The following is a 109,497-nucleotide window of genomic DNA, read 5'->3' as shown; positions in this document are numbered from 1 at the left end:
ATCAAAGATACAGATTTCGCGAAAGAAACGACGGCAATGACCAAATCACAAATTCTATCGCAAGCGTCAAGCTCAATTCTAGCGCAAGCGAAACAAGCGCCAAACTCAGCGCTAAGTCTGCTAGGTTAATCAATTTAACAAAGCAAGAAACCAAAGCCAGGCTCATCCCTGGCTTTTTGCTTATTGGCTATAACGATTCAGATGTGTCCTGACAGTATGTTCGATAAGGCATTCATATCGATTAGATGCTCTCTTTAAATTCCAATGTTTCTGCGATGGTGGCGCAGAGACACCTGAGTCAAGCAGCTGCGCAAAATGTTGATTCACAACGCAACCTAACTTCGGGATTTCGAATCAACTCGGCGAGCGATGATGCGGCAGGTTTACAGATATCGAATACTCTCCATGTACAAGCGAGAGGGCTTGATGTCGCCTTAAGAAATGCACACGACGCTTTTTCTGTTTCTCAAACAGCGGAGGGAGCATTGCACGAAAGCAGTGACATATTGCAACGCTTACGCTCTCTGGGGCTTCAAGCAGCAAACGGCAGTTATGACTCAAGTGATCGGCAAAGTATTCAATATGAGGTCGTAGCGCTGCAAGATGAGCTTGATCGTGTCGCGATCACGACAACATTTGCGGATAAAAACCTGTTTGATGGATCTTACGGTTCACAAAGTTTCCATATTGGCGCGAACGCTAATTCAATCTCTTTGACGTTACGTAACATGCGTAGCCATATCCCAGAGATGGGAGGGCAGCATTATGTTGGTGATGCGGTCGATAAAGATTGGCGAGTCACTAAAGATAACCAAACCCTAAAAGTCGAATACCAAGACAGTAAAGGGCAAACCCAAACGGAATCCATTGGACTCAAATTGGGTGACCGTATAGAACAGGTCGCCACTTACATCAATGCTCAACAATCGATAGTGAATGCTTCAGTAACGGAAAACAACGAACTGCAATTCTTCGCTTCTACGATGAAGGCGCCAGAGGGTGTGGTTCTCGATGGGAGTTTAGCGGATGAGCTTGATGTGAGCGCTGGTCAATTAGTCACAATGGATGACATCGATATGTCGACGGCAGGTAAGGCGCAGCTTTCAGTTGGGGTGATTGATGCAGCAATTAAGTACGTTGATTCGCACCGAAGTGAAATTGGCAGCTTTCAGAACCGTGTAAATGGTTCGGTGGATAACTTAAATACTGTGAATCGGAGTGTTACAGAATCCAAGAGTCGAATAAGAGATACAGACTTCGCAAGAGAATCTACGGAAATGGTGCGTTCTCAAGTGCTCCAAGATGCGACAACTGCGTTATTGGCTCAGGCAAAGCAAAGGCCGAGTTCGGCACTTGGATTACTTAGCTGAGCGGGTTTCAGCGATGCCCATCGCTCAGAAAAAAGTCAGATAATAAAAAACGCTGCCATTGGCAGCGTTTTTTTCGTGTTCGATTAAGTAAAAATTACTTAGTTACACGTAGAACTGGAGTTTCACCAACAGTTACAGAACCAGAAAGCTTGTTTAGCTCTTTGATTTCGTCCATGTTAGAGATAACAACTGGAGTTAGCGTTGACTTCGCTTTCTCTTCTAGAAGAGCTAGATCGAATTCAATTACAGTGTCGCCAGCTTTAACAGTTTGACCTTCTTCAGCGATACGCGTGAAGCCTTCGCCTTTTAGTTCAACTGTGTCGATACCGAAGTGAACGAAAAGCTCAACACCGTCGTCAGACTCGATAGAGAACGCATGGTTAGTTTCGAAGATCTTACCGATAGTACCGTTTACAGGAGCTACCATTTTGTTGCCTGCTGGCTTGATAGCAATACCGTCACCAACGATTTTCTCAGCGAAAACAACATCTGGCACGTCTTCGATGTTTACAATCTCACCAGAAAGTGGCGCGATGATTTCGATAGCACCAGCGTCAGCGCTGTCATCAGATACAAGCTTCTTAAGTTTGTCAAACAGACCCATTGTGTCATGCTCCTAAGGTTTGGTTTTATTCTGTCGAATTATAGTATACCAATATAGCTCATTAGACGACTTTTTTCGCCGTCTAATGGCCATTAAGTATTGAATTACTTGGTACTACCGATTACTGAGCTTTCTCAGCAATAAACTTTTCTACCACGGCTTCGATTTCTTCTGCTGTTGGTAGAGAAAGGGCTTCTTCAGCCATTGCTTTCACTTCTGCGAAGTTAGAGTTACGAACTACTTTCTTCACTTTAGGGATTGAAATGCCGCTCATTGAGAACTCGTCCAGACCCATACCTAGAAGTAGAAGTGTTGCACGCTCGTCACCTGCAAGTTCACCACACATACCAGTCCATTTACCTTCTGCGTGAGAAGCGTCGATAACTTGCTTGATCACTGTAAGTACAGCTGGTGATAGTGGGTTGTATAGGTGAGAAATCATCTCGTTACCACGGTCAACCGCTAGCGTGTACTGAGTTAGGTCGTTTGTACCGATAGAGAAGAAAGACACTTCCTTCGCTAAGTGGTGTGCGATCGCAGCAGCAGCAGGAGTTTCAACCATAACACCGATTTCGATGTTTTCGTCGAACGCGTGGCCTTCAGCGCGTAGCTCTTCTTTGTACTCTTCGATCGCTTTCTTAAGCTCACGGATTTCTTCGACAGAGATGATCATTGGGAACATGATACGCAGTTTGCCGTGTGCAGAAGCACGTAGGATGCCACGTAGCTGATCACGAAGGATTTCACGACGATCCAGACTGATACGTACAGCACGCCAACCTAGGAATGGGTTCATCTCTTTTGGAAGATCCATGTATGGGAGATCTTTATCGCCGCCGATATCCATAGTACGGATGATCACAGCTTGACCGTTCATTGCTTCCGCAACTTCTTTGTACGCTTGGTACTGTTCTTCTTCAGTTGGTAGCGCAGTACGGTCCATAAATAGGAATTCAGTACGGTACAGACCAACACCTTCACCGCCGTTACGAAGGATACCGTCACAGTCTTTCACTGTACCGATGTTACCGCAAACTTCTACACGGTGACCGTCAGTCGTTTCTGCGTGTAGGTCTTTCAGTTTCGCTAGCTCTTCTTTTTCAGCTAGGAATGCTGCTTTAACCGCTTTCGCTTCTTCTAGCTCAGCTTCTGATGGGTTAACAACAATCTTGTTGTTCATTGCGTCAAGAATCAGCATGTCGCCATTCTTAACTTTCTTCGTGATGTCGTTAGTACCAACGATAGCTGGAAGCTCAAGTGAGCGAGCCATGATTGAAGTGTGAGATGTACGACCGCCGATATCACAAGCAAAACCAAGCACGTAGTCTAGGTTAATTTGCGCAGTTTCAGATGGCGTTAGGTCGTAAGCAACAAGAATTACTTCTTCGCTGATATCGCTAAGCGAAACAATGTTGATGCCTAGTGCGTTCTTAACAAAACGAGAACCGATATCGCGGATGTCAGTTGCACGCTCTTTTAAGTATTCGTCATCTAGAGACTCAAGAGCACATGCTTGCTCTTCGATCACTGAGTGGATAGCGTGATCAGCAGTCATCTTGTCGTTTTTGATAAGTGCTAGGATTTCCTCTTCTAGCTCTTCGTCTTCAAGAAGCATGATGTGACCTTCAAAGATCGCTTCTTTTTCTTCGCCAAACGTTTCAAGCGCTTTTTGCTTGATAGTTTCTAGCTGAGCTGCAGATTTGTTACGAGCGTCAAAGAAACGCTGAACTTCAGCTTCTACTTGATCGTCAGAAATAGTGTTTGTGTTTAGGACAATTTCATCTTCTTGAAGTAGTAGTGCTTTACCGATTGCAATACCAGGAGATGCTAGGATGCCTGAAATCATAGCCTTACCTTAAGTTTGGTCAACTTTATAAAACGGGAGAATAATGGGTGCGCTAACGAATAGTTTTAGCTTAGTTTTGAGCCTATTTCCAACGAAGCCATTTTGCTTTCACAAAATGGCTTCTGGAGTAGGAGACCGGATTAGTGTAGTTGGTCCATTAGAGCAACTAGGTGGTCAACTGCTTGCTGAGCTTGTGGGCCTTCAGCAGAAATAGTAACTTGAGTACCTTTTACTAGGCCTAGTGTTTGTAGTTTGAACAGGCTCTTAGCGCTAGCGCTTTTACCGTTAGAAGTCACAGTGATGTCTGCGTCGAATGCTTTCGCTTCTTTAACAAACTGTGCAGCTGGACGAGTGTGAAGGCCGTTTTCTGCTGTGATTTCTACTTGCTTCTCGTACATGTGATATACCCCAATAAATGTATTTTTTTGTTAGTTTGTGACCAGATTTTAGCTTAACTGCTTTACATCTTGTGCGCTAGCACGGGAAGAGTTCAAAGCGCGTCAGTTCTGATACTAGTCAAAAGTTTGGTAACTACGCAACTGTTTGCGTGCGTAATCACTTTGAAACCTTTTTGTGTTCTGCTTCTTTATTTTGAAGCTAGAAATAAAACACCCTGATATTACCAAAGGTAGGGCAGGGATCAACAAAAAAGCCCCTAAACGGGGCTTTTTTAAACTAAAAATTGATTTGAACACATATTATTGTTGGTTCTCTTTTTCGGTAAAGATACCTGCAAAGAGTGCTGTACTTAGGTAACGCTCACCGGAACTTGGCAAGACAGTTACAATTGTTTTTCCTTCAAATTCAGGTAGTTCCGCAAGTCGGTTCGCTGCAACAACCGCTGCGCCAGATGAGATACCAGCTAGGATACCTTCCTCTTCCATTAGGCGACGAGCCATCTCAATCGCTTCTTCTGAGGTAACTTGCTCAACACGGTCAATAATGTCTAAATCGAGGTTACCAGGGATGAAACCAGCACCGATACCTTGAATTTTGTGCGGGGCAGGTTGGATTTCTTCGCCAGCAAGTGCTTGTGCAATAACCGGAGACTCTGCTGGCTCAACTGCAACAGAAGTGATGGCTTTGCCTTTTTCACCTTTGATGTAACGGCTTGTACCTGTAATAGTACCGCCCGTACCAACACCAGCAACGAATACGTCGATTTCACCGTCTGTCGCTTCCCAAATCTCAGGGCCCGTAGTCTTTTCGTGGATTTCTGGGTTCGCTGGGTTGTCAAATTGTTGAAGAAGTAGGTACTTCTCAGGGTTGCTTGCTACGATTTCTTCTGCTTTAGCAATCGCCCCTTTCATGCCTTTCGCCGCTTCAGTCAGCTCAAGGTTCGCGCCTAGTGCTTTTAGTAGCTTACGGCGTTCTAGGCTCATTGATTCAGGCATGGTCAATGTTAGCTTGTAACCGCGAGCAGCCGCTACGAATGCTAGAGCAACACCAGTGTTACCACTGGTAGGTTCTACAAGCTCTACACCTGGCTTAAGAAGGCCCGCTTTCTCTGCTTCCCAAATCATGTTTGCACCGATACGGCACTTAACACTGAAGCTAGGGTTACGCGCTTCAATTTTTGCGAGAACTTTGCCTTTACTTACTTTGTTTAGACGAACGAGAGGTGTATTACCAATAGTAAGAGAGTTATCTTCGTAGATTTTGCTCATAGTGATGTTCCTTCATTACACGTTGTGTGAATATGGATAGAAGAATATGCGGTATGAAAAAAAGGGAAAAGGATTAAAAAGTTATATCTTATTAGGTTGGCCCAGAACTTGATAAAAGAAAAGGGAAAAGCTGGCGCTGATCCCTTTCCTTAATCTCTAATCGACTATCGTTGGTGCTTAAACTCCGCGACCCACATAGCGGTTGCACCACATATTGCTACAGGCATGACAATGAGGTTCAAAATTGGGATCGTCGTAAACACAGACACCAATACCCCAAAGCCATAGGCCTTACCTTGCTTTTGTTTCAATTTGTAACGCATGTCGTTAAATGGGATTTTATGGTTATCAAACGGGTAGTCACAATATTGAATCGCGAGCATCCAGGCGGTAAAGATAAACCATAAAAATGGGCCTACTGTTTGTCCAAGGGCAGGGATGAGCAATAATAGGAATAGGCCTATTGCTTTAGGTAAAATGTAAAGGAGCTTTCTCCACTCACGAGCTAAAACGCGAGGAACATCTTTCAGGACGGCAGTGAAACCATCATCATTTACTTTTTGTCCCGTTAAGTACTCTTCCACTTTTTCAGCCAAGAGGCCATTGAATGGCGCGGCGATAAAGTTCGCGAGCGTGCTGAAAAAATAGGAGAAGGTAGCGAGTATCGTCAGAGCGAGTAAAGGCCAAAGAATGTAAGTTAACCAGGATAAAAACTCAGGCAGCTGCCCAATCCAGCCTTCTATCCATATATTAAGGTTTGAAAATAGATAGAAGATGGCACCACCTACAAGCAAGATATTTGCAAGTAGAGGTAAGATGACAAAGCGCCTGATTTTAGGGGCAAGTGCCAATTGTATCCCGTATAGAAAATAACCGAACCCGGTTCTCTGCTGATTGTTTTGCTTCATGTCTATTTTGGCTTCGTGTAAATGAAAACTCATTGTACCTGTGAGGACTTTTCTTTCAATGCCCTGACAAATGACGTCTTGTTAAGTGGAATCGTGGCAAGAATCACAACAAAAAACGGAACTTCTTGCATTAAGTTGTTCTAAATCTACATATAGTTTTGGTAAAGTAAACGTATCATTCAGATTTATTGCACTTGGGTTGCTGCTCAAGGAACTGCGAGTAGTAAAAACAAGTATATTGAGAGTAAATAATGCAGGAATTGCGATTCGTACTCATTGTTGTTGGCGCATTAGCCATCGCGGCATTACTGTTTCATGGTTTATGGAGCAGTAAAAAAGAAGGCAAAGCAAAGTTTGGTAACAAGCCACTTGGTAAGCTGGATGTTGACCAAGAAGACAAAAATGATCTTGTTGAGAAAGAACGAGACTTCGCTCCCGCTCCTGAAGATGACTTTGAGATCATTCGCAAAGATCGCAAAGAGCCAGATTTTGGGATGGCGAATTCTTTCGACAACAAGTTTGAATCTGACCCGTTATTCGGTGGCCCATCTGAAGTCAAACAGACGCAGCAGGAGCCGGATGACATCCCTTCATTTGTTGCAGAAAAAGATAAAGAAGAGGACGTTGAGCCTGTTGTTCAAGCAACAGTAGCTGAAGAGCCATTCCAGCCCGCTGTGGAAGAAGACGCTATTCCCGCCGCGTTTGATATTACGGAGAAAGAACAGCAAGTCGAAACGGTTAGTGAGCCTGTCGTTGCAGAGCCTAAGGAAGAGCCAAAGCCAGCACCTGAAATGCAAGTGATTGTATTGAATGTGCACTGTGCTGGTGAAGAGCCATTTTTTGGTACTGCTTTATTTGAAAGTATGCAACAAAACGGTCTAATTTATGGCGAGATGGATATTTTCCATCGTCATGTTGACTTGTCCGGTAACGGCAAAGTGCTGTTTAGCGTCGCTAATATGATGCACCCTGGTACGTTTGAGCATGCTGATCCTGCTGAGTTTACAACGAAGGGTATTTCATTCTTCATGACATTGCCTTGTTATGGCGAGGCTGAACAGAACTTCAACTTAATGCTCCGAACTGCACAGCAAATTGCTGATGACTTAGGTGGTAACGTACTTGATGACCAGCGCAACTTAATGACGCCAGATCGTTTAGCATCTTATCGACGTCAAATAGTTGAGTTTAATGCCGCTAACGCATAATCTTAACAGCAAATAATAATAGGGCTCCGGATGGAGCCCTTTTTCTTGGATTTCCCAACCTCACCGATTGAAAATACACGGGGCTTTACTATGTCTGAATCAGTACTTCAGCGACTAGAAGAACTAAAAGAGTCGTTGCATTACCACGCTGTGCGTTACTACGTGGAAGATAACCCAGAGATCCCTGATGCCGAGTACGACCGTTTAATGCGAGAGTTACTGGATATTGAAGCTGAGAACCCTGACTTAATAACCGTAGACTCGCCAAGCCAACGTGTCGGTGGACAACCTCTCTCTGCGTTTAGCCAAGTGACACATGAAGTACCGATGCTTTCGCTTGATAACGCGTTTGATGATAGTGAACTTGATAGTTTCCACAAGCGCGCACAAGAGCGCGTGGGCAGCCAGAGTGTGAAAGAATACTGTTGTGAGCCTAAATTGGATGGACTCGCCGTAAGTTTGTTATATGAGAATGGCGTGTTAGTTCAAGCGGCCACTCGAGGCGATGGTACTACGGGTGAAAACATCACAGAGAATGTGCGTACGATTAAAGCCATTCCTTTAAAACTCAGAGGTAATGACTGGCCAAATCGTCTTGAAGTTCGTGGTGAAGTCTTTATGCCGAAAGTTGGGTTTGAAAAGCTCAATGAATTAGCAAGGAAGAAAGGCGAGAAAATCTTTGTTAATCCACGTAACGCTGCGGCAGGTAGCTTACGACAATTGGATTCACGTATTACGGCTTCTCGTCCGCTTAGCTTCTATGCATACAGTGTAGGCGTGGTGCAAGGCGCAGAATTGGCAGCAAGTCATTACGAACGCTTTTTGCAAATCAAATCTTGGGGACTGCCAATGTGTCCGGAAACTAAGCGAGTTGAAAGCTTGGCGGATGTAAAAGCTTACTACCAAGATATATTGCAGCGTCGTGATGCCCTCCCTTATGAGATCGATGGTGTCGTTATTAAAATTGACGATATTGCCGTGCAAGAGCGTCTGGGGTTTGTTGCTCGCGCTCCACGTTGGGCGATTGCCTACAAATTTCCAGCTCAGGAAGAAATGACGACACTGAATGAAGTGGAGTTCCAAGTCGGTCGCACTGGTGCGATTACACCTGTTGCTAAGCTAGAGCCTGTATTTGTTGGCGGGGTAACGGTAAGTAATGCGACGCTTCATAACGCAGATGAGATAGAACGTCTGCAGGTCAAGATTGGTGATCACGTTGTGATCCGCCGTGCTGGCGATGTTATTCCGCAAGTCGTATCTGTCATCAAAGAGCGTCGACCAGAAACAGCTCGAGATATTGTTTTCCCAACTCAGTGTCCTGTTTGTGGTTCGCATGTTGAGCGGATCGAAGGAGAAGCGGTAACACGTTGTATGGGGGGCTTAGTTTGCCAAGCCCAACGCAAACAAGCGCTAAAACACTTTGTTTCTCGTAAAGCGTTAGACGTTGACGGTTTAGGCGATAAAGTGATCGAGCAGCTTGTTGATCGTGAGATGGTGAAAACTCCTGCTGACTTATTTAAGTTATCAGCGGGGATTTTAACCGTACTAGATCGCATGGGGCCAAAGTCTGCGCAGAATATTGTGAATGCGTTAGAAAAATCCAAAGAAACAACTTTACCTCGGTTTTTGTATTCACTGGGGATCCGTGAAGTTGGCGAGGCAACCGCAGCAAACTTAGCAATGCACTTTAAAACGTTGGGAGCGATCCAAAATGCTACCGAAGAGCAGTTGATTGAAGTGCAAGACATCGGTGCTGTGGTTGCTCAACATATTACGACTTTCTTTAGTGAAGAACAGAACCAAGCGGTGGTTAAAGATTTGCTTGAACAAGGAATTCATTGGCCAGAGATTAATACTACTGAGCAGGTGGGGGAATTACCATTAGAAGGTAAAACAGTAGTATTAACGGGAACACTTTCTCAACTGGGGCGTACAGAAGCCAAAGAAGCCCTCCAAGCACTGGGGGCTAAAGTGACGGGTAGTGTTTCTAAGAAAACCGATATTTTGTTTGCTGGTGAAAATGCAGGTTCGAAGCTCGCAAAGGCACAAGAACTGGGTATCGAAATTAAAACAGAACAAGACTTACTCGAACTGATGAATTAAGTCTTCTCAAAAAAGCTAAAAAATAACTAAAAGCCCCGTATGCTAAGCATGCGGGGCTTTTTCTTGTTCATAATTAAGTGTTTTTTTATTGAGTAATTGATGCCTTTGTTCTTTTCAGTGATCAAGATCGAACCTTGGGTTATTGGTTTTTTTGGCTTTTTTAGTCTGCGAGTGACTTCAAGTTGATACTTTCAAGTTCAATTTAAGTGTTTGATTTTAAATAACAATTTGTTGTGTTGTGTTGATGTTGTTAAAAATAAGATCTGGATCAATAAGTTATATGGAACTTTGGAGTGGCTCATATTTTTTTAGAAAAAAAATAAGTTCCATTTGGATGTTTTTAGCTGCGAAGTTAGTCTTAATCACGTGGATACACGGTGTGTATGCAGGAACTAAAAAAAGCCAAATTAGAAATAATGAGGTTTGATCAGGAATTTACTTCTCTCCTTCGGCGGCCAACTAAAGGTGAGATAGAAAAATACAGCTATATCCATTTTTAGGAGTTTTTCCATGGACAAATTTTTTAAGGTTTCAGCGTTAACCGCAGCAATGTTTGGTGTTGTTGCTGTCGCTCCAGCTACAGCGTCTACTGAAAGTGCAGCAGGTGGCGAGTACGTAGAGAAAGTGAACGAATTTATGCAAGACTCAAGTCTGAATGCATTATTCATAGTTGATACTCGTTCACGAACTCGTACAACAGGTAAGCCCGGCGGTGAAAATGGTGACCGTTGGAGTCGTCTAAACTACTCTTCTTACAACGCAAGTTTAGACTTCACTTCTGGCTACCACGATGGTTGGGTGGGCGCAGATGTTGCGGCTTACTACTCTGGCGATCTTTACAACGATAGTCTTTACAATTCAAACGAAGGCTACCTATGTAACGAAATCTCAACTTGTAACAACCTAGACTGGGGTGCAGGTGATGGTCAGCAGCTTAAAGTTTACAAAGCAGCGCTGAAATTCAAAGCAAACGAAAACTTTAATGCTCGTTTTGGTATGTTACAGGCTGGTGGTAACGGTACAATCGGTAACGTTTGGAGCTTTGTACCTGGTACTTACCGTGGTTTCGAACTGAACGCTAAACTTGGTGATTTCAACCTAAGCTACTTTGGCGCAGACCAATTTACAGCACCTTGGCTGCTTCACGAAGATGATTACGCACCAGCGCTTTGGTCTGACACTTCATGGAGCTACCTACACTCTCTAGGCCTAAACGGTAACCTAACTGACAGCTTGTTTATGCAACTTGGTTTGGGTCAAGCTACTGGCGTTCAATATGCAAATGGTGTTGACTGGGGTGCAGGTCAAGTAACTAGCTACCACAACGAAACTGACAACACTTCTTACAAGGCTTACTTGAAGTACACTGTTAGTGACCGTACAACTCTAGCATTTGATTTCTACGGTGTTGACGATGATGTGAAATACGATGGTCTAGGTTTCCACACTGGTCTATCTTTGAATCAATCTTTCGGCAAGCTAGCTTGGATGTCTGAGTTGCGCTACACAGACACAGATAACCGTGCGGACTTCGTTCCTCGTACTATTCATACATATGGTATGAACAATGGTACTTGGTCTCAGTGGTGGGACGCGCTATCTGACTGGAACAAAGCGGGTGAGCTAGCATGGTACAACCGTCTATCTTACAACCAAGGTAACGGCTGGAACTACTACCTAGGCTTTGGTTACGGTACTGGCGCTGACTCTGCAGCAAGCGGAGCATCAGGTGACTGGGATTACGAAAGCGAATACGCAGTTAACGCAACAGTATCTTACTCACTACAAAGTGGCGCGCTTAAAGGTTCTACCATTCGTTTACACGGTACAATCCTAGAACGTGATGAGTACGCAGGTGCTGGCGATGCGGATGAAACAGACTTACGTCTACAAGTTCTTATCCCTTACAGCTTCCACTAATACTTAGTGAAATAATAAAAGGAGCCGCTAGGCTCCTTTTCTATTTCACTTCTCGGCCGTCGTATATTTTGCAATATAACGGTGGCAACATATGTACATTACCGTTTGGCAACTCACACTTTATCTCTGGGCCTATCGTACGACCACCGGATGCACCATTAGCATGAGTGGTTAACGGAATTATGGCAAAAGATATTACTAATAGACCAGATAAAAATCTCATAATCATCACCTCAATATAAACTTTAAATATCTACGTACTTGTATAAACCGTGACTACGCAGAAAGGTAAGGTTGAAAAGGGCTCTTATATCAAACTAAGCTCTTACTTCTTTACTATTCCCATTCCCCACCTCTAAATCGACACATTTCACTTGGAATATTCGTAATGTCGCCACTTGGCATCTTACATTCGACTATAGGTCCCAAATTAGTTGTACCGCCGTTTCCGTTGTTGTAGGCAAAGGAAGAAAAAGAAAAAATACCGCACATCATTAAAAAGAGAAGCTTATTCATAGTACATCCTCTTACTTACCAAATAAAAAGCACTCAACTTAAATGCTTATGCGTTAAGTATGTATCCGAGGATAAAAAGATCAAAAAATAATTCAATAAAGTTTTATTTTTTAAAATAAATTTAGATCGATAATTTACCTAGATATATTTCTATCTTATTGATTGTCGTGTGTTGAATAATTAAATAATAGGAAATGGTAGGTAGGGTATTAATAATATTACTAATACTTATTTTTTTCTCGATTTTAATTAAGGTAATGAAATGAAAGCAGTTGTTTAGATTAAAGTAATGGAGCATGATTTGCCCCATTACTTTGGCATAAATTAATTTGAATCAGGCTCAATGATTAAAATAATACCTTCAACATCGGTGATTCTTACGCGGGTACCGGCTGGAAGTGCTTGATCCGATTGTGCGGACCATGTGGTATCGGCTACCTTGATGCGATTGAGCCCGACGGAAAAGTCTTCTTCAAGGATAAGAGTACGCCCAATTAACTGCTTGTACTTTTGGTTCAGATCTCTTTCTTGGTCTTCTTGCTTGTCTTTAGACCATTGTCGTCGCCACCAAAGCCAGGTGGTGATTAAGCTGAAGCTTGCAAAGCAAAGCCATTGCAATTGCCAGCTCATTGGCAAAACGGTCATGAGTGCTCCAACGATAAGTGCAGACATCCCGAGCCAGAGAAAATACCCTGCGGTACCAAGTAGCTCAACTGCTAAAAGAGCAAAGCCAAACGCTAGCCAATGCCAGAAAGAGATACCTTCCAACAAACTAAAAAAGTCCATAAATTATTCTTTATCTTGCTGTTTAAACATTTCTGCTATCCCTGCAACCGAGCCCATTAGTCCGGTTGCTTCTAATGGAAGCATAATGATTTTACCATTTTCGGCTTGACCAATGCTTTTGATCGCTTCGGTATAACCCTGTGCAATGAAGTAATTGACGGCTTGCATGTCACCTTTTGCAATGGCTTCGGAAACCATGTAAGTCGCTTTTGCTTCTGCTTGCGCGGCACGCTCACGTGCTTCTGCATGGAGAATAGCAGACTGCTTTTCGCCTTCAGCTTTTAATATCTCTGATTGTTTATGACCTTCGGCCTTTAATATCTCAGCTTGGCGAACCCCTTCTGCTTCAAGAATTTCCGCACGCTTATTACGCTCGGCTTTCATTTGCGCATTCATTGCAGCGGTCAGATCGGCTGGTGGCTGGACATCTTTAATCTCAATTCGTGTGACTTTTACGCCCCAAGGGTTTGTTGCTTGGTCAACAATCGCCAACAGCTTAGAGTTGATCATGTCGCGTTGGCTCAGCATTTCGTCCAGTTCCATTGAACCTAAAACGGTACGAATGTTGGTAAGGGTCAAGTTTCTAATAGCGTGTTCTAAATCGTTGACTTCATAAGCCGCTTTGGCAGCATCGATCACTTGAACAAATCCGACAGCGTCAATAACCACGTTAGCGTTATCTTTTGAAATGACCTCTTGCGCAGGAATATCGAGAACGCGCTCCATCATATTTACTTTTTGACCAACTTTATCAACGAATGGAATGATCAAGTTTAAACCCGGCTTTAATGTGTGGGTGTAGCGTCCGAAGCGTTCAACTGTCCAGTTGTTTCCTTGCGGAACCGTTTTAATGGCTGAAGATAAGATAACGACAGCAAGAACGACGAAAATACCGATGGTGATCAGTGAATCAATTGGCATGAGTTATTCCCTTAAGTGCATAATGTTCGATCCATTTTTACCTATTTATAGACAATAGACAATTGAAGTTCTGAGACCTTTGAGAGGTTATTGGTTTTTTATATGACAAAGGCCGGAAACACCGGCCTTTGTCATGGCATGGTTTTACTCTCGCTATTTTGCGGGGTATTCAATCCAACTTGAACCATCAAGAGAAACATAATACTTCCCTTGTACTTCAATCACAGCAGAGCCTGAGTTCTGCGCGACAACTCGTGTTTCTGGTAGGTTCTCTGTCAATATTGAAGGGCTAAACGTCTTACTTTGATAAATGTTTTTATCCAGGATATTCGAAACGAGCTGCGACAATGCCAGATAGCTAGATGGCTCGCTTACGTGTTCGGTGTCGCCCTGACGCTGAATTCCTTCTCCGAAGATTTTAATTCCTACCGGTGTATGAATGATTGTCGGTGCAGGAATTTCTCGCATACCCGAAATTTGCATGCGGTCTCCTCGCATTCCACCACCATGTTCTGGTACCAAAGCGACAACGATGTTGCGTTTTGAGGACTCTAAGGTTTTAAAGAACGCGTGGAGATCATCAAGCAAATTCTCAAGGCGTATTTTGTAGCTAGCAATAGATGTGCTTGAATTCGCATTGATGATCCTGTTGCCATCATGTAGTGAAATTGAGTTGTAGAGTGCCACGACTTTGTCGTCACTACTGTTAAGTCTTTGCTGCCACCAATTATCCAATACTTGCTTATCGCGGAAGATAGAAGAGCCATCAAAAGATTTTTGGTAAGGAGTTAAGTCTTCTTGAGACATAAGAGCCGCTTGTAAGTCGCCGTCTTTTTTGATCAATTCAAGGAAGCTATCAAAGACACCATTGTGGTTCATCAGTAAATTTTCTGTGAAGCCTAGCTCTTTCAAACTTTCGAACAAGTAGCACTGCTTTGATGGTGCTGGCTGGAACAGTTGACTGTGTTCCTGTTGACCACAATTGGCTCGTAACAGACGAATGACAGCAGGCCCACTGTATGACGTAGCGGAGCTAAAATTGTCGAACATGATGTCAAACTCTTTGAACAGCGGATGATCAGCCAGTCCTGCAATTTCGATGTCATCCCACGCGACCGAACAAATACTCAAGAACAGCAAATCAAAAGGAGCATCCATTGCGCTGTTTGTATCGAATGCCACACGTCGGGAAGCTTCTTTAGCAAAGAAATCTGCAGTTAACGTGTTGAGACTGGCATCATTAATTTCCGTTATTTGAGGTTGTTTGCCAGCAGTAACCTCGTTTGTCGGCTGTTGTTGAGTTACTTCTGCAGCCACTGTTGTCTGAGGTTCAGTCGTCATTGGCATACTTATATAGACCATCGCAATAACCACAAAGACTGAAACCCTAACAAACTTGCTCAAAATAAAGTACGCACCACACAAAGCGAGCAATCCGAGTATTGCTTGGAATGATAAAAATCGTCCCAAAAGCTCGACCAGATAACTCAATTCAAACTGCATTAACTGTCCCGCTTGAGCCCAAAGACGGTCTAGAGGAGGGAGATAAGAATCATAATGCAAGAGCCACGCTGCGGCGACAAATACAACGATATGACGTACCGCATTTAGGCTTTTCATCGAGATAGGAAGCAGGATGAAGATCAACAGCGCAAAGTTTTCCATTGGATGGAAATCGATGATTCCTTGAAAATAGAGCGCTGTTTTTGCGATAAAGTAAATATTCCACCAGCCCAATCCTATAGTGGAGGGGGTAGAGTCATGAGAATGCGATATCATTACTTAAGCTTCTTAGTGTTAGTGGCTGATGTATCTAGCTCAAAATAGCGCGAGCGTTTTAAGTGCTTGTGGTAAAAGCGTCGGGTAGCGTTTACTAGGTCACGGATAAAGTATCCTAGGAGTAGGCCAATACCTGAGCTGATAATCACGGTCAGTAAAAAATCGTTAATATTCATGAACGCTCCTTGAGCTCGATGGTTTTTTTCACAGCAAACAAAGGAGGAACATCAGTAATGGAGTTAGTGGCGGTATGGAATATTTTCCTCTCTGTCGCCAGAGCTGAAACGTCGTCGGATATGACGGCTTCATCTTGAACGATGAATTTTAACTCTGTTTCGATATCTAATTGAGTATCAAACGTGTGAGTTGAATGAAATAAGTCTCTCACTGGGAACTCAAATATATTGTTGAGTGCAATATCAATATCGCTATGTCGAATAGCACTGAACAAGACATATAGAGCTTTGTTGCAGGCTGTCACAACGTCGCCATCTCTTCGAATATGGCAAAGACGTAAACATTCCTCTGCCGTCATACCTGGTAATAAGTTCAGCTTGATAAGCGCAAAGTTCACATTTGAGTGTGTTGAGTGGGAAATGACGTCAATACAGTATTGGCTAAAGTCCTGGTTTTGTAAGTAGCCTTTGCTACCAAACTCAAAGTCATATTTTAAGAGCGCCTCTAAACTTTCAGGAATTGGGCGTGTAAGCATTTGGCCTTGAATTGCTTCAACCTGAGTCATAAAGCGCATGTGGGGGATTTGCGCGTGAGAAATGAAGTTTGCCCCCGCGCGAAGCAAGAACTTTTCATCTGCATATCTCAGACATTGTTGGGTCTCCCTGACAATAATCTTTAGTCGACGGCCATATGCGGACCTTAAACGGTAGCAATCTAACGCGATCTGTTGAACTTCGCTTTGGTTATCGCAGCTGAAAATAATCGTTGAAGAGCGAGGGTTGTCTAGCATCGCTATGAGTCCTTGATTGCTCTCTGCCACACGCATCCCTTTTGGGGCTTTCACGCTTTCTCTGAAAGCTCTTCTGCTGACATAGATTCTATCACTATCCGATTTGTCTTCTGGCATGACATGAGATTGATGCGTTTCGTAAGACGTTGCTTTTAGTGTTTTATCTTTAGTTTTAGTGAGAATGTATTCGTGTTGGGTAATTACACCGTGTTTATTGGACCAAAAATCCACAAGATAGCAGTAGCGAGCGTCATCTAATGATGTCATGGTCGCCAAACCTGCAATGTGTCTATTGTGAGAAATAAGAATGGGCTTTAATAGTGAAGTCGTCAGATGCCCATATATACAAACACTAATAGTGATTTTTTTATTATTTGCCAGCTCATTTAAGCTTTGTAGAAAGACACTTATAAAATCATCATTAGTTGATGATAGTAGCGAGTCTGGAACAACTAATAGACATGTAGAAAACTTCTTTATGTTCGTTTTGTGAATGTCTTTAGCAAGATTTATAGCTTTGGGCGTTTTTTTTGTGAATTTATGACTAAGAAAAAAACACTGTTCAAGGTAGGTTTTAGATAAGTCATTGAATTTCATTAAGGCTTCATCATTCAATGTGGACAAAAAAGTTTCTTTGTCTGTAAAGCTTGTAAGTGAAGTGTTGTCATTTTCCGGTAGTGTACTGAACAAATAATCAATAAGCATCTGTTTATGAGTAAATAAGTTTACATAAACAGAGTTTATCTCTCGTTCGTTTTTAATAGCAGATGATTCAGAGAGTGATGACATAAAGAGCCTTAAATCAATAACTTAATGTGTTTTGCGAAGCTCACAATCCGTTGTATGCTAATCGTTACAATTTTGATTTTCTTAGTGACAAGAAAATGACGCTAAGATATTAAACGAAATTGATCAGAAATTAAAATAGTTATAGCATGTGCTTCACATGATGTTTATGAGTTTAAAATCAATAGTCTCTAAGTCTATGATTCTCATTTAAAATATTTAAATTTCTTATATGTATTAAATGGATGGTAACAATTCATTATTGTAATCCTTTTTTCTGAAGTTAAATATTATTTAGGCCTTTGTTATTTATATGGGCTATAAATAAACTTATTCACATTCATCATCGTTCTATAAATATGAGACGCATAGGTCGATGCGTCAATTTTTTAACAATGGAATTTATACTGAAAATGATAGTGGCGGGATTGCTGTTATCTCAGTTTAAGCTCCGTTACATTGTGAAAAATTCTATGACTGAGTCTGCAAAAGATATTAATTCGATCTACTCTTCTTATAACTTAACTCAATACACGTATATTGAAACAACAGAAAACGAGTCTTACGTACAAGTTAAAAATAAGTGGCAAGTCTTCAAAGCCAACGGTGCTCGTAATGTTCTATCTTTGGTACGTAATACGCAGAAAAATTCAGAAACGGAAGCGATATGAAGCGCCTTCTATTTGTTAGTTTAAAAGGCGGTTGTGGCTCAACGACCGTCGCTGCGAATTTGGCACAAGCGTTAGTTAAGATAAATAAACAGGTACTGGCCATTGAGGTGGTGCCTAATAGTTTACTGCAAGCTCATCTTGGCTTGCCGAGGGAAGAGCAAGGAGGCTGGGCGAAACAACTTCTTTTAGATAAGCCTTGGACCCAGGCTGGTTATGAAAGCCCACAAGGTGCACTTTTTTTACCGTTTGGCCATCTGAATTCTGAGCAGTTAAAAGCGTTTTTTAATGAGCGTTCTCACTATCTATCAATGTTAGGTGAAACGACGTTGCAAGTGAGCGAAAACCGTGGTGAACAGTGGCTGCTTTTTCACGCCGACTTAGCAGAGCTTACTGATCCTGAAGTGCGATCTTTTGTCGACTCAATGGATATGATTGTGGTGGTGGTAACGGCAGACGCCTTGAGTTATCTCACTCTTCAATCTTGGCTACAACATGAAGAGCTATCGAGATTGCTTCGCTCTGACAAATTACGTTTTTTGGTGAATAAATATCAGCCAGAAACCGAAATTGGTCGTGATTTCATGTTGGTGCTGAAAAAGGAACTTAGCGAATCCTTGATTCCTGTTTCGATTCATCGAGATACGGCATTGCTTGAATGTGTGGCAAACCTGACGACCGTTCAACACTATTCGCCATCGAGCCAAGCCGCAAAAGATTTTCAGTCTTTTGCTTTTTGGTGTGTATCAGCGTTATCAAGCGCTCAGGACCAAAGCTAATTTATGCGAAGTCTTAATCTGATTTTCCAACGTTGGGTAGTGGATCAATTCAGACTGCAGAAGAACGCTTACGAGCAAGCCTGGAATTGTAAAACAAACTGGGTTGGTGAGTGTGCTTTGTCTTTTTGGTTTTCATTGAGTTTTGTATTTTTAAAGCCGGTTATTTCGGGTGTTCCCTCATGGAAACTGCCTTTGGTTTACTATCCAAACGTTAATTTTGCTGCGCCAAGATGGTTTGATCCTGTACGTTTTATTATCCAAAGCGTGTGGTTGCTTTGCTTCAGGCAAAACGTAAATACAGCATGGTCCAAAAAAACCAGCAGCTTAGCGATGACTTTAGCCGAGCAAATTCGCAATGCGTTCTACTTGCCATTTGAATTGGTTGCAAAAGGCGTCCGCTGGTTAGAACAGACAGCGAACAACATCAAAGATCCACAAGTTCGAGAGCGTATTAAAGCAAGTAAGTCAGCGATGGCGTTGAACTACACCTTGTTGTTTTTCGTGGTGTTAATCGCTTTGCTTTGTTTTACGGTGCCATTTGGTTATCAGGCTCAGACTGTCTTTGTGCTGTTACTCTGGGCATTAGCGATGATGGTCCGTCGCATGCCGGGTCGTTTTCCTACCATGCTTTTGATCATCTTGTCGGTTACGGCCTCATGTCGATACTTGTGGTGGCGTTATTCGTCTACCCTGAACTGGGACGATCCTGTTGCTTTGTTTCTAGGGGGCGTTTTACTTCTAGCTGAGACGTATTCTTGGATTGTGCTGATGCTTGGCTATTTCCAAAATATCTGGCCATTGAATCGCAAACCAGTATCGATGCCACCGGATCAGTCAACTTGGCCAACCATTGACTTGATGATCCCTACTTACAACGAAGATCTCGATGTTGTGAAAGCGACGGTTTATGCCTCGTTAGGTGTCGATTGGCCGAAAGACAAACTTAACATCCACATTCTGGATGACGGCAAGCGTGATAGCTTCCGAGATTTCGCCAAAAGTGTAGGGGTGAACTACATCCGCCGCCCAACGAATGAACATGCGAAAGCCGGTAACATTAACTATGCGTTGAAGCAGACCAGCGGTGAGTTTGTTGCGATTTTTGACTGTGACCATATTCCTACACGAGCATTTTTTCAGCTCACAATGGGGATGTTCCTGAAAGATCCAAAGTTGGCGCTTATTCAGACGCCGCACCATTTTTTCTCACCGGATCCTTTTGAGCGTAACTTATCGAACTTTCGTAACGTGCCAAACGAAGGCAACTTGTTTTACGGCCTGATTCAAGATGGTAACGACTTATGGGATGCGACTTTCTTCTGTGGCTCGTGCGCTATTTTACGTCGAGAGCCTTTAGAGGAAGTCGGTGGTATTGCAGTCGAAACCGTGACGGAAGATGCGCACACGTCTCTGCGCATGCACCGTTTAGGCTATCGTTCTGCATATCTTAAGCAGCCGATTTCTGCTGGTTTGGCGACAGAAACATTGTCTGCACATGTTGGGCAACGCATTCGTTGGGCTCGCGGGATGGCGCAGATATTTAGGGTAGATAATCCATTGACTGGAAAGGGGCTTAAGCTCTCTCAACGGCTTTGTTACGTCAATGCCATGCTGCACTTTCTATCTGGTATCCCGAGGATTGTATTCCTGATCGCACCCTTGGCTTATTTGTTGCTGCATTCCTACGTGATTTATGCACCAGCGCTGGCGATCATTTTGTACGTATTACCCCACATGATTCACGCCAGCATGACCAACTCTCGTATGCAGGGTGACTACCGTTATTCGTTTTGGGGTGAGGTATACGAAACCGTGCTTGCTTGGTATATCGCAAGGCCAACAACGGTGGCTTTGTTTGCGCCCCATAAAGGGACATTCAACGTAACGGCAAAAGGCGGTTTGGTTGAAAAGTCTCACTACGATTGGGTTATCTCTCGACCATATTTGGTTTTGGTTGCACTCAACATTTTGGGCTTCGCTGTAGGGACTTACCGAATGGGGTGGGGGCCTCAAAATGAAATCGGTACAGTTATCGTGAATCTCGTATGGACGATGTACAACCTGTTGATTTTAGGTGCTGCCGTTGCGGTTGCAGTAGAAGCTAAACAAGTGCGAAAAGATCACCGAGTAGAGGTGGCGATTCCTGTCGCGGTTAGGCTTAATTCTGGGCATTTAATACAAGCGCAGATGAAGGATTTCTCTTTGGGGGGCGTGCGCATAGAAATTGACGGGGTCGATGAACCAACCTGTGCTTACTTACTCGGTCAAACCTTAGAAGTGATCCTCAATCGAGGTGGCCAAGAATTCGTCTTCCCTATGACGGTTGCCTATGCTCATAAGGGGATATTTGGTTTACAACTCAACGAATTGTCTCATCAACAACGAATCCAATACGTCCAATGTACATTTGCACGTGCAGATACATGGGCGAAATGGCAACAAGGTTATCAATCAGATAAACCTCTATCGAGTATGCAGGCTGTACTGCAAGTCGGCTTTAATGGATACAAACGCTTGCTGCAACATTGTCCTAAGTTTGTTCAGGTCAGTGTGGATGCACTTTTATTTTGTATCGAATTTATTTGGTCACTAAGACCTCGTTATGTCCCAATCAGGACCTCAAGTCATGCTAAATAATAAAAAACTAACAGCGTTGACAACGGCTATCACTCTCATGTGTATGTCGTGCAGTCTCGCGGCACAAGAAGTAAGTCAGCAACAAGCAACGCCTTTGGCACAGCAAGATGCTGAAGATTCGACCGTGTTTAAGCGCGTCATCCCATTTAGTCAATTAGGTTACAGTGGTTCAATTGCTATCCAAGGTAGTGAGGCCAGTGCTTATATTGGTTTCGGTTCGCGACTCGATGAGGTGGTATCTAAAGCAACGTTGCACTTTGATATCACACCTTCGCCAGCGTTGCTCTCTTTGGTTTCTCACGTCAAAGTGTATTTGAACAACGAACTTATGGGAGTAGCGTCAATCGTCGATGGCCAGCAAGGCAAAAAGTTGAGCTTATCTATGCCGCTGGACACTCGTTACTTTAGTAATTACAACCAAATTCGCTTTGAGTTAATAGGGAATACTCAGAAAGACTGTGCTAACCCCAATGACTCGAGCATTTGGGCTGAGATTAGCCAAAGTAGTCGAATTGAGATGCTTGCTCAAAAGACAGTGCTGGAAAGTGACTTGAGTTTGTTACCGGCTCCTTTTTTTGATGTCCGTGATTTCAGCCAGTTAAATCTGCCTGTCGTGATGGGTAGCAAATACGATTTAGATGATGTCAAGGCTGCCGGTGTCTTGAGCTCTTACTTTGGTGCTCTTGCGGGTTGGCGTGGTGCTCAATTCCCTTTTAGTGTCGACACGTTACCTAAGCGCAACGCCATTGTCTTTGTTACCAATGACAACAAACCTGAGTTTCTGAGAGATTTTCCAGACACGGATGGCCCTCGTCTTCAAGTCATCACTCATCCAACAGACCCGTACGTGAAGCTTCTTCTGGTGACAGGCCGTGACAGTAAGGAGCTTAACATTGCGGTGCAAGGTTTGGCGTTGGGAAACCAACTTCTTACTGGACCAATCGCGAAGATTAATGAAGTCAAACAAATCAAACCACGAGTCCCGTACGATGCGCCAAACTGGGTGAGTACGGCTCGTCCTGTTGCATTGTCTGAGTTAGTCGAACAAAAAAGCATGCTGCAAGTGGAAGGCCGAACGCCTCCACCAATCAACGTAAGTTTGCGTTTACCACCCGATCTCTTTACTTGGCAAAGCCGTGGTATACCGATGGATCTTAACTATCGTTATTCACCGCCTGCTGCGGATCATTCCGGCTCTCGTCTGACTTTGAGTATTAATGACCAATTCATTGAGGCGTTCAACCTAACCACAAAAGGTCAAGGTGGAGAATCTAACCGTATACGTGTTCCTTTGTTAGATGATGGCATTCTAAGTGGTGATACGTTTGTTCGCATTCCGGCTTTTAAGGTGGGTAGTCAAAACCGAATCGAGTTCGAATTTGGCTTTGCTTCGGTGACCGATGGGCAGTGCCAGGTAACGCAGCCAAGTAAGCAATACGCGGTTATTGATGGTGATTCTACTATTGATTTTAGTGGTTTCCCCCACTACATCGAAATGCCGAACATGCGCGCTTTTGCTACATCCGGTTTTCCTTACACTCGCATGGCTGATTTGTCAGAAACTGCTATTGTTGTTCCAGAGAGTGCTCCAAAAGAAGTGTTGCAAACCTTCTTAAACGTCATGGGGTCATTGGGACGTGACTCTGGGTACCCAGGTATTCAGGTGCTTTTGACAGATAAATGGAATGCTGAGCAACTAAAAAATAAAGATATCCTGACGATTGGTGTTGTGGATGCACTAGAAGAAGCCGCTAATAATCCTGACCAAGTTAACTTAGTGGTTAAAGAGGGTCAGAGACAAATTCGCCTACCAAGCAAAAATGAAAAGCAGCTCGGAATGAACTGGATGAGTCCAAGTGATGCTCGTCAAGCCGCCGCAGATTATGTTTCTGTCGAGGCAGAAGGCTCTTTTGCTGCTATTTATGGTGCAGAATCGCCATTTACGAAAAAACGCAGCGTCATTTCTATTATGGCGGCTCACCCGTCAGATTTTTCGTCGGTTGATCGCGCGTTGGCTGACTCCGGTAAAGTGGAGCACATGTTTGGCTCGGTGGTGACGTTGAGAAATAACGAAGTAGCAAGCTACAACGTGGGTTCGCACTACTATGTCGGTAAGCTTCCTGTGTGGCAGCTCGTTTGGTATCACTTCTCTAATCACCCAGTCATCGTTGCGTGCTTTGCCGCCTTGCTAGTGGTGATCGTAACCATTGTGCTTTGGCGCGTATTACGTCAAGTCGCGTCTAGACGTTTAGAAAAAACTGAGGAAGAGGAATAATGAAAAAACTCATCTCGTTCCTTATGTTGTTCGTGTCTCCTTACTTGTGGGCTAACACCTGCAAGTGGCCACAATGGGAAACATTTAAGTCGGTATACATGGAGCAAGGCCGAGTCGTTGATGGCAGTGACGAGCGTATGATTACAACCTCGGAAGGCCAATCTTACGCATTGTTCTTTGCCTTGGTTGCCAATGACCCTAAAACCTTCGATCAGGTTTTAAAATGGACTCAATCACATTTGGCTGGTGGGGATTTGACGGCAAGGCTTCCTGCTTGGTTGTGGGGAAGAAAAGAAAATGGTCAGTTCGGAGTCTTGGATTCTAACCCAGCGTCAGATTCTGATTTGTGGATAGCTTACTCCCTTGTTGAGGCGGGGAGATTATGGAATAACTACTACTATCAGACCCTTGGACATCTGATCGCGAGTCGTATTTTACGTGAAGAAACCGTCAACATAGCGGGAGTTGGAACGGTATTGTTGCCAGCTCCAACGGGCTTTGATGCCGACGGCCAGTACCGTGTGAATCCGAGTTATGTTCCGTTACAACTGATTGCTCGTATGCAGTCGCTGTACCCGCAATACAACTGGGACTCAATGTATAAGGCAAGTGTTCACATGCTAGAGAAAACGATGCCAGCTGGCTTTAGCCCAGACTGGGCAGTATTGAGAAATGGTCGTTATAGCTCAGATGTGGTTACAGGGCCGATGGGCAGTTACAACGCGATCCGCACTTATCTTTGGGCGGGTATGCTAAATGACCAAGTTTCAGAAAAAGCAGTATTAGTACAAAAAATGCAGCCGTTTGTCGCGGCAACCAAAGCCCTTGGTGCGCCAGCGAGAGAAGTAAATACTGAAACGGGTAAATATACCCAAGCAGGAAGCGCAGGTTTTTCTGCTGCGGCTCTTCCGTTACTCGCGGCTTCTGGTGAATCTGCGCTGTTGGAGACGCAGTTTCGTCGTGCTCAAAATGAACTTGTGGTGGACAAAAACGATCATTATTACGACAACGTATTAAGTCTATTTGGGCTTGGTTGGCATGAAGAACGTTACCGTTTTGGTGTGCAAGGTGAATTGCTTCCTGTATGGAGCGAGAGATGTCAGTAACAGGATACGTGTTATGGTGGATTCCACTGGTTGCTTTGGCGGCTGGTGGCGTCGGCACTGTGCATGCAGAAAGCTTTAGCTCAAAACCTCTGACAAAGTCGCAGCTCGCACAGGTCTACAAGCCTATCGAGCTGGTTCAATTTTCCACATCATTAGCACGAGTTGACTCGGTTGAGTGGTTGGTTGAGCAGCTAAAACTGGCGGATGCGATTGGCCGAGATGATATTGTCGAGAGTACTCTGGAGAGGCTGTTCGCGATTGAAGAAAGCAATCCAACGGGGCTTTTCTATCAAGCGAATATGTATCTGAAACGTAAGCAGCCAGAATTAGCAAAACCGGTATTTGAGCGCTTAATCAGACAGGCGCCTCATTCGACTCAAGCGAAAAACTTGTCATCGATTATGGCTATTCAGGGAGAGAAAAGAGCGGATTATCAGCGCGCTCAGTTGCTTGCAAAATCTGGTCGTTACGATGAAGCGATTCAAGCTTACAAAGCCCTTTTCCCAAATGGAATGCCATCACCAGCGTTACAACTGGAATTCCTACAGTTGCAAAGTAATTTGCCAGGCAGTTGGAGCTCGGTAAAACAGGGACTGGAACGTTTAAATGCAAATTATCCTAGTGTTCCGTCTTTTCAACTCGCGTTAGCCAACCACATTCGCAAAGAGAATCCTGCTGATCCATGGATTCTCGATACCTATAAAAAGTTAGCGCTTGCTCCTTCGGTTGGAACAAATGCGGCAACGTCGTGGTTGCGTGCATTGGATCAATTGCCTATTTCAGATCAAGTTGTTCAGCAATATGCCATCTTAGCTAGCTACTACCCGTCTGACATGGAGATACAAAGAGCGAATCAAAGCGCGAAAGATCGCTGGAAAAAGGAAAAGGAACTACGCAAAGACCCCACTTATCTCGCCAAGCTCAAAGGGTTAGCGTTGCTCGAGGAAGATAAAACCGACCAAGCAGAAGCTCAGCTGCGTTATGCGTTGACGACTCGTCCGCAAGATCCTGAATTGCTTGGTGCTATGGGTAAGGTTTATCTACGTAGAGGGCAGCAACAAAAAGCGCTCGGATACTTTAAACAGGCTCAGCACTTAGATCATAATCCTGACTCGGCCTCAAAATGGGCAGCGCTAATCGAGACTTCTCAATATTGGGCGTATCTTGATCAAGGTGATGCCTTGGTCGAAAAAGGCCAGTTTAAGCAAGCAGAAAGCGCTTATCAAAAAGCGATTCAAGTAGATAAATCCCAACCTTATGCTTATTCATCATTAGGCTCTTTGTATCTGGTACAAGAAAATTATGCCGCGGCAGAGAAGGTTTTCAAACAAGCTTTGCAACTGGATAGCAGCAATAGCTCTGCATTGCGTGGTCGCTTAGATGTTCGTATTCAGCAGCAAGATTGGTCTGGCGCGGAAGCGCTCGCGCGCAGTTACTCAGCCCCACAGCAGAAAGTGGTCGCTGAAAAAATAGCGAGCATCAAGTCGGAAGTTATTTTGACTCGTCTGCGGATCGCAATCGCTCAAAATGATCAGGCAACGATGAAAGCGTCCGTAGAGGAATTGATAGCGCTACAGCCAACCTCCCCATGGTTAAGGCTTGATATTGCTGATGTTATTCATTCAATGGGCGACAAAGTACGCGCGGATACGCTGATGTCCAATTGGGCTACATCTAGTAATGACCCTGAAATGAAATTTGCTTACTCGCTTTATCTCGCGCAGGACTTCAAAGTGAATGAGGCCATCGCTGAGCTAGAGAGCATCGCACAACATGACATGACAGACGCAATGCAGCGCAATTTAACCCGCTTGAAGCTTGATGCTCAGTTGAGAGACATTCAAACGCGTTACTTAGCTTCTCCTGAATCAGTAACGGCGACATTACGTGCGCTAGAGTCGGATTATCAAGGTCAAATTCAACCGCTCGCTCGTCTAGTGAGTGCGTGGTTAGACATTGATGAAGTTAAGGAAGCTGAGAGGATTTTCCAAAACATTTCGCTTTCAGAAGATTGGTCAACCGATGACAAACTGGCTTACGGCAGCATGATGGTAAGCTTGAATCACTTTGAAGATTTTGATCGTTGGTACGCGGACTTAGCATTAAATTCCGCAACACAAGATTTAAGTGCTTCGGAAGCATTACAGCTTGATGAACTCAAAACCCGTCGACTGTTGAGTCAAGCGGATCTGATGCTGGTTAATCAACAGCCTAAGCTTGCGTTGGATTTGTATGAACAAGTTTCTTTAAAGCCTGAGCCATTTAAAACTCAAGCAGAAATTGGCATGTTGCAAGCTAGTGCTTTGACTGGATATGAAGCGACGTATCACGACATGCACCTCATTTTGAATAAAAAGCGCGATAGCTTAACTGCGGCACAGTTGATGACAGTGGCCGCGGTGTTTAATCAACAAGGCTATCGAAATGACGCTAATGCGCTAAATCAGTTGTTGGATGCGATGCCTGATGCTGACGCATTAGCATTTCGCAATAGCATGTCTATAGCAATGGAAAATCAACAGTGGGCGTTAGCTGAAACACGCGCCTATCAAGCCTTAAATCGTGACCGAATGGATAAAAATCGTGAACCTGAAGAGGCGAAAAAAGAACCCCTAAGCTTACGCGAGCTATATGATACTGCTGACGACTACTGGTTGACTCGTAACGTCAAATCGGACATCGATAAACTGCATGATCGGAGTGATGGGCATGTCATGATTGGCTGGGATTACAGTGCACGAGATGGCCGTAATACTTCGAATCAAGTGCCCATAGAAGCCCGTATCCCGATAGAGAGCTGGGATGGGCACCTGTTGCTAAAAGCCGATTATGTTTCTATCGATTCAGGTCAGTTGGACTATTATGAAAAAACCACCGATTCTGACAGCACTTCGTTCCAAAATGACGCATCAGGTATGGCATTTGGAGTGGGCTGGCAGGCTGAAGATTGGTTGGTCGATATCGGCACGACACCAATTGGTTTCGACCATACCACATGGGTTGGTGGTGTGCGCATCAATGGGGACCTGGGTGAGTTCGGTTGGACGGCAGAAGCTTCGCGTCGCCCAGAGACCAGTAGCGCGCTTTCTTATGCTGGAATGTCTGTCCCTAGCGGCACGACTGACCCTCAAGGGACTAAATGGGGCGGAGTTGCTCGTACTGGTGTGAAGTTGAGCTCAAGTTGGGACATTGGTGGCCCTTACGGTTTTTGGAGTAGCTTGCAGTATCATGTTTTGACTGGTGAAAAGGTTGAGGACAACACTCGTTTAGGCGTGCTAGGTGGAGCGTACTACAAGTTAATTGCAACGGATGACCAGCGTTTAAGTATAGGTACGAACTTAATGTACCTTGATTACGACAAAAATCTGGGTGAGTACACGCTAGGTCACGGTGGCTACTACAGCCCGCAAAGTTACTTCTCGGTGTCTTTACCTATCAACTTTTATGGCCGATACAACAGTTCTTGGTCATATCAATTGAGTGCATCCGTCTCTAACTCTTGGACTAAGGAAGACGCGCCATACTTATCGACAGTAGCGGAGTCAGACAAAGGTGGTGGTTTTGGTACGTCGTTGCAAGCGGCGGTGGAAAAGCGAGTCAGCAAACGTTGGTATCTTGGTGCGTTAGTCGATGTACAACGTTCTGAGTTTTATACACCAAACCATTTCATGCTTTATGCCAAGTACACCTTTAATGATCGTTGGCAACCAATAGAGTATCCGCCAGCAGCACCAACGTTGTATAGCGACTTCTAACAAAAAACAAAGGCCGGAAATCCCGGCCTTTGTTGTCTTATTACTAGAAGAATGCGGCGCTTAGTACAAAATTGAGTAAAGCTGGCGACGATATTTGCTTGCTAATGCGTTACCTTGACCTAGCGCACTGAGAATATCCATAAAAGTCTTCTTCACGTCACCGTCTTGGGCGCCCAAGTCTTTTTTAAGAATATTCCACAGCAGTTCCAACGCTTCTTCATCCCGACCAACTTGGTTGTATTGTACCGCCAATTCACAAGCGAGTTCGAAGTTTGCCATGTCTGCTGCGTATGCTTGTTCTAGTCGCTGTAACTCAGGGCTATCTGCAGCCTGCAAATGCAGCTCGAGCTTGGCTATTAGGCTCTTGTAGTAGTTATCTTGATACTCGAGAGGGATAGCGTTCAGTAGTTCTTGGGCAATATCAAATTGTTTGGTTTCTAGCAAACAATCAGCCATCGCGAGTTTCACATCACCACGCTCTTGCAGCTCTGGCGGCAAAGTGTGGATGATGCTCAAAGCCTGAGCATGCTCACCTTGCTGAAGAAGTTCACTGACTTGTTTTAATAGTTGTTCATCTGGGCTTGGCAAATGCTTTTGTAGCATGGTAGCAATGGCATCAATTGGCTGGGGGCCTCCCAGACCATCGACGGCTTGACCATTTATAAACAGCGCGATAGTTGGCAATACTTGCACGCCAAATTGAGACGCTAAAGCGGGCTGATCTTCACAATTTAGTAGAGCAAGCGTAAATGCACCGTTGTACTGTTGAGCAAGAGATTGCAACTCAGGGAGTATCTGTGCGCTTTCTGGCTGAGCGTTGGCCCAAAAGTGGATCAAAACGGGCGTGTTCATTGATCCTTCAAGCGTTTCGCGAAAGTTCTGTTCTGTTATCTCAACGATAAATGGGGATTGCATCAGAGTATCCTTGCCTTGTGTCTTGTCGTTGATATTAGATATGGAGTTGATTTAGGTGAAATTCAAGCGACATTCACCATCAATAATGAATCATTCTATTTTGAGAAAACGTGAGGTAATAGAGTGAGGTTATTGCTGCTCAGGTGTTAGATAAAAAGAAAACGCTGCCGAAGCAGCGCAATTCTAATGCTATTTGTTAGTGCGGTATCAAAATAGGATGAACATGGTCAACACTACACCCACACTAAGCCAGTTAAGCTGATTTAATGTCATTGTTGCCTCGCAGTAGTATAAACATTGCTACAAAACGTAATGGGTGGCGATACCAAATCTAAGCAACTCAATCACTTTGGGCGAAAGAATCCCCGCTGAATTGCGTAGAAATTGATTCGTTTAGTTGAGGTTTTTTTAACCTACATGTTCATAATGACATCACATTGTTACGGTGAAATTACATTTCGACAAAACTTTTTTATGCAGCCTGTCGCAAAATTTTATCAAGTACACGGGTTGGTAATAGTCTTTTCAAGACTGCGAATAATTTAGTCGGTGTAGTAATTCGATAACGAATTTTCGGTGAAACGCTAGTTAATGCATGAAGAACTGGTGCGATGCAAGACTCTGCAGGCAAAACAAATCGATTATTAGACTTGTCGTTGTTGAGTCGCTCTCTTTGTCCTTCATAAGCATGACGATGGGGGCTAGATTCAATATCAACCCACTTCTCAAAGGCTCGTAATGCATTGTTTCTAAATTGAGTTTCGATCGGTCCTGGTTCTATCAATGCCACTTTGATATTCGTATCCGCAAGCTCTAGCCTGAGCGTATCTGTCCAGCCTTCTAAGGCAAATTTTGATGCATTATAGGCACCACGGTATTTCATTGCGGCAAAACCAAGAACAGAGCTGTTTTGTATGATGCGTCCTTCGCCTTGCTGGCGCATATGAGGAAGCACCTCTCTGACCAACTGGTGCCAACCAAAAAAGTTGGTCTGAAATTGATCTTGAAGAGCCTCGGTGGGTAAGTCTTCCAGTGCTCCGGGCTGACCATAGGCACCATTATTGAACACTGCGTAAAGCTTACCTTCTGCTAACTCTAGCGCTTGCTTCACGCCCGAAGAAATGCTTTCTGGGCTATTTAGGTCTAGATTGATGCAGGTTAGCCCTTCATTAATTAGGCGCTGGACATCTTGTTCTTTCCTACAAGATGCAATGACATTAAATCCCTTGTTTTGTAGGGCATGAGCGCACACGTAACCGATGCCGGTTGAACAACCCGTAATAAGAATCGACTTTTTCATAATTTAATTTAAGACTCAGAAACCTTGATTAGAGCCATCATTCATCAGCTCCGGTCATGAAGCAAGTGCTTGAGTGCTGGCTCTATTCTGGAGTAGCTAAATTTAAAGCCCAGTTCGGTGAGTTTTTTGGGTTTGGCTCTCATGCTATCGAACAATAAGCAGGAAGATTCTCCCATTAGGAGTTCAATCGCCCATTTAGGCGTGAACAAGATATGCGGACGTTTGAGCGTTTTAGCTAGTGTACCGCTGAATATACGATTAGTCACAGGATGGGGGGCGCACATATTGAATGCACCGTGGGCATGTGGTGTTTCAAGCAAGTACATGATGGCGCGGACCATATCTAGGATGTGAATCCAAGGCATGTACTGATTACCGTTCCCAAGTGGGCCGCCTACGCCAAGCTTGTAAGGTAATAGCATCTTTGCCAACGCACCACCATTGAGGCCGAGTACCACGCCAGTTCTCATTAGACAAACCCGAGTTTGCTCCGACTCTGCGCGCTTGGCTATTTGCTCCCACTTTGCACAAACCTCGTGAGGAAAGTCGTCGCTATTAACATGTAAGCACTCATCAAACGGATGATCTTGTTGATCACCATAGTAGCCAACTGCCGAGCCACTAATAAAAACAGAGGGAGGTTCGGTACTTGCGTGGATCAGCTCAACAATTTGCTCGGTAATTTTCCAACGACTTTTGCAGATTTTTTCTTTTTGCTCGCTGGTCCACCTTTTATCCGCAATAGGCTCACCTGCAAGATTAATGACGGCATCAACGTGATTGAGATCGGCGAACGACTCGAGCGAGTCAAGGTATTCGATATTACCCAGATCAGCATGCTGTAGGCGTTGTTTTGCTCGCTCTGGAGAGCGTGTAAGTAGCATAACCTGGTGAGTTGATAGCAGCTTGAGCAACTCCGAGCCAATAAACCCAGTGCCACCTGTGAGTAATATCTTCATGTTATCTCTTTGAATGTACACGTATTAGAACATTATAGTCGTTTTGTGCTTAGCTTGATCATCTCAACACCATTATTTCTGGGATAGTGACAAGCTGACAGAGAGGCTATTAACTTCACATATTAGAAAATATGTAACTAAATGTTATAGATGGCGCTAGTGCATTCACGGTAGAAGAGTGAAATCTATGCCAGACTAAAAGTTATCGCTCATTGGAACGAGCGTAATCAGTTTGCATAATCAAGGAGGATAGGCATGGAAGCATTTGTTGCGCTTTTTCGAGCGCTCCTCAATAGTGCTCGTGACTTATTACCCATCATCATTGTTATCACTTTTTTTCAATTAGTCGTTTTGCAAGAGCCGCTGCCCAACCTGGTCTCCATTCTTTTTGGCTTGTTGCTTGTCGTTTTAGGATTAACCTTTTTTATCTTTGGCCTAGAACTTGGTCTTTTTCCTATCGGAGAGAGTATGGCTCAAGCCTTTGCAAAAAAAGGCAGCGTATTCTGGTTGTTAGTTTTTGCGTTTTGTCTAGGCTTTGGCACCACGATCGCCGAGCCTGCATTAACGGCCGTAGCAGAAGAAGCATCAGAAGTTGCGGCAGAAGGAGGGATGATCACAAACTCAGAGCAATCCATGCAGGATTATGGACAAGGGCTACGAGTAACGGTGGCACTTTCTGTGGGGATCGCTATCGTTATTGGCGTTCTGCGCATCTTAAAAGGGTGGCCAATTCATTACATGATCATCGGCGGCTACGTCGGCGTTGTAATACTGACGTGGTTTGCACCTGAAGCCATTATTGGCGTTGCTTACGATTCCGGAGGTGTAACCACGTCCACCATAACAGTACCTTTGGTCACTGCACTGGGTGTCGGTTTAGCGTCTTCTATTAAAGGGCGTAACCCTATGGTGGATGGCTTTGGTTTAATCGCTTTTGCCTCGCTGTTACCGATGATGTTTGTGATGGTTTACGGAATGGTCGTAACATGATTTCAATTGATCATTTCCTAGACACTTTGTTATCGACCGTTCGAGACGTCGTTCCCATCGCCAGCATTATTTTTGGTTTTCAGTTAGCGGTGTTAAGGCGTCCTGTTAGCAACCTTAAGAAAGTTTTGCTTGGGTTCGTTTATGTGATTTTCGGGTTAGCTCTTTTTTTACTTGGATTAGAAATGGCGTTGTTTCCACTTGGGGAGACGATGGCTGTGCAATTAACGGCGCCGGAGTTTTTACAAGAGTTCAAAGTATCGGTAGGGAAAGCCTTAATGTGGGTCGACTATTATTGGGTTTACACCTTCGCCTTTTTTATAGGCTTTAGTACCACGATTGCAGAGCCTTCTTTAATCGCTGTAGCGATAAAAGCAAACCAAGTCTCTGGAGGCAGTATCAGTATTAACGGCTTGCGCGTAGCCGTTGCGTTTGGGGTGGCAATTGGTATTGCATTAGGGAGTTACCGGATTGTCGTGGGCGATCCCATTCATTATTACATCATCGCGGGTTACATCGTCGTTGTGATTCAAACGTTTTACGCTCCTAAGCTTATTGTTCCACTCGCCTACGATTCTGGAGGCGTAACAACTTCTACCGTCACTGTCCCACTTGTAACTGCATTAGGGTTAGGGCTTGCTTCGACCGTCCCTGGAAGAAACCCAATGATTGATGGCTTTGGCTTGATCGCGTTTGCCAGTCTATTTCCTATGATCTCTGTGATGGGCTATGCGCAAATAACCCAGTGGCTGAATAAAAACGTCTCGGAGGAAGAAGAAAATGCGCTTTAAATTGATACTTGCGTTTGTGGAAGACAGCAAAACAGACAAGGTGTTGGACGCTGCACGCGATGCTGGTGCGACCGGTGCAACAGTGATTAACAATGCTCGCGGGCAAGGTTTAAATCAAAAGCGAACGTTTTTTGGTTTAACGCTAGAAGTGCAAAAAGATGTGCTGCTGTTTGTGGTCGAGGAACATCTATCTCGACACATATTAGAGACCATTAATGAGGTTGGTGAATTTGACAGAGAGTCGGGACAGGGGATTGCTATTCAGATCGATATTGAAGATGCAGTCGGTGTCGCGCATCAAGTCGAGACATTGACCAAAGTAGTCGAGGATGAATTATGAGTGATCAAACGATAATTAGAGTTCGAGATGTTATGGCGGCAACGTATGTAATGGTTGATGGACTGATGACCGTATACGAAGGCATAACGCTAGCGAAAAAATACCAAGTCAAAGCGCTGGTGGTGAAAAAGCGAGATGATAATGATGAATATGGCATCGTGTTGATGAATGATATCGCCAAAAAGGTGCTGGCGAATAATCGTTCTCCTCAGCGCACAAATATTTATGAAATCATGACCAAGCCCGCTTTGTGTGTCGAACCAGATATGAACGTAAAATATTGTGCCCGTTTGTTTGAGCGATTTGGCATAAGCAGAGCGCCGGTCATTGAAAGTGGCGAGGTCATTGGGATGGTGAGTTATAACAATATTGTCATCAATGGTATGGTGCGAGAAGAAGTGTAATCGGTTGATATAAATGAAAAATCAACGAATTTTTTCTCAAGTCAGCGACTGTTACAAAGAACTAAAATATTTAATATATGTTAGGTTGCATATGTGTTAATTCACCATTATTCTTTGCGCCCTAAGCCTAATGTCGAGGAATCTGTATCATGCCTTTAGTCTCTTGCCCCGTGTGTGAGAAACAAATCTCAAAACGCGCTCATGCATGTCCAGGATGCGGAGAGCCCGATCCGCTGCACCATCTAGCCAAATCAAAATTTATGTCGATGGTGTTTTGGATACTGGTGTTGGTTGGAACAGCGTATGCAGCATGGTTCTATGTTTTGCCTATGGTCATTGAATCATTGCGCTATCAGTAGTATTCAAACCGTCGTAGGTTGAGCTGCTAAAAAAATGCCGTAGAATGACCTCATACTTTTTGAGGAGACAATGTCGTGAAACTATTTTTTGCCTCAGACCTGCATGGCTCTTTGCCAGCAACTAAAGAAACCATTGAGCTATTTCTGGCCTCTGGTGCGCACCACCTGATTTTGCTAGGAGATACGCTAAACCATGGGCCGCGAAACCCTATTCCGGAAGGCTACAACCCTCCACAGGTAGCAGACTTATTGAACCAATACAGTGATCAAATTATTTCTGTACGTGGCAACTGTGATAGTGAAGTGGACCAAATGCTATTGAAGTTTCCAATGATGATGGATTACTCATGGGTGCTACTTGAATCTGGCAAGAGAATCTTTTTGACTCATGGTCACTTGTACAACTCTGAAAAACGGCCGCCACTGCGCGAAGGTGATATCATCGCCCACGGGCATACACATGTTCCCGTCGCAGAGATGCAAGATGGAGCCATTATATTCAACCCAGGCTCGATGACATTCCCACGTAATGGCTTACCGAGAAGCTTTGGTACTCTAGAAGACAATAAGCTAACGGTAAAAACGCCAGAAGGCGAAGTATTAGCACAAACCATGATTTAACGGTTTTACTAAGTAAAAAAATAGGGAGCGAATTGCTCCCTATTTTGTGTCTGAATGTCCTAAATCGCGTTCTGGGTCGATAATGTCTCTAACGCGCTGTTTTAGCACCTTGGCTTCAGGAAAGCCGCTGTCTTTTTTCCGTTCCCAAATTTGCTGGCCATTACAGAAAATTTCGAAGCGACCACCTGTGTCTGGGTGTAAGCTGATTGTTTCTATTTCTTCACTAAAAGTATGCAGTAATTCTTGCGATAGCCAAGTTGAACGCAACATCCAGTTGCACTGGCGGCAGTAATAAATATCAATGATTGCTTTATCCATGAAACTTTCCTTTTAATCTTTTTAAACCAGCAACTTGATGCCCACCGCAAACGTGAGAATTTCGAATGCAACTTTAATCACTCTGTTACTGTATCGAGTCGCGGCCCATGCGCCTAAACTGCCGCCTAGAAAAGAGCTTAACAATAAAACAGGTAACCAAGCCCAGTGAATAGGCGCCCCTGCCTGTACGACGGCAATGCCTCCAATGCCATTCCAAAACAGGCCGACACAAATCATGGTGTAAGCAACGGCTTGTTTGTAGTCGTAACCAAACCAGCGCACCAAAAATAGTGTCACGAGCAAACCAGAACCTGCGGTAAGAGATCCGTTAATGATGCCGATGAACAGCAAGCCAATTCCACCAATAACCCAACCAATAGGATGACGGTTGCGTATTACTTCTGCTTGGCCTAGCGATGTCTTAAATCGCGAGTAGATACCCAGCGCTAGGATCATCGTGCCGAGCATCTTTTCCGCGATACCATCAGGGATCTGTACAATTAAGTTAGCCCCTAAAATCACGCCAATACTGCCGGACAAGATAAGGTAGAGCGCGACTTTCCATTTAATAGTGCCTGATCTTAAATGCGTGCTTGCTGCGCCTAAGCCTAAAGCGACCGAAGCCACTTTATGTGTGCCTAGCGCAACGGAGAACGGTAAGCCGAGAAAGATGAGTAAAGGGAATTGAAGCAAGCCTGCTCCGCCACCGGAAAGTGAAGCCAGCGTGTTGGCGATTAGTGAACCGAAAAAGAGAGTAGTGGTATCTAGCCAATCCATAAGCAAAACAAAGGGGGCGTCTTGCCCCCTTATCATCCAATCAAAATTAGTTTTTAAACAGTACCGAAGAACCGTGGTTCAAGCTAGTGAGCAATAGTGTTTTTTCGTTCACGACGTCAATACGACGACTTTGCTCCGCATCTAGCTTAAAAATTTGAGTAATCAAACGTAGCTGTGCTTCGGAAAAGTCTTTTGATTGAGAAGATGAAATATCTTTAAACTCCGAAGGCGAGACCAACAAATAGTTGTCACTTACTTCCCAGCGGCCTTTTTCCGAGATATTTATCGTTGATTCTGCGGTTGAACCTTGAGCAAATAGTTTTATATTTGCTACGCGAATATAGTCACCATTAGGGAGATATTTCACGTTTGATTCAACATTAACTCGGCGTAGTGGGCCGACAGTATCGTCAGGCAAGCTGTCTGTAATGACTGTCACCATGGTCGACTGCCATTCGTTTGCTGTGAGGAGCTGCTCCACTTTTAGGTCACTTCCCCAATACAACCAACTGCTGAAAAGAACGGATACGGCCAAAACCGCAGATGCTAATTTAATCTTCATATTGGCCTCCTTTATTTGCAGATGTCTGTTGGATCGTTTTGACCTGCGAAAATACGCAGTGTTACGTTCTCGTAAGAGTGGTTACTGTCATGAATATAGTTCAGAATCAGCTGGTTATTTTGTCCACCAGTGGCAATCACTTCCACTGGCAACGAGTCTTCTGCATGGTGCTTCACGTAGCGCTCAATGCATTGCTCTATTGAAGGCAACCAGTTGTTGATTTGAGGGTGATTTACAGGTGTCATCACTGGTACATTTTGATACTCACCAATCTGACGGAATTGGGATTCCGCAGGGTTCGTGAATAACAATACGCAAACAGGAAGCAGCAGAGACAAAAAGATAATGACACGCGGTAGCCAGTTAATCGTGTTAGATGCTGGCTTCGGCTGAGTTTTAGTCGGCTCTACTTGAGGCTCAAGATCAGCAGTAGTATCGGTCACTATCTCTGTTGGTGGTGTATCGCTCGCTTCTAACTCCACTGCTGGTGCTTCGTGTTCAGAAGCGGTTTCTTCAACGTCAGTGTTAGAGTCAGTAGAAAATGGGCTCAAGCGTTCCACTGAACAAATGAGTTGGTAGCCACGTTTAGGTACCGTTTTAACAAACTCTGGAGATTTTGTTGAATCCTTCAACATCTTACGCAGAGTAGAAATCGCTTGAGTCAGGCTTGAGTCATCCACCTCAAAACCTTGCTCACGCCAAACAAACTCGTGAAGCTCGTTACGGGTTAAAACTTCGTTTGGTCTCTCTGCCAACATCAGAAGTATACGGCTTTCGTTGCTTCCTAATCGTACAACGTCGTTGCCGTTTTGTTGGTCAGCGAGCGAATTACTATTTGGATCAAAGGTGAACCTTTGAGCAAGTAGAAATTTGGTGCCAATGTTAGTCATTTAGTTCTTCTTAGATGGATGATGTTGTAATTATGGTGATTTATGTCACAAAATTACCGGGGCGCTTGGAGTGCGCACGACATTTTAGATGCTTTTAGACGGGTAGGATAATTAAAATTTTCTAAAAAAACACCGTTTTTAGCAATATTGACCTTGAATTTACATTTGTCAGCCACATGTTAAATGACATCTCGGTAAGGTGATTTCAAGGGGAAAGTCACAAACTTGTCCCTATGAAAAAGCCAATTAGTTTAGATGTTATGGAGCACACATGAGCGAAACCGTATCTCAAAATAAAGAAACTCGTGGTTTTCAATCAGAAGTAAAACAACTACTGCATTTAATGATCCATTCTCTTTATTCAAATAAAGAGATCTTTTTGCGCGAGCTGATCTCTAACGCATCAGATGCATCAGACAAACTGCGCTTTCAGGCGTTATCTAACCCAGATCTATACGAAGGTAATGCAGACCTTTGCGTGAAACTGTCGTTTGATGAAAGCGCAAATACCTTAACCATTTCTGATAACGGTATCGGTATGAGCCGTGATGATGTGATTGAGCACTTAGGAACAATCGCAAAATCTGGAACAGCCGAGTTTTTCTCAAAGCTATCTGAAGAGCAGAGCAAAGACTCTCAGCTTATTGGTCAGTTTGGTGTTGGTTTCTACTCGGCATTTATCGTTTCTGACGCCGTTACCGTGCGCACTCGCGCTGCGGGTCTAGCCGCTGATGAAGCGGTACAATGGCACTCAGCGGGTGAAGGTGAGTACACCATCGAAAACATTACCAAAGAGTCACGTGGTACCGACATCATTCTTCATATGCGTGAAGAGGGTAAAGAGTTTTTGAATGAGTGGCGTCTACGTGACGTTATCAGTAAGTACTCTGATCACATCGGCATTCCTGTTTCAATCCAAACTGTCGTTCGTGATGACGAAGGCAAGGAAACAGATGAGAAAAAGTGGGAGCAAATCAACAAAGCCCAAGCACTGTGGACGCGTAACAAATCTGATATTTCAGAAGAAGAGTATCAAGAGTTCTACAAGCACGTATCACATGACTTTGCCGATCCATTGGTCTGGAGTCATAACCGTGTAGAAGGTAAAAACGACTACACGAGCTTACTATACATCCCATCGAAAGCACCTTGGGATATGATGAACCGCGACCACAAATCAGGCTTGAAACTGTACGTACAGCGCGTATTCATTATGGACGATGCAGAGCAATTTATGCCGTCATACTTACGCTTCGTACGTGGTTTAATAGACTCAAACGATTTACCGCTAAACGTATCGCGTGAGATCTTACAAGACAATAAAGTGACTCAGTCTCTACGTAATGCTTGTACTAAGCGCGTGCTAACGATGCTCGAGCGTATGGCCAAGAATGACGAAGAGAAATACCAATCATTCTGGAAAGAGTTTGGTCTTGTGATGAAAGAGGGCCCTGCGGAGGACTTTGCAAACAAAGAGAAAGTCGCAGGTTTATTGCGCTTTGCTTCAACTGAAGTGGATTCTTCTGAGCAAACTGTGGGCTTAGCGTCTTACGTTGAGCGCATGAAAGAAGGTCAAGATAAGATCTACTACTTGACGGCAGACAGCTATGCAGCTGCGAAAAACAGCCCTCACTTAGAACAGTTCAAAGCGAAAGGCATTGAAGTTATCTTGATGTACGACCGCATTGATGAGTGGCTGATGAACTACTTAACTGAGTTTGATGGTAAACAGTTCCAGTCAATCACTAAAGCTGGGCTTGATCTAAGTCAGTTTGAAGATGAAGCAGAAAAAGAGAAGCAAAAAGAAACCGAAGAAGAGTTCAAGTCGGTTGTAGAGCGCACGAAGTCTTACCTAGGCGATCGTGTGAAAGAAGTTCGTACGACCTTCAAACTCGCATCTACGCCTGCTGTTGTGGTAACGGACGATTACGAAATGGGCACTCAAATGGCGAAGCTTCTCGCGGCAGCTGGTCAAGCTGTGCCGGAAGTGAAATACATCTTTGAGCTAAACCCTGAGCACAAATTGGTTAAGCGTATGGCTGACGAAGCCGATGAAGAAGCGTTTGGTCGCTGGGTTGAAGTTCTGCTTGGTCAGGCAATGCTAGCGGAGCGAGGCTCTATTGAGGATCCAACAGAGTTCTTAGGAGCCGTGAATCAACTTTTGACTAAGGTGTAATAACCTCTGCAAATCAAAAAGCTCGCATTTCGCGAGCTTTTTGTTTGTTGTCGCAAAATTTTGCATCTCAAGTGCTGAGTTAATAATCAATAGGGCGTGAAAGAGGGTACTGTTAACATTCTTTAGTCTTAATACACTCTTTGCTCAGAGAACCTGTGATAGAATCTGCGACTTGAATGTGAGTAATAAGGCGTGTATTTTTGCTCGCCTATATACGTTATACCGAAACTTATCGTTGCAGGTGCTTCTCAGGTTTGATGTCTAAGAGGTCAGCTATTGTGAGCTTCGGTATAAATCTTAAATATTAAAGAGGATAAATCATGCGCATCATTCTTCTAGGTGCTCCAGGTGCAGGTAAAGGCACACAAGCAAACTTCATCATGGAAAAATACGGTATTCCACAAATCTCTACTGGTGATATGCTTCGTGCTGCTATCAAAGCAGGTACAGAGCTTGGTAAACAAGCTAAAGCTGTTATTGACGCTGGTCAGCTAGTTTCTGATGAAATCATCCTTGGTCTTATCAAAGAGCGTATCGCTCAAGAAGACTGTGCAAACGGTTTCCTACTAGATGGTTTCCCACGTACTATCCCTCAAGCTGACGGCCTAAAAGAAATGGGCGTAGACGTAGACTACGTTATCGAATTTGACGTTGCAGACGATGTGATTGTTGAGCGTATGGCTGGCCGTCGTGCTCACCTTCCTTCTGGTCGTACTTACCACGTGGTTTACAACCCGCCTAAAGTGGAAGGTAAAGATGATGTAACTGGTGAAGATCTTGTTGTTCGTGATGACGACAAAGAAGAAACAGTACGTGCTCGTCTAGGTGTTTACCACGAGCAAACTGCACCGCTAATCAACTACTACGGCAAAGAAGCTGAAGCAGGCAAGACTAAGTACCTTAAGTTTGATGGTACTAAGCAAGTAGCTGAAGTTAGTGCGGATATCGAGAAAGCACTATCTTAATTTGCTGAAGTCAAAAATTTAATATTTTGATATATTGAAAGCGGCCCAAGTGGTCGCTTTTTTTAGTTTACTCGTAAACATATATCTAATTAACTTCATCTCGGCTATTCGTTACTTCGAGGTTACTTAAATATATGAACCAAGCCGTTTACCATGAATAGGATGTTATGAAAGAGAATAATAAACAGGGTGTACTCCTAGTTAACCTGGGAACTCCTGACGCACCAACCGCTCCTGCCGTAAAGCGCTTTTTAAGTCAGTTTCTTCATGATCACCGAGTGGTAGACATGACTCGATGGCTTTGGTGTCCACTATTGCACGGCGTTATCCTTCCTATCCGAGCTCCTAAAGTTGCCAAACTCTATCAATCAGTATGGATGGAAGAGGGCTCGCCGTTGATGGTGTACTCTAAACGCCAAACGGAAAAGTTAGCGCAAAAGCTTGATATACCTGTAGAGCTTGGTATGACGTATGGTAACCCAAGTTTGCAATCAGGCTTTGAAGCCCTATTGGCGCAAGGCGTTGATGAAGTCATTGTTTTACCGTTGTATCCGCAATACTCGGGCACAACAACGGCAGCGGTTTCTGACGGAATCACTAAAGCATTTAAGAACCTGCCTGTGATGCCAGGCTTTAGCTTTATTCGTGATTATTACAATCACCCGAAATATATTGAAGCGTTAGCGCATTCAGTTCGTGAACATTGGCAAAAGAATGGTCAGGGAGATTACCTGCTGTGTTCTTATCATGGTATTCCAAAACGCTATGCTGACAATGGTGATGTTTACCCACAGCATTGTGAAGAGACGACTCGCTTGCTTGGGAAAGCGTTAGGTTTAAGCGAACAACAAATTGGCATGACGTATCAGTCCCGATTTGGGAGAGAAGAGTGGCTTCAACCTTATACCGATAAGACCCTAGAGGCACTTCCTGCAAAGGGTGTGAAAAATATTAATGTTGTGACCCCTGCATTTTCTTCAGATTGTTTAGAGACGTTGGAAGAGATCTCGGAAGAGTGTAAAGAGATTTTCCTTGAAGCAGGTGGTGAAAACTTTACCTACATCCCTTGTTTGAACGATAGTGAACTTCATATCGAGATGATGGTTGAGTTAGTTCAATCTAACCTTTAGATACAAAAAAGGGTCGCAATAGCGACCCTTTCTACGTTTAGTTGAGCGATCAAGCAACTTGTACTTGCTGCTCTTCTACTTGCTCTGCCGTGCTGTGCGTATTTTCAGCGCCATGCATCCAGCGAACGAGTGTATTAGAGAATAGGAGCAAAATTACGCCACTTACGGTTGCGCTGACCGCAATACCACTAAAGATAGCCATAGCGCCTAACTCGCCTACGTGAGAACCCACATAGCCCGCAACATAGTTAGCAATCGCATTACAGCCAAACCATGCACCCATCATAAGTGAAGCTAAGCGAAGCGGTGCTAATTTAGTCACCAATGAAAGACCAATTGGAGATAAACACAGCTCGCCTAATGTGTGGAAGAAGAAAGCGCCGACCAACCATAACATCGATGTTTTTACTGTTGTATCTCCACCTTGTTCTAGCACTGCGCCAACCATACAAAGGAAACCAATCGCTAAGAAAAATAGTGCCATTGCAAATTTCACTGGCGAAGTGGGTTCACGTTTACCCAATTTTACCCAAAGGACAGCCAGAACTGGCGCTAGAGTAATAATGAAAAATGGGTTTAGTGATTGGAACCACGCAGCAGGAACTTCGAAACCACCAATCATGCGATCAGTATATTGTTGAGTGTAGATGTTCATCAGACCACCAGCTTGTTCAAAGCCTGCCCAGAAGACAATAGTGAATAAGCTCATGACCAGAATTACTTTTAGTCGATTCACTTCTTCTTTGGTGAGTGGCTGCTTCGTGGTGGCGTTTTTGTTGTTTAGATCTCGTTTCGCCGCTGGTTCGCGACCAATATCACCAAGCCATGATTGAGCCAGTACCATTTGCATCACTAGGCTAACCAGCATACCCACACCAGCGGCAACAAAGCCAGCTTTCCAACCGTAAGAGGTTGTCACAGAGCCAGAAACGACGCCGGCAAGTAATGCACCTAAGTTGATACCCATATAAAAGATAGTGAATGCGCCGTCACGACGGTTGTCACCTTCTTGATAAAGGTCGCCAACCATGGTTGAGATATTTGGCTTAAAGAGACCGTTACCAGTGATAAGTAGGCCAAGACCTAAATAGAAACTGTGTAGCGAACCAATACCTAAAGCATCAGCAGGAAGTGCAAGAGTAAACTGGCCGATGGCCATTAACGCGCCACCAAGCAAAATTGAGCGACGTTGACCTAAATAGTTATCTGCTAGGTAACCACCGATAAGAGGCGTGATATACACAAGCCCTGTGTATATGCCGTATAGGTCTAATGCGTCTTTGGTTGACCAGCCAAGGCCGCCATTCATTGTTGTATCAGTAAGGTAAAGCACGAGAATGGCACGCATTGCGTAGTAAGAAAAGCGTTCCCACAGTTCTGTACCGAACAATAAGAACAGGCCACGTGGATGACCAAAATATTGATGTTGGTTTGACATAAGCTCTTCTAATAATAGTTATTACATTTTTTAACGACTTCTACGTATACAATGCAATTCAACGAGTGACAAATAATAAAATTTTGCCATTCAACTATTTTTGTTTGTTAAGTGGCTGTTTTTGATTGGATTTGCAGATTATATGATGGTGTATTGGTTGTGTTACAAACTTAATTTCCATTTTTGCCTATGGACTTCTTTATCGTAAGTTGCTGAAAAATGTCGTTAATGCGAGCGATGTATAATCATACTTTTATAGATAAACTGAATATCAATGACTCAACTTTGGCTTAATGCTAGGATAAAAACAAAATAGAATTGGCTAGTAAAAAGATGAAACGTTGGTATCTACTTTATTGTAAACGTGGGGAGCAGGTTAGGGCGAAACAACACCTTGAAAATCAAGGTGTAGAGTGCTTTTATCCAACTGTAGAAGTTGAGAAGATTTTGCGCGGTAAAAGACAAAAAGTCGAGGAACCGCTGTTTCCTTGTTACGTATTCGCTTACTTTGATTATGAGCAAGGGCCAAACTTCACCTCAGTCCGCTCTACTCGAGGTGTTGTTGACTTTGTGCGTTTTGGTGCTCAACCGAAAGAAGTTCAAGGTGACTTGGTCTTCGAATTGATGCAGCTAGAAAAGTGTTGTAATGACAATACCGTTTCTGAATGTATGCCAAAACCAGGCGATCAAATTAGAGTTAAAAGCGGTCAATTTGCGGGCATAGATGCCATCTTCCAAGAACAAGATGGTGAGAAACGCTCAATTATGCTAGTTCAGATGATTACCAAGCGTGTGCCTGTCAGCATAGACAATAGTGATTTAGATTTAAAATAGCCTAATTCCATCAAACATAAAAAGAGGTGCAAAAGCACCTCTTTTTGATCGTATCTAATTTTTTGTCTGTTTTAAAAGGGTTGGACGAACCAACCCTTATCTTTATCGTAGAGAATTAGTATGAGTCGTTGTGAACGGTCTGTACTGCACGACCTGATGGGTCAACACAGTTTTGGAACGATTCATCCCATTCAATCGCCTTCGCTGAAGAACACGCTACTGAAGGGCCTCCTGGTACACACTCTGCTGCTGATGGAAGTGGGAATAACTCTTCAAAGATTTCACGGTACACGTAGCCTTCTTTTGTCGTTGGTGTGTTGTATGGGAATCGATATTGAGCTGTTTCCATCTGCTGGTCTGTCACTTTCTGTTCTGCTACTTCTTTCAGCGTATCGATCCAGCTGTAGCCAACGCCATCAGAGAATTGCTCTTTTTGACGCCATGCGATCGATTCTGGCAGGTAGTGCTCGAAGCACTCACGAAGGATGTGTTTCTCCATTTTACCGTTGCCACACATCTTGTCTGCTGGGTTCAAGCGCATTGCTACATCTATGAACTCTTTATCTAGGAAAGGTACGCGTCCTTCAACTCCCCATGCTGCCAGCGACTTGTTAGCACGAGCACAGTCGAACATGTTCAGAGCAAGCAGTTTACGCACTGTCTCCTCGTGGAACTCTCTCGCGTTTGGCGCCTTGTGGAAGTAAAGGTAGCCACCAAAGATTTCGTCAGCGCCCTCACCAGACAATACCATCTTGATACCCATCGCTTTGATCTTACGACCCATTAAGAACATAGGTGTTGATGCGCGGATAGTCGTCACGTCATACGTTTCAATGTGGTAAATCACGTCACGAATCGCGTCCAAACCTTCTTGAATCGTGTACGTCATTTCGTGGTGAACGGTACCAATTTGGTCGGCAACTTCGCGAGCTGCTTTCAGGTCAGGCGCGCCTTCTAGGCCAACAGCAAAAGAGTGCAGTTGAGGCCACCAAGCTTCAGACTTTTCATCATCTTCAATACGCATCGCTGCAAAGCGTTTTGCTACCGCAGATGTAATAGAAGAATCTAGACCACCTGAAAGAAGCACACCGTAAGGCACGTCAGTCATTAGTTGGCGTTTAACAGCCGCTTCTAGCGCTTCCGTCAATTCTTCTTTGCTAGTGCTGTTACCTTGTACTGCTGCGTACTCGTTCCAGTCACGAACATAGTAACGTGTTGGCTGAGTATCTTTAGAGCTGTAGTAGCTACCAGGAGGGAATTCACTTACTGTTTTACATACTGGAACAAGAGCCTTCATCTCTGATGCCACATAGTAGTTACCATGCTCATCGTGACCTTGATAAAGAGGGATAATACCAATATGGTCACGGCCGACTAAATACTCATCTTTTTCTTCGTCGTAGAGCACAAAAGCGAAAATACCGTTTAGTTCTTCAAGGAGATCTGCACCCATATCTTGGTAAAGTGCAAGAATGACTTCACAGTCTGAATCGGTTTGAAATTCGTACTTTCCTTCGTAACGAGCACGAATTTCTTTATGGTTGTAGATTTCACCATTGACGGCAAGGATGAGCTTCTTATCAGGGCTGTATAGCGGCTGTGCACCACTATTTAGACCAACAATCGCCAAGCGCTCGTGCGCTAAAATAGCACGCTCTGAAGAGTAAATCCCAGACCAGTCTGGGCCACGGTGACGAAGTTTTTTCGACATCTCTAATGCGATAGGGCGCAATGCGGCTGCATCGCTTTTAATGTCTAAAATGCCAAATACTGAACACATACTACATCCTTACTAAACTAAACAATTTCTAATCGGTATGGTTTAAATTTGCCATTACTAATAAAAAAAGCAACGTTTTGTGATTAAAAAAATGATAAAAGGCCTTGTTGTATGGAAAATATTTAACTCAACCGTTGTTTTGGTGAATGAGATCAAGGTTTGGTATAAAAACTATACAAAAAAGGCTTTCTATCAATAGAAAGCCTTTCAAAAAATATCAGTGCTGTTGCTTATTTAATTGGTGCGAATTTAGGCTGAAGTTGTTTACAGACGTGTCGAGCAAAACCGCTACCAGCTTCACTATATATATTGAATGCTGCGTCAACGCCATTTTCAAGTAAGCCTTCCAATTGATCTGGGTATTCGGCGATAGCGGCAATTTGCCCCTTATATTTTCTGCGTTTAAGCTGTTCAAGTGCTGTTTGGTTACCTTGATGATGTGGCATTGCAAGCAGAACCAGTTTTACATGACCTGTATCTAAAATTCGCTCCCAGAAATCCGGGTCGGTGGCATCACCAGAAATAACATTTCTTCCTTCTGAACGATGATGATGTGCAGCGTCTTCACGAATTTCTATACCCAATGAAATTTTGCCATAGCGTGAGCGTAGCTCATCATAAGCGCCCGTCCCAATACGCCCCATACCTAAGATCAATACTTGGGCATGACCTGGGTTGATGAGTTGGTCGCGTTGATTGAGCTTTTCTACCGCTGTCTCTTGCAGCCACTTACCTGAATGTTGATAAATTTTATGGCTAAGGCGGTTAAGTGGCGCGGAAATTACAAAGGATACCGACACCGCAACCGCAATCGCAGCAAGCATATCACTTGGCATCCAGCCCATTTTATAGGCCAACCCAGCAACAATAAGACCAAACTCACTGTAGTTAAATAGTGATAAAGAGGCGAGCAAAGAGGTACGTACTCGAAACTTAAAATGATTAATAGTGACGAAGTACAAGAGTCCTTTGATTGGTAGCAGTAAGATAAATAGCAGGGCGAGAACGACGCCATTCACGCTCAATGAGGCGGATAAACCAATGTTCAAAAAGAAGCAGACTAAAAAGAGCTCCTTCATATTGAATAATGACTTGGATAGTTCTGAGGCTTTTGGGTGACCTGCGAGTAGCATGCCTAAAATTAGCGCGCCCAAGTCTGGTTTCATCCCGACCAACTCGAATAGCCCAGCACCGACAACAAGCGCGAAGAAAATACCGAATAGCACCAGCATTTCGCCGTGGCCAACTTTATCGAGCAGCTTATAGAATAGGGGACGAAGGAAAGGCAGTGCGAACAAACCGATGGCATACCATTCTGGGACTTTTCCGGTTGAAGCAGTCAGGAATACTACGGCAAAAATATCTTGCATAACCAAGATACCGATCGCGAGTGTGCCGTAGGTCGCGTTCATTTCGCCTTTTTCTTGCAATGCTTTTACGGCAAAAACGGTACTAGAGAACGATAGTGCAAAAGCTAAAAGCAGGATTTGGCTGCCGTCCATACTGGCTAGCGAAGTCAAGCCCAGTAGTTTTAAGCCGGATAACGCTAGGGCAAAAAAAGCGGTAGAGAGTATGTTGTGGGCGGTTGCCCCTCCCCATATTTCTTTGGACAGCAGGGTTTTTACATCGAGTTTGAGTCCAATAGTAAACAGAAGAAGAGTAACACCAAGATCTGCGAGAGTGACAATAACGTCATTGCTTTGGTAACCAAATGCATGCAAGCCAAATCCAGCTAGTAGAAAACCAACGAGGGGAGGGAGGCTGCATTTAAGCGCAATAAAACCAGCTAAAAAAGCGGCTGTAATTAGAATAATTTCCATACTGTTGAGCTGTATTCCTGATATACAAAAACGGGCTGTGAAAACACAGCCCGAGATTGTAACTCAATTGGTTGTATAAACTTAGTCTTCCAGTAACTTTTGTAACAAAACTCCGTTTAGCATAGCGCGTTTAATCATCGCAAATGCGCCCATCGTTGGCTGCTTATCAATGTGAGAAGCCACGATAGGGAGGTCGTTATGGAAAGTTTTAAGAGATTGATTCTCTACGTTGCGTTGAATTGCAGGGAAAACAATATCTTGTGCTGCAGTAATATCGCCAGCAATTACAATTTTCTGTGGATTAAATAAGTTAACCGTAATCGCAATCGCTTTACCTAGCTGGTTGCCCACTCGCACTAAACTCTGTTTCGCAAGTTCATCACCATTCATTGCGTGCTGACATACCGCTTCAATTGTGATGTTTTCAAGGTCGGTTAAGCTTGATTCGTATCCTTGAGTAATCAGTTGCTTCACTCGTTGAATAATCGCTGGGTTTGCAGCTACGGTTTCTAAACAGCCAAAGTTTCCACATTGGCATTGCTCACCAAGCGGGTCAATTTGGATATGACCAATTTCACCGACGTTGCGGTTAAAACCAAGAAAAACCTGGCCGTTAACGATAATACCTGCGCCAGTACCGCGGTGGACGCTAACCAAAATAGAATCCTGGCAGTCTTGGCTTGCTCCAAAGTAGTGCTCAGCCAACGCCATGCCACGTACGTCGTTGCCAACAAAGCATGCTGTATTAAACTTCTCTCCAACAATTTCACCGAGAGCAAGATTATCGATATCGGTATTAGGCATGTATTCGACCACGCCAGTTGTTGGGTTAACAAGGCCCGGTAAAGTGATGCCGATAGCGATGAGTTGATCAATTTTGTCTTCGCAACGGCTTACGAAATCTTTTAATAAATCGATAAGTCCTGCGATTAAGTCTGCTTGGTTAGTGTAGTGCAGTTCATGCTGATCTTCTGCCAGCGCGGTACCACCTAAATCGTATAAACTGAACTGTACGTAATCTCGACCTAAGCGAACGGCAATCGAATGAAAAGGTTTGACTTCAGTAGTCAAAGAGATCGCACGACGACCACCAGTTGAAGCTTGTTGGGCGACCTCCTTAATAAGGCCGCGCTCTAAAAGTTGGCGGGTTATTTTGGTAACACTAGCAGGCGCGAGCTGACTCACGTCCGCGACTTGAATACGGGAGATAGGACCTTGCTGATCAATCAGCCTATATACCGCAGCGCTGTTAAGCTGTTTTACTAAATCTACATTACCAATCTGTCCGCCATTCATGCTTAATTTTGCTCGTATTGTCCGTTAACAACCGTCGCTTTTACTTTAAAGTCACGATCGAAAATAGTCAGGTTTGCAACCATCCCTTTTCGAACTCGGCCAAGGCGATCCTCAACACCAATTGCTGTTGCTGGGTATAACGTGGCCATTCGTAGAGCTTCGTCTAAAGCGATCCCCGCGTGCTCAACTGAATTCTGAACTGCTTCAATCATTGTCAAAGCTGAGCCGCCTAGCGTGCCATTTTCATCAACACACTTACCATCTCGGTAATATACTTTCTTACCGACAAAAATAAAGTGATCAATGTTAGCACCTGCTGGAGCTGTGGCATCCGTCACCAAAACAAGCTTTTCACCTTTGATTTTATGAGCAATTCGGATGTTTGCGTAGTCGACGTGAAAACCATCAGCAATAATGCCAGCATATACGTCAGGAGTATCGTAAATTGCACCAACAACTCCTGGTTCACGACCAACCATTGGTGTCATTGCATTAAAGAGGTGTGTAGCAAAAGTAATGCCTGCTTCAAAGCTTTTACGTGCTTCGGCGTAGGTTGCATTTGTGTGGCCAATTGAAACTACGATGCCAACAGCCTTTAATCGCGCAATATGCTCTGGGTCGTTATGCTCAGGTGCTAGTGTTACTTTCGCTACGATATCGGCGTTTGTGCAGATAAGGTCGATCATGCTTTCGTCTGATGGGCGAATAAAATCTACGTTATGGATGCCTTTTTTCGCGACGTTAAGGTAAGGACCTTCGAGGTGTAAACCAAGCGATTGATTTTGATACTTGTTGTGGTACTCACGAGCTGCGGCAATTGCAGTTCGCATATCTTCATCAGATGACGTAATGAGTGTTGGCAGGAAGCTAGTACAGCCAGATTTGAGGTTTGCCTGGTGCATGATTTGCATGGTTTCAGGGGTAATTGCATCGTTTAGCATTACACCGCCACAACCGTTCAACTGCAGATCGATAAAGCCTGGACTTAGATTAGCGCCTGCAAGGTCTTTTAGTTCGATGCTTTGAGGTAGCTCAGAAACCGGCACAATAGATTGAATAAGATCGTTTTCGATGATGACCGCATGATCGGTAAGAACATCACTACCGGTATAAATTTTACAGTTACTTAGCGCGTACATAGTCAGCTAGTCCTTATAGATGAGAATTCAATTTCTATATCGTTATCTAAGTAGAGACTGCTTCAGTCATATGGGTACTTAGTTTGTATCACTGAATTAGATAACGAGTCACATACAGCAAGTCGCGTTTTATCGATGTTATTGTCATAGTAACTAACTGAAAAGTAATAATTGTATGGTTTTTTATGATTCTTTTTCAGAGCAAAGTTACAGTGATTTACCCGCCTAGATACCAAAATAACACTGATTCTGCCTTGCATAAAGTGCGAGAATATTATCTTTAAAACGCCATTTTTTCGTATAATAAAATAAGTTTTATGATCTCGCTAGCAAAAACCTTCCGAAAGGGCAAATTGTGGTGATTATGATCACAAACGGTGAGCTTTTAATTTGCGGAGCAAAATTAATATCATAAACTTAGGATGACTAAATTGGACGGCTGAAATAAGTCATTCAACATAACATCTAATCCTATAGGGGGAACTTAAGGTGAACATTCTCGGATACTTCCAGAAGGTGGGTAAGGCGCTTATGGTGCCGGTTGCCACACTTCCTGCAGCAGCAATACTCATGGGTATTGGCTACTGGATCGACCCAAATGGCTGGGGCGCAAACAGTGCACTTGCTGCATTTCTTATTAAAGCTGGTGCAGCGATCATTGACAACATGTCAGTATTGTTCGCTGTTGGTGTTGCTTACGGAATGTCTAAAGACAAAGATGGCGCCGCTGCACTTTCAGGCTTCGTGGGCTTCTTAGTTGTCACAACGCTTTTGGCCCCTGGTGCAGTATCACAAATTCAAGGCATTGACCCAAGTGAAGTACCTGCTGCATTTGGTAAAATCAATAACCAGTTCGTAGGTATCTTGGTTGGTATTGTTTCTGCTGAGTTGTACAACCGTTTTTCTCACGTAGAGCTGCACAAAGCACTGGCGTTTTTCTCTGGTAAGCGTCTTGTACCTATCCTAACGTCTTTTGCTGGTATCGTTATTGCGTTCATCCTGATGTACGTTTGGCCATCAGTTTACGGCGGTCTGGTCAGTTTTGGCGAAAGCATTCAAGGTATGGGTGAAGCAGGTGCAGGTGTTTATGCATTCTTCAACCGTCTTCTAATTCCTGTTGGTCTGCACCATGCACTAAACTCAGTGTTCTGGTTTGATGTTGCTGGTATTAATGACATTCCAAACTTCCTTGGCGGTGCGAAATCATTAGCTGAAGGCACGGCAACGGTAGGTGTTACGGGGATGTACCAAGCGGGCTTCTTCCCAATCATGATGTTTGGTTTACCAGGCGCTGCTCTAGCGATGTACCATACTGCGAAATCAAAGAATAAAGAGAAAGTGGCATCTATCATGATTGCGGCTGCGTTTGCTTCATTCTTTACAGGTGTAACAGAACCACTTGAATTTGCATTCATGTTCCTTGCTCCAGGACTGTACGTTCTTCACGCAGCGCTGACTGGTCTATCAGTTTATATCGCGGCATCAATGCAGTGGATTGCAGGTTTCGGTTTCTCTGCTGGTTTAGTCGACTTAGTATTGTCGACTCGTAACCCGCTAGCGGTAAACTGGTACATGCTCATTGTACAAGGTCTTGGTTTCTTTGCGGTTTACTACTTCGTGTTCCGTACCGTGATTGTTAAGTTTGGCCTTAAAACACCGGGACGTGAAGATGATGAAGAAGCTTCATCTAACGTGGCTGGATCAAGCAATTCTTCAGAGCTTGCTCGTCAGTACTTGAAAGCACTTGGCGGTCATGACAACCTAAGTTCTATCGATGCCTGTATTACTCGTTTGCGCCTTTCTGTGAAAGATATGAGCGTTATCAATGAGAAAACTCTGAAAGATCTTGGAGCTATGGGAGTTGTGAAGCTAGGTACAAACAACCTACAAGTTATCCTTGGTCCACTAGCAGAGATTGTTGCTGGTGAGATGAAGAATGTATCTAAAGATGAAGACTTAAGTGGTGTTCAGTTACCAGCTTAACTGTTTAATAGTGGTGCGATTGTTTGTTATTGGTATTGCAAACAATTGATACTACAACATCGCAAAAGGCCTCCGCAGGAGGCCTTTTTTCGTTTAGGCCCTTTGAATCTGCTTTGCTTTCACGCCAACTCAATAAATATTGTCGTTTTAGAGCGAGTTCTTGTTGTCTAATTGCTTAGAATTGTGGATCATTAGGAACAATGTACTCTGTGAAACCATACTTGGATACAGGGTTCCGTTTTCTCTGACAATACTAATATTTTTGAGGTGCTATAGATGAGTGAAGCTGATGCTCGTCCATCAAACTTTATTCGCCAGATCATTGATAAAGATCTAGCGGATGGTAAACACACTAGCGTGCATACTCGATTCCCGCCGGAGCCAAATGGCTACCTGCATATCGGTCATGCTAAGTCTATCTGTTTGAACTTCGGTATTGCTCAGGACTACCAGGGTCAATGTAATCTGCGTTTCGACGATACAAACCCTGAAAAAGAAGACATCGAATACGTTGAGTCTATCAAGAAAGATGTAAACTGGTTGGGCTTTGAGTGGAGTGGTGAAGTATGTTACTCATCAAACTACTTCGATAAGCTTTACGAATATGCAATTGAATTGATTAACAAAGGCTTAGCGTACGTAGATGAGCTAAGTCCAGAGCAAATTCGTGAATACCGCGGCACACTAAAGGCGCCAGGTAAACCAAGTCCATACCGTGACCGTTCTGTTGAAGAGAACTTGGCGTTGTTTGAAAAAATGCGCGCTGGTGAATTTGAAGAAGGTAAAGCGTGTCTTCGTGCTAAAATCGACATGGGTTCTTCATTCATGGTCATGCGCGATCCAGTTTTATACCGTGTGCGTTTTGCTACGCACCACCAAACTGGTGATAAGTGGTGCATTTACCCAATGTACGACTTTACGCACTGTATTTCTGATGCATTAGAAGGCATTACGCACTCTATTTGTACGCTTGAATTCATGGATAACCGTCGTCTGTACGATTGGGTTCTAGACAACATCACGATCGAAAGCCGTCCACATCAATACGAGTTCAGTCGTTTAAACCTTGAATACACAGTGATGTCTAAGCGTAAGCTTAACCAGCTAGTTACTGAAAAACTGGTTAATGGTTGGGATGATCCACGTATGCCGACTGTCTCAGGTCTGCGTCGTCGTGGCTTCACACCTGCATCTATTCGTGAGTTTTGTAAGCGTATTGGTGTAACGAAGCAAGAAAATATGATCGAGTTTAGTTCATTAGAATCTTGTATTCGTGATGACCTAAACGAGAACGCTCCGCGTGCAATGGCTGTACTGGATCCTGTTAAAGTTGTTATCGAAAACTTTGAAGCAGGCGCAGTAGAAAACTTGACAGTTGCCAACCACCCAAATAAACCTGAAATGGGCGTGCGTGAAGTGCCATTCACGCGTGAATTGTGGATTGAGCGTGAAGACTTCCGTGAAGAAGCGAACAAAAAGTACAAGCGTTTAGTGCTAGGTAAAGAAGTTCGTTTACGTGGTGCTTACGTGATCAAAGCTGAGCGCGTTGAAAAAGATGCCGAAGGCAACATCACAACGATCTTCTGTTCTTACGATGCAGATACGCTAGGTAAAAACCCAGCAGATGGTCGTAAAGTGAAAGGCGTTATTCATTGGGTGTCAGCTGATAAAGCTCTTCCAGCGGAAATTCGTCTGTACGATCGTTTATTTACGGTGCCAAACCCAGGCGCAGCGGAAGATTTTGCTTCTACTATCAACCCTGAATCATTAGTTGTGATCAATGGCTTCGTCGAGCCTAGCCTAGCTTCTGCAGAAGCAGAAAAAGGTTACCAGTTTGAACGTATGGGTTACTTCTGTGCAGACTCGAAAGACTCTTCAGCAGATAATCTAGTATTCAACCGCACGGTTGGTCTACGTGATACCTGGGCAAAAATTGAGAATCAATAATCTCAATTAATGCTGAGAACGATGAAAAAATGCCAGCAAACGCTGGCATTTTTTATACCTAATCCCACAGAGTGCTATATAGATGTGCAAAACTGTGGAGAAAAAAGATGGGTGTTTAGTAGCTTTTGTTCTGTAACCAAAGTACTGACGTCTAAGGTACTGACTTCTAGAAACAAAAAACGCCAGCATGTGCTGACGTTTACTTTTTAAATTAACAAACCCTTATTTTTTCGGTTTGTGTGCATCTGGATTGTCTTTACAACCACCATCGCTACACTTGCCGTACAAGTATAAGCTGTGGTTTGTTAGTGTGACATTGTACTTAGCTGCAATCTCTTTTTGACGTTCTTCAATAAGATCGTCAGAAAATTCAATTACCTCACCACAGTCTAGGCACACTAGGTGGTCGTGGTGATGTTGAGTCGATAATTCGAAGACTGACTTTCCACCTTCAAAGTGGTGACGAGTTACAATACCAGCATCGTCGAACTGGTTTAGAACTCGGTAAACAGTTGCTAGGCCAATTTCTTCACCTAGATCAATCAACTTTTTGTACAAATCTTCAGCACTGATGTGCTGGCAGTCTGGCTGCTGAAGTACTTCTAGAATTTTTAGCCTCGGAAGGGTTACTTTTAAACCCGCATCCTTCAGCGCCTGATTATTATCTGACATATACTTTCCCGTTGGATCATCTGCAGCGATTTAACAGAATTCAATCTTCCTACCATTATAGGATAAGCGTTCGGAACATTAAACCACGAACTTCAAAGGGTTAATAGAATCTTTTTGTAAATTAGAAACAGGTCCATTATATTACAGCTCTGACCAGTTACAATTGTGTAACATTAAGCTTGGAGAGGGCAGGGATAGCGATGAATAGGCGACTAGCGAAGATATACAAACCAGGAATTGTAAAGTTCGCACTCAATATTTGGCCTCCTTTTTGGGGGGCGGGTATTAAAATCTTACATATTTCTCAAGACTTCCGTACTGTAAAGGTACGTTTAAAGCTTCGCTGGTGGAATAAAAATGCCAATCGCACCCAATATGGCGGCAGTATTTTCTCTTTAACTGATCCTATTTACTCGTTGATGCTGATGGGGATTCTACGAGAGGAATATTATGTGTGGGATAAAGAGGCAAGCATTAACTTTATTAAGCCGGGGCAAAGTGATTTGTTTGCAGAATTTGAGGTCACTGAAGGGATGCTGGAAAACATTTATCAAATGACACGGAATGGAGAAAAGTGCTTTCCTGAGTTTATTACTCATGTAAAAGATAAACAGGGGAATGTGGTTTCAGAGGTTCAACGCAAGCTTTATGTAAGAAAGAAACCTCAGTATCGCGAAGAGGAAGTACTTACCGATGCTGTGTGACAATACATACAAAAAGACCTCCAAGTGGAGGTCTTTGTATCATTCAATTTGATTAGCCTTCTAGCTCAGCTAAACACATCTCTTCATAGATCTGTTTAACCCAGCTTTCAACACGCTCGTCAGTCAATTCTGGTTGGCGGTCTTCATCAATACATAGACCTACGAATTGGCTTTCGTCACCTTCAACAAGTGCTTTAGACGCTTCAAATTCGTAGCCTTCTGTCGAGGTATGGCCAAGAATTGTGCCGCCTTTAGATTCAACGATATCACGGACTGTGCCCATCGCGTCACAGAAGTATTCTGCGTAGTCTTCTTGGTCGCCACAGCCAAAGATAGCCACTAGCTTAGTAGAGAAGTCGATTTGCTCAAGCTCAGGGAAGAAGTCATCCCAATCACATTGTGCTTCGCCGTAGTACCAAGTTGGGATACCTAGAAGAAGAAGATCGAAGTTATCAATGTCTTCTTTGCTGCTTTTCGCGATGTCTTGAACGTGAACTAGATGTTTACCTAGTTGCTTTTGAATCATCTTTGCAACGGCTTCAGTATTACCTGTGTCGCTACCGAAGAAGATACCTACACTTGCCATAGAGTCTATACCTTTACATTGTTTGTTATTGGCGATGCTACTAAGGGTTTAACCTAACCCTGAGCCTTCCCAAGTTAGCTGAATTACACCTTTTGCAATAAAGCCAGCACAGCCTAGGAAAAGGACTAACCACACAATACGACGACCAAAAACAGGTACATTGCCTTGCTTTAGCACATCTTTTATCGCCATCCCGATGAAAAAAAAGATAGCAGCAAAAAGAAGATCGAGTCCAATAGACTCGAGCATATCCATATAGTCGTAAAGCATTTTAGCCCTTCATGCCGAAAAATCTTGGGCGCACTATACCACTGTTAAACGGTAAAGTTAATGCACTACAAGAAGGGTTATTTCAATAATCTAGTGTTGCTTTTCGAATTTGTTAACTCGAAATGTATTTTCGAATGACTCTCATTACTTCTGTCGGTTTCTCGGCGTGTAACCAGTGACCAGTGCCAGAGATAATGTGTGCTTTAGCATGGTTAAATTGTCGTTTCACTGCCGGCTGATGTTCTGGCATTAAGTAGTCAGAGTCGCCGCCTTTGATAAATAAAGTTGGGATATCTGTTGGTGTGATTTCTTGCCAGCCAATAATTTGGTCATAATTCTCAAAAAGGCTCGGTACGTTAAACCGCCAATCCATCTTATCGCCATTTTTGTACAGTGATTTAGAGAGAAATTGTCTTACACCATCGAGTTCAATATGTTGAGCTAGGATATCCATGGCTTGCTGTCGATTTGCTGGTTTTTCATTAATAACAGCATGTAAGCCGTTAAAAACATTATCGTGGCGGTTCGTAGTGTAGGCTACAGGCGCCATGTCGAGAACGACTAACTGCTTGACTACATTTGGAGCAATGTCCACAAGAGCCATCGCGACTTTTCCGCCCATGGAGTGACCAATAACAATAGATGGCTCAACGTTTAAGTGCTGAAGGAGCTGAGCCACATCTTTTGCCATATCGGTATAGTTATGGACTTCGGAGTGGAAAGAGAGGCCGTGATTTCTCAGATCAATACTGATCACCGTGTGATCTTTAATAAGATCGCGGGCGAGTAGACCCAGATTACTTAAACTACCAAACAATCCGTGAATCAAAACAACTGTTTGGCCTTGGCCTTCCTGCTTATAGTTGAGTAATGCTGACATTTTATCTTATTCGTGATGGGTTTAACGTGGAGTATCCGCGTGGATCTCGTTATAATCCCCCAGAGTTTAAACATTGAGAATGTGAAAAGCGAATGAAAACAATTGAGGTTGATGAGGATCTATACCGTTATATAGCTAGTCAAACTAAGCATATCGGTGAAAGCGCCTCGGATATTTTGCGACGCCTTTTAAACCTTGATGGTCAGTTGCAGGAAGCTAAAGCCGCGCCTGTAGTAGAGAAGCCACAAGGGATTGTAGTAAGTAAAGATGCGGGTAAAACGGAATCTGTTGATGTAGTGAAAGAAATGCGTTCGCTGCTTATTTCTGATGAGTTTGCCGGTCTAAAAAAAGCGATTGATCGCTTTATGTTGGTATTATCGACCTTACATAAATTGAATCCAGAAGGTTTCGCCCAGGCTACGAATGTAAAAGGACGCAAACGCGTGTACTTTGCAGACAATGAAGAAACCTTGCTAGCAAACGGTAATACGACCAAGCCAAAAGCCATTCCTGGCACACCGTTTTGGGTTATCACGAATAACAATACAAGTCGTAAAAGACAGATGGTTGAACAAGTGATGGCACACATGGGGTTCCAACCTGACTTAATAGAAAAAGTAACAGGTTCAATCTAAGAAACCTGATAGAAGCCTCATAATGCGTCGCAGTGAGCGGATATTATGAGGCTTTTTTAATTTTATTTGTATTGAAAGAAAGGATGTCAAACATGGCTATGCACCCTCGTGCTGGGCAAAAAGCGCAGCAGGAAGATCTTCACAATATCCCAGCACTCGTTGCTAACTACTTCTTACTTCAACCAGACGCGGCAAACGCAGAACACAAAGTTCAATTTGGTACTTCTGGCCACCGCGGTACTGCAGACAAGCACACTTTTAACGAAAACCACATTTTAGCGATCGCTCAAGCGGTAGCAGAAGTTCGTGCTGAGCAAGGCACAATTGGCCCGTTGTTTGTGGGTAAAGACACGCATGCGCTATCTGAGCCTGCTTTCTCAAGTGTGATTGAAGTACTGATTGCAAACGGTGTGAAAGTGATTGTCCAACAAGACAACGGTTACACGCCAACACCGGGTATTTCACACGCGATTCTGACTTACAACATCAAACACGATGAAAAAGCAGACGGTATCGTTATTACCCCATCACATAACCCACCACAAGACGGCGGTATCAAATACAATCCGACACATGGTGGTCCTGCAGAAGCTGAGTTGACTCAAGCTATCGAAGATCGTGCGAACGAATTGATTGCTGAAGGTTTACAAGGTGTTAAACGCCTACCACTAGCAGAAGCAAAAGCATCGGATCTGTTTGTAGAGATGGACTTGGTGAAGCCATACATTGATGACCTGGTGAACGTTATCGATATGGAAGCAATCCAAAAAGCGAACCTGAAGATTGGTGTAGATCCATTGGGTGGCAGCGGTATTGATTACTGGCGTCAAATTGGTCAGGCATACAACCTAGACCTAACGCTAGTAAGTGAATCGATCGATCCTTCTTTCCAATTCATGTCGCTAGATAAAGACGGCGTTGTGCGTATGGACTGTTCTTCTCCTTACGCAATGGCGGGTCTATTGGCACTGAAAGACGAATACGATTTAGCATTTGGTAACGATCCTGACTACGACCGTCACGGTATCGTTACGCCAAAAGGTTTGATGAACCCGAACCACTTCTTAGCCGTTTGTATTGACTACTTGTACCGTCATCGTGACGAGTGGGGTAAAGACGTCGCTGTTGGTAAAACACTAGTTTCAAGTGCGCTGATTGACCGTGTTGTTGCGGATCTAGGTCGTGAGCTATGTGAAGTGCCTGTTGGTTTCAAATGGTTTGTAGGCGGTCTGTACACTGGTAAGTTTGGTTTCGGCGGCGAAGAAAGTGCTGGTGCGTCTTTCCTTCGTAAAGATGGCACGCCTTGGTCAACAGACAAAGATGGCATCTTGCTATGCCTTCTAGCAGCAGAGATCACTGCGGTAACGGGTAAGAACCCTCAAGATTACTATGAAGAGCTAGCGGCGAAGCACGGTGAGTCGAAGTACAACCGTATTCAAGCTGTAGCAAATGGCCCACAAAAAGACGTATTGAAGAAGTTGTCACCAGAAATGGTTGCGGCTGAAACTCTAGCAGGTGATGCGATCACTGCTCGTCTAACGCATGCACCAGGCAATGGTGCTGCGATTGGCGGCCTTAAAGTAACGACAGCTAACGGTTGGTTCGCTGCTCGTCCATCAGGCACAGAGGACATCTACAAGATTTACTGTGAAAGCTTCAAAGGTGAAGAACATCTGAAACAAATCGAAGCTGAAGCACAAGAGATCGTTAATCAAGTGTTTGCAGCCGCTGGTTTGTAAAACATCCAATGGTCAATGTATCTAGCAAAGGGTTGATGTGAAAACATCAACCCTTTCATGTTTAAGTGCCCCGAACCGCTTTATCTCCGGGCCATGAATCTGGTACCACAAACCAGAATTGACCGTCCTCCGTTTGTGCATGTACAAATCGGTCTGAAGGCTTTTCAATGGGTCGAGATAAATCGTCCGTACCAATCGCCCAGCATGGTTTGTGTAAATGATAAAGTGGCTTACCGATTAACTCCCATTGGCTCTGGTAGCACCAGTAACCACTAATCTGACTTGGATTTAGTTCATAACCCAAGCACTCGCTAGGAGTTGGCTCTGGAGTAAACGGATTAATATAGAGTCGTCCTTGCATCAATAGATGCTCTTGTGGGGCGTCGTTTAACGGAATTATTTTTTGAAATTCCGGGCGATCGCTCATTTTCAATTGATGAGTAAGCATTCTATTCAGTTTTGTATGCAGCTGGTCGTGAGCATTCGGACCATACCAAACGCCGTTATAAAGAAGATAAAACTTAATCGCCACTTCCCAGTGTTCTATTTGATTTGATTCTGTATTCCGCAACACCAAATCTATAGCACCAATGGTCTTACCTTCGATGTCGTTTAACTGAACCTCTTCCGCGATAACCTGATATCGTTCTGAACTAGAGAGAACTGCAGTGCATAAGTGCTGATATAAAAAGCCCAATCTTGGATTACCATTGTATTGCTCAGTGTTCTTTAAAGGCGTTACCGTAAGATCCTCTAAGGTTGCAAACGGAGAGCGTAACTTGAAAAGAGGAGGTGAAGTGGCGATCCATTGGTAAAAGCGTTGCAGTTGGTTCATCCGTATCCCTAAATGTATGGTGAGGCGACAAGCTTTGTTATTGTAACTAAATTTGCTTTTGAGGGTAGGGTGGCTAGCATCGATATTAGGGTTCGAGATACACTTTAAATACCTAAATGATATCAAGGTGCCAGATGTCAAAACGTTGTTGTATCAACTAGGTTGCACACTCTCGGTCTGATTTCATCGAGAGGTTATTTAGGTTTACATGCGCTAGAAATTGGAAGTAATAATGAATAACTTAAAGCTAGAACAGATTCTTAATGACAAACTGTCACCGCAGTTAATTAAAGATTACGCACCAAACGGGTTACAGGTAGAAGGGACGCCAGCCGTAAAGCGTATTATCACTGGCGTAACTGCCTCCCAAGCCTTAATCGATAAAGCGATTGAGCTTAATGCAGACGCATTACTCGTTCATCACGGTTATTTTTGGAAAGGTGAACCTGAGCCAATTCGTGGTATGAAAGGTAAACGAATTCGTAGTCTGATCAAAAACGATATCAACTTATATGGTTATCACCTTCCTCTGGATATTCACCCAGAGCTAGGCAACAACGCCGAATTAGCTCGCTTACTTGAAATCGAAGTAGAAGGTGGACTTGAAGGACATCCTCAATCAGTAGCCATGTTTGGACGCTTGAAAAAACCGATGTCTGGTGCTGAGTTTGCGAGCAAGATCAATCAAGTTCTTGATAGAGAGCCTCTGCATATCGCTCCAGAGAATACCGATAAGATGATTGAGACAGTCGGCTGGTGCACTGGTGGAGGGCAGGATTTCATTGAACTTGCTGTACAGCACGGGCTGGATGCATTTATCTCTGGAGAAATTTCAGAGCGCACCACTTATACCGCTCGTGAAATGGACATTCATTACTTTGCTGCAGGTCATCATGCTACTGAGCGTTATGGTGTTCAGGCCTTAGGCAAATGGCTAGCGGATGAATACGGCCTACATGTGGAGTTTATCGATATTGATAATCCGGTTTAACGTTCGCTATTAGTAACGTTAAGCGCTGAAAAGGAAAAGGGTTGAGACGAAAATCTCAACCCTTTTGTTTGTCTATCTTCGTACTAAAAGATCATTCACGTTCGTGAAGTGGAGAAAACTCACGTTGTGTTTCGCCAGTGTATAGCTGACGAGGACGACCGATGCGGTTCAGTGGATCGCTGTGCATTTCGTTCCAGTGAGCAATCCAGCCGATGGTACGAGAAATCGCGAAGATAACCGTAAACATAGAAACTGGAATACCAATCGCTTTAAGAATGATACCTGAGTAGAAGTCTACGTTCGGGTACAGCTTCTTAGACACGAAGTACTCATCAGAAAGCGCAATGCGCTCAAGTTCCATTGCAACGTCTAGCAGAGGATCTTGAATGTTTAGCTCTTTGAGAACTTCATGACACGTTTCGCGCATTACTGTCGCACGTGGGTCGTAGTTCTTGTAAACGCGGTGACCAAAGCCCATTAAGCGGAATGGGTCATCTTTGTCTTTCGCGCGGTCTACATATTCAGGGATGTTATCGACGCTGCCAATCTCTTCTAGCATTCTCAAGCAGGCTTCGTTTGCACCACCGTGAGCAGGTCCCCAAAGGGATGCAATGCCAGCGGCAATACATGCAAATGGGTTCGCACCAGAAGAGCCAGCTAGGCGTACAGTTGATGTCGACGCATTCTGTTCATGATCCGCGTGTAGAGTGAAAATCTTATCCATCGCACGGGCAACTACAGGATTTACTTCATACTCTTCGCAAGGGTTTGCGAACATCATATGCAAGAAGTTCTCAGCGTAGCTAAGGTCGTTACGAGGGTAAATAAATGGCTGACCGATAGAGTATTTGTAACACATCGCCGCCAGTGTTGGCATTTTTGACAGCAGACGGTACGCTGCAATTTCGCGGTGTTCGTCGTTGTTAATGTCAAGAGAGTCGTGATAGAAGGCTGCAAGTGCTCCAACTACACCACACATTACCGCCATTGGATGAGCATCGCGTCGGAAGCCATGGAAAAAGCTTGCGATTTGCTCGTGCACCATTGTGTGACGAGTAACGGTCGTTTTGAATTGCTCGTATTGTTCTCGGGTAGGGGCTTCACCATAAAGAAGGATGTAACATACTTCTAAGTAATCTGCGTTATTGGCTAATTGATCAATCGGGAAACCGCGGTGCAAAAGAATACCTTTGCCGCCATCGATGTACGTGATTGATGATTCACAAGATGCAGTGGCAAGAAAACCTGGGTCAAAAGTAAAGTAACCATTGGCTCCCAGCTTACGAACGTCAATTACAGGTGTACCTAGCGTACCGTCCATAATTGGCAGTTCGATTGGCGCTTGACCTTCAACATGAAGGGTCGCTTTCTTATCCGCCATAACAATCTCCTTTGTTTATTATTTAATCCGTCCAGGATGTTTATGTGCCATTTTTGTACTGTTGTTAAAGCTTAAAGTCAATTTTTCTCCATCTTTGTGTGCACTTGTTATGATTTTTCTCATGAAAATCGTTAAAAATCTGTTCTATGTAGCATAATTTGTTACACCAATTGTATTAGAATGTTGCTCGCCGTATATTGGCAAAGAAAATTTTAGTTAAATCCTTATAAATTCGGGGCTAGAAACAAAGAGTGAGGTTTGTTGCTGGATTCCGTTTGTTAACAAATTGTTTACAATTATCTGGGTGGTTACTCGCGATATTTGTTAAATAGATGTTAACTTTTGTACGTTTGGAAGCTGAAATTGGTTATAACAATAAATGCTCAATGGAGCTGAGTGAGCAAGCCCGTGAAAGAAAGAAAGTCAAGACCTGTTAATTTAGATTTACAGACCATCCACTTTCCTATCACAGCAATCGCATCCATCCTACACCGTGTGTCTGGGGTAATTACGTTTGTTGCGGTGGGTATATTACTGTGGTTACTATCCATTTCTCTGTCATCCCCAATGGGTTTTATGGAAGCCGCTGACATCGTCGATAGCTTCTTCGTAAAATTCATCCTGTGGGGAATTCTTACTGCACTTGCCTACCACATCGCAGGTGGTATCCGTCACTTATTGATGGATCTAGGTCACTTTGAAGAACTAGATTCAGGCACGATGAGCGCTAAAGTCGCGTTTGGTGCAACAGCAGTATTATCATTATTGGCGGGGATCTTGGTATGGTAAAACACGTATCTTCATTTGGTCGTAATGGTGTACACGATTTCCTACTAATTCGTGCAACTGCAATCATTATGACGCTATACACGATTTATCTGATTAGCTTCTGTGCATTTTCAGATATCTCTTACGCATCTTGGACCCAATTCTTTGGTGGTACCTTCACTAAAGTATTCACCATGTTGGCACTTGTCTCGATCCTGATTCACGCTTGGGTTGGTTTGTGGCAAGTATTAACTGATTACATTAAGTGCGCGAAACTACGTGGCGCACTACAACTTGGTGTTATTGCCGTGCTATTCGGCTATGTCTTCTCTGGTCTATTTATTCTGTGGGGTGCGTAAGTGTCTATTCCAGTTCGTGAGTTTGATGCCGTAGTAATCGGCGCTGGTGGTGCAGGTATGCGCGCTGCACTACAAATTTCAGAACAAGGCCTATCATGTGCTTTGTTGTCAAAAGTATTTCCAACACGTTCTCATACTGTGTCTGCACAGGGTGGCATTACTGTTGCTCTGGGTAACTCGCACAAAGACGATTGGCAATGGCACATGTACGATACCGTTAAAGGTTCCGACTACATCGGTGACCAGAACGCGATTGAATACATGTGTAAAAATGGTCCTGAGTCAGTTATCGAGCTTGAAAAAATGGGTCTGCCATTCTCTCGTTTCGATAACGGTACCATCTACCAACGTCCATTCGGTGGTCAATCTAAAGAGTTTGGTGGTGAGCAGGCTGCTCGTACAGCCGCTGCTGCAGACCGTACTGGTCACGCACTTCTTCACACGCTTTACCAGCAAAACGTAAAACACAAAACAACCATCTTCTCGGAGTGGTACGCTTTGGATCTTGTGAAAAACCAAGACGGCGCAATCATGGGTTGTACTGCGATTTGTATGGAAACGGGTGAAATCTGTTACTTCAAATCAAAAGCAACCATTCTAGCTACAGGTGGTGCAGGTCGTATTTACGCATCGACCACTAACGCGCACATCAACACGGGTGATGGCGTTGGTATGGCACTTCGCGCAGGCGTTCCAATGCAAGACATGGAAATGTGGCAGTTCCACCCAACAGGTATTGCTGGCGCGGGTGTTCTAGTGACGGAAGGTTGTCGTGGTGAAGGTGGTTACCTTCTAAATAAAGATGGTGAACGCTTCATGGAGCGCTACGCACCAAACGCGAAAGACCTTGCTGGTCGTGACGTGGTTGCTCGTTCAATGATGATTGAAATTCGTGAAGGCCGCGGCTGTGATGGTCCTTGGGGTCCACATATCAAGTTGAAACTTGATCACCTTGGTAAAGAAGTACTTGAATCACGTCTACCAGGTATCTGTGAACTGTCTCGTACATTTGCACACGTTGACCCAGTGAAAGAGCCAATTCCAGTAATTCCAACTTGTCACTACATGATGGGTGGTGTACCTACTCAAGTCTCTGGCCAAGCAATTAAGCAGAAGGCCGACGGTAGCGAGATGGAAGTACAAGGCCTTTACGCATGTGGTGAGATTGCTTCTGTATCGGTACACGGTGCTAACCGTCTGGGTGGCAACTCATTACTAGACTTGGTCGTATTTGGTCGTGCCACTGGCTTGCACCTTGGCGAAACGCTAGCAGCGCAAGCAGAAGCTCGTCCTGCAACAGAATCTGATATTGAAGCGTCTCTAGCGCGTACTATGCGTTGGGAAAACAGCACTGGTGGTGAAGATCCAGTTCAGATTCGTAAAGACCTACAAGCATGCATGCAAAACAGCTTCTCGGTATTCCGTGAAGGCGATGCGATGGCAACCGGTCTAGAAGAGTTGAAAGTGATTCGCGAACGTTTGAAAGACGCGCATCTAGCGGACAAGTCTTCAGAGTTCAACACGCAGCGTATCGAGTGTCTAGAACTTGATAACCTGATGGAAACCGCGTTTTCAACTGCCGTTGCAGCGAACTACCGTACAGAGAGTCGTGGCGCACATGCTCGTTTCGATTTCCCTGAGCGTGATGATGAGAACTGGCTATGTCACTCTATCTACAATCCGGAAACAGAAGCGATGACTAAGCGTGATGTGAACATGACGCCAACGCATCGTGAAGCTTTCCCGCCGAAAGTACGTACATACTAAAGGGAGGATACGACTATGAAATTAAACTTCTCTTTATACCGTTACAATCCGGATGTGGATACTAAGCCTTACATGAAAGAGTATACCCTTGAGGTAGACGAAGGCTCAGACATGATGGTGCTTGATGCATTGATTCTGCTAAAAGAGCAAGATCCAAGCATCGCTTTCCGTCGCTCATGCCGTGAAGGGGTGTGTGGTTCTGATGGTTTGAATATGAATGGTAAAAACGGCCTAGCGTGTATCACACCGTTATCTGCTCTACAAGGCGATAAGATAGTTATTCGTCCACTACCAGGGTTACCTGTCGTGCGCGATCTTATCGTTGACATGACGCAGTTCTATGATAACTATGCGAAAGTTAAACCATTCTTGATTGATGATGGTGCATTACCACCATCACGTGAGAACCTACAATCGCCTGATGATCGTGCGCATTTAGATGGATTGTACGAATGTATCATGTGTGCATGTTGTACAACGTCTTGCCCATCATTCTGGTGGAACCCTGATAAATTCATCGGCCCAGCTGGTCTTCTCGCAGCGTACCGTTGGCTAATTGATAGCCGCGATACGGCAACAGATGAACGTTTGTCTGATCTTGATGATGCATTTAGCGTTTTTCGTTGCCATGGCATCATGAATTGTGTAAGTGTTTGTCCTAAGGGATTAAATCCGACGAAAGCCATCGGTCACATTAAGTCGATGTTGGTTAATCGTTCGGTTTAATTTACTCGCTCTTAGGAGTGTCGCAGTGTTGCGGATCACCCGATATGACCGCTTCACTGCTTCAGTAATATTCGAGTAAAGAATACAAAAATTGCCGACCGTATTTTTAGTCGGCTCTTATAGCTCGGCAAAGACCGAAGCAAACGTGAAAACTACTGGTTAAGGGAAAATATGCACAACGGCGTGATGAAGGCATGGCTCGAGTCTTCACACTTGGCTGGCGCCAATGCAACGTATGTAGAGGACCTCTACGAACTGTATCTAAGTGATCCCGATCTGGTAAGTGAGGAGTGGAAACGTGTTTTTGAAGGCTTGCCTAAGCCATCAGAAGAAGTGGCAGAACAACCACATTCACGTGTCCGTGACTACTTCCGACGACTCGCTAGAGAAACAAAGCATTACAATGTCCAAGTTAGTGACCCAGATGTCGATGCAAAACAAGTAAAAGTTCTACAGCTAATCAACGCATACCGTTTCCGCGGGCATGAAGCTGCAGAATTAGACCCACTAGGTCTATGGCAACGCCCAACAGTGGCGGAGTTAGACCCTGCTTTTCATAATCTTACCGAAGATGACTTCGAAGAAACTTTCAACGTAGGTTCTTTTGCTGTTGGGCAAGAAACCATGAAGTTGAAAGATATCTATGAAGCCCTCAACAAAACTTATTGCGGTTCCATCGGTGCTGAATACATGCACATGACTGACACAGAGCAAAAGCGTTGGATTCAGCAACGCCTTGAGTCTGTCGTAGGCCAGCCATCATTCAACAAAGATGAGAAGCGCACATTCCTAGAAGAGCTAACAGCCGCTGAAGGTTTGGAGCGTTACCTCGGGGCGAAATTCCCAGGTGCAAAACGTTTCTCTTTAGAAGGTGGTGATGCGTTGATTCCGATGACGAAAGAGTTGATTCGTCATGCGGGTACAAGTGGAATGCGTGAAGTGGTTATCGGTATGGCTCACCGCGGTCGTTTGAACATGCTGGTGAACGTACTTGGTAAGAAACCTCAAGACCTGTTTGATGAGTTCGCCGGTAAACACGACGAAACTTGGGGGACGGGTGATGTGAAATATCACCAAGGTTTCTCTGCTGATTTTGCGACTCCAGGCGGTGATGTTCACTTAGCGCTTGCATTTAACCCATCACACCTAGAAATCGTAAACCCGGTAGTCATGGGCTCAGTTCGAGCACGTCAAGACCGCTTGGGTGATAATCAAGGTAGCAAAGTGCTTCCTATCACCATCCACGGTGATTCAGCAATCGCTGGTCAGGGTGTGGTTGCCGAAACGTTCAACATGTCTCTTGCTCGTGGGTTCCAAGTTGGTGGTACGGTACGTATCGTCATCAACAACCAAGTAGGCTTTACGACGTCTAATCCTCGTGACACGCGTTCTACGATGTACTGTACCGATATCGCGAAGATGGTGCAGGCGCCAATTTTCCATGTAAATGCCGATGACCCAGAAGCAGTTGCTTTTGTTACTCGCATTGCATTGGATTACCGTAACGAGTTCAAGCGCGATGTCGTGATCGATCTTGTATGTTACCGTCGCCACGGTCACAATGAGGCGGATGAGCCAAATGCGACTCAGCCTTTGATGTACCAGAAAATCAAAAAGCATCCTACACCACGCAAATTGTATGCAGATGTTCTGATCGATAAAAATGAATCAGATATCGAGACAGCGACTCAGTTAGTCAATGAGTATCGCGATGCATTAGATCGCGGTGAAGTGGTTGTTAAAGAATGGCGTCCAATGGCGTTGCACTCTGTAGACTGGTCCCCTTACTTAGGGCACGAATGGGATATGGAGTGGGATTCAAAATACGACAAGACACGCCTTATTGAGCTAGGCAATCGTCTGTGTCAGTACCCAGAAAGCCATAAACTGCAAAGCCGTGTTAATAAGCTATACAACGATCGTCTAGCAATGATGACCGGTGAAAAAGCTATTGACTGGGGTATGGCTGAAACATTGGCATATGCTACATTGGTTGACGATGGCAAGCGTATTCGTCTTTCTGGTCAGGACTCGGGTCGTGGTACTTTCTTCCACCGTCACTCGGTTCTTCATAACCAAACCGATGCAAGCACTTACATTCCATTAGCGAATATTCATGACAACCAAGGGCCATTCCAAGTCTTTGACTCAGTATTGTCAGAAGAAGCTGTGTTGGCGTTTGAATACGGTTACGCAACAGCCGAACCAGGTGGTTTAACTATCTGGGAAGCACAGTTTGGTGATTTTGCCAACGGTGCACAAGTTGTTATCGACCAGTTTATCTCGTCAGGCGAGCAAAAGTGGGCGCGTTTGTGCGGTCTTACTATGCTTCTACCTCATGGTTATGAAGGTCAAGGTCCTGAGCACTCATCTGCACGTTTAGAGCGTTACCTTCAGCTTTGTGCTGAGCAAAATATGCAGGTTGTGGTTCCTTCAACACCGGCTCAGGTGTACCACATGATTCGTCGTCAGGTTGTACGCCCAATGCGTCGACCTCTCATTGTTATGTCACCGAAATCTTTGCTGCGCCACCCTCTATGTACTTCAACGATTGAAGACTTGGCGGATGGTACATTCCAATCTGCAATTCCAGAAGTAGATGATTTAGAACCAAGCAAAGTGAAACGTGTCGTGTTCTGTGCTGGTAAGGTTTACTTTGACCTACTAGAGCAGCGCCGTAACAACGAGCAAGACGATGTTGCTATCGTGCGTATTGAACAGCTTTACCCATTCCCAATGGAAGAAGTACAAACAGCAATTGCTCAATACACTAACGTTGAAGACTTCGTGTGGTGTCAGGAAGAACCTCAGAACCAAGGTGCTTGGTACTGTAGCCAACATAACTTCCGTGCCGCTATTCCTGCAGGTGCAAATCTTAAATACGCAGGTCGCCCAGCTTCTGCTTCGCCAGCAGTTGGCTACATGTCGGTGCACTTGAAACAACAAAAAGCGTTGGTTGAAGACGCTCTGAACGTGAACTCAAAAACTTCGAATTAAGAACTAGAAGTTAAAGGAAGAAACAGATATGACAATTGAAATTCTGGTTCCAGATTTACCTGAATCAGTTGCTGATGCAACCGTAGCGACATGGCACAAACAACCGGGCGACGCAGTAGAGCGTGACGAGGTTTTGGTTGACATCGAAACAGACAAAGTTGTGCTAGAAGTTCCAGCTCCGGAAGCTGGCGTTTTAGAAGCTATTGTTGAAGCAGAAGGTGCGACAGTACTTTCTAAACAAATCATTGCTAAATTGAAGCCAGGCGCAGTTGCAGGTGAACCAACTGCAGACAAAACAGAAGGTACTGAAGCATCTCCTGATAAGCGTCACAAAGCTGCGCTTAGCGAAGAAAGTAATGACGCACTAAGCCCAGCTGTGCGCCGTTTATTGGCTGAACATGGCTTAGAAGCAAGCCAAGTGAAAGGCACTGGTGTTGGTGGTCGTATTACGCGCGAAGATATTGAAGCGCATCTTGCGAACGCTAAATCTGCGTCAAAAGAAGACTCGCCAGCAGTGGTTGACGTGCCGGCAGCGGCTCGCAGTCAGAAACGTGTTCCAATGACTCGCCTTCGTAAGACAGTTGCTAACCGTTTGCTAGAAGCGAAGAACAACACGGCAATGCTAACGACGTTTAACGAAGTGAACATGAAACCAATCATGGACCTTCGTAAGCAGTACAAAGATCAGTTCGAAGAGCGTCACGGTATTCGTTTGGGCTTCATGTCTTTCTACGTGAAAGCAGTGACAGAAGCGCTTAAGCGTTACCCAGAAGTAAATGCTTCGATTGATGGCGATGACATTGTTTACCACAACTACTTCGACATTAGCATGGCGGTATCAACGCCACGTGGTCTAGTTACACCTGTCCTAAAAGACTGTGACAAGCTTGGTTTCGCTGATGTTGAAAAAGGCATCAAAGAACTGGCTATCAAAGGTCGTGATGGCAAGCTAACGGTAGACGAGCTAATGGGCGGTAACTTCACTATCACAAACGGTGGTGTGTTCGGTTCACTAATGTCTACACCAATCATCAACCCACCTCAATCAGCGATTCTTGGTATGCATAAGATCCAAGAGCGTCCGATGGCAGTGGATGGCAAAGTTGAAATCTTGCCGATGATGTACCTAGCGTTATCTTACGATCACCGCCTAATTGACGGTCGTGAATCAGTTGGTTTCCTAGTAACGATTAAAGAGTTACTAGAGGACCCAGCACGTCTCCTATTAGACGTTTAATATCGCTAAAACGTCTAGTTATCGTAGGTAGCTAGACGTTAAAAATTTCAATGGCTAGACTAGCTCAACGTTTGGCCTTCATTTGAATCCTTCAGTATGAGAACTCATGATAAAGGATTGATTTGAGAAGACCCTACAGACGTACAAGCAGCCAAGACTGCAGCGTTATGGAAATAATAAATCCCTTAAGGGAAAACAAACGGAATATCGAAATGAATTTGCATGAATACCAAGCCAAACAGCTGTTTGCAGAATTCGGTTTGCCTGTGCCAGAAGGCTACGCGTGTGATACACCACAAGAAGCTTTTGAAGCCGCAGGCCGTATTAGTACAGCCAAGAAAGTAGTTAAATGTCAGGTTCACGCTGGTGGCCGTGGTAAAGCGGGTGGCGTAGAGCTACACGATACAAAAGAAGGCGTTAAAGAGTTTGCACAGAAGTGGTTAGGTAAAAACCTAGTAACTTACCAAACAGACGCAAATGGTCAGCCAGTAACAAAAATCCTTGTTGAAGAAGCTTCAAATATTGCGAACGAACTATACCTAGGTGCGGTAGTTGACCGTGCTAGCCGTAAGATCGTTTTCATGGCTTCTACCGAAGGTGGTGTGGAAATTGAAAAAGTTGCGGAAGAAACGCCGGAACTCATCCACAAAGCAGCAATTGACCCACTAGTAGGTCCACAAGCTTACCAAGGTCGTGAGCTAGCGTTCAAACTTGGTCTTGAAGGCGACCAAATCAAACAATTCGTTAAGATCTTTATGGGTCTTGGCACTATGTTTTCTCAGTACGATCTTGCTCTGCTAGAGATCAACCCACTTGTGATTACTGGTGAAGGCAACTTGCTATGTCTTGACGGTAAGATCAACATCGACTCAAACGCACTGTACCGTCAGCCTAAGCTTCGTGAAATGCACGATCCTTCACAAGAAGATGAGCGTGAAGCACACGCAGCTCAGTGGGAGCTGAACTACGTAGCACTAGACGGTAACGTTGGCTGTATGGTTAACGGTGCAGGCCTAGCAATGGGTACGATGGATATCGTAAACCTACACGGCGGCAAACCAGCTAACTTCTTAGATGTAGGTGGCGGCGCGACGAAAGAGCGTGTTGCTGAAGCATTCAAGATCATCCTATCTGATGACAATGTGAAAGCGGTACTTGTTAACATCTTCGGTGGTATTGTACGTTGTGACATGATCGCAGAAGGTATTATCGGTGCGGTTAAAGAGGTAGGCGTAAGCGTACCTGTTGTTGTTCGTCTTGAAGGTACTAACGCTGACCTAGGTCGCGAAGTTCTTGCTAATTCTGATGTTGATATCATTGCTGCTGAGTCGCTAACTGATGCTGCTCAGAAAGTTGTTGCTGCTGCGGAGGCTAAATAATGTCTGTATTAATTAACAAAGACACTAAAGTAATCTGTCAGGGGTTCACTGGTGGTCAAGGTACTTTCCACTCAGAGCAAGCTATCGCATACGGTACGCAAATGGTTGGCGGTGTGTCTCCAGGTAAAGGTGGCCAAACTCACCTAGGTCTTCCTGTATTCAACACAGTTCGTGAAGCAGTAGAAGCGACTGGTGCAACAGCGACAGTCATCTACGTACCAGCACCTTTCTGTAAAGATGCAATCCTAGAAGCGATTGACGCGGGTATCGAGCTAATCGTAACGATTACTGAAGGTATCCCTACAACAGATATGATCGACGTGAAAGTGAAGCTAGAAGAAACTGGCGTTCGCATGATCGGTCCTAACTGTCCGGGTGTTATCACTCCTGATGAGTGTAAGATCGGTATCATGCCTGGTCACATTCACAAGAAAGGCAAAGTAGGTATCGTATCTCGTAGCGGTACTCTAACTTACGAAGCAGTTAAACAAACCACTGACGAAGGTTTCGGCCAGTCTACTTGTGTTGGTATCGGTGGTGACCCAATCCCGGGTTCAAACTTCATTGATATCCTAAAACTGTTCCAAGAAGACCCTGAGACAGAAGCGATCGTTATGATCGGTGAGATCGGTGGTACTGCAGAAGAAGAAGCAGCAGCATACATTAAAGAAAATGTAACGAAGCCAGTGGTTTCTTACATTGCTGGTGTAACTGCACCTCCTGGTAAGCGTATGGGCCATGCTGGTGCGATTATCTCTGGTGGTAAAGGTACTGCTGAAGACAAATTTGCTGCACTAGAAGCGGCTGGCGTTAAAACTGTGAAATCTCTAGCAGAGATTGGCCAAGGTCTACGTGAAGTGACGGGTTGGTAATCGACCACACTACTTAATAAGTATTAAAAAGCCTGCGATTTCGCAGGCTTTTCTTTTTCCGTTTCCGTGGGTTTATGTTTGTTGTTAGCAAGGTCTTTCGCGTTTAATACTCAATGCGATTATGCTTTGCTTTTAATCAGCTGGCTCAGCATGAATAAGGATGTTGCGCTGATCACTACGGAAGGGCCGGCTGGTGTATCGAAGTGCCATGATAGGCTAAGCCCCATCAGTACTGCCACTGAGCCAATAATGGATGCGAACAATGCCATTTGCTCTGGTGATGAAGAGACTTTACGTGCTGTTGCTGCTGGGATAATTAGGAGCGAAGTCATGATCAACGCGCCAACGAACTTCATACCTACTGCGATTACTACACCCACCATTAGCATTAACACCAATCTAACTAAGTCTGTATTCACGCCCTCAACAGCGGCAAGTTCTTCACTAACAGTGCTAGAAAGCAGTGGGCGCCAGAAGACGTACAAACACGCACTTACCGCAACAACACCTGCGTAAATAAACATCAGATCTTGTGGAGAGACGGCAAGTAAGTCCCCAAATAGGTAGCTCATTAAATCGACGCGCACGTTTTCCAAAAAGCTAACCGATACTAAACCGATAGAGAGTGCACTGTGTGCCAAGATACCTAACAACGTGTCTGTAGCCACAAGTTGTTGCTTTTGCAGAGTGACAAGCAAAACGGCCAGAGCTAAACAGCAGACGAGTAGCGCAAGGTAGAGATTTACGTTGAGCAAGAAGCCCAGCGCTAGGCCCATTAACGATGCATGAGCTAGGGTATCTCCGAAGTAAGCCATTTTACGCCAAACGACAAATGACCCAAGTGGACCGGCAATGATCGCGATACCAATACCAGCAAGAATAGAAGGTAGGAGAAACTCAATCATGATGGTGATGTCCGTGTTTATGGTGGGAGCATGATGTCGCATCACCGCTTACTGGCGTTCCGGATAAATCGTGATGATGGTGCTCATGGTCGTGATGATAAAACGCGAGAGATTCTCTCGCTGCATTGCCAAATAGCGCGATGTAAGAAGGGTGCTGAGTAATAGTGGCAGGTGAACCTGAGCAGCAAACATGGTGATGCAGACAAATAACATCGTCCGTTTTCGCCATCACTAAATGTAAGTCATGCGATACCATAAATACGCCACAATCAAAGCGGTGACGAATGCTCTCAATTAAGTCATAGAGATCGATTTGACCTTGGATATCCACCCCCTGAGCTGGTTCGTCTAATACTAATAGCTGAGGACGCTGAAGCAGAGCGCGCGCCAGTAACACTCGTTGGTTTTCACCACCGGATAAGCGATGCATATTACTATTAAGTAAATGTTCAGCGCCAACAAGCCTTAATGCATCAATGCACTCCTGCTTACTGTATTTTCCTGCTAAATTTAGGAAGCGGGTTACATTCAATGGAAGGGAGTCATTGAGCTTCAACTTTTGAGGAACGTAACCAATTTTCAGTTTTCTTTGTCGGTTCAACTTGCCGCTAGTCGGCTTTTGAAGACCTAAGATAACTTTGACTAACGTTGATTTTCCCGCTCCATTGGGACCAATTAGGGTAGTTATTTTGCCCTTTTCTAATTCCATACTAATGTTATCGAGAACTCTGCGGCCATCGAACTCGACGCATAACTGCTCAAGATGGACTAAGGAAGACATGAATGAAACTCATTTGCAAATCAATAATGTTATAATGTAACATTATCTCACTTTCCACGCCATATCCCAAGTAAAACTATGAAAAGAGCATTAATTCTTGCTGCCTCAGCAATGTTAACACTGCCAGCACAGGCGGTAACGGTACTGACGAGTATCAAACCTATTCAGTTGTTAGTAACAGAGCTTACTCAAGGAGTAACTTCACCAGACGTGCTATTGCAGTCTAACACATCACCCCATGACTATGCTTTGCGTCCATCGGATGTTAAAAAGGTCGCTTCGGCTGATTTGGTTATCTGGTACGGACATGATCTTGAACCGTTTCTAGAGAAAGTTGTTTCGGATAGATCGAATACTTTGACTATTAGTCAAATTCCAAATCTAGAATTGCGTGAATTTGATAGTGAGCACAACCATGACCATGATGGGCACGATCATGGCTCACATGATCCGCACTTTTGGCTAGGTGTAAGCCAAGCACAACAAGTGGCCAAGGCTGTTGTGAATCAACTTGTATCACTTGATCCGGAAAATGCAGCTCAATATCAAGCGAACCTCAAAAAGTTTGAACTCGAGCTAAAAGACACTGACCAACAGATAAAGCAGAAGCTGGCACCAGTAAAAAACAAAGGTTACTTTGTATTCCATGATGCTTACGGTTATTTCGAAGATCGTTATGAACTAAATCAAATGGGGCATTTTACTGTGAGCCCAGAACGCAAGCCAGGAGCGAAGACCTTAATTCAAATTCGTCAAAAGCTAAGTGGTGGAGATGTGGCTTGTGTATTTTCTGAACCTCAGTTTACCCCGGCTGTCGTTCAGAGCGTAATGAGAGGCAGTGATGTCGCTAAAGGCGAGCTTGACCCGTTAGGGAGTACAATTGAAGCAAAACCTGGCAGTTACTTTACTTTTCTCAACAATATGGCGAATAGTTTTGAGCAATGCTTGAACAAAAAGTCAGATTAAGTGCTGTCGTAATGTAGGAGTAGTCTTTTTAACGTGATCCAGTAGTAAGAATTACAACCTTTGGTAAGGCGAGCCTTTTCTCAGAAAGTAATTGAGATATCATTACCAATAATTATCAGCTCAAAATAACCGTATCAATCCATGTTTTACAAACGATGAACGGTCACTTTCAGAGCACAAATTGATACAAAAGGTTTTCGTCTTGCTACGCCAATTAGCCCTTGCTCTGTTGGGCTTTGTCTTATCCTACCAAGCATTTGCGCTTCATAATGCAAATGCAATCTTTTACCCTTTGCCAACTCAGGCAAAGGGTACTTTTATCGCGGCTAAAAAGTTGTTCTTGGGTGAAAAGGGCGGTTTGTGGATTCATGACGTACACGGACGAGTCCTGTTTTACGATGGTCAAACTATATTGCCTAAATCAGGTAGCTTCCTACAAACGTCGGCTAAGCAGTTGGCTTATCATAAAGGTGCTTTTTGGACCTTTATTGAAAATGAGGTCTATCGAACCTATCCAAATCAGGAACGACGTTTAGTCTTTAGTTTAAATCCAGGCTCACAAATAAGAAAAATAGGGTCTTCAAAGAACTATATTTGGGTGAGTGATGGCGCGCATTTCTATACCTACAATATCGACACTAGCGAGTTAAACTCTTTCTCTCTATTGCAGCTCTATCAACATAGTAATAATAGCTACGTTTACATTAATGATGCGGTGCTAGTTGAAACCAAGTGGGCACTAGCAACGACTTCCGGCTTCTATCTTTCTGAAGGTGATAAGTTTGACCATGTCGCTGCCTCAGGTCAAAACTACATTGAGAAAGTCTATTATTCACACACGCGAAGAGAAATTTTGATAGGTACATTGCGTGGCGCTTTAATTTTCAACATTTACCAGCCTGATAAAGAAGTGATTAGAATTGGCGGCTCACATGTTTTGACATTCGCAGAGACAAATCAAGAGTACTGGGTGGGGACAGAGCATGGCCTTTATTTGTACTCATTTTTTTCAGGTGAGGTCACCGAAGTCGCGCCTGCAAGTTTTCTTGAGTTAGAGTTAGATAACACGAAGATTTATTCGTTGTTGAGTGACAATATGGGAGGGATGTGGATTGCGACTAACCAAGGTATTCGTTATTACTCGCTATTTAGTAAAAAATTTGAACGAGTGACCTTTAGTAGTTATGACTCACACACCCTATCAGGACGAATTCGGCAAACTATTGAAGGTCCTGATGGTGCGCTTTGGTTTGCTGATGACCGAAAGATTTATCGTTCAGGAAAGAGTGGGATTAACCAAGTCTTAGAGTTGGAGTCGCAGATCAATGAATTTGCGTTTCAAAACGGCATGCTTTGGCTTGCAACCTCAAAAGGGCTGGAAATATTTGAGCTAAATGGTCTCAACAAGATTACATTTCCTTATTTACAGGTTATGGCCGGACATGCCGTAGAGCATGTGACCGTTGATGGTGATGACCGTCTTTGGGTATCAAGCGGATACCATCTTTACAATGTTGATACTGCTGCACAAAGCGTACGAAACTTTGGAAGTGAGTGGCTGGTAAGTCAGTATTTGCCTGCTAAGGTTACGCGCCTATATGATACTGAAGACGCCCTATTAATAGGCACCGATCATGGCGTATACCAATACAGTAATGACAACATCCAGTTTATCCGTTTTTCAGAAAAGTTTGGTGAATCATTAGACATGACCACGGCGGTTGATGGCAGCCAGTGGTTTGCTTCATCTTATGGTGTGTTTAAAACTGATACACGAAGCGATGAAAAACGTGTTGTTGAAATGAGTGAGCCCAACGCCAGACCTGCTTGCTTGATCAGAGACAGGCAAGGTGTATGGTTAGCTTCCTCTGTCGGTTTAAGCTATTACCACCTTTCGGGTGAGTTAGTGAAACATTACTCATCATCATCAGGCTTAATGAACAATGAGTTCCTCCCTGGTATTTGTAGCGTTATACAGCAGACAGAAATTGGTGAGCGAGAGCTTGTTCTGGGGTCGAAGTACGGACTCGTAAAAGCAGAAGCATCCAAGCTGCTTGTATCTAATCCCCCAGAGTCTATGTTTATTGTTAGCCAAGTTGTGCTTGAAAATGAAGTTCTGCAAGTTGGTAGTGCCGATCTGAATGGGCTCACACTGCCATATGGATCTTCGCTGAGTTTTTTATTCGGTGTGATGCCAAAACCAGACAGTCAAAATTTGTACTATCGATTGAACAACGATGACCCATGGCAAACGTTAGAGGGGGGCCAACTGACACTCGAGCACCTTAGTTCCGGTGAATATCACTTGCAGGTCAGTAATGAGTCTCAAGTTGCCACTGGAGTCGTTGGTTTAGAATCTCACTTTATCGTCCTTCATCCTTGGTATCTATCGCGATTTGCTATTTTAGGCTTTGTCGTAGCTAGTATTGCGGTCGTCGCATTACTTGTTTTCTGGCGCTCTCGCTACGTTGTACAGGCTAACCGTGATCTAGCAGCTCAAGTGACTCTCAAAACGAATCAGTTAAGACATCAAAGTAGAGTGTTGCTTACGAGCAACCAGCAATTACGTAAACAGATTCAAGTTAGAAACCTACTCGTAGACCATGTAGCTCTATCCATAAAATCAAGCGTCGACTTTATTGTGGCGAAACTACCTATGCCTCTCGATACTGCGACGGAGGAGCATTTGGCTAAAACGAATTGGCAGTTAAATGAACTCAAAAGCGTTCCAAGTGATGTAAGTGGTGGGAGTCAGAACTACAACTTGAGTCAGATAACTCAGTCAGTGGTTGATGTATGGCAAGATGACTTTGCAAAAGCGGGTATTTTGGTAGAGCTAGAAGATGAGAGTAAGCAGAGCCGGGTTGCTCTGGAAAGCTTTAATCTTGATGTTATTTTCAATAGCATTTTTGCCAATATCATCAAGCGCTCTTTCCGGGGTCAAACGGTTAGAATTATGCTAGAAAAGGGGCATGATATTGTGTCATTGAGCTTTCTTGATTACGGGACGCAATTACCTAATAAAGTCGCGACTGGGCTTCCATCTAACTTAAATCACTCTGAGTTGAGTATTGACCACCTTGCCCAACTAGTGACAACGAGTGGTGGTTATTTGGCTGTCTTCTCTTCTGATGCTCAAAACAAAGTCGAGATTACATGGCCATCTGCGAAGGAAAGTAGTTATCTGGATGAACCGCAGCAAGAACTCAATCCTGTAACTATTGCAGAAGATCAAGTCACACCAGAGAAAGAGTGGTTGCAAAAAGTCTATCAATTAGTGGCAGAGCATTACCATGATCCTGAATTTGGCACTGCGTCAGCCGCTAAAATGCTGTATATGTCTGAACGCTCTTTGCAGAGACGTTTTAAATCTGCCTCGTCAAGAACGTTAAAAGACTATGTCACAGAGGTTCGTTTAGAAACGGCGTGTGAACAGTTATTGGCGGGTGAGAAAATCAGTGAAGTCGCCTTTAACTGTGGCTTTAATGATCCATCTTACTTTAGCCAAAAGTTTAAGCTGCATTTTGGTTTGCCCCCTTCCAAGTTTGCTTTGACTCAAGAAAGCCAAGAAATTAACTAGAAAACCTTCATTATACGCTCCCTAGTTAATAGTTAATAGTTAATAGTTAATAGTTAATAGTTAAGATGCTGGGGAGCTGCATACAGTGCTCTATTATTGCTGCAGTTGCTAACGCAGTAAGTTTCATTGTTTCTTCATCACATCTAGCCTACAAATCCATTCTCAACACGTAAGCACGATCACGTTCTATCTGTTAGTCGCGATGTTCATAGCAATAAGCATAAATGGCTTCAAGAGAATGATTTACTGATAGTTGCAACAAATAAATGACAGTTGTATTGCTGTATCAAAAGAGCGTGGTTCATTTGGGGGAGTGATGGCATGCGACATTCGTGAAAACGAAAACTGTGTTGAAAAGATGAATAAGGTAAAGAAGTTTTGAAAGAGGTGAAAAAAAATATCGTGGTATAGCCGGGGGGACTATACCACGGGTGTCAAGGACACCTTCGCTTGCTGCCGGAGTGACATGTTGCCATGCCACCTCTGGAATTTATTAGAGAGGTTGCCCTCTCGATGGAGTAACTATACGAGAGGTTACTTATTTTTCTTATAAAAATAACGCCATGTTTATATGAGAAAAGCGACAACGTTTGGTTTTTTACTTAAACCATTGTTTTAATTTGAATTTTTTGTTTTTTGTCTTGGTTTGTGACATTTTTGTTTCGTTAGGTGTCATTTTTAATTGTTAATTTTGACGTAAATAACGAGAGGAAATTTACGAAGTTAACGTTTGAAAGCGTGAAAACATTTACGGAATCTTTGATTTCACACAAGGATTGAAGGGGTATAGGGGAGTAATATTGGCAACCTAAACTTATTAAATAATAATATTTCTCATTAGCAATACTCTTAAGGGCCACTATGAAGTTATCAGAGATTAATCCTGGCGATACGGTGACGATTCGGTTGTTAGATGGTCTTTCATCAGATATCAGAAAGAAACTCATGGTAATGGGGCTGCTTCCCAATACAGAAGTCAAAGTGATTCGACGTGCGCCAATGGGCGATCCTTTACAAGTCGAAGTCCGTGGTGTGTCTGTCGCATTGCGAGAAACAATTGCTCAGAAAATTGAAGTGGAGCGAGTGTAATGCAATATCAAGTGCTAACCGTAGGTAACCCTAATAGTGGTAAAACGACGCTATTTAATGGTTTAACTGGCGCAAAACAGCAAGTTGGTAACTGGGCAGGCGTCACGGTTGAAAAGAAAACGGGACAATTCAAGCATGCTGGGGATGAGTTTTTGCTCACTGACCTTCCGGGTATTTACTCATTAGACAGTGGTAATGATAGTAATAGTATTGATGAATCCATCGCATCGCGTGCGGTTCTAACTCATCCTGCTGATCTCATTATTAACGTGGTGGATGCTACAAGTTTAGAGCGCAGCTTATATATGACGCTGCAACTTCGCGAACTTGGTCGCCCTATGATTGTTGTCCTCAACAAGATGGATGCGCTAAAGCGTGAACGTCAGATGATTAACGTTGCAGAGCTTGAGAAAACGTTAGGTTGTCCGGTTGTCAGTTTATCTGCAACCAATAAAACTCAAGTGGCAGAGTTTAAAGAAAAGCTTCATAAATCCATCGTTCAAGGAGTGCCACTTAAGGAATTGTCTTTGCATTACGGTGAGAAGATGGAGTCGGCAATTCAAACGGTTTCCGCACTTTTTAACGACCAAAACGTCGCTCATCGTGCACTAGCGATTCGTGCGCTTGAAAAAGACACAATGGTGCTCAATAGTCTTTCTGATATTGATAGAAGCAAAGTCTTGGAAGTCATTACGACGTTAGATTTGGATATCGATTTGCATGTCGCGGATACTAAGTATACGCATCTGCATGAACAGTGTAAAAAAGTTCGCCGAAGCGAAGGCAAGTTAAGTCGTAGTGTGACTGAAAGACTCGACCAGTTTATTTTGAACAAGTGGATTGGAATTCCTTTCTTCTTTGTTGTTATGTACCTGATGTTTATGTTCTCGATTAACATCGGTAGTGCATTTATCGACTTTTTTGACATTGGTGCGGGCGCATTGTTGGTTGATGGTGGACATCACTTGTTAGATGGTCACCTACCTGTTTGGCTGGTTACGGTGATTGCTGATGGTTTAGGCGGCGGTATTCAAACGGTTGCTACCTTCATTCCGGTTATCGCGTGTTTGTACCTGTTCCTAGCGGTACTTGAGAGCTCAGGTTACATGGCTCGTGCTGCGTTCGTGCTCGATAAAGTCATGCAGAAAATCGGCCTACCGGGCAAAGCATTTGTACCGTTGGTTCTTGGTTTTGGCTGTAACGTACCATCAATCATGGCGACTCGTACTCTAGACCAAGAACGTGAGCGTAAACTGGCTGCATCTATGGCGCCATTTATGTCATGTGGTGCTCGTCTGCCTGTATACGCGCTATTCGCTGCGGCATTCTTCCCAGGTTCTGGCCAGAACATTGTATTCGCACTTTACCTACTTGGTATTGTGGCAGCGATCTTCACAGGTCTTTTCCTTAAGCACACGCTTTACCCAGGTAGCAGCGATAGCCTAGTGATGGAAATGCCAGATTACGAGCTTCCGACGCTACAAAACGTGGTGATCAAAACTTGGCAAAAGCTAAAGCGCTTTGTACTTGGTGCAGGTAAAACCATCGTTATCGTCGTTGCTATTCTGAGTTTCTTCAACTCATTGGGTACTGATGGCAGTTTTGGTAATGAAGACAGCGAAAACTCGGTGCTTTCTAAAGCTGCGCAAGTTGTAACTCCAGTATTCGCGCCAATCGGTGTTCAAGAAGATAACTGGCCAGCGACGGTTGGTATCATTACCGGTATCTTCGCAAAAGAGGCGGTAGTTGGTACGCTTAACAGCCTGTACACCACGCCAAGCGACGGTGAAGACGCAGAATTTGATCTAATGGGCAGCCTAGAAGAGGCAGTAATGAGTATCCCTGAAAACTTAGCCGGTTTGAGCTACTCAGATCCACTAGGCATTGAAGTGGGTGACTTAACTGACTCAAATGCCGTTGCCGAAGAACAAGAAGTCGATGCTTCTATCTTCGGTAACATTAAATCTCAGTTTGCTTCTGGCAATGCCGCATTTGCTTACCTAATCTTTATCCTACTGTACACACCTTGTGTGGCGGCGATGGGGGCTTACGTACGTGAGTTTGGTCATAAGTTCGCACGCTTTATTGCGGTTTGGACAATGGGCTTGGCTTACCTATGTGCGACGTTCTACAACCAATTGACGCATTTCGCAGATAGCCCAGTGACAAGTGGCATTTGGATGGCTGTGATCGTTGCTATCTTCTTTGGTACCTACCGTGTGTTCAAACAAGTTGGTAAGAAACAAAACGGTGCATTAGAGGCGCAAGTAGCATGATTTTAAAAGAGCTTTATCAATACATTGCAGACAAAGGAACCGTCTCCCAGTCAGATCTGGCTAAACAGTTTGGGATGAGTGAAGATGGCGCCGACGCGATGTTAAACGTGTGGATTAAGAAGGGCAAAATTAGCCGCCTAGTCGACACTAATAAAGCTCATGACGTGACTCGTGTTCGCTACTCAGTGACTAAACAAGATGGTTTGTCTCTGACAGTCACCATGTAGCGACTATCAAAATTAGTCACCTAAAAATTATCACGTAAAAACGACAAAGCCGCATCAGCAATGATGCGGCTTTTATTTTGCTGGTTATTGTTTGTGAATACAGCGAAATTAATGTTCTTCAGAGTGTTTAGTCGCGCCTAACCCTAGGAACTTCAAACCAAGACTTAAAACTAAAATCGAAATAGGTAATGTTAAGATCGTCCAATCTAAGCTGTCGAAGTTAATCAGCACGAGCTCTAAGAACTTCACAAACAAGATCACGATGATGACTTCAGCCAAAATGTTTTTTAGATGGCCGATGTTCGGGGTTCTGATCCAATGCAAAACCGACTGCTCTTGTGTTTTCGCTTTAGCTTTGTTGGAAATAAATAGTGTGTAGATGCCGTGAGCAAAGATGAACAAAACTAGTGCGACAAGAAACGTATCCAGTGACTTGATCAAATAAGCGATCGCGATGTCTGCTTTATCTAAATGTGCGAGTGCTTCTGGAGGTGTTTGATTGAGAATGAAGACCGCAAATGCCGAATAGGTTTTTGCTGCACCCATAAGAAAAAGCAAGAATGAAGCAGCCATGGAACAGATGATGGCGATCCAGCTGACGTATCGGAATGTGTTGAAGACTTGTTTCATGATGACCCTCTCTAACTGAGCTGGTAGTCTAAACAAGTTTTATTTTAGTGATAATCCCAGAAAAATGAGAAAGATTGTTACAAATACGTATTAATCTTTCTCTGTCTATTTCAGCCGTATTCAAAGGCGAATTATTTTCGCTTGCAGTTCTTATGCTTTTTGGAAAATAGAGCTCAGTGACAACACGTTTTTAATGCGACCAAGTAATTCGTTTTGCTCTTCTTCTGTACGGAATTCACCTTTGGTGTTACCCCAAACCGGTCCCGGCCATGCGACGTCATCTTTGAAGCGAGCAATATGGTGAATGTGCAGCTGTGGCACCATGTTACCTAGTGCGCCAAGGTTTAACTTGTCTGGACGGAATGTTGCTTCCAGTGCTTGGCTTACTGCCTGAGATTCTAGCAAAAACTGTTGCTGTTCTTTCATTGGCAAGTGGTGAAGCTCTTTTAGGTTTGCACGTTTAGGTACCAAAATAACCCATGGCACGGCATTGTCTTTATGCAGAAGTGCCACACACAGTGGGAAGTGACCGATAACGGTAGTGTCTTTTGCCAATTGAGGGTGCAGTTCAAAACTCATTATATTATCCGATTTGAATTGAATGACATCAGTATACGCCAGATAAAACAAAAGGTTGACGCTTTCACGCCAACCTTTTGAAATCATATCGATTCTCGATTCTCGATTCTCGATTCTCGATTCTCGATTCTCGATTCTCGATTCTCGATTCTCGATTCTCGATTCTCGAATCGCTTACATGCGCTCTAGAGTATCAATACCTAGTAGAGACAGACCTTGCTTGATGGTCTTCGCTGTTAGCGCTGCTAGTTTCAGACGGCTTTGTTTCACTGCTTCGTCTTCAGCAACTAGGATAGGGCACGCTTCGTAGAAGCTAGAGAACTGACCTGCTAGTTCGAATAGGTAGCTACACATGATGTGTGGTTGACCTTCGCGAGCGACAGATTGAACCGCTTCTTCGAACTGCATAAGCTTAGCAATAAGTGCTTTCTCTTTCTCATCAGTGATTTTGATGTCACCTTGGAGAGCGTCCATAGCAACACCAGCTTTAGCGAAAATAGAAGCTACGCGAGTGTATGCATATTGCATGTATGGTGCTGTGTTACCTTCAAACGCTAACATGTTGTCCCAATCGAACACGTAGTCAGTCGTACGGTGTTTAGATAAGTCAGAGTATTTAACCGCTGCCATTGCAACTGTTTTAGAGATCTTCTCTTTTTCTTCCGCATCTAGCTCAGGGTTTTTAGATTCGATCAGTTGTGCTGCACGAACTTCTGCTTCATCTAGAAGGTCGGCAAGGCGAACGGTACCACCCGCACGAGTCTTGAATGGCTTACCATCTTTACCAAGCATCATGCCGAACGCGTGGTGCTCAAGAGATACTGACTCTGGCACGTAGCCTGCTTTACGAACAATTGTCCAAGCTTGCATTAGGTGCTGGTGTTGACGTGAGTCGATGAAGTAAAGCACACGGTCTGCGCTTAGCTCTTCATAACGATATTTTGCACATGCGATGTCTGTTGTTGTGTATAGGAAACCGCCATCGCGTTTTTGAACGATAACGCCCATTGGTTCGCCATCTTTGTTCTTGTATTCATCTAGGAATACAACTTGCGCGCCATCATCTTCAACGGCAAGACCTTGTTCTTTTAGGTCTGCAACGATCTTAGGAAGCATGTCGTTGTACATGCTCTCGCCCATCACGTCGTCACGAGTCAGTGACACGTTTAGACGGTCGTAGTTGCGCTGGTTTTGGATCATGGTTACATCAACGAGTTTTTTCCACATTTCTGCACAGTACTCGTCACCGCTTTGCAGTTTCACAACGTAGTTTCGCGCCTTTACTGCGAAGTCTTCATCTTCGTCGTACAGCTTTTTCGATTCGCGGTAGAAGCCTTCAAGGTCCGCAAGTTCCATAGAAACTTCGCCAGACTCTTGTTGTACACGCTCAAGGTTTGCGATAAGCATACCGAACTGAGTACCCCAGTCGCCGATGTGGTTCGCACGGATCACTTTGTGACCTAGGAACTCAAGAGTACGTACTACCGCATCACCGATGATGGTTGAACGTAGGTGACCAACGTGCATTTCTTTAGCAACGTTTGGTGCAGAGTAGTCAGCAACGATAGTTTGAGCTTCGTCTTCTGCAACGCCAAGACGTGAGTCAGCCAGTGCTGCTTCCGCTTGTTTTGCTAGGAACTCTTCGCTTAGGAAAATGTTGATGAAACCAGGGCCAGCGATTTCTGTCTTGCTCGCAATACCATCTAGGTCTAGAACATCCAGTACTTTCTGTGCAAATTCTCGTGGGTTAGTACCCAGTTTTTTAGCAACGCCCATTACGCCGTTTGCTTGGTAGTCACCAAATTGTGGCTTTGCTGATTGGCGTACTGCCGCAGGACTGCCTGCAGGTGCGCCAGCGGCTTCTAGAGCCTGAGATACTTTGTCATTAATAAGTGCTTGGATATTCACACGCGTTTCCTTCAATTCAAGGACGAAGAACTCGGCGAAGTAAGTGCCGAGTTCTGTTGGAGTTCACAAAAATGGGGCTAATGATAACAACTTTATTGCTTTTCATACAGAGAGGAATTGGGGAAATTTATACTTTTTCGATTGAATGGAAATGTGGTTTGGTTTGCGTTTACTATTGCGCTCAGAGTAATAAGATAAATCGCCCCAAAAGAGAACCACAATGACGACTCAACTAGTTGAAAAACGCCTAGCGCCTAAATTGATGATCCAAGATCTGGATGCATTTATGGCGAAGATTGAAGAGCTTGCATCCCTGTTAAAACTGGATCTGAGCTTTGCTCAAGCTGACCATATTGCGCTGCGAATTAATGATACTGAAACAGCAAAAGCCGCGCATGAAGCATGGAATCAATACGGTAAGGTGATTTCACAAGCGAAAATCAACGGTCGTCCAATCATTGTTATTGAGTTCGATAAAGCGTTGGAAAGTCGTGGCTGGAAGATTGAGTGTCTGGAGCTGCCATACCCTGCGGAAGGCAAAATCTACCCAACTGAAAGCTGGGAACATGTGGAGTTTGTGATTCCGTCTCATGCCGAAACCGCAGATGAGTTTCTTGCTGATTTGAGACACACTTATCCAGCGTTTGGCGCACGCTTTAATGAGTTAGAAGAGCTGGGTGTGAAGATCAAACTGTCGAGCCCGAAAGGGGATGGCGAACGCTTGAATAACCCAACAGTGGCGTTTAAGTACCAAGGCATTTGTATCAAACTGCACCCGCATTCACTTAAGCGTATTGTGGAGTCTGAGCAGGCGTAAAACGCTAGGGTGAGAATTGCTGAGTTGCGATAGGCAAAAAGGGAGCCGAGGCTCCCTTTCGTAAGCGAATCACTATTTAGCCAGTGACTTGCTTTTTGGGTTGGTAATGGAAAGTTTTTTGCCTTTCAACTCTTCATCTAAAGGCAGTGTAAAAGTTTTGGCAAACGGCATTCGTTTACAATGATCCGCCTTGTCTCTAACGATAGTAATAAGAGCTTCTGTCTGTGAGCTTTGCTCTATTTTTAGGCTAAAATCATCGTTCTTACTGCAGCCGTTAGACTCTGTGATAAATGAAATTTGACTCTCACTTGTCCTATAAGTCTCTACCATCATTGCTTGGTGCTCAGACGTCTGGTTTGTTTGCAGTCCTGCGTTTGCTGAACATGCAGTTAAACTGATAGTGCCCAAACCAAGTAGGAATATCTTGAGTCTATGTTTCATCTCGTTACCTTTTTTTGCGTCGTACGAATGAACCTGCAGCCATTAACACCAGTAGGCCAATAGATAAACTGCCGCCTGAACTAGACTTTTTATTAACGTCGTTACCAGCATCGCCCGTATTATCTGTGCTGACTGACATATTTATGTTGCGAACAAATGCTTGCGCGCTGTAAATGCCACTTGAAAACGGGTGTTGGACGTATTCAAACGTTATCGTATTAGATGCTTTGTAAAGATCGATCTGGATCTCTTTATAATCGAGGAGTTGGTTGGTGCTATCGTAAATTTCACCATTAACTAAGATGAACAAGTAATCAAAACCATCGGACATTACTTTGAGATCCATGGTAAGTTTGCCCTTCGGAAGATCGGTCAAAACCAGCTCAGATACACCAGGATAAGCTCCCATATCCGCTGATTGCAGTTCACCATTTTCAGCCGTCCAAGCGTTTTGACCGGTATAAACATTTGCGTCTGCTAGCGGAATGGCATTACGCACTGATCTGCTTGCTTTATCTACACCTGAATACTCGAAAGTTGTTGTGAGTCTGGACAGTTTCGGATGATCGGTAAAGAGCTCTATCGTTGTTTCTGATCCCGAATAGCTAGGTTGGTAGCCGACGGTAATTTGACAGCTTTGCGAAGGCTTTAAGGTACCAGTACAAGTGCTTTTCTCGATGGTACTTCCGTATGATATTGTGCTTTGGTAGATGTTGAATGGGATAGTATCGTCATTACGAATAGTAAAGGTCTCTTGCTGCGCTTTTCGCTCAACGAAACGAAGATCTCGGTACTTAGTGAAGCTGATAGTATTGCGATGGCTATCTATCCATCCATTGTGTTGAAAATGAGCGACGTTGGCGTAAACACCATAAGCGTTTGGTTGAGCACATCCATCCCCCCAGCTGACCACGCCTAGCAATTTGTTGATACCGTTATCATCAACGATGAGTGGACCGCCGCTATCTCCTTGGCAGCTATCTTTACCTCCCCAATAGTATCCGGCGCAAATACCGTCATCTGATACATTAGAGTAGTTTCCTGGTAGGTTTTGGCAGGTAGCTCGATCTACGTATTCCAAATCTACTTGTTGTAAAACGGTTGGGTATATTCGGTCTGTCGTGGACGTATTTCCCCATCCAGCCACGTGCAACTTGTCTCCTACGCGTACGCTATCTAAAAGTTCTGGCGTTGCCAGGTCAATAGTTGCGCTATCGATATTGCGTTCTAATTCAATAAGAGCGATGTCATTGTTCGTTGTTATGTTGTTATATTCATCATGTGAATAGATATTTTTAATGGCGATGCGCTGTGCTTGAGACTCTCTGTTTTTGTCATAAAGACCAAGAACGATATCCAGATCGTCCGCATTAAGACCTTCCACACAGTGCGCAGCAGTTAATACGTATTTTCCACCTAGGAAACTGCCACCACAAAAGTGACCAATAGATGTAGGTTGTCCTTTACGTACCAGTGAAGCAATAAATTTCCAGTCGGAAGTGTTGGCAGGTTCGCCGCCGATAATGCGAGTGGATACATCATTCTGAACAGGCTCAAGAGTATCTGCGATTGTGGTTGCTGGTAAAGTCAGCCCAATCAGAAAAGCCACTAACGTTTTTTTCATTTTAATTCCGTAATATTAACGTGGTTTATTATAAGGAGGGCAAATGATAAACGGAATCATTCTCTCAGTAAATAGTTGTGGAGAAATGAAAAATTATAACGTATCGGTTTAACTTTGATGGTTAGAATTGGAGGGGGGATCTTCTGAAAAGATGAAACCCGCCAAGTTGGACGGGTTTCACTATCGTTGTAACTAGTACGGAGGGATTACAGGATCACTGTCTTATTCCCATAAACAAAGACGTGGTCATTGATCACTTTATTCAAAGCCTTACTCAATACGTTCTTCTCTACATCGCGTCCCGCTTGCGCCATATCTTGGGCATTGAATGTATGGTCGACAGGAATTACGTCTTGCTTGATGATCGGCCCTTCATCTAAATCATTAGTCACGAAGTGTGCTGTTGCACCGATGATTTTCACACCGCGATCGTAAGCTTGTTGATATGGCTTCGCGCCAATAAAAGCAGGTAAGAAGCTGTGATGAATATTAATGATTTTGTGGTGATATTTCTCAACAAACGTCGGCGTTAATACGCGCATGTATTTAGCTAGCACCAAAAAGTCAGCATCGTATTGATCGATCACTTCTAGCATCTTCTGCTCGTGTTCTTCACGGCTAAGGTTTTCATGGGTCACATGGTGGTAAGGAATGTCGAAGCGTTCAGTGAGAGTTTGCAGTTTGTCGTAATTCCCCACCACAGCGGCGATCTCAACATCTAGGCTTCCATCGTAGGTTTTCATCAGAATATCGCCTAAACAATGCGCTTCTTTTGTGACGAGAATGACGATGCGCTTACGGCGAGAGCCAACCAATTTACGCTTAGCACCTTGCGGGAGAGCTTGGTCCAAGTCGGCAAGAAACGTTTGATCGTTGAAGTACCCCTCCAACTCCGTTCTCATGAAAAAGTGGCCACTGGTATTATCAACAAATTCGTTATTGTGAACGATGTTGAGTTGGTGCTTGTAACAGATATTAGTAATTTTCGAGATGAGACCCGGGGCGTCAGAACAGTGGGTCAACAGTGTTTTCTTTTCCATAAATCAGGTACTTCCATGCATTAATATTTTAGCGTACGAATTTGTTATTATTCCCTGGCGGGTGTAACTGTACTGCCATGTTTCACCATAAATAATCTATTCTTACGTTGGTTTCAACAAAATATCCGCGTGTCGCCGCAAGCTGGTCAGATTGTGGGCTGATGTCACTCCTATTCCTCTGATATACTCTCGATAATTTTTCAAACTCAATACCAAGCATGATCGCAAAAACTTTTTCCTCTGATGGCGCGTTAGGTAAGGCCATTCCTGGCTTTCAAGCTCGTCAGCCACAAATCGATATGGCGGAAGCCGTCAGCAGTGCGATCAAAGATCAAACCCAGTTGGTGGTGGAGGCAGGAACCGGAACCGGTAAGACCTTCGCCTACTTAGTCCCTGCGCTGTTAAGCGGTAAAAAAGTGATCATCAGTACAGGCTCGAAAAACTTGCAAGAGCAGTTGTACCATCGTGACTTACCGCTCATGGTCAATGCGCTTGGTTTTTATGGCCAAGTGGCGTTATTAAAAGGGCGTTCTAATTATCTGTGTTTGGATCGTTTGAGCCGCCAAATGGTCGAAAGCCACACTAATGAATCTGACCCGACGTTATTAACTCAACTGGTTAAAGTGCGTGCTTGGTCATCAGAAACCAAAACAGGTGACCTTGGTGATTGTGATGATCTGCCAGAAGACAGCATGATCATTCCGACTATCACCTCAACCAATGATAACTGTTTAGGTAAAGAATGTCCGAGCTACACTGATTGCTTTGTATTGAAAGCGCGTAAGCGAGCCATGGATTCCGACATTGTTGTAGTGAACCATCACTTGTTTCTTGCTGATTTAGCGATCAAAGAAACAGGATTCGGTGAACTGATTCCAGAAGCCGATGTGTTTATTTTTGATGAAGCTCATCAGTTGCCAGATATTGCGAGCGAATATTTCGGCCAGTCAGTTTCAAGCCGCCAAATTCACGATCTTGCCAAAGACATTGAAATAGCCTATCGCACCGAAGCCAAAGATATGCGTCAATTGCAAAAAGTGGGCGACAAACTCATGCAAAGCGCAATGGACATGCGGATTGTATTGGGTGAGCCAGGCTTTCGTGGCAACTGGCGTGAGGCGTTGCAATCAGGTTCTATTAAGCGAGAATTATTGCGCTTAACTGACAGCCTCGAATTGGCGATTGATGTACTCAAAATAGCCTTAGGGCGCAGTCAATTACTGGATACCGCCTTTGAACGAGCCAATTTGATCAAAGGCCGTATAGACCGGGTATGTGATGTCGATATTACCGGTTACTCATACTGGTACGATACCTCGCCTCGTCATTTCGCTCTGCACATTACGCCTCTTTCTGTCGCGGACAAGTTCCATGAGCAAATAGAGATTAAACAAGGCGCGTGGATTTTCACGTCAGCAACCCTAGCCGTATCGGGCGATTTCAAGCACTTTACTGAGCGCCTTGGCCTCAAGCCTACAAAGCAATTTTCTCTGCCGTCCCCCTTTGATTATCAAAAGCAAGCGCGCCTTTGTGTGCCAAGGTATTTGCCAGAGCCAAACAGTAACGGCTTAGCGGATAAGTTAGTCCGAATGCTTGCTCCGGTGATTGAAGAAAATGATGGTCGCTGCTTCTTTTTATGTACCTCGCACAGCATGATGCGTGAACTAGGTGAGAAGTTCCGAGAAGTACTTGAGCTGCCTGTGTTAATGCAAGGGGAGATGAGTAAGCAGAAAACTTTGGCGGAGTTTATGGAACTGGGTAACGCTTTACTCGTGGCGACAGGCGCCTTCTGGGAAGGGATTGATGTTAGAGGTGATGCGCTGAGCTGTGTTATTATCGACAAATTACCGTTTACCGCCCCTGACGATCCGTTACTCAAAGCCCGTATCGAGGATTGTCGATTACGTGGCGGTGAACCATTTGCTGAAGTACAAATCCCGGATGCAGTGATTACGTTAAAGCAGGGAGTCGGGCGATTAATTCGAGATCAGAAGGATCACGGTGCGTTGATCATTTGTGATAATCGCCTCGTCACGCGAGACTATGGTGGTATTTTCCTCGGAAGCCTACCACCTATCCCAAGGACGCGAGACTTAGATGGAATCAAAGCATTCCTGAAAGCAGAACAATCTGTCACAGACGCAAGTGCTGAGGCATAACCCAATAAATGAAAGTTGTAGAGAGTTAAATGAGCGCAAAAATTCTTGCTATCGATACAGCGACTGAAAACTGTTCAGTTGCGTTGTTGGCTAATGATCAAGTGATTTCACGTAGCGCGGTTGCACCACGCGATCACACCAAAAAAGTACTGCCAATGGTTGATGAAGTACTCAAAGAAGCTGGCCTGACTCTACAAGAGCTGGATGCGTTAGCGTTTGGACGTGGTCCAGGTAGCTTTACTGGCGTTCGTATCGGTATTGGTATCGCACAAGGTTTGGCGTTCGGTGCTGACTTACCTATGATCGGCGTTTCAACGCTGGCTGCAATGGCTCAAGGTAGCTATCGCTTACATGGTGTGACCGATGTCGCTGTGGCTATTGACGCACGTATGGGTGAAGTTTACTGGGCACGTTACACTCGCCAAGCAAACGGTGAGTGGGCAGGGATGGATGCAGAGTGCGTAATTCCACCAGCACGTCTCGTTGAAGAAGCACAAGCAGACGACAAAACGTGGACGACAGCAGGTACTGGTTGGGATGCTTACCAAGAAGTATTAGCAGGCCTACCGTTTAATTTGACGCATGGTGACGTTCTGTACCCTGATTCACAAGACATCGTGATTCTTGCTGAACAAGAATTTAAAAAGGGTAATATCGTGCCGGTCGAAGATTCGAGCCCTGTTTATTTACGTGATAATGTGACATGGAAAAAACTTCCTGGTCGCGAATAGTCCGTTTTTCATTAACCTGACAAAAAGCAGGGCGTTTGCCCTGTATTTTTATGGAGTGCTATGGCGTCGATTAATGGCTTGCCTCCTTCTTTGATTCCCGGTGCAAATCGCACTAATAAAGCCAGTCAAAAGAAGCCGGTAAATAAATCACAAACAAAGCAGCCTGTAGGTCAGCCTTCAAAGGTTGCTAACGCCGTGGCGCACTCCATAAAACACGTGGATGAGTCCCAAATTCACCGAGCTCAAGTGCAATATGACCTTCCTGAAGGGGGCGCACGTAAAGCAATGGAGCAGTACATGGATGTCATGAATCGAGCTAAAAAAGAGGAACTGGCTCAATTACTTGGTGTCGATATTTACGTGTGAGATCTCCCCAGCTTGGGGTTACTAATATTGAAAGGTGGTTTATGAAGGTTTTTGGACGGTTTTTTCTCGCATTATTTGCTACGGTTGGTTTGTCTGCGTGTAGCTCGTTGCCTGAGGAGCTAAATGCAAGCACAGAATTGGTCGTTACAGACTATAAAGCTTTTGCTGAGTCTCAGGGGCAAGTGAGTGAAGATGTTCGCCTTGGTGGAATCATCGCTAAAGTGGATAACTTTAAAGATAAAACGCGTCTAGAGATTGTAAACCTTCCTATCAGTAAGTCTGGTAAACCTGATATCGATGAAGAGCCTACGGGGCGTTTTGTCGCCTATTTTGATGGCTATTTAGAGCCTGTCGCCTTTAGTGAAGGCCGTTTGGTGACGGTTGTAGGCAAAGGAGCAGGGGAAGAAGAAGGAAAGATCGGTGAGCACGGTTACATCTTCCCGGTAATAAAGGGGGAAGGGTACCGTTTATGGAAAATTGAAGAACGTGTACGCATGTATGACTCGCCAACCTACTTTTACCCATGTTACTCGATTAACTGCCGCATGTGGCGTAATGATTTCCCACAAGACGGTAAAGTGATAAAACAGGTCAAATAATCTGCGATGCATGAGCGTCAATTCGAGCTTCCTGCCGGCAAAATGGCAGCCCTTGAGATAGGGAACGAGAAAACGGCTGACTTGTCAGTCGTTTTTCTTCATGGGTGGTTAGATAATGCGGGCAGCTTTAAAGCGCTCATGGAGCAGTTGAATCAACTTAATCCTCACTTACACCTCCTCGCCATCGATCATTTTGGTCACGGTTTATCGAGTCATAAATCTCACGATAATTATTACCCCTTTCACGACTATATTGCCGATTTGTATCAGTTTTTGGACGAATTATCACCAAACAGACTGATATTAGTAGGGCATTCACTTGGTGCTTTAATCGCAAGTTGCTATAGTGCAGCGTTTCCAGAGCAGGTCGAAGCTCTTGTGCAAATTGAGGGAGCAGGACCTCTTCATGAGGATCCAACTAACAGTTTGCCTCGTCTTCGCGATGGCGTTTTAAGTCGAATAAGACAGCAAAACAAGCCAGAGCGAGCCATTGCCTCCTTCGATCTGGCGTTAAAATTACGCATGCAAGCCAACCAATTAACCGCTGAGCAACTTCTACCGATAGTCGAGCGTGGAACAGAGCAGCGAGGAGATAAATGGTATTGGCGGCATGACGCCAAGTTAAAATGTGCGTCGCTTTACCGAATGGCGCAAGCGCATGCTAACTCGATTACCAGCCAAATACGTTGTCCTCATTTGATTGTATTAGGCGATCAAGGATTTCAGAATTTACCATATAACCAAGCTGATTGGGGAGAGAACCCACCGCAAGTGGTTTCTGTCAAGGGTGGTCATCACTGTCATTTAGAGCAAATACTCGAGGTCGCAACGCGAATTCTTGGTGTAGTTAACAAAATTTAAACAAGTGTTTGAGAGTTGCGTGCTCAAGCACGTTCGCTGTGCTGTAATAGCTTTCAAAATAAAAAGGACGCTATTTTTTAGCCAGTTATAAACGAGGAGTAACATCGTGGATAAACCATGGCTTTCACGTTATCCAAGTGACGTACCTGAAACCATTAATCCAGAGCAATATGAGTCTTTGGTAGAAATGTTTGAACAGTCTGTACAAAAATATGCAGACCAACCAGCATTCATGAACATGGGCTCGGTTATGACCTTCCGTAAATTGGAAGAGCGTAGTCGCGCATTCGCAGCGTATCTGCAAAACGAGTTAAAACTGCAAAAGGGTGACCGTGTTGCTCTGATGATGCCAAACCTACTGCAATACCCAGTGGCGTTGTTTGGTATTTTGCGTGCAGGTTGTATCGCCGTAAACGTTAACCCACTTTACACTCCTCGTGAACTTGAACACCAATTGAATGACTCAGGTGCGACGACGATTGTGATTGTGTCTAACTTTGCGAATACGTTAGAACAAATTGTCGATAAAACACCAGTCAAACACGTAGTGTTAACCAGTCTTGGTCAAATGCTGCCACGAGCGAAAGGTACGATTGTCGATTTTGTCGTGAAGTACGTTAAGGGCATGGTGCCTAAGTACGATTTACCTGGTGCAATCTCAATGCGTCAGGCTCTACGTAAAGGTCGTCGTCTACAATACGTTAAACCGTTTATGTCTGGGGATGACATTGCATTCCTGCAATATACGGGGGGGACGACAGGTGTCGCGAAAGGCGCGATTCTGACTCACCGCAACATGATTGCGAACGTTCTACAGGCAAAAGGCGCGTACGGACCGGTTTTATCTCCGGGGCGTGAATTAGTCGTAACAGCATTACCGCTGTATCACGTATTTGCTCTTACCGTAAACTGTCTGCTGTTTGTCGAAATGGGTGGTCGTAACTTACTTATTACCAACCCTAGAGATATTCCAGGGTTCGTGAAAGAGCTACAAAAGCATCCGTTTACTGCGATTACGGGCGTGAATACCTTATTTAATGCATTGGTCAATAATGAAGATTTCCACGAGTTGGATTTCAGTAATCTACGTTTAGCCGTTGGCGGCGGCATGGCAGTGCAGCGCTCAGTGGCAGAAAGATGGCAAAAGACCACGGGTTGCTATTTGCTCGAAGGTTACGGTCTAACAGAGTGTTCTCCGTTGGTGGCGGCATATCCGCATGATCTTGTTGAATACAATGGCTCTATTGGTCTGCCGGTACCATCAACAGAAGTTCGTATCGTGGACGAAGAAGGCAACGCTCTTGCGAATACTGAAACTGGTGAACTTCAAGTTCGTGGTCCTCAGGTTATGCAAGGTTACTGGCAACGACCTGAAGCAACGAAAGATACGATTAACGAAGACGGCTGGCTATCAACTGGCGACATCGTTAAGTTCGATGACGAAGGCTTCCTGCATATCGTTGACCGTAAGAAAGACATGATCTTAGTATCAGGCTTTAATGTTTACCCGAACGAAATTGAAGACGTTGTAGCACTACACGGCAAAGTACTTGAAGTTGCTGCTATTGGTCAGCCGCATGAAGTGTCTGGTGAATTAGTGAAGATTTATGTCGTGAAACGTGATCCGAGCTTGACCAAAGACGAAGTGATCGCGCATTGTCGAGAACACTTAACTGGCTACAAAGTTCCGAAGTTGGTTGAGTTCCGCGAAGACTTACCTAAAACCAATGTCGGTAAGATCTTGCGTCGTGTTTTACGCGAAGAGAATGACGCTGAACTTGCGAAGAAAAGCGCATAAGCCGATTTCGTCGAGTCGAGAGATTTAAAAAATGATAGAATGCCAGCGTTTTGCTGGCATTTTTATAGCGAGAAGTATGTGAACTATCAAATTATTACTAAAAACAAAGACCTAGAAGAGGTTTGCACTCATGCCCGAGAGGCAGACGTAGTGATGCTGGATACCGAATTCGTTCGTATTCGCACTTTCTACCCGCAGTTAGGTCTGATTCAGCTTTTCGATGGTAATCGCCTCTCGCTGATTGATCCGACTGAATTAACGGATATGACGCCGTTTGTAGCGCTATTAAAAGATACTTCTGTGCTAAAAGTGCTGCACGCATGTGGTGAAGATTTAGAAGTTTTCCAAAACGCTTTTGGTTGTACACCATTCCCTATGGTGGATACGCAGCTGATGGCCGCTTTTCTCGGTCACGGCCTATCGACAGGCTTCGCATCGCTGGTGGAAGAATATTTAGGCGTAGAGCTCGACAAAAGTGAATCACGTACCGACTGGATGGCTCGTCCACTGACACAAAAGCAATTAGATTATGCTGCCGCAGATGTTCATTACTTGTTACCGTTATACGAAAAGCTGTTCGATAAGGTGACGCAAGCAGGTTGGTGGGAAGCTGTACAGCAAGAAAGTGATTTACTCGTTTCGAAACGTATTCGCGTAACCAATGAAGAGAATGCCTACCTTGATATTAAGGGCGCTTGGCAATTAAAACCTTCTGAGCTGGCTATTTTAAAGCCATTGGCGACGTGGCGTTATCGTGAAGCAATCAAACGAGATTTAGCGCTGAACTTTATCTTCAAAGAAGGTGATCTATTAACGGTCGCTCGTCTTGGTTTAACGAACTTTAAGAAGATGGAAGCAGAAGATATTGATATCCGAGCGATTAACCGCCATGGCGCGAAGATTGCCGCGATTGTTAAGCAAGCGAAGCAAACACCTTCTGAAGAGTATCCTGCGAAAATTGAGCGTTTAATGGACTATCCGGGTTACAAGCAGGTCTTCAAAAATATGAAAGACTTGGTGAAATCGGCTTCGCAGAAGTCAGGTTTAGCCACGGAGTTCCTTGCCTCTAAAAAGCAGATCAATCAGTTGATCAGTTGGGTTTGGAAAAAAGATCGTGACCCAGAAGTATTGCCTGATTTGATGCAAGGGTGGCGTTTGGATTTACTCGGCGACAAGATGAATAAAGCATTAAAGTAATGAAAGATGAAAAAGGTTGGCCTCGATGCCAACCTTTTTCGTTCTAATTAGAGCATTCGTCTGGCGAGAGAAACTGATTACTTTTCTTCGTCTGGTAGCTTCACATTCAGCTCAAGAACTGAGATATCGTCGTCTTTGTGCTCAAATGTTAAGTCAACCATATTTGGATCAATTGCCACGTACTTGCTGATCACCTTCAAGATGTCTTCTTTTAATTGAGGCAAGTAAGACGGCGCAGGATCATTTTGGCTGCGGCGCTCTGCGACAATGATTTGCAAACGCTCTTTAGCTAGATTCGCAGAAGTTTTCTTCTGTGGACGGAAAAATTCTAATAATGACATGTCTAGCCTCCAAAGAGTCGTTTAAAGAGTCCTTTCTTCTCCTCAGTAAGGAAACGAAATTCAACCTGATTGCCTAATAAGCGATCAACGGTGTCAGAATAAGCCATACCCGCATCGGTGTTATCGTCAAAAGTGACTGGCACACCTTTGTTTGACGCGTTAAGCACGGCTTGGCTTTCTGGAATCACGCCCAGTAGTGGAATATGTAAGATCTCCTCTACGTCTTCAACGCTTAGCATTTCGCCTTGAGTGACGCGAGATGGGTTGTAGCGAGTCAGTAACAGGTGCTGTTTTACTGGCTCTAGCCCTTGCTCTGCACGCAGTGACTTAGAATCTAAAATACCGAGAATGCGGTCAGAGTCACGTACAGAAGAGACTTCTGGGTTCGTTGTGACAATGGCTTCATCGGCATAGTACAAGGCCATTAACGCGCCTTGCTCGATACCTGCTGGTGAATCACAAATAATGAAATCAAAGCCCATTTCATCAAGTTCGCCGAATACGCGCTGAACACCATCTTTTGTCAGTGCGTCTTTATCACGAGTTTGAGAAGCAGGAAGAATAAATAGGTTGTCCGTGCGCTTATCTTTGATCAGCGCTTGGTTTAATGTCGCTTCGCCGTTAATGACGTTCACAAAGTCATACACGACGCGGCGCTCACAGCCCATGATTAGATCGAGGTTACGCAAACCGATGTCAAAATCGATCACCGCGGTCTTTTTTCCCTTAAGAGCTAGACCAGAGGCGATGGCTGCGCTTGAAGTGGTTTTACCAACGCCACCTTTACCAGACGTTACTACAATAATGCGTGCCATTTTTTTTCCTTTTTAGATTAAATCGCGAGAACTTCTAAATGTAATGATTCATCGGCTTTACTGATCATTACTTTCTTTTGCCAGTACTCGCTTTCAATTTGATCGCTTAACCAGTAGTCACCCGCAATGGATACCAGTTCTGCTTGTAAATCGTGGCAAATAATACGCGCTTCCTGCTGACCACTTGCTCCTGCAATCGCACGACCTCGAAGTGTGCCATGGATATGAATAGAGCCGTCAGCAATGACTTCAGCACCTGCACTTACGTGCGCTAGCACCACCAAATCACCATCTTTTGCGTAGATCTGTTGTCCTGAGCGGACAGGCGTACGAACTACTTTCGTTGGTGCCATTTTGGCAGGTGCTTGGCTTGGCGATTTGCTCGCCGACATAATGGCGAAGCCAGCTTCGGAAGCAAGGTTTTGTACACGCTTGTCTTTACAGCCCGTTACACCGACCGGAATAAAACCAGCATCTGAGATGCCTTGTTTAAGCTTAGGGAAATCAATGTCGCCTTGTACTTTTGCTATATTGATTACCAAAGGCGCGGATGCAAAAAAAGAAGGTGCTTGAGAAACTTTTTCTTGCAAAAATTCGACAGTCTTTGCGATCTCATTGTCAGAAAGGTGTAAAACTGACAATGTAAAACTGCTACCTTTAAGGTCTGGTGAATGGGTCATCGTGGACTTCTTGCCTTTATTGAAAGAGCGTTGCCTTAAACTAGGTATGTCATGTTATATTTCATCCTTTGACGCAGCAAGTTCTCTCGTGGGTAAATAGGTGAATTAATCTCAAATTTGCTATTAAGTTTGCGAGAATTTGACGTTTTCAACCTAATCCGCACTCAACGCGGCTAAATCAGCATAAAAGGCGTGTCATGCTTTGTTCTATTTATAAAAGCTCGAAAAAAGAAGGTACTTATCTCTATATTCCGAAAAAGGATGACTTTTCACAGGTTCCTGACACCTTAATGCAGATGTTCGGTAAGCCTATCGCTGTCATGACGATTAAACTTGATGGCCGTAAATTGGCACAAGTTGATATCGAAAAAGTGAAGGCTTCATTACAAAATGATGGCTTCTTTCTTCAGGTTCCACCGCCGCCGGAGAACCTATTAGAAAAGTACAAAGAACAAAAAGCCCAGCAGAAAGGCGAATAACGTCATCGTTTTTCATCTGGGATTTCTGCCTTGCTCAAGGAGGGCAATATGAAAAAGATACTGGCTACCATGCTTAGCGTTGGTATGTGTACCTCGGTTTTTGCAAGTAGCGAGGGTTTTGATGAATACTTGAATAAGCTGCGTGCTGAAGCTCGTGATAAAGGTATCTCAGAGCAGGTCATTAGTGCTGCTTTTGCTAATGTTGAGTACAAGCCCCGAGCAGTAAAAGCGGACCGAAACCAACCAGAAAAGAAACTGACATTGGATGAGTACATTCCTCGCGCGGTGCCTGAATGGAAGGTGAAGCAAGCCAGACAACTCTACAAAGAGCATTACACCGAGCTAAAGCGTATAGGCGATGAGTACGGTGTCCACCCGCGCTTTATTGTGGCACTTTGGGGAGTTGAAAGTAACTTTGGTAAGTTTACCGGCAACTTTAAAGTGATTGATGCACTATCCACAATGGCATTTGAAGGCCGTCGTGAAGAGTTTTTCCGTAAAGAGACTATGTCGGCACTTCAGATCCTCGATCAAGGCCATATTGAGCTAGAGAACTTTAAAGGCTCATGGGCTGGTGCGATGGGTCAATGCCAGTTTATGCCAAGCTCTTTCCTTCGTTTTGCTGCTGACGGCAACGGTGATGGTAAAAAAGACATATGGCAATCTGAAGCGGACGTGTTTGCATCAACCGCTAACTATTTGAGCAAGTCTGGTTGGGATGATAAATATACTTGGGGTCGCCAAGTTAAGGTTCCTAAAAATATTGATCGCAGCCTAGAAGGGCGCACGGCTGAAAAAGGCAAATACCTTCAAGAGTGGAGCCAATTAGGTATCACAAAATATGACGGTAGCCCGTTGCCAAAACTGGATGAAGACATCAAAGCATGGTTGATCATGCCGGACGACGAGAATGGTCGTACGTATCTGGTTTACAATAACTACAACGTATTGATGAAGTGGAACCGCTCTTACTACTTCGCACTTGCTGTGAGTCACTTGGCTGACCGCATTAAATACTGATCTGCCATCAAACAATTTGGCATTCAGTCTTCAATACAAGGGCTCTTCGGAGCCCTTTGTTTTTTCTATAACCAAATCGAGGTAAAGCGTGTTATCTGAACGTGCCGCACAAATGGTGATTTTCTCCGCTCTTCTTAAACACAAAAGCTTCACAGCTGCTGCAAAGAGCTTAGGCGTGTCGGTGTCTCATGTGAGTAAACAGTTGAGTCAGTTAGAAGCGTCTCTTGGTATCAAGCTTGTTCAACGCACTACGCGAAGCTTTACGCCGACTGAGGCAGGGAAAACCTTTTTTCATCACTGTGAGCAAGTGGTACAAGCGGTGAGCAGCGCCACATTAGAGATGGAAACCCAGCGGGATGAAGTGGCAGGTTTGGTACGTCTTGGGTTGTCGCAATCATTTGGTACCTTACACATTATTCCAGCGATTCAAGAGTTACGCGAACTGTATCCTCAACTTCAAGTGGAAGTACATCTGTTTGACTATAAGGTCGATATGTTAGCCGAAGGGCTCGATTTATGGGTAACCAACAACGAGCATTTGCCTGAAGGTTACATTGCGCAGCGTTTGACGGATTGCCAGTTTGTTGTTGCGGCATCGCCAGATTACTTATTGAAACATGACACGCCAACAGAACCGGATGACCTATCTGCTCACAACTGCCTCATATACAGAAGCTGGGAGCGTGACTATACGGGGTGGGCGTTTACCAAAGATCAGCAAGAATTGAACGTAAAAGTCTCGGGTAACTATTCAGTAGATCTGGCAGAAGCCGTTCGGGATGCGGCTATTGCAGGTTGGGGTATTGCCTACCTTGCCACTTACTTGCTGGGTGATGAGTTCAGAACGGGTAAGTTAATACAGCTGTTACCTGATTGGAAAGCCAGCCAGTCGATGCCGTTTTATGCGGTATACCCAAGCCGCCAGCATATGCCAAAAAAAATATCCGCAGTGATTAACTTTATCAAACAGAAGATCGGCAACCCTTGTCATTGGGACCAACGTTTGGCGCCTTACATCTCTATTCCTAAATAACAGGATCAATGACGTTGTAGAACGACACATAAGGTGATTCACTTCACAAAAATTTTTCCTGAATCAGAAACATATTTTCCATATGGAAACAATTAAAATAAGCAAACGTTTATCTTCAATAAATTCAATTGGTTATTTTGTTGGTCAGTTATTGGTCGCTTAAACTTTTCACACTGTTAACATCCTCAACTTGCAGCATTTTGAGTCCGCTATACAATCCGGTGCCTTCTATATCCCCCTTCTGTCGGATTCATTTTATGAACTCAATTATTGGTATCGTAGCCATACTATTCCTAGCATGGCTACTTTCTACAAATAGAAAAAATATAAAGCTGAGAACGGTGTCGTTTGCGTTTGCTTTGCAGGTACTGTTTGCGTTGTTGGTTTTATATGTACCAGCAGGACGAGATGCGCTGAATTCAGTGAGCAGTGTTGTGTCGAATTTGATCAACTATGGTCAAGAGGGCATTGCGTTTTTATTCGGTAATTTGGCGACAGGGGGCTTCACCTTTGCGATCAATGTTCTGGGTATCATCGTTTTCTTCTCCTCTCTTATCTCAGGTCTTTATCACATTGGTGTGATGCCAAAAATCATTAACTTTATCGGTGGTGGTATTCAAAAGCTGCTGGGTATCGGTCGTGCTGAGTCTTTGTCTGCTACGGCGAATATCTTTGTTGGCACCATTGAAGCACCATTAATGGTAAAGCCTTACCTAAAACACATGACTGACTCGCAGTTCTTTGCAGTTATGACAGGTGGTTTAGCGTCAGTTGCTGGCGGAACGTTGGTTGGTTACGCATCACTGGGTGTCGACCTCAACTATCTTATTGCTGCTGCATTTATGTCGGCACCTGCCGGCTTGTTGATGGCAAAAATTTTAATGCCAGAAGATACGGATAAAGCAGCAGATATCGACATTAGCCAAGTTGAAATTCCACGTGCAACCAACGTAGTAGAAGCATTAGCCGATGGTGCCATGGCGGGTGTACGCATTGCTGTATCGGTCGGTGGTACGTTACTGGCGTTTATTAGTGTCATTGCAATGCTAAACGGCATGTTAGGCTGGATAGGTGATCTGATTGGGACACCATTAAGTTTTGAGCTCATCCTAGGTTTTGTGTTTGCGCCAGTCGCTTGGTTGTTGGGTATACCATGGCAAGAAGCAACCACAGCAGGCTCGCTGATTGGTAACAAGATTGTGGTGAATGAGTTCGTCGCTTTCATCCAGCTTGCAGAAGTGAAGTCTCAACTTAGTGAACACTCACAAGCAATCGTGACGTTTGCTTTGTGTGGCTTTGCAAATATCTCAAGCATGGCGATGCTGATTGGTGGGTTGGGCTCTTTGGTACCAGAAAAGCGTGCATTTGTTTCTAAGCATGGTTTCCGTGCGATTATCGCTGGTGTCATGGCGAACTTAATGAGCGCTTCTATTGCGGGCGTGATTTTAAGTCTGTAATTGAAATAGATATCAACAATTAGCAAAAAGGCTCCTTGCGGAGCCTTTTTCGTATCTGAAATTTACGTTATTTGTCTGTGTGGAACTGTTCGCAAGCGAGCATCGTGTTCTCAATTAAACTTGCGACGGTCATTGGGCCAACGCCACCAGGAACAGGAGTAATAAAGCTCGCACTTTCACGTGCTTTGTCGTATTCCACGTCGCCAACTAGTTTGCCTGAATCAAGACGGTTAATACCGACATCGACCACCACTGCGCCTTTTTTAATCCACTCACCAGGGATGAAGTTAGGTTTACCAACCGCAACCACGACAACGTCAGCTTGACGCACATGACTCTCTAGGTCTTTGGTAAAACGGTGACATGTTGTTGTTGTGCAGCCCGCAAGCAGCAGCTCAAGTGTCATTGGACGACCAACAATGTTTGATGCGCCAACCACAACCGCATGCTTACCACGTAGCTCAATGTTGTAACGGTCGAGTAGGGTAATGATGCCCTTTGGCGTGCAAGAGCGAAGCTTTGGAATACGTTGCGCAAGACGGCCAACGTTATAAGGGTGGAAGCCATCCACGTCCTTCTCTGGGTGAATGCGCTCTAAAACATGTGTTGTGTCTATGCCCGCAGGAAGGGGTAATTGCACTAGAATGCCGTCAATTTCATCATCATTGTTTAATTCATCAATCAGCGCTAGTAACTCTTCTTCTGAGCTAGACGCAGGAAGGTCAAAAGACTTAGAAACAAACCCAACTTCTTCACATGCGCGGCGTTTGCTACCAACATAAACCTGAGAAGCAGGATCTTCACCAACTAGAACCACTGCTAAACCAGGAGCACGTAGCCCAGCTTCAACACGTGCTTTAACACGTGCAGCCACTTCGGATCGAACAGTTTGGGAAATGAGAGTTCCGTCTATATTTTGAGCAGTCATGACTTTCCTTATAAATTAAGAAGGCAGATTATCTGCGGCGCATTGTCGCAGAATTTCTTATTAACATCCATACGCAAACGTTTGCTTTGTGGTGTTTTTGAACATTAAGCGTTTTAATGGACTTTTTTTAGGCATTCAGATCAGAATGTTATGAAAACCCGTTGATTTACCCGTTTGAACTCGTATAATCCTGTCCCTGTAGCGCGCCCTTAGCTCAGCTGGATAGAGCACGTCCCTTCTAAGGATGTGGTCATTGGTTCGAATCCAATAGGGCGTGCCATTTATTCAAAAGCCTCGATAACTCTTTGAGTTGTCGGGGCTTTGTCGTTTTTAGGTTTTTGGCTGTAATTGCCACTCTATCTACAACTTTTGAATGGCATTCTAGCCATTGCAATTTCTAGCAATCTGGATAGCAACCAATAAAAAAGCGCTGGTTAACCAGCGCTTTTGCATTTATTAAGGGCATTACATCTTTTTAAAGATGATGGAGGTGTTGATGCCGCCAAAGGCGAAGTTGTTACTCATCAAATATTTCACGTCCAGCTCTCGGCCTTGTCCGGCGATGTAGTCTAAATCGCCACATTGCTCGTCGAGGTTTTCTAGGTTGAGCGTTGGGTTAAACCAACCTGTGTGCATCATTTCTAAACCTAGCCACGCTTCAATCGCGCCACAGGCGCCTAGTGTGTGGCCAAAGTAGCTCTTGAGTGAACTGATTGGCACTTTGCCCAGAGCATTCGCTGTTGCGTTGCTTTCCGCAATATCGCCGCGGTCGGTGGCAGTGCCGTGAGCAGATACATAGTCGATCTTCTCAGAAGGAATGCCCGCGTTTTGCAAAGCCATTTCCATACAGATTTGCATGGTTTCCATCTGTGGTTGAGTGACGTGTGCGGCATCACAGTTGCTGGCAAAACCGATGATTTCTGCATAGATTTTCGCGCCACGAGCGACGGCGTGTTCGTACTCTTCCAGAACTAGCGTTCCCGCACCTTCACCAATCACCAAACCATCGCGATCGGAGTCATAAGGTCTTGGTGTGCTTTTCGGGTCTTCATTCTTCAGACTGGTGGCAAAAAGGGTATCGAAGACCGCGGATTCCGTTGGGCACAATTCTTCAGCGCCACCAGCAACCATGACCGTTTGGTAGCCGTGCTTGATCGCTTCGTAGGCGTAGCCGATTGCTTGGCTGCCAGAGGTACATGCACTGCTGGTTGGGATCACTCGGCCTTTCAAACCGAAAAATAGACCAACGTTCACTGCCGTGGTATGCGGCATCATTTGCACGTAAGTCGTTGCGGTGATCGCTTTAGTGGTTTTCTCATTCAGCATGACACCAAATGCGCCGATTGCGTCAGTACTGCCTGTTGATGAGCCGTATGCGATACCCGTTTGACCATTGGTGAGTACGTCGTTACCAATCAAACCTGCTTGGCTTAGTGCGTTTTCTGTTGCGACGGTCGCCAATTTGGAAACACGCCCCATGCCGCGTACTTGCTTGCGCTTGTAGTGCTTTGGCAGTTCAAAATCTAAAATTGGTGCCGCGAGCTTGGTGTTCAAACCATCATACTGTTCGTAAGAAGGCATGTATTGCGTCGCGTTCTGGCAGTCACGCAGTTTTGGTTCGACAGATTGCCAATCGTTACCAAACGCAGTCACGCCTGACATTCCGGTTACAACAACTCGACGGCTCATATTAGGCCTCCGTTTACCGAAATGACTTGGCGAGTTACATAGCCTGCGATGTCAGACATAAGGTAACTGACTAAACCAGCAACTTCTTCTGGCTCTCCCATGCGGCGCAAAGGAATTTGCGGCATCGCATGTTCTTTCACGTGTTCGTCTACCATGCCTGTGTCGATAAGCCCTGGAGCAACGCAGTTGACGGTGATTTTGCGTTTTGCCAGTTCAAGCGCGAGTGATTTTGTTGCACCAATTACGCCCGCTTTCGCTGCGCTGTAGTTAGTTTGACCACGATTCCCCATTAGGCCAGAGACTGATGCAAGCGTAACAATTCGGCCGCCTTTGCGCTTTTGCACCATTGGCATAACACAAGGGTGAAGAACGTTGTAGAAGCTATCTAAGTTGGTATGAATCACACCATCCCATTCTTCTTCGGTCATCGCAGGGAAAGCGGTATCTTTTGTGATACCAGCGTTGTTCACGACGCCATAGTAAGCGCCGTGTTCGGCGATATCGGCTTCTAGCTTCTCACGACAATCTGCACGGTCACTGATGTCGAATTGGATAAGACGACCGCTACCACCATGCTGTTCGATGGTGTTTAGGGTGTCTTGCGCGCCTTGTTGATCGCCCATGTAATGGACAATGACTTGGAAACCATCTTTGGCTAATTGAACGGCAATGGCTTTACCGATGCCTTTGCTGGCACCTGTAACGAGGACTTGTCGGGTCATTGTTGACTCCTGATTTTCATTTCTTGTAATTTTTCTTCTGATGGAACGTAAACGTTCAATTGGCAAGTCGCTACAACAGTTCCTTGTAGCTCAATACGGGCTGAAAAAACCGCCATACCGTTATCTTCCATAACTTTTTCAGCATACACATCGAGCACCTGTCCGCGAGAAAACGTATCGCATTCAGACGTGTATCGACGGCTACCAAGCAAAAAGCCAATCGGTGGCGCTTGTTCTTTCATTAATGCGTGGTAACCAGACCACGCCGCGACAGATTGCGCCATAAACTCAATGCCAACGTAAGCTGGCACAGTTTGAGAGGCCGAGTCGAAGAACGGGTTGTGTTCTGCGATATCAACCTGGCAGTGAATCGTATCTTGTTGAACATCCAAAGCACGATCGACCAAGATCATTGGTTTGTCGTGTGGCAAAAGTTGTTCGATGGGAGGAAGTTTAGTCATGAGCGTAACCAAAAATAAGACTAATATTATTGCCACCAAAAGCAAAAGAGTTGCTGAGAATCGCTTTGTTACCCAGTCTGGTTGGCGTCTCAACTAACGATATATGGATATCGTCTGCTTTGGTTTCGCAGTGTTGTATTGGCAAATCAAGGTTGTACTTGAGAATATGCCAAGTGATCGCGGCTTCCGTTGCACTTGCTGCGCCTAATGTGTGTCCGGTAAGTGGCTTTGTCGAGCTTACGGGAACGGAGTCTCCAAAGCAGCGATGAATGGCTTTGCTTTCCATCGCATCGTTTAACGGCGTTGCTGTGCCATGCGCGTTGATGTAACCAATGTCTTGCGCTGTAAGTCCTGCATTGGCCAACGCTTTTTTCATCGCTTCTTCTGCGCCTAACCCTTCTGGATGTGGTGCGGAAATATGGTGTGCGTCTGAGCTGTCGCCAGCTCCGAGAAGAGCAACGGGCGCAGGTGTTTTGCTTAGCAACATTAATGCTGCGGCTTCGCCGATATTGATGCCGTTGCGATGTTGATCAAACGGCTTACAAAGGCTATCGGATAGAGCTTCTAGACCGTTAAAGCCGTTTAGTGTTAGCCGACAAATGGTATCTACACCACCCACAATAACCGCATCAACAATGCCAGAGCGAATCAGGCGTTGCGCGGTTAAAAAGACACGACCACTAGAAGAACAGGCGGTTGAAACTGAGTAATGTGGGCCGCTCAAATCAAAGTAGGCGGCAATAAAATCGCTGCAGTTGCCAAGCTCTTGTTTGGTGTAATGGTAGTCGGCAGGAAAATTACCCTTTGCCAGCTTTTCACCAAATGCGATTTCGCCGTCTGAAATGCCAGATGTGCTGGTGCCGATCACGACTGCGATACGGTCACGGCCATATTTAGCAATGGCGTCACGCACGTCGCCTTCGATTTGCTGCAAAGCCGAAAGTGCGAGGCGGTTGTTTCTCGTATCAAACTGGCTGAGTGCGGGTGGTAATTGCGGTAACGTCTGTGCGATTCGACCGATTACTGTTTGGCGGCCTGAATTTAAAATATCTCGGTCAACCACCATGTTGGATGGCTTCGCTCCCGATAAACACTGGTGGATGAGCGCGTCATCTTGCCCCATGGCAGAGTGAAAGCCACAGGCCTGAATATACAAAGGTTGAGAAGAGCGAATAGGCATATTGTTATTCTAAATTTTTCTTAATTAATCTGATGTTGCAGTGTTTGAATAGAAATTGAAAACTGATGTTTGAGGTGATGAAAATCAATCTTACCCTCTAACTTGTTAGAAGAGCTGTATTGAATCTCAATGATCTTTTCACCGTCGCTATCAAAGATGGCGCGAGAATTATTTTTATCAATAATTCGCCACCTTACCTCATTTAACGATCCTTCCCAAGCGGAACTCGGCCAGAGCGTGATCATCAGGTTAAATAATACCTGTTCTGGCTGCGGTAGCGAACCTTGTAAACCGTTGAGCACTTCGGTTTGAATTTGTTCTCCATCGTAAGACAGTGAGAGTACTCTTGTCCCCCAGGATGAGAAGCCTGCCAGCACCACTTCGTTGTTGGTCACTTGCAGTTGTACCGGAAGTTGCTCAGATGTGGTTTTACCATCTATTGCCCAAGAAGCCGTAATTAACTGACTGGCAGACAACTGATAGCCCAAGCTTGCGGGAGTGGGCAAGCTAACTTGGGTGTGCTCGGCAATGTCGACCTGAGGCGTCGATTGGTGAGGGACCAAGCTGCATGCACTTAAAAACAGGCTCAGTGCGAATAACGTCGCGCAGCGAAAGGCGTGATTGAAAATCATGACGTCGTTTCCTCTGTTTTAATTGCAATCGGAGAGAGCAGCCAAGCGACAAAAATACCACTTAACACCGTAATGCCAAAACTGTGAATCGCGTGAGTTTGGCTGAGTGACAGCAATCCAAATGACAACACAGTGGTCATTGCCGAAAGGGTGATCGCCAATAGTGTGCTCACACTGCGGGCTTTCTCGGCAAAGAACAGAGTGTAATCGATCCCTATACCAAGAATGAGCACCAAGCCAAGCAAGTTGAACAGGTTTAATGTTGTTCCCATCGCGACAGCAGTTGCCAGACCGCAGGCGCAAGCAATCAATGATGGCAGTAAAACTCGGCAACTGTGTTGCAGACCGTACCGCTT

99 protein-coding genes and 1 tRNA gene (1 of these 100 cut by a window edge) are annotated in these 109,497 nt (G+C 44.4%); 53 read left to right on the top strand and 47 right to left on the bottom strand.

Annotation, left to right across the window (positions count from 1 at the left end):
* Together R7P69_RS16260 and R7P69_RS16255 are read left to right on the top strand one after the other, a co-directional pair.
* A partial coding sequence (locus tag R7P69_RS16260) for a flagellin (protein WP_267363462.1) occupies window positions 1–129 on the top strand: 129 nt, incomplete at its 5' end.
* A 116-nt stretch (window positions 130–245) separates the two neighbouring features.
* The gene (locus R7P69_RS16255; protein WP_017634830.1) at window positions 246–1,370 is read left to right on the top strand and encodes a flagellin; all 1,125 of its coding nucleotides are present in this window, start codon (window positions 246–248) and stop codon (window positions 1,368–1,370) included.
* 94 nt (window positions 1,371–1,464) lie between these two features.
* On the opposite strand, the gene crr is transcribed toward R7P69_RS16255, so the two are convergent.
* The 5 genes from crr to cysZ form a co-directional block, all read right to left on the bottom strand.
* Window positions 1,465–1,974, bottom strand: coding sequence for a PTS glucose transporter subunit IIA (crr, locus tag R7P69_RS16250; protein WP_005382041.1), 510 nt, complete (start codon window positions 1,972–1,974; stop codon window positions 1,465–1,467).
* 121 nt (window positions 1,975–2,095) lie between these two features.
* On the bottom strand, window positions 2,096–3,820 hold the full coding sequence (gene ptsI / locus R7P69_RS16245; protein ID WP_017634829.1) for a phosphoenolpyruvate-protein phosphotransferase PtsI: 1,725 nt from the start codon (window positions 3,818–3,820) through the stop codon (window positions 2,096–2,098).
* A gap of 140 nt (window positions 3,821–3,960) precedes the next feature.
* The gene (locus tag R7P69_RS16240) at window positions 3,961–4,218 is read right to left on the bottom strand and encodes an HPr family phosphocarrier protein (RefSeq protein ID WP_005382043.1); all 258 of its coding nucleotides are present in this window, start codon (window positions 4,216–4,218) and stop codon (window positions 3,961–3,963) included.
* Between the two features lie 300 nt (window positions 4,219–4,518).
* Window positions 4,519–5,487 (bottom strand): cysteine synthase A, encoded by a 969-nt coding sequence (gene cysK, locus R7P69_RS16235; protein ID WP_005382045.1) that lies wholly within the window; start codon window positions 5,485–5,487, stop codon window positions 4,519–4,521.
* A gap of 164 nt (window positions 5,488–5,651) precedes the next feature.
* Window positions 5,652–6,395 carry a sulfate transporter CysZ gene (gene cysZ, locus R7P69_RS16230; RefSeq protein WP_025998633.1) on the bottom strand — a complete coding sequence of 248 codons (744 nt, stop codon included), beginning with the start codon at window positions 6,393–6,395 and terminating at the stop codon, window positions 5,652–5,654.
* 251 nt (window positions 6,396–6,646) lie between these two features.
* Between cysZ and zipA the strand changes: the two genes are divergently transcribed.
* The 3 genes from zipA (at window position 6,647) to R7P69_RS16215 (ending at window position 11,626) form a co-directional block, all read left to right on the top strand.
* Window positions 6,647–7,603, top strand: a complete 957-nt coding sequence (gene zipA / locus R7P69_RS16225; protein ID WP_238952234.1) for a cell division protein ZipA — start codon at window positions 6,647–6,649, stop codon at window positions 7,601–7,603.
* A 90-nt stretch (window positions 7,604–7,693) separates the two neighbouring features.
* Window positions 7,694–9,706, top strand: a complete 2,013-nt coding sequence (gene ligA / locus R7P69_RS16220; RefSeq protein ID WP_017634827.1) for an NAD-dependent DNA ligase LigA — start codon at window positions 7,694–7,696, stop codon at window positions 9,704–9,706.
* A gap of 510 nt (window positions 9,707–10,216) precedes the next feature.
* Complete coding sequence (locus R7P69_RS16215) at window positions 10,217–11,626, top strand: OprD family porin (RefSeq protein WP_238952235.1); 1,410 nt, start codon at window positions 10,217–10,219, stop codon at window positions 11,624–11,626.
* A gap of 336 nt (window positions 11,627–11,962) precedes the next feature.
* On the opposite strand, the gene R7P69_RS16210 is transcribed toward R7P69_RS16215, so the two are convergent.
* From R7P69_RS16210 to bcsE, 6 genes are all read right to left on the bottom strand, one after another.
* On the bottom strand, window positions 11,963–12,142 hold the full coding sequence (locus tag R7P69_RS16210) for a hypothetical protein (protein WP_054576689.1): 180 nt from the start codon (window positions 12,140–12,142) through the stop codon (window positions 11,963–11,965).
* 324 nt (window positions 12,143–12,466) lie between these two features.
* Window positions 12,467–12,928 (bottom strand): NfeD family protein, encoded by a 462-nt coding sequence (locus tag R7P69_RS16205; protein WP_017634826.1) that lies wholly within the window; start codon window positions 12,926–12,928, stop codon window positions 12,467–12,469.
* A 3-nt stretch (window positions 12,929–12,931) separates the two neighbouring features.
* Window positions 12,932–13,849, bottom strand: coding sequence for an SPFH domain-containing protein (locus R7P69_RS16200; protein WP_005382060.1), 918 nt, complete (start codon window positions 13,847–13,849; stop codon window positions 12,932–12,934).
* Between the two features lie 153 nt (window positions 13,850–14,002).
* On the bottom strand, window positions 14,003–15,628 hold the full coding sequence (bcsG, locus tag R7P69_RS16195) for a cellulose biosynthesis protein BcsG (protein WP_238952236.1): 1,626 nt from the start codon (window positions 15,626–15,628) through the stop codon (window positions 14,003–14,005).
* A complete protein-coding gene (locus tag R7P69_RS16190) occupies window positions 15,628–15,804 on the bottom strand; it encodes a hypothetical protein (RefSeq protein ID WP_017819966.1) in 177 nt (58 codons plus the stop codon). Before R7P69_RS16190 ends, bcsG begins: the two co-directional genes overlap by 1 nt.
* Complete coding sequence (gene bcsE / locus R7P69_RS16185) at window positions 15,801–17,384, bottom strand: cellulose biosynthesis protein BcsE (protein WP_238952237.1); 1,584 nt, start codon at window positions 17,382–17,384, stop codon at window positions 15,801–15,803. Before bcsE ends, R7P69_RS16190 begins: the two co-directional genes overlap by 4 nt.
* A 470-nt stretch (window positions 17,385–17,854) precedes the next feature.
* Here bcsE and R7P69_RS16180 point away from each other — a divergent pair, with 470 nt between their 5' ends.
* The 6 genes from R7P69_RS16180 to R7P69_RS16155 are packed head-to-tail and all read left to right on the top strand — an operon-like array spanning window position 17,855 to window position 28,601.
* Window positions 17,855–18,052 (top strand): hypothetical protein, encoded by a 198-nt coding sequence (locus tag R7P69_RS16180; protein ID WP_021034149.1) that lies wholly within the window; start codon window positions 17,855–17,857, stop codon window positions 18,050–18,052.
* Entirely contained in the window at window positions 18,049–18,828 is a 780-nt protein-coding gene (bcsQ, locus tag R7P69_RS16175) for a cellulose biosynthesis protein BcsQ (protein WP_025767000.1), read from the top strand. The genes R7P69_RS16180 and bcsQ overlap by 4 nt, the downstream gene beginning before the upstream one ends.
* 3 nt (window positions 18,829–18,831) lie before the next feature.
* Window positions 18,832–21,465 carry a UDP-forming cellulose synthase catalytic subunit gene (gene bcsA, locus R7P69_RS16170; RefSeq protein ID WP_193837649.1) on the top strand — a complete coding sequence of 878 codons (2,634 nt, stop codon included), beginning with the start codon at window positions 18,832–18,834 and terminating at the stop codon, window positions 21,463–21,465.
* Complete coding sequence (bcsB, locus tag R7P69_RS16165) at window positions 21,455–23,740, top strand: cellulose biosynthesis cyclic di-GMP-binding regulatory protein BcsB (protein WP_193837650.1); 2,286 nt, start codon at window positions 21,455–21,457, stop codon at window positions 23,738–23,740. The genes bcsA and bcsB overlap by 11 nt, the downstream gene beginning before the upstream one ends.
* A complete protein-coding gene (gene bcsZ, locus R7P69_RS16160) occupies window positions 23,740–24,846 on the top strand; it encodes a cellulose synthase complex periplasmic endoglucanase BcsZ (RefSeq protein WP_318121632.1) in 1,107 nt (368 codons plus the stop codon). The genes bcsB and bcsZ overlap by 1 nt, the downstream gene beginning before the upstream one ends.
* A complete protein-coding gene (locus R7P69_RS16155; protein WP_238952238.1) occupies window positions 24,837–28,601 on the top strand; it encodes a cellulose synthase subunit BcsC-related outer membrane protein in 3,765 nt (1,254 codons plus the stop codon). Before bcsZ ends, R7P69_RS16155 begins: the two co-directional genes overlap by 10 nt.
* Window positions 28,602–28,661: 60 nt before the next feature.
* On the opposite strand, the gene R7P69_RS16150 is transcribed toward R7P69_RS16155, so the two are convergent.
* The 3 genes from R7P69_RS16150 to R7P69_RS16140 form a co-directional block, all read right to left on the bottom strand.
* Entirely contained in the window at window positions 28,662–29,516 is an 855-nt protein-coding gene (locus R7P69_RS16150; RefSeq protein WP_005388628.1) for a co-chaperone YbbN, read from the bottom strand.
* A 472-nt stretch (window positions 29,517–29,988) separates the two neighbouring features.
* A complete protein-coding gene (locus R7P69_RS16145) occupies window positions 29,989–30,816 on the bottom strand; it encodes an SDR family oxidoreductase (RefSeq protein ID WP_025766996.1) in 828 nt (275 codons plus the stop codon).
* Between the two features lie 44 nt (window positions 30,817–30,860).
* Window positions 30,861–31,775: a TIGR01777 family oxidoreductase gene (locus R7P69_RS16140; protein ID WP_065274254.1), complete on the bottom strand. Its 915-nt coding sequence runs from the start codon at window positions 31,773–31,775 to the stop codon at window positions 30,861–30,863.
* Between the two features lie 255 nt (window positions 31,776–32,030).
* On the opposite strand from R7P69_RS16140, the gene R7P69_RS16135 reads away from it, so the two are divergent.
* From R7P69_RS16135 to yfcE, 6 genes are all read left to right on the top strand, one after another.
* Window positions 32,031–32,765, top strand: coding sequence for a DUF1538 domain-containing protein (locus R7P69_RS16135; protein WP_017634823.1), 735 nt, complete (start codon window positions 32,031–32,033; stop codon window positions 32,763–32,765).
* The gene (locus R7P69_RS16130; RefSeq protein WP_005382078.1) at window positions 32,762–33,553 is read left to right on the top strand and encodes a DUF1538 domain-containing protein; all 792 of its coding nucleotides are present in this window, start codon (window positions 32,762–32,764) and stop codon (window positions 33,551–33,553) included. The genes R7P69_RS16135 and R7P69_RS16130 overlap by 4 nt, the downstream gene beginning before the upstream one ends.
* Complete coding sequence (locus tag R7P69_RS16125; protein ID WP_005382084.1) at window positions 33,543–33,893, top strand: P-II family nitrogen regulator; 351 nt, start codon at window positions 33,543–33,545, stop codon at window positions 33,891–33,893. The genes R7P69_RS16130 and R7P69_RS16125 overlap by 11 nt, the downstream gene beginning before the upstream one ends.
* Window positions 33,890–34,297: a CBS domain-containing protein gene (locus R7P69_RS16120; protein ID WP_005382085.1), complete on the top strand. Its 408-nt coding sequence runs from the start codon at window positions 33,890–33,892 to the stop codon at window positions 34,295–34,297. The genes R7P69_RS16125 and R7P69_RS16120 overlap by 4 nt, the downstream gene beginning before the upstream one ends.
* A 149-nt stretch (window positions 34,298–34,446) precedes the next feature.
* The gene (locus R7P69_RS16115) at window positions 34,447–34,656 is read left to right on the top strand and encodes a hypothetical protein (protein WP_005382086.1); all 210 of its coding nucleotides are present in this window, start codon (window positions 34,447–34,449) and stop codon (window positions 34,654–34,656) included.
* Window positions 34,657–34,731: 75 nt separating this feature from the next.
* Complete coding sequence (gene yfcE / locus R7P69_RS16110; RefSeq protein ID WP_017634822.1) at window positions 34,732–35,277, top strand: phosphodiesterase; 546 nt, start codon at window positions 34,732–34,734, stop codon at window positions 35,275–35,277.
* 39 nt (window positions 35,278–35,316) lie between these two features.
* Here yfcE and R7P69_RS16105 read toward each other — a convergent pair whose 3' ends face one another.
* The 4 genes from R7P69_RS16105 to R7P69_RS16090 are packed head-to-tail and all read right to left on the bottom strand — an operon-like array spanning window position 35,317 to window position 37,824.
* Window positions 35,317–35,595, bottom strand: a complete 279-nt coding sequence (locus tag R7P69_RS16105; RefSeq protein ID WP_005382088.1) for a SelT/SelW/SelH family protein — start codon at window positions 35,593–35,595, stop codon at window positions 35,317–35,319.
* A 21-nt stretch (window positions 35,596–35,616) separates the two neighbouring features.
* Complete coding sequence (locus R7P69_RS16100; protein ID WP_053307523.1) at window positions 35,617–36,372, bottom strand: sulfite exporter TauE/SafE family protein; 756 nt, start codon at window positions 36,370–36,372, stop codon at window positions 35,617–35,619.
* Between the two features lie 46 nt (window positions 36,373–36,418).
* On the bottom strand, window positions 36,419–36,934 hold the full coding sequence (toxS, locus tag R7P69_RS16095; protein ID WP_005382091.1) for a transmembrane regulator ToxS: 516 nt from the start codon (window positions 36,932–36,934) through the stop codon (window positions 36,419–36,421).
* Window positions 36,935–36,945: 11 nt separating this feature from the next.
* Entirely contained in the window at window positions 36,946–37,824 is an 879-nt protein-coding gene (locus tag R7P69_RS16090) for a transcriptional regulator (RefSeq protein ID WP_017819958.1), read from the bottom strand.
* Window positions 37,825–38,095: 271 nt separating this feature from the next.
* Here R7P69_RS16090 and htpG point away from each other — a divergent pair, with 271 nt between their 5' ends.
* From htpG to hemH, 3 genes are all read left to right on the top strand, one after another.
* A complete protein-coding gene (gene htpG, locus R7P69_RS16085; protein ID WP_318121631.1) occupies window positions 38,096–40,000 on the top strand; it encodes a molecular chaperone HtpG in 1,905 nt (634 codons plus the stop codon).
* A 320-nt stretch (window positions 40,001–40,320) separates the two neighbouring features.
* On the top strand, window positions 40,321–40,965 hold the full coding sequence (gene adk / locus R7P69_RS16080) for an adenylate kinase (RefSeq protein WP_005382094.1): 645 nt from the start codon (window positions 40,321–40,323) through the stop codon (window positions 40,963–40,965).
* A 167-nt stretch (window positions 40,966–41,132) separates the two neighbouring features.
* On the top strand, window positions 41,133–42,095 hold the full coding sequence (gene hemH / locus R7P69_RS16075) for a ferrochelatase (RefSeq protein ID WP_170893757.1): 963 nt from the start codon (window positions 41,133–41,135) through the stop codon (window positions 42,093–42,095).
* Window positions 42,096–42,144: 49 nt separating this feature from the next.
* Here the strand turns inward: hemH and R7P69_RS16070 are convergent, their stop codons facing one another.
* A complete protein-coding gene (locus tag R7P69_RS16070) occupies window positions 42,145–43,533 on the bottom strand; it encodes a peptide MFS transporter (protein ID WP_005382097.1) in 1,389 nt (462 codons plus the stop codon).
* A gap of 333 nt (window positions 43,534–43,866) precedes the next feature.
* On the opposite strand from R7P69_RS16070, the gene rfaH reads away from it, so the two are divergent.
* Window positions 43,867–44,367 carry a transcription/translation regulatory transformer protein RfaH gene (gene rfaH, locus R7P69_RS16065; RefSeq protein WP_005382098.1) on the top strand — a complete coding sequence of 167 codons (501 nt, stop codon included), beginning with the start codon at window positions 43,867–43,869 and terminating at the stop codon, window positions 44,365–44,367.
* 115 nt (window positions 44,368–44,482) lie between these two features.
* On the opposite strand, the gene asnB is transcribed toward rfaH, so the two are convergent.
* The 4 genes from asnB to nagA all read right to left on the bottom strand — a co-directional run bounded on the left by asnB (window position 44,483) and on the right by nagA (window position 50,402).
* The gene (gene asnB, locus R7P69_RS16060) at window positions 44,483–46,147 is read right to left on the bottom strand and encodes an asparagine synthase B (protein WP_137281787.1); all 1,665 of its coding nucleotides are present in this window, start codon (window positions 46,145–46,147) and stop codon (window positions 44,483–44,485) included.
* A gap of 230 nt (window positions 46,148–46,377) precedes the next feature.
* On the bottom strand, window positions 46,378–47,967 hold the full coding sequence (locus R7P69_RS16055) for a cation:proton antiporter family protein (RefSeq protein WP_137281788.1): 1,590 nt from the start codon (window positions 47,965–47,967) through the stop codon (window positions 46,378–46,380).
* Between the two features lie 81 nt (window positions 47,968–48,048).
* Window positions 48,049–49,263 (bottom strand): DNA-binding transcriptional regulator NagC, encoded by a 1,215-nt coding sequence (gene nagC / locus R7P69_RS16050; protein WP_005382105.1) that lies wholly within the window; start codon window positions 49,261–49,263, stop codon window positions 48,049–48,051.
* A 2-nt stretch (window positions 49,264–49,265) separates the two neighbouring features.
* The gene (gene nagA, locus R7P69_RS16045) at window positions 49,266–50,402 is read right to left on the bottom strand and encodes an N-acetylglucosamine-6-phosphate deacetylase (protein WP_005382107.1); all 1,137 of its coding nucleotides are present in this window, start codon (window positions 50,400–50,402) and stop codon (window positions 49,266–49,268) included.
* 489 nt (window positions 50,403–50,891) lie between these two features.
* On the opposite strand from nagA, the gene nagE reads away from it, so the two are divergent.
* Window positions 50,892–52,385 (top strand): N-acetylglucosamine-specific PTS transporter subunit IIBC, encoded by a 1,494-nt coding sequence (gene nagE, locus R7P69_RS16040; RefSeq protein WP_005384985.1) that lies wholly within the window; start codon window positions 50,892–50,894, stop codon window positions 52,383–52,385.
* 276 nt (window positions 52,386–52,661) lie between these two features.
* A complete protein-coding gene (gene glnS / locus R7P69_RS16035) occupies window positions 52,662–54,332 on the top strand; it encodes a glutamine--tRNA ligase (protein WP_005382124.1) in 1,671 nt (556 codons plus the stop codon).
* Window positions 54,333–54,554: 222 nt separating this feature from the next.
* On the opposite strand, the gene fcrX is transcribed toward glnS, so the two are convergent.
* The gene (gene fcrX / locus R7P69_RS16030; protein WP_005382141.1) at window positions 54,555–55,004 is read right to left on the bottom strand and encodes a ferric iron uptake transcriptional regulator FcrX; all 450 of its coding nucleotides are present in this window, start codon (window positions 55,002–55,004) and stop codon (window positions 54,555–54,557) included.
* 200 nt (window positions 55,005–55,204) lie between these two features.
* Here fcrX and R7P69_RS16025 point away from each other — a divergent pair, with 200 nt between their 5' ends.
* Window positions 55,205–55,708 carry a DUF4442 domain-containing protein gene (locus tag R7P69_RS16025; RefSeq protein WP_005382144.1) on the top strand — a complete coding sequence of 168 codons (504 nt, stop codon included), beginning with the start codon at window positions 55,205–55,207 and terminating at the stop codon, window positions 55,706–55,708.
* Between the two features lie 52 nt (window positions 55,709–55,760).
* Here R7P69_RS16025 and fldA read toward each other — a convergent pair whose 3' ends face one another.
* From fldA to R7P69_RS16010, 3 genes are all read right to left on the bottom strand, one after another.
* Window positions 55,761–56,294: a flavodoxin FldA gene (gene fldA / locus R7P69_RS16020; RefSeq protein ID WP_005382146.1), complete on the bottom strand. Its 534-nt coding sequence runs from the start codon at window positions 56,292–56,294 to the stop codon at window positions 55,761–55,763.
* Between the two features lie 48 nt (window positions 56,295–56,342).
* Window positions 56,343–56,564: a DUF2788 domain-containing protein gene (locus R7P69_RS16015; RefSeq protein ID WP_005393038.1), complete on the bottom strand. Its 222-nt coding sequence runs from the start codon at window positions 56,562–56,564 to the stop codon at window positions 56,343–56,345.
* A gap of 112 nt (window positions 56,565–56,676) precedes the next feature.
* Window positions 56,677–57,444 (bottom strand): alpha/beta fold hydrolase, encoded by a 768-nt coding sequence (locus R7P69_RS16010; RefSeq protein ID WP_176310840.1) that lies wholly within the window; start codon window positions 57,442–57,444, stop codon window positions 56,677–56,679.
* A gap of 92 nt (window positions 57,445–57,536) precedes the next feature.
* Between R7P69_RS16010 and seqA the strand changes: the two genes are divergently transcribed.
* Together seqA and pgm are read left to right on the top strand one after the other, a co-directional pair.
* Entirely contained in the window at window positions 57,537–58,079 is a 543-nt protein-coding gene (seqA, locus tag R7P69_RS16005) for a replication initiation negative regulator SeqA (protein WP_005382149.1), read from the top strand.
* A 92-nt stretch (window positions 58,080–58,171) separates the two neighbouring features.
* Entirely contained in the window at window positions 58,172–59,818 is a 1,647-nt protein-coding gene (gene pgm / locus R7P69_RS16000) for a phosphoglucomutase (alpha-D-glucose-1,6-bisphosphate-dependent) (RefSeq protein WP_238952239.1), read from the top strand.
* A gap of 61 nt (window positions 59,819–59,879) precedes the next feature.
* Here the strand turns inward: pgm and R7P69_RS15995 are convergent, their stop codons facing one another.
* Window positions 59,880–60,653 (bottom strand): DUF1853 family protein, encoded by a 774-nt coding sequence (locus R7P69_RS15995; RefSeq protein ID WP_238952240.1) that lies wholly within the window; start codon window positions 60,651–60,653, stop codon window positions 59,880–59,882.
* Window positions 60,654–60,885: 232 nt separating this feature from the next.
* On the opposite strand from R7P69_RS15995, the gene R7P69_RS15990 reads away from it, so the two are divergent.
* Window positions 60,886–61,644 carry a Nif3-like dinuclear metal center hexameric protein gene (locus R7P69_RS15990; RefSeq protein ID WP_005393019.1) on the top strand — a complete coding sequence of 253 codons (759 nt, stop codon included), beginning with the start codon at window positions 60,886–60,888 and terminating at the stop codon, window positions 61,642–61,644.
* 91 nt (window positions 61,645–61,735) lie between these two features.
* Here R7P69_RS15990 and R7P69_RS15985 read toward each other — a convergent pair whose 3' ends face one another.
* A complete protein-coding gene (locus R7P69_RS15985) occupies window positions 61,736–63,025 on the bottom strand; it encodes a citrate synthase (protein ID WP_005382163.1) in 1,290 nt (429 codons plus the stop codon).
* A gap of 396 nt (window positions 63,026–63,421) precedes the next feature.
* On the opposite strand from R7P69_RS15985, the gene sdhC reads away from it, so the two are divergent.
* The 8 genes from sdhC to sucD all read left to right on the top strand — a co-directional run bounded on the left by sdhC (window position 63,422) and on the right by sucD (window position 73,130).
* Window positions 63,422–63,814: a succinate dehydrogenase cytochrome b556 subunit gene (gene sdhC, locus R7P69_RS15980; RefSeq protein ID WP_017634811.1), complete on the top strand. Its 393-nt coding sequence runs from the start codon at window positions 63,422–63,424 to the stop codon at window positions 63,812–63,814.
* Window positions 63,808–64,152, top strand: a complete 345-nt coding sequence (gene sdhD / locus R7P69_RS15975; protein ID WP_005382169.1) for a succinate dehydrogenase, hydrophobic membrane anchor protein — start codon at window positions 63,808–63,810, stop codon at window positions 64,150–64,152. The genes sdhC and sdhD overlap by 7 nt, the downstream gene beginning before the upstream one ends.
* Entirely contained in the window at window positions 64,153–65,919 is a 1,767-nt protein-coding gene (gene sdhA, locus R7P69_RS15970; protein WP_005382172.1) for a succinate dehydrogenase flavoprotein subunit, read from the top strand. It begins immediately after the preceding gene.
* A 15-nt stretch (window positions 65,920–65,934) separates the two neighbouring features.
* The gene (locus tag R7P69_RS15965) at window positions 65,935–66,645 is read left to right on the top strand and encodes a succinate dehydrogenase iron-sulfur subunit (protein ID WP_005382174.1); all 711 of its coding nucleotides are present in this window, start codon (window positions 65,935–65,937) and stop codon (window positions 66,643–66,645) included.
* 171 nt (window positions 66,646–66,816) lie between these two features.
* Complete coding sequence (gene sucA / locus R7P69_RS15960) at window positions 66,817–69,642, top strand: 2-oxoglutarate dehydrogenase E1 component (protein ID WP_017634810.1); 2,826 nt, start codon at window positions 66,817–66,819, stop codon at window positions 69,640–69,642.
* A 28-nt stretch (window positions 69,643–69,670) separates the two neighbouring features.
* A complete protein-coding gene (gene odhB / locus R7P69_RS15955) occupies window positions 69,671–70,879 on the top strand; it encodes a 2-oxoglutarate dehydrogenase complex dihydrolipoyllysine-residue succinyltransferase (protein WP_005382177.1) in 1,209 nt (402 codons plus the stop codon).
* 212 nt (window positions 70,880–71,091) lie between these two features.
* Window positions 71,092–72,258, top strand: coding sequence for an ADP-forming succinate--CoA ligase subunit beta (gene sucC, locus R7P69_RS15950; RefSeq protein WP_005382179.1), 1,167 nt, complete (start codon window positions 71,092–71,094; stop codon window positions 72,256–72,258).
* Entirely contained in the window at window positions 72,258–73,130 is an 873-nt protein-coding gene (gene sucD / locus R7P69_RS15945; RefSeq protein ID WP_005382181.1) for a succinate--CoA ligase subunit alpha, read from the top strand. The genes sucC and sucD overlap by 1 nt, the downstream gene beginning before the upstream one ends.
* A gap of 119 nt (window positions 73,131–73,249) precedes the next feature.
* On the opposite strand, the gene znuB is transcribed toward sucD, so the two are convergent.
* The gene (gene znuB, locus R7P69_RS15940) at window positions 73,250–74,035 is read right to left on the bottom strand and encodes a zinc ABC transporter permease subunit ZnuB (RefSeq protein WP_005382183.1); all 786 of its coding nucleotides are present in this window, start codon (window positions 74,033–74,035) and stop codon (window positions 73,250–73,252) included.
* On the bottom strand, window positions 74,028–74,816 hold the full coding sequence (znuC, locus tag R7P69_RS15935) for a zinc ABC transporter ATP-binding protein ZnuC (protein ID WP_005382185.1): 789 nt from the start codon (window positions 74,814–74,816) through the stop codon (window positions 74,028–74,030). Before znuC ends, znuB begins: the two co-directional genes overlap by 8 nt.
* Before the next feature lie 78 nt (window positions 74,817–74,894).
* Here znuC and znuA point away from each other — a divergent pair, with 78 nt between their 5' ends.
* The 5 genes from znuA to R7P69_RS15910 all read left to right on the top strand — a co-directional run bounded on the left by znuA (window position 74,895) and on the right by R7P69_RS15910 (window position 82,954).
* Complete coding sequence (gene znuA / locus R7P69_RS15930) at window positions 74,895–75,782, top strand: zinc ABC transporter substrate-binding protein ZnuA (protein ID WP_033906913.1); 888 nt, start codon at window positions 74,895–74,897, stop codon at window positions 75,780–75,782.
* Window positions 75,783–75,984: 202 nt separating this feature from the next.
* Window positions 75,985–79,362 (top strand): AraC family transcriptional regulator, encoded by a 3,378-nt coding sequence (locus tag R7P69_RS15925; RefSeq protein ID WP_238952241.1) that lies wholly within the window; start codon window positions 75,985–75,987, stop codon window positions 79,360–79,362.
* A gap of 861 nt (window positions 79,363–80,223) precedes the next feature.
* Entirely contained in the window at window positions 80,224–80,451 is a 228-nt protein-coding gene (locus R7P69_RS15920) for a FeoA family protein (RefSeq protein WP_005382190.1), read from the top strand.
* Window positions 80,451–82,727 carry a Fe(2+) transporter permease subunit FeoB gene (gene feoB, locus R7P69_RS15915; protein ID WP_017819946.1) on the top strand — a complete coding sequence of 759 codons (2,277 nt, stop codon included), beginning with the start codon at window positions 80,451–80,453 and terminating at the stop codon, window positions 82,725–82,727. The genes R7P69_RS15920 and feoB overlap by 1 nt, the downstream gene beginning before the upstream one ends.
* Window positions 82,724–82,954: a FeoC-like transcriptional regulator gene (locus R7P69_RS15910; RefSeq protein ID WP_005382192.1), complete on the top strand. Its 231-nt coding sequence runs from the start codon at window positions 82,724–82,726 to the stop codon at window positions 82,952–82,954. Before feoB ends, R7P69_RS15910 begins: the two co-directional genes overlap by 4 nt.
* 108 nt (window positions 82,955–83,062) lie before the next feature.
* Here the strand turns inward: R7P69_RS15910 and R7P69_RS15905 are convergent, their stop codons facing one another.
* From R7P69_RS15905 to argS, 3 genes are all read right to left on the bottom strand, one after another.
* Window positions 83,063–83,584: a YqhA family protein gene (locus tag R7P69_RS15905; RefSeq protein ID WP_042523163.1), complete on the bottom strand. Its 522-nt coding sequence runs from the start codon at window positions 83,582–83,584 to the stop codon at window positions 83,063–83,065.
* A gap of 150 nt (window positions 83,585–83,734) precedes the next feature.
* Complete coding sequence (locus R7P69_RS15900; protein WP_005446436.1) at window positions 83,735–84,163, bottom strand: HIT family protein; 429 nt, start codon at window positions 84,161–84,163, stop codon at window positions 83,735–83,737.
* A 174-nt stretch (window positions 84,164–84,337) separates the two neighbouring features.
* Window positions 84,338–86,071, bottom strand: coding sequence for an arginine--tRNA ligase (gene argS / locus R7P69_RS15895; RefSeq protein ID WP_054576704.1), 1,734 nt, complete (start codon window positions 86,069–86,071; stop codon window positions 84,338–84,340).
* A gap of 220 nt (window positions 86,072–86,291) precedes the next feature.
* Here argS and R7P69_RS15890 point away from each other — a divergent pair, with 220 nt between their 5' ends.
* The gene (locus R7P69_RS15890) at window positions 86,292–86,888 is read left to right on the top strand and encodes a VOC family protein (RefSeq protein WP_065274265.1); all 597 of its coding nucleotides are present in this window, start codon (window positions 86,292–86,294) and stop codon (window positions 86,886–86,888) included.
* Between the two features lie 72 nt (window positions 86,889–86,960).
* Here R7P69_RS15890 and R7P69_RS15885 read toward each other — a convergent pair whose 3' ends face one another.
* From R7P69_RS15885 to purU, 3 genes are all read right to left on the bottom strand, one after another.
* A complete protein-coding gene (locus tag R7P69_RS15885) occupies window positions 86,961–87,329 on the bottom strand; it encodes a hypothetical protein (RefSeq protein WP_005382200.1) in 369 nt (122 codons plus the stop codon).
* A gap of 4 nt (window positions 87,330–87,333) precedes the next feature.
* Window positions 87,334–88,953 (bottom strand): S1 family peptidase, encoded by a 1,620-nt coding sequence (locus tag R7P69_RS15880; protein ID WP_005382202.1) that lies wholly within the window; start codon window positions 88,951–88,953, stop codon window positions 87,334–87,336.
* 206 nt (window positions 88,954–89,159) lie between these two features.
* Window positions 89,160–89,993, bottom strand: a complete 834-nt coding sequence (gene purU, locus R7P69_RS15875; protein ID WP_005382206.1) for a formyltetrahydrofolate deformylase — start codon at window positions 89,991–89,993, stop codon at window positions 89,160–89,162.
* 218 nt (window positions 89,994–90,211) lie between these two features.
* Between purU and R7P69_RS15870 the strand changes: the two genes are divergently transcribed.
* The 7 genes from R7P69_RS15870 (at window position 90,212) to rnd (ending at window position 97,704) form a co-directional block, all read left to right on the top strand.
* On the top strand, window positions 90,212–92,152 hold the full coding sequence (locus R7P69_RS15870) for an ATP-dependent DNA helicase (protein WP_005382210.1): 1,941 nt from the start codon (window positions 90,212–90,214) through the stop codon (window positions 92,150–92,152).
* Between the two features lie 29 nt (window positions 92,153–92,181).
* Complete coding sequence (tsaB, locus tag R7P69_RS15865) at window positions 92,182–92,883, top strand: tRNA (adenosine(37)-N6)-threonylcarbamoyltransferase complex dimerization subunit type 1 TsaB (protein WP_017634804.1); 702 nt, start codon at window positions 92,182–92,184, stop codon at window positions 92,881–92,883.
* Window positions 92,884–92,943: 60 nt separating this feature from the next.
* Window positions 92,944–93,249, top strand: a complete 306-nt coding sequence (locus R7P69_RS15860; protein ID WP_005382213.1) for a hypothetical protein — start codon at window positions 92,944–92,946, stop codon at window positions 93,247–93,249.
* A gap of 41 nt (window positions 93,250–93,290) precedes the next feature.
* Window positions 93,291–93,848 carry a Slp family lipoprotein gene (locus R7P69_RS15855; protein WP_005382214.1) on the top strand — a complete coding sequence of 186 codons (558 nt, stop codon included), beginning with the start codon at window positions 93,291–93,293 and terminating at the stop codon, window positions 93,846–93,848.
* 6 nt (window positions 93,849–93,854) lie between these two features.
* Complete coding sequence (locus tag R7P69_RS15850; protein WP_064353714.1) at window positions 93,855–94,709, top strand: alpha/beta fold hydrolase; 855 nt, start codon at window positions 93,855–93,857, stop codon at window positions 94,707–94,709.
* Window positions 94,710–94,815: 106 nt separating this feature from the next.
* Window positions 94,816–96,507, top strand: a complete 1,692-nt coding sequence (gene fadD, locus R7P69_RS15845; RefSeq protein WP_005382216.1) for a long-chain-fatty-acid--CoA ligase FadD — start codon at window positions 94,816–94,818, stop codon at window positions 96,505–96,507.
* 78 nt (window positions 96,508–96,585) lie between these two features.
* Window positions 96,586–97,704 carry a ribonuclease D gene (gene rnd, locus R7P69_RS15840; protein WP_031777213.1) on the top strand — a complete coding sequence of 373 codons (1,119 nt, stop codon included), beginning with the start codon at window positions 96,586–96,588 and terminating at the stop codon, window positions 97,702–97,704.
* Between the two features lie 77 nt (window positions 97,705–97,781).
* Here the strand turns inward: rnd and minE are convergent, their stop codons facing one another.
* The 3 genes from minE to minC are packed head-to-tail and all read right to left on the bottom strand — an operon-like array spanning window position 97,782 to window position 99,540.
* Entirely contained in the window at window positions 97,782–98,045 is a 264-nt protein-coding gene (gene minE, locus R7P69_RS15835; protein WP_005388332.1) for a cell division topological specificity factor MinE, read from the bottom strand.
* A gap of 2 nt (window positions 98,046–98,047) precedes the next feature.
* Window positions 98,048–98,860 carry a septum site-determining protein MinD gene (minD, locus tag R7P69_RS15830; protein WP_005388331.1) on the bottom strand — a complete coding sequence of 271 codons (813 nt, stop codon included), beginning with the start codon at window positions 98,858–98,860 and terminating at the stop codon, window positions 98,048–98,050.
* Window positions 98,861–98,877: 17 nt separating this feature from the next.
* Window positions 98,878–99,540 carry a septum site-determining protein MinC gene (gene minC / locus R7P69_RS15825; protein ID WP_005382304.1) on the bottom strand — a complete coding sequence of 221 codons (663 nt, stop codon included), beginning with the start codon at window positions 99,538–99,540 and terminating at the stop codon, window positions 98,878–98,880.
* A gap of 197 nt (window positions 99,541–99,737) precedes the next feature.
* Here minC and R7P69_RS15820 point away from each other — a divergent pair, with 197 nt between their 5' ends.
* From R7P69_RS15820 to R7P69_RS15805, 4 genes are all read left to right on the top strand, one after another.
* Window positions 99,738–100,019 (top strand): YcgL domain-containing protein, encoded by a 282-nt coding sequence (locus tag R7P69_RS15820; RefSeq protein ID WP_005382303.1) that lies wholly within the window; start codon window positions 99,738–99,740, stop codon window positions 100,017–100,019.
* 48 nt (window positions 100,020–100,067) lie between these two features.
* A complete protein-coding gene (locus R7P69_RS15815) occupies window positions 100,068–101,039 on the top strand; it encodes a lytic transglycosylase domain-containing protein (RefSeq protein ID WP_033906907.1) in 972 nt (323 codons plus the stop codon).
* An 88-nt stretch (window positions 101,040–101,127) separates the two neighbouring features.
* The gene (locus tag R7P69_RS15810) at window positions 101,128–102,072 is read left to right on the top strand and encodes a LysR family transcriptional regulator (RefSeq protein WP_017634801.1); all 945 of its coding nucleotides are present in this window, start codon (window positions 101,128–101,130) and stop codon (window positions 102,070–102,072) included.
* A 257-nt stretch (window positions 102,073–102,329) separates the two neighbouring features.
* Window positions 102,330–103,529, top strand: coding sequence for a NupC/NupG family nucleoside CNT transporter (locus R7P69_RS15805; protein WP_005382298.1), 1,200 nt, complete (start codon window positions 102,330–102,332; stop codon window positions 103,527–103,529).
* Window positions 103,530–103,596: 67 nt separating this feature from the next.
* On the opposite strand, the gene folD is transcribed toward R7P69_RS15805, so the two are convergent.
* Complete coding sequence (folD, locus tag R7P69_RS15800; protein WP_005382297.1) at window positions 103,597–104,457, bottom strand: bifunctional methylenetetrahydrofolate dehydrogenase/methenyltetrahydrofolate cyclohydrolase FolD; 861 nt, start codon at window positions 104,455–104,457, stop codon at window positions 103,597–103,599.
* Between the two features lie 203 nt (window positions 104,458–104,660).
* On the opposite strand from folD, the gene R7P69_RS15795 reads away from it, so the two are divergent.
* A tRNA-Arg gene (locus tag R7P69_RS15795) sits at window positions 104,661–104,737 on the top strand.
* A 185-nt stretch (window positions 104,738–104,922) separates the two neighbouring features.
* Here R7P69_RS15795 and R7P69_RS15790 read toward each other — a convergent pair.
* The 6 genes in view from R7P69_RS15790 to R7P69_RS15765 are tightly spaced (at most 20 nt apart) and all read right to left on the bottom strand, a layout consistent with a single transcriptional unit that may run on beyond the window.
* The gene (locus R7P69_RS15790; protein WP_053307508.1) at window positions 104,923–106,146 is read right to left on the bottom strand and encodes a beta-ketoacyl-ACP synthase; all 1,224 of its coding nucleotides are present in this window, start codon (window positions 106,144–106,146) and stop codon (window positions 104,923–104,925) included.
* Complete coding sequence (gene fabG / locus R7P69_RS15785) at window positions 106,143–106,868, bottom strand: 3-oxoacyl-ACP reductase FabG (protein ID WP_005382294.1); 726 nt, start codon at window positions 106,866–106,868, stop codon at window positions 106,143–106,145. Before fabG ends, R7P69_RS15790 begins: the two co-directional genes overlap by 4 nt.
* Window positions 106,865–107,329, bottom strand: coding sequence for a hotdog family protein (locus tag R7P69_RS15780; RefSeq protein WP_017634799.1), 465 nt, complete (start codon window positions 107,327–107,329; stop codon window positions 106,865–106,867). The genes fabG and R7P69_RS15780 overlap by 4 nt, the downstream gene beginning before the upstream one ends.
* Complete coding sequence (locus tag R7P69_RS15775; protein ID WP_258488172.1) at window positions 107,322–108,509, bottom strand: beta-ketoacyl-[acyl-carrier-protein] synthase family protein; 1,188 nt, start codon at window positions 108,507–108,509, stop codon at window positions 107,322–107,324. Before R7P69_RS15775 ends, R7P69_RS15780 begins: the two co-directional genes overlap by 8 nt.
* Window positions 108,510–108,529: 20 nt before the next feature.
* The gene (locus R7P69_RS15770; RefSeq protein ID WP_054575211.1) at window positions 108,530–109,141 is read right to left on the bottom strand and encodes a DUF3261 domain-containing protein; all 612 of its coding nucleotides are present in this window, start codon (window positions 109,139–109,141) and stop codon (window positions 108,530–108,532) included.
* Window positions 109,138–109,497, bottom strand: partial view of an MMPL family transporter gene (locus R7P69_RS15765; RefSeq protein WP_238952243.1) — the 3' portion only. Its footprint extends 1,983 nt past the window's final position; the window shows 360 of its 2,343 coding nt (coding positions 1,984–2,343); its start codon lies beyond the right edge, outside the window; it ends in the stop codon at window positions 109,138–109,140. The genes R7P69_RS15770 and R7P69_RS15765 overlap by 4 nt, the downstream gene beginning before the upstream one ends.

Origin of the sequence: Vibrio sp. 661 (assembly GCF_033339315.1) — a bacterium.
In the GTDB taxonomy this organism is placed as follows: domain Bacteria; phylum Pseudomonadota; class Gammaproteobacteria; order Enterobacterales; family Vibrionaceae; genus Vibrio; species Vibrio alginolyticus.
Note: the sequence above shows the minus strand (reverse complement) of the source record. Positions and strands in the feature narration are given on the sequence as shown.

Excerpts from the sequence above, each read along its gene's own strand:
- R7P69_RS15805 (WP_005382298.1), top strand. The coding sequence starts at position 102,330 with ATGAACTCAATTATTGGTATCGTAGCCATACTATTCCTAGCATGGCTA.
- R7P69_RS16145 (WP_025766996.1), bottom strand. The coding sequence starts at position 30,816 with ATGAAAAAGTCGATTCTTATTACGGGTTGTTCAACCGGCATCGGTTAC.
- crr (WP_005382041.1), bottom strand. The coding sequence starts at position 1,974 with ATGGGTCTGTTTGACAAACTTAAGAAGCTTGTATCTGATGACAGCGCT.
- tsaB (WP_017634804.1), top strand. The coding sequence starts at position 92,182 with ATGAGCGCAAAAATTCTTGCTATCGATACAGCGACTGAAAACTGTTCA.
- R7P69_RS15855 (WP_005382214.1), top strand. The coding sequence starts at position 93,291 with ATGAAGGTTTTTGGACGGTTTTTTCTCGCATTATTTGCTACGGTTGGT.
- R7P69_RS15900 (WP_005446436.1), bottom strand. The coding sequence starts at position 84,163 with ATGAGTTTTGAACTGCACCCTCAATTGGCAAAAGACACTACCGTTATC.
- bcsA (WP_193837649.1), top strand. The coding sequence starts at position 18,832 with ATGCGAAGTCTTAATCTGATTTTCCAACGTTGGGTAGTGGATCAATTC.
- sucD (WP_005382181.1), top strand. The coding sequence starts at position 72,258 with ATGTCTGTATTAATTAACAAAGACACTAAAGTAATCTGTCAGGGGTTC.
- R7P69_RS16200 (WP_005382060.1), bottom strand. The coding sequence starts at position 13,849 with ATGCCAATTGATTCACTGATCACCATCGGTATTTTCGTCGTTCTTGCT.
- R7P69_RS15920 (WP_005382190.1), top strand. The coding sequence starts at position 80,224 with ATGAAGTTATCAGAGATTAATCCTGGCGATACGGTGACGATTCGGTTG.
- R7P69_RS16180 (WP_021034149.1), top strand. The coding sequence starts at position 17,855 with ATGACTGAGTCTGCAAAAGATATTAATTCGATCTACTCTTCTTATAAC.
- R7P69_RS15780 (WP_017634799.1), bottom strand. The coding sequence starts at position 107,329 with ATGACTAAACTTCCTCCCATCGAACAACTTTTGCCACACGACAAACCA.
- R7P69_RS16025 (WP_005382144.1), top strand. The coding sequence starts at position 55,205 with ATGAATAGGCGACTAGCGAAGATATACAAACCAGGAATTGTAAAGTTC.
- toxS (WP_005382091.1), bottom strand. The coding sequence starts at position 36,934 with ATGAAGATTAAATTAGCATCTGCGGTTTTGGCCGTATCCGTTCTTTTC.
- R7P69_RS15965 (WP_005382174.1), top strand. The coding sequence starts at position 65,935 with ATGAAATTAAACTTCTCTTTATACCGTTACAATCCGGATGTGGATACT.
- R7P69_RS16140 (WP_065274254.1), bottom strand. The coding sequence starts at position 31,775 with ATGAAGATATTACTCACAGGTGGCACTGGGTTTATTGGCTCGGAGTTG.
- minC (WP_005382304.1), bottom strand. The coding sequence starts at position 99,540 with ATGACCCATTCACCAGACCTTAAAGGTAGCAGTTTTACATTGTCAGTT.
- R7P69_RS16255 (WP_017634830.1), top strand. The coding sequence starts at position 246 with ATGCTCTCTTTAAATTCCAATGTTTCTGCGATGGTGGCGCAGAGACAC.
- purU (WP_005382206.1), bottom strand. The coding sequence starts at position 89,993 with ATGGAAAAGAAAACACTGTTGACCCACTGTTCTGACGCCCCGGGTCTC.
- R7P69_RS15790 (WP_053307508.1), bottom strand. The coding sequence starts at position 106,146 with ATGAGCCGTCGAGTTGTTGTAACCGGAATGTCAGGCGTGACTGCGTTT.
- nagA (WP_005382107.1), bottom strand. The coding sequence starts at position 50,402 with ATGTACGCGCTAAGTAACTGTAAAATTTATACCGGTAGTGATGTTCTT.
- bcsZ (WP_318121632.1), top strand. The coding sequence starts at position 23,740 with ATGAAAAAACTCATCTCGTTCCTTATGTTGTTCGTGTCTCCTTACTTG.
- nagC (WP_005382105.1), bottom strand. The coding sequence starts at position 49,263 with ATGAATGGCGGACAGATTGGTAATGTAGATTTAGTAAAACAGCTTAAC.
- fcrX (WP_005382141.1), bottom strand. The coding sequence starts at position 55,004 with ATGTCAGATAATAATCAGGCGCTGAAGGATGCGGGTTTAAAAGTAACC.
- bcsQ (WP_025767000.1), top strand. The coding sequence starts at position 18,049 with ATGAAGCGCCTTCTATTTGTTAGTTTAAAAGGCGGTTGTGGCTCAACG.
- adk (WP_005382094.1), top strand. The coding sequence starts at position 40,321 with ATGCGCATCATTCTTCTAGGTGCTCCAGGTGCAGGTAAAGGCACACAA.
- R7P69_RS15770 (WP_054575211.1), bottom strand. The coding sequence starts at position 109,141 with ATGATTTTCAATCACGCCTTTCGCTGCGCGACGTTATTCGCACTGAGC.
- htpG (WP_318121631.1), top strand. The coding sequence starts at position 38,096 with ATGAGCGAAACCGTATCTCAAAATAAAGAAACTCGTGGTTTTCAATCA.
- fabG (WP_005382294.1), bottom strand. The coding sequence starts at position 106,868 with ATGACCCGACAAGTCCTCGTTACAGGTGCCAGCAAAGGCATCGGTAAA.
- R7P69_RS15990 (WP_005393019.1), top strand. The coding sequence starts at position 60,886 with ATGAATAACTTAAAGCTAGAACAGATTCTTAATGACAAACTGTCACCG.
- feoB (WP_017819946.1), top strand. The coding sequence starts at position 80,451 with ATGCAATATCAAGTGCTAACCGTAGGTAACCCTAATAGTGGTAAAACG.
- zipA (WP_238952234.1), top strand. The coding sequence starts at position 6,647 with ATGCAGGAATTGCGATTCGTACTCATTGTTGTTGGCGCATTAGCCATC.
- R7P69_RS16125 (WP_005382084.1), top strand. The coding sequence starts at position 33,543 with ATGCGCTTTAAATTGATACTTGCGTTTGTGGAAGACAGCAAAACAGAC.
- seqA (WP_005382149.1), top strand. The coding sequence starts at position 57,537 with ATGAAAACAATTGAGGTTGATGAGGATCTATACCGTTATATAGCTAGT.
- minD (WP_005388331.1), bottom strand. The coding sequence starts at position 98,860 with ATGGCACGCATTATTGTAGTAACGTCTGGTAAAGGTGGCGTTGGTAAA.
- sucA (WP_017634810.1), top strand. The coding sequence starts at position 66,817 with ATGCACAACGGCGTGATGAAGGCATGGCTCGAGTCTTCACACTTGGCT.
- sucC (WP_005382179.1), top strand. The coding sequence starts at position 71,092 with ATGAATTTGCATGAATACCAAGCCAAACAGCTGTTTGCAGAATTCGGT.
- bcsB (WP_193837650.1), top strand. The coding sequence starts at position 21,455 with ATGCTAAATAATAAAAAACTAACAGCGTTGACAACGGCTATCACTCTC.
- znuC (WP_005382185.1), bottom strand. The coding sequence starts at position 74,816 with ATGTCTTCCTTAGTCCATCTTGAGCAGTTATGCGTCGAGTTCGATGGC.
- R7P69_RS16240 (WP_005382043.1), bottom strand. The coding sequence starts at position 4,218 with ATGTACGAGAAGCAAGTAGAAATCACAGCAGAAAACGGCCTTCACACT.
- R7P69_RS16100 (WP_053307523.1), bottom strand. The coding sequence starts at position 36,372 with ATGGATTGGCTAGATACCACTACTCTCTTTTTCGGTTCACTAATCGCC.
- ptsI (WP_017634829.1), bottom strand. The coding sequence starts at position 3,820 with ATGATTTCAGGCATCCTAGCATCTCCTGGTATTGCAATCGGTAAAGCA.
- R7P69_RS16055 (WP_137281788.1), bottom strand. The coding sequence starts at position 47,967 with ATGGAAATTATTCTAATTACAGCCGCTTTTTTAGCTGGTTTTATTGCG.
- R7P69_RS15860 (WP_005382213.1), top strand. The coding sequence starts at position 92,944 with ATGGCGTCGATTAATGGCTTGCCTCCTTCTTTGATTCCCGGTGCAAAT.
- R7P69_RS16010 (WP_176310840.1), bottom strand. The coding sequence starts at position 57,444 with ATGTCAGCATTACTCAACTATAAGCAGGAAGGCCAAGGCCAAACAGTT.
- odhB (WP_005382177.1), top strand. The coding sequence starts at position 69,671 with ATGACAATTGAAATTCTGGTTCCAGATTTACCTGAATCAGTTGCTGAT.
- R7P69_RS16070 (WP_005382097.1), bottom strand. The coding sequence starts at position 43,533 with ATGTCAAACCAACATCAATATTTTGGTCATCCACGTGGCCTGTTCTTA.
- R7P69_RS16205 (WP_017634826.1), bottom strand. The coding sequence starts at position 12,928 with ATGGACTTTTTTAGTTTGTTGGAAGGTATCTCTTTCTGGCATTGGCTA.
- R7P69_RS15775 (WP_258488172.1), bottom strand. The coding sequence starts at position 108,509 with ATGCCTATTCGCTCTTCTCAACCTTTGTATATTCAGGCCTGTGGCTTT.
- R7P69_RS16120 (WP_005382085.1), top strand. The coding sequence starts at position 33,890 with ATGAGTGATCAAACGATAATTAGAGTTCGAGATGTTATGGCGGCAACG.
- cysK (WP_005382045.1), bottom strand. The coding sequence starts at position 5,487 with ATGAGCAAAATCTACGAAGATAACTCTCTTACTATTGGTAATACACCT.
- R7P69_RS15885 (WP_005382200.1), bottom strand. The coding sequence starts at position 87,329 with ATGAAACATAGACTCAAGATATTCCTACTTGGTTTGGGCACTATCAGT.
- glnS (WP_005382124.1), top strand. The coding sequence starts at position 52,662 with ATGAGTGAAGCTGATGCTCGTCCATCAAACTTTATTCGCCAGATCATT.
- R7P69_RS16015 (WP_005393038.1), bottom strand. The coding sequence starts at position 56,564 with ATGCTTTACGACTATATGGATATGCTCGAGTCTATTGGACTCGATCTT.
- R7P69_RS16090 (WP_017819958.1), bottom strand. The coding sequence starts at position 37,824 with ATGACTAACATTGGCACCAAATTTCTACTTGCTCAAAGGTTCACCTTT.
- cysZ (WP_025998633.1), bottom strand. The coding sequence starts at position 6,395 with ATGAAGCAAAACAATCAGCAGAGAACCGGGTTCGGTTATTTTCTATAC.
- R7P69_RS16215 (WP_238952235.1), top strand. The coding sequence starts at position 10,217 with ATGGACAAATTTTTTAAGGTTTCAGCGTTAACCGCAGCAATGTTTGGT.
- bcsG (WP_238952236.1), bottom strand. The coding sequence starts at position 15,628 with ATGATATCGCATTCTCATGACTCTACCCCCTCCACTATAGGATTGGGC.
- znuB (WP_005382183.1), bottom strand. The coding sequence starts at position 74,035 with ATGATTGAGTTTCTCCTACCTTCTATTCTTGCTGGTATTGGTATCGCG.
- R7P69_RS16210 (WP_054576689.1), bottom strand. The coding sequence starts at position 12,142 with ATGAATAAGCTTCTCTTTTTAATGATGTGCGGTATTTTTTCTTTTTCT.
- R7P69_RS15850 (WP_064353714.1), top strand. The coding sequence starts at position 93,855 with ATGCATGAGCGTCAATTCGAGCTTCCTGCCGGCAAAATGGCAGCCCTT.
- R7P69_RS15910 (WP_005382192.1), top strand. The coding sequence starts at position 82,724 with ATGATTTTAAAAGAGCTTTATCAATACATTGCAGACAAAGGAACCGTC.
- R7P69_RS15820 (WP_005382303.1), top strand. The coding sequence starts at position 99,738 with ATGCTTTGTTCTATTTATAAAAGCTCGAAAAAAGAAGGTACTTATCTC.
- R7P69_RS15870 (WP_005382210.1), top strand. The coding sequence starts at position 90,212 with ATGATCGCAAAAACTTTTTCCTCTGATGGCGCGTTAGGTAAGGCCATT.
- R7P69_RS15815 (WP_033906907.1), top strand. The coding sequence starts at position 100,068 with ATGAAAAAGATACTGGCTACCATGCTTAGCGTTGGTATGTGTACCTCG.
- fldA (WP_005382146.1), bottom strand. The coding sequence starts at position 56,294 with ATGGCAAGTGTAGGTATCTTCTTCGGTAGCGACACAGGTAATACTGAA.
- R7P69_RS15890 (WP_065274265.1), top strand. The coding sequence starts at position 86,292 with ATGACGACTCAACTAGTTGAAAAACGCCTAGCGCCTAAATTGATGATC.
- minE (WP_005388332.1), bottom strand. The coding sequence starts at position 98,045 with ATGTCATTATTAGAATTTTTCCGTCCACAGAAGAAAACTTCTGCGAAT.
- R7P69_RS15905 (WP_042523163.1), bottom strand. The coding sequence starts at position 83,584 with ATGAAACAAGTCTTCAACACATTCCGATACGTCAGCTGGATCGCCATC.
- znuA (WP_033906913.1), top strand. The coding sequence starts at position 74,895 with ATGAAAAGAGCATTAATTCTTGCTGCCTCAGCAATGTTAACACTGCCA.
- hemH (WP_170893757.1), top strand. The coding sequence starts at position 41,133 with ATGAAAGAGAATAATAAACAGGGTGTACTCCTAGTTAACCTGGGAACT.
- R7P69_RS15880 (WP_005382202.1), bottom strand. The coding sequence starts at position 88,953 with ATGAAAAAAACGTTAGTGGCTTTTCTGATTGGGCTGACTTTACCAGCA.
- R7P69_RS16115 (WP_005382086.1), top strand. The coding sequence starts at position 34,447 with ATGCCTTTAGTCTCTTGCCCCGTGTGTGAGAAACAAATCTCAAAACGC.
- R7P69_RS16150 (WP_005388628.1), bottom strand. The coding sequence starts at position 29,516 with ATGCAATCCCCATTTATCGTTGAGATAACAGAACAGAACTTTCGCGAA.
- R7P69_RS16105 (WP_005382088.1), bottom strand. The coding sequence starts at position 35,595 with ATGGATAAAGCAATCATTGATATTTATTACTGCCGCCAGTGCAACTGG.
- pgm (WP_238952239.1), top strand. The coding sequence starts at position 58,172 with ATGGCTATGCACCCTCGTGCTGGGCAAAAAGCGCAGCAGGAAGATCTT.
- R7P69_RS15985 (WP_005382163.1), bottom strand. The coding sequence starts at position 63,025 with ATGGCGGATAAGAAAGCGACCCTTCATGTTGAAGGTCAAGCGCCAATC.
- bcsE (WP_238952237.1), bottom strand. The coding sequence starts at position 17,384 with ATGTCATCACTCTCTGAATCATCTGCTATTAAAAACGAACGAGAGATA.
- asnB (WP_137281787.1), bottom strand. The coding sequence starts at position 46,147 with ATGTGTTCAGTATTTGGCATTTTAGACATTAAAAGCGATGCAGCCGCA.
- R7P69_RS16155 (WP_238952238.1), top strand. The coding sequence starts at position 24,837 with ATGTCAGTAACAGGATACGTGTTATGGTGGATTCCACTGGTTGCTTTG.
- ligA (WP_017634827.1), top strand. The coding sequence starts at position 7,694 with ATGTCTGAATCAGTACTTCAGCGACTAGAAGAACTAAAAGAGTCGTTG.
- R7P69_RS15995 (WP_238952240.1), bottom strand. The coding sequence starts at position 60,653 with ATGAACCAACTGCAACGCTTTTACCAATGGATCGCCACTTCACCTCCT.
- R7P69_RS16130 (WP_005382078.1), top strand. The coding sequence starts at position 32,762 with ATGATTTCAATTGATCATTTCCTAGACACTTTGTTATCGACCGTTCGA.
- sdhD (WP_005382169.1), top strand. The coding sequence starts at position 63,808 with ATGGTAAAACACGTATCTTCATTTGGTCGTAATGGTGTACACGATTTC.
- R7P69_RS16190 (WP_017819966.1), bottom strand. The coding sequence starts at position 15,804 with ATGAATATTAACGATTTTTTACTGACCGTGATTATCAGCTCAGGTATT.
- folD (WP_005382297.1), bottom strand. The coding sequence starts at position 104,457 with ATGACTGCTCAAAATATAGACGGAACTCTCATTTCCCAAACTGTTCGA.
- R7P69_RS16135 (WP_017634823.1), top strand. The coding sequence starts at position 32,031 with ATGGAAGCATTTGTTGCGCTTTTTCGAGCGCTCCTCAATAGTGCTCGT.
- rfaH (WP_005382098.1), top strand. The coding sequence starts at position 43,867 with ATGAAACGTTGGTATCTACTTTATTGTAAACGTGGGGAGCAGGTTAGG.